Here is a 112,868-nt window from a genome sequence, read left to right as displayed (position 1 = left end):
GGCTTTCGGGTACTCGGCGTACCGCATGACTCCCCTTCGCGCCGGCGGGTGCGGCGATCTGGTGTTCGGCTCTTGCGTTCCGCGTCAAATGTTACCGGCATGTTTCGGGAGCGGGCCGGTAACGGGCGGGGAACGCGCCGTGAACGCGTCAGGAAGCGCCGCTGGCCGCCATCGCGCGCGCGACGCGGAGGAAGTCGTCGATCGACAGCTCCTCCCCGCGCGCCGTCGGCGCCACCCCGGCGCTCTCCAGCACCGCGGATGCGGCCGCCGACGAGCCCCCCAGCACCGCGGCGAGGGCCTGCCGCAGCATCTTGCGGCGCTGCTGGAACGCCGCATCCACGATCGCGAAGGTGCGGCGACGCTCCTCCTCGGTGCCGCGCGGCCGGGCGTCGCGGGAGAAGGCCACCAGCACCGAGTCGACGTTCGGCACCGGCCAGAAGACGTGACGCGACACCGTTCCGGCCAGCCGCCACGGTCCGTACCAGGCCGCCTTGGCGCTGGGCGAGCCGTACACCTTCGATCCGGGCGGGGCGGCCAGGCGCTCCCCCACCTCGGCCTGCACCATGACGACCCCCCGCGTGAGAGCCGGGAACGTCTCCAGGAAGTGCAGCAGCACCGGCACCGAGACGTTGTACGGCAGATTGGCCACGAGCACGTCCGGTTCGCCGGGGAGCTCGGTGATGCGCAGGGCGTCGGCGCACACGACGGTGAGCGCCCCGTCGGTCACGCCGTGCTCGCGTGCCGTGGCCGGCAGGCGCTCGGCGAGACGGGAGTCGATCTCCACGGCCACGACCTCCGCACCCTGCTCGAGCACCGCGAGGGTCAGCGATCCGAGGCCCGGGCCGATCTCCACGACCCGATCCTGCGGCGTGACGGCGGCCACCTGCACGATCTTGCGGACGGTGTTGGCGTCGACGACGAAGTTCTGGCCCAGCTTCTTGGTGGGAACGACGTCCAGGTCCGCGGCGAGGCGGCGGATCTCGGTCGCGCCGAGGAGGGAGATGGGCATCCCTTCACTGTAGCCAGCCGCCGATGCAAGGCCTCATCCGCGACGAGGGCGCGAGGTATACGGTGGCCCCCATGAGCAAAACCGGCACCATCCCGGCAGACGCCTTCTCGATGCGCAGCCCCTTCGGGCGCCGCGCGGTGGGACTGTCCGTGGCCGCCGCCGTGGGCGGGTTCCTGTTCGGATTCGACTCCTCGGTCATCAACGGCGCCGTGGACTCCATCGAGGGCAACTTCGGGCTCTCCGACTTCCTCACCGGGCTCGTCGTCGCCGTCGCGCTGCTGGGCTGTGTGGCGGGCGCGATCCTCGCCGGCGCACTGTCCGATCGCTTCGGGCGGCTGAAGGTCATGATGCTCGGCGCGGTGCTGTTCCTGGTCTCCTCCGTCGGGTCGGGACTGACTTTCAGCGTCCCCGATCTCATCGTGTGGCGCGTCATCGGTGGCCTGGGCATCGGCATCGCCTCGGTCGTCGCGCCCGCCTACATCGCCGAGATCGCGCCGCGGCAGATCCGCGGCAGCCTCGCGTCGCTGCAGCAGCTGGCGATCACGCTCGGCATCTTCGCGGCGCTCCTCTCCGACGCCCTGTTGGCGAACGCCGCCGGCGGCGCATCGCAGCAGTTGTGGCTGGGCATGGAGGCGTGGCGATGGATGTTCCTCGTCGGCGTCGTGCCGGCGGCGGTGTACGGCATCCTGGCGTTCCTGGTGCCGGAGTCACCGCGCTACCTCATCGCGAAGGGCCGGTTCGACGAGGCGAAGGAGATCTTCTCCCGCCTGGTGCCACCGGCCGACCTCGACAAGACGATGAACGAGCTCACGCACGCGATCGAGTCCGACCGCGCCAATTCGGGCGTGAGCCTGCGCGGCAAGTCGCTGGGCCTGCAGCCGATCGTGTGGATCGGCATCATCCTCTCGGTGTTCCAGCAGTTCGTCGGGATCAACGTGATCTTCTACTACTCCACGACGCTGTGGAAGGCGGTCGGGTTCGACGAGAGCAACGCGCTGCTGGTGAGCGTCATCACGTCGGTGACGAACGTGCTGGTGACCCTCATCGCGATCTGGCTCGTCGACCGCGTGGGACGCAAGCCGATCCTGATGACCGGCTCGGTCATCATGACCCTGTCGCTGGGCACGATGGCCCTGGCCTTCTCGTTCGCAGAGGGGTCGGGCGAGGACGTCTCCCTGCCGGGCGCGTGGGGGCCCATCGCGCTGGTGGCGGCGAACCTGTTCGTCGTCGGATTCGGCGCATCCTGGGGCCCGCTGGTGTGGGTGCTGCTGGGCGAGATCTTCCCCAGCCGCATCCGCGGCAAGGCGCTGGGCGTGGCCGCGGCCGCGCAGTGGCTGGCGAACTTCGCGATCACCGTGTCGTTCCCGCCGATGTCGGGCTGGTCGCTGCCGCTGACCTACGGCATGTACGCCTTCTTCGCGGCGCTGTCGTTCCTGTACGTGTGGTGGAAGATCCCCGAGACCAAGGGCATGGAACTCGAGCAGACCGAGACCCTGTTCGTGCAGAAGCCCAAGCCCGCGAAGCGCTGAGCCGCGAGCCCCTGTCCCTGGTCCGCGAGACTGCAGCCCACCGGCCAGACCGCGACATAATGCCGCGGTCTCGCCGGTGGCGTGCAGTGTCGCGGAGAGGACGCCGGCGGGCCGGGACGGCCGGATGCTAGAGCAGGGTCCCCCCGGAGACCTCGATGCGTTCGGCCGTCATCCAGCGCAGCTCGCTGGCGGCGAGGGCCGCGATGGCATCGGCGATCTCGTCGGGCCGGCCCACGCGACCGAGCGCGGTGTGGGCCGCCAGGCTGCTGCGCAGTTCGGGGTCGTCCCGCATGGCGCCGCCGTTGAAGTCGGTGGCCGTCGGTCCGGGAGCGATGCTGTTGATGCGGATGCCGCGGGGCCCCAGCTCCACGGCCAGGCTCCGGGTGAGGGCCTCCACCGCCGTCTTCGACGCTGCGTAGAGCGAGGTTCCGGGGCTGACGTGGCGGGTGAGGGAGGTGGAGACGTTGATGATGCGACCGCCCTCGCCGATGTGGGGGGCCAGTGCCTGGATGAGGAAGAACGTGCCGCGCAGGTTCGTTCCGATGAGGGCGTCGAAATCCGCCACGGTGGCGTCTTCGAGTCGGCCGAACAGCCCGATCCCGGCGTTGTTCACCAGCACGTCGATCCGGGAACGCCCCCACCGTTCGTCGATATCGCGCCGCAGCGAGGCCGTGAAATCGGCGAAGGAAGCGACATCCGCCAGGTCGAGACGCGCAGCGATGGCCTCGCCGCCCTCGGCGCGGATGTCCTCCACGGCGCCGGACGCCTCGTCGGCATCGCCCCGGTAGGTGAGGACCACGGCGAGCCCCCGCTGCGCGAGGGCGCGGGCGGTTGCTCGGCCGAGGCCCCGGTTGCCCCCGGTGACGACGGCGATTCGAGGGGGGTTCTCGGTCATTCGGAGTCTCCTTCCGGGAACTCCACGCTGACGAGCGGACTCCCCTGCATCCATTCGTCGAGCGGTGCGACCGGCTGCGGGATGCCGGCCGGGTTCCAGGGCTGATTGAGGTCGGCGATGATCGCAGTGAACACGGCCTCCCGCCGGGCGGGATCGAGCACCGGAGTGCCCACTGCCGGCAGATCAGCCCGCACGCCGTTCTTGAGATGGAACACGAAGGCGGGGTTCGCCACGATGTTCGCGTACCAGCTGCGGCGCGCCGGCGTGGTGGAGAGGTAGATGCGCCCGTCGACCCGGTAGAACCACACCTCGATGCGCCGCGGCCTGCCGGTGCGCGCGCCGGTCGTGGTGATGTCGATCGTGCGCTCGCGAGCGCCTGAAGCCGGGGTGATCGCCAAGGCCCGTTCGATTCGAGATTCCATCCCGCTCCTAAGTAAGTATCTCTTTACTTATACACTAGACGCGGGATGGGGTCGCGGCAAGCGGCGGCACGGAAGGAAGGAGTGGTCATGGGGCAGCGGGACGCGAGCGCGACTCGCGCGCGGATCCTCTCGGCCGCGGTGGCGGAGTTCGCAGCCCATGGCTACTCGGGCGGCAGGGTCGAGCGCATCGCGAAGGAAGCCGAGAGCAATGTGCGCATGATCTACGCCTACTTCGGCAACAAGAGCGGGCTCTTCGACGCGGCGCTCTCGGACGTGATCGTGCGGATGGCGCAAGAGGTGCCCCCTCAGCCGTCCGATCTGCCGGGGTGGGTGGGCGACCTCTTCGATTTCCATCAGCGTCACCCCGAGGTGCTGCGCATCTGCCTCTGGGCTCAGCTCGAGAGGCCTGACGCCGCCTCAGAGCCGCTCGAGACCTACCTCGCGAAGGTCGAGTCCGTGCAGCCGCACGCGCCGACGGCCATCGGCGCGGTGAATCTCCTCGTCATCATCTACGCCGTCGCGCAGGCCTGGCAGCTCGCGCCGATCGGCCTCCTGGCGGCCGACGCGCACGCCGACACCGACACGAGGCGCGCCGCCGCGGTCGAAGCGGTCACCCGCATCCTCGCCTGACGGGGTCGTTGGTCCGCGAGGCTGCAGCCCACCGGCGAGACCGCGACATAATGCCGCGGTCTCGCCGGTGGCGTGCAGTCTCGCGGACGGAGGGAGCCCGGATCAGTCGAACGAGCCGTAGACCGCGGTGGTGGTCGCGGCCAGCTGCGCGCAGAACTCGTCGAGGTCGACGCCCATCTCGGCTGCCATGAAGCGCACCGTGACCGGGATCAGGTACGGGGCGTTGGGGCGCCCGCGCAGCGGCGTGGGCGTGAGGAACGGAGCATCCGTCTCCACCAGGATGCGATCGCGCGGCGTCACCGCGAGGGCGTCACGCAGGTTCTGTGCATTCTTGAACGTCACGTTGCCGGCGAAGGAGAGGTAGTACCCGCGCTCGGCGGCGATGCGCGCCATCGCCTCGTCGCCGGAGAAGCAGTGGAACACCGTCCGCTCCGGCGCACCCACGCGCTCCAGCGTCTCCAGCACCGCGTCGTGGGCGTCGCGATCGTGGATCTGCATCGCGATCCCGTGCTTCTTCGCCAGCGCGATGTGCGCCTCGAACGAGCGGAACTGCGCCGGGAGCCCCGCCTCGTCGGTGCGGAAGAAGTCCAGCCCCGTCTCGCCGATCGCCCGGACGCGCGGCTGCGCGGCCAGCTCGTCGATGACGGCGATCGCCGCGTCCAGCTCCCCCGCCTCCGCATATGCCGGCGCCTCGTTCGGGTGGATCGCGACGGCGGCGAGCACACGGGGGTGGGATGCGGCGGCCCACGCCGACCACCGCGACGACGCCACATCGCCCCCTGCCTGCACGACCCCGTGCACGCCGACGGCGACGGCGCGCTCGAGCTGTTCGTCCAGGGAGAGCCCGGCCTCGCCGTCTTCGATCTCGAGGTGCGCGTGGTTGTCGTACACCGCGACCGGGAGTGCGTCGGGGGGCTCGGGGTAGCTCACCTCGCGCGTCCCCTTCTCGCGCTGGCGGACGTACTGCGAGGGGTCGGCGGGCAGAGGCGGGCGGGACGCGGACATCGGCGGGGTCAGGCGGTCTGCTCGACGCGCGGGAACAGCGGCGCCAGGCCGTTGACCGACGTGCCCGGGCGCAGGACGCCCCATCCGCCGGCCTCGCGCAGCGGCTGGTCCTGGAGACGTCCAAGCGTCTCGGCCGCGCCGAGGGCGATCCACAGCTTCTCCGTCGCCTCCGGCATCACCGGCGACAGCAGCACCGCGAGGGCGCGCAGGCCCTCCGCCGCGGTGTAGAGCACCGTACCCAGGCGCGTGCGCTGTGCGTCGTCCTTCGCGAGGGCCCACGGCTCGTTCTCGGTGATGTAGCCGTTCAGCTCCGTCACGATCGTCCAGATCGCGTGGATGGCCTCGTCGATGCGGAACCGCTCCATCGCCGCGTCCGCGGCGGCCGCGGCATCGGCCACGACGGCCTGGATGCGGCGGTCGGCCTCGGTGTACTCCCCCGGCGGCGGGACGATGCCCTCGTAGTACCGCTCGATCATCGCCACGGTGCGCGAGGCGAGGTTGCCGAAGCCGTTGGCGAGCTCGGCCTGGTAGCGGGCGGAGAGGTCCTCCCACGAGAACGATCCGTCCTGCCCGAACGCGATGGCCGAGAGGAAGTAGAACCGGTAGGCGTCGGAGCCGAACACGTCGGTGATCTCGGTGGGCGCGATGCCGGTGAGCTTGGACTTCGACATCTTCTCGCCCCCCACGAGCAGCCAGCCGTGCGCGAAGACGCCGCGCGGCACCTCCAGGCCCGCCGCCATCAGCATCGCGGGCCAGATCACGGCGTGGAAGCGCAGGATGTCCTTGCCCACGACGTGGTACGCCGGCCAGCGCCGGGCGAACTGCTCCGGATCGGTGCCGTAGCCCACCGCGGTGGCGTAGTTCAGCAGCGCGTCGACCCACACGTAGATGACGTGCGAATCGTCCCACGGCACCCGGATGCCCCAGTCGAACGTCGAGCGCGAGATCGAGAGGTCCTTCAGGCCGTTCTTGACGAAGGAGATCACTTCGTTGCGCGCTGAGTCCGGGCGCAGGAAGTCCGGCTCGTTCTTGTACAGCTCGAGCAGCTTGTCCTGGAACTCGCTGAGCTTGAAGAAGTAGTTCTTCTCCTGCAGCAGCTCCAGCGGCTTGGAGTGGATCACGCAGACCTTCAGGCCCTCGAAGGCTCCCGTGCCGTCGACGATCTCCGACTCCGGCTTGAACTCCTCGCAACCGACGCAGTACAGCGCCTCGTACTCCCCGGCGTAGATGTACCCGGCGTCGTAGAGCGTCTGGAAGAACACCTGCACGTTGCGCTCGTGGCGCTCCTGGGTGGTGCGGATGAAGTCGTCGTTGGCGACGTCGAGGGTCTCCAGCAGCGGGAACCACGACTCGCTCACGAGCTTGTCGACCCACTGCTGCGGCGTCACGCCGTTCGCGGCGGCCGCGCGCAGCATCTTCTGGCCGTGCTCGTCGGTGCCGGTGAGCATCCACGTGTCGTCGCCGCTCTGCCGGTGCCAGCGCGCGAGGGTGTCCACGGCCACGGTCGTGTATCCGTGGCCGATGTGGGGCACGTCGCTCGGGTAGTAGATCGGCGTCGTGATGTAGAAGGATCGGCCGGTGCTCACCTGAGGATTCTACGGGGGCCGGTGCGCGCGATCGGCCGTGTGACGCCGGCGCTACGTGCGGGAGGTCAGCGCGGCCTGGTACAGCTCGCGGGAGGAGTGGCCGGTGTGGGCGGCGACTTCGGATGCGGCATCCTTCAGCCGCGCGCCGGCGCTCTTGAGCTCGAGCACCTGCGCGACGGCGTCGGGGAACGACGTCTCCCTCGGCGCGGCGCCGCCGACCACGAGTGCGATCTCGCCGCGCACGCCGCCCCGTGCCCATTCGGCGAGCTCGCCGAGGGGCCCGCGGACGACCTCTTCGTGCAGCTTCGTCAGCTCGCGGCACACCGCGGCGGGGCGATCCGCGCCGAACGCGGCCGCGAGGTCGTCGAGCGTGGCGGCCAGGCGCGAGGGCGCCTCGAAGAACACCAGCGTGCGCGGCTCGGAGGCGAGCGCGGCCAGTGCGGCGCGCCGCTCGCCGGGTTTGCGCGGCGGGAAGCCTTCGAAGGCGAATCGGTCGGTGGGAAGGCCCGACACGGCGAGGGCCATCAGCACGGCGCTCGGGCCGGGGAGGGCGGTCACGGTGACCCCGGCACGGGCCGCCGCCGACACCAGGCCGTACCCGGGGTCGCTCACGGTCGGCATGCCGGCGTCGCTGAGGACGAGCACGTCGCGGTCGCGCGCGAGGGCGACGAGGTCGTCGGCGCGCTCCTTCTCGTTGTGGTCGTGCAGCGCGATCAGGCGCGGCCGGTTCTCCACTCCGAGGGCGGCGAGCAGCCGCTGGGTCGTGCGGGTGTCCTCCGCGGCGATCACCTCGACGGAGGACAGCGCCTCGATGAGGCGCCGGGACGCGTCGCCGAGATTGCCGATCGGCGTCGCACCCAGGATGATCACGGCCCCAGCTTAGGCTGGGCGCGTGACGTCGACCGCCGAGCATCCGCCGCCCGCAGCGGTCTCGACGCGGCTGGAGCGGTGGCGCGCCCGGGTGCACGCCGACCCCGCCCGATCGCGGCTGTACGCGTGGCTCGCGCCGCTGCTCGTGACGCTCCTGGCCGGCGTGCTTCGGTTCGCAGGGCTGGGGCATCCGGAGTCGATCGTCTTCGACGAGACGTATTACGTGAAGGACTCCTGGAGCCAGTGGGTGCTCGGCTATCCGGCGACCTGGCCCGCGGACGCGGACGCGAGGTTCGTCGCCGGCGAGACCGACATCTTCACCGCCACCGGCAGCTACGTCGTGCACCCGCCGCTGGGCCGCATCCTCATCGGCGCGGGCATGGCACTGTTCGGCCCGGACTCCTCCACCGGATGGCGCTTCTCGGTGGCGGTCCTGGGCACCGCGAGCGTGCTCGTGCTGTACCTCCTCGCCCACAGCCTGACCCGGTCGCGCCTGTTCGCGACGGTCGCCGCGTTCCTCCTCGCCATCGACGGGGTCGCGATCGTGATGAGCCGCATCGCGCTGCTGGACGGCATCCTGACCTTCTTCGTCCTCCTGGCGTTCTGGTTCACGGCGCTGGATCGCCGGGGATCGCTCGCGCGCCTGGCTGCGCTGACCGCCGCGCGCGCCGGAGACCCGCCGGCCGTGAGGTGGGGGCCGGTCCTGTGGGCCCGCCCGTGGCTGGTCGCGGCCGGTGCGGCGGCGGGGGCGGCCACGGCGGTGAAGTGGTCGGGGCTGTACGTTCTGGCCGCCATCGGCCTGTACGCGGTGGTGACCGACGCGCTCGCCCGCCGCCGCGCCGGCATCCGGATGTGGCCTGCCGACGCGGCGCTGCGGCAGGGGCCGGCATCGTTCCTGCTCCTGGTCCCCATCGCCGCGGTCGTGTACGTGGCGTCGTGGACCGGCTGGCTCGCCAGCGACGGCGGCTACTCGCGGCACGCCGTGGACGCCGCTCCTGCGACCGGGGTGTGGGCATGGGTGCCGCTGGCACTGCAGAACCTGTGGGCCTACCACCAGTCCATCTACGCATTCCACGTCGGGCTCACCACCCCGCACGGGTACGCGAGCCCCGCGTGGCAGTGGCCCCTGCTGGTGCGGCCGACCTCGATGCACTGGCAGCAGGATGCCGCCGGCACCGCCGGCTGCGCACTGCCGGCGGGATGCACCGAGTCCATCTCGAGCCTGCCCAACCCCGTCGCCTGGTGGGCGGGCGTGGCCGCGGTCGTCTTCCTCGCCGTGCGCTTCGTTGTGGCGCGGGACTGGCGCTACGCGTTCGTCCTGACCGGCCTGGCCGCCACCTACGGACCGTGGCTGCTGTACCCCGACCGCACGATCTTCCAGTTCTACACGGTCGTGATGGTGCCCTTCCTCCTGTTCGCACTGACCTTCGCGCTGCGGGAGATCGCCGGACCGCCCACGGCTCCCCTGCCCCGTCGGCTCAGCGGGCAGCGCGTGGTCGTGGTCTTCCTCGTCGTGGTGACGCTCGTCTCGGCCTTCTGGTATCCGGTGTGGACGGGTCTGCCGGTGCCCTACCAGTTCTGGCAGCTGCACAACTGGATGATCACGTGGATCTAGCCGAGGTCCTCCGGATCGCTCACGGGGAGCCGGCACGCGAACCCGCGGCAGTCGTACGCGGTGGCGCGACCCTCCAGCGCGGTCTTCCCCTCGAACAGCGACAGCCCCGCCGCCGCGAGGGACTCGGCCTGCTCGGGCGAGATCAGCGCGAGGATGTCGGCGCGGACGCGACGGGCGCGCTGCGCCAGCGGTGACCCCGGGTCGCCGACCACGACGAGCTGGTGAGGCGCCTCGGCCAGCCCGGCGGCGACTTCCAGCAGCGCGCCGTGCGCGACGGGGGCCGCGAGGGCGGCGGGGGCGGCGGCCTGGACGAGCGTGAGGGCGACGGAGCGGTAGCGCTCGCCGGCGCCGGCCTGCCACAGCGCGAGCGCCGCGGCGGCGAGCGCCGACGGCCCCGAGGGAGCGGCACCGTCGCTCGGAACGCCGGCGGCCTGCACCCCCTGCGCCACGAGCACCGGATCCCCGCCGCCGGGGACGACGATCGTGCCGTCCTCACCCACGCACGCGTCGACGAGTTCGCGGGCGCGCACGGCGTACGCCGGCTCTCCCGTCGCCAGCGCGAGGGACAGCAGGCCGCGCGCGAGGCCGCCGTAGTCTTCAAGGGTGGCCGGGGCGGAGGAGACGATCTCATCCAGCGACGCACGGCGCAGCATCCCGTCGGGGCCGACGTTGGTCTCCAGCACCGCGTCCGCCGCCCACCGCGCGGCCTCCAGGAGCCGCTCGTCGCCGAGCACCGTGCCGGCGCGGGCCAGTGCGGCGATCGCGTGCCCGTTCCACCCGGTGACGATCTTGCCGTCCAGCGCCGGGGGCTGCAGCCCTGCGCGACCCTGGGCATCGCGGGCGTAGTAGCCCCCCTCGCTGCGGGCGCCGTCGATGATCGACTCGGAGTCCTGTGCGGCGGCGATCCCGCCGCTGGGCTGCTGCAGGACCTCGACGAGGAACCGCGCCGCGTCACGTGCGATGTCCTCCTCCCCCGCATCCAGGGCCGCATCGATGAGCCCGGCGTTGTCGGTGAGCATGCGCTCGTAGTGCGGCACCGTCCAGTCGCGGCGGGTCGCGTAGCGGAAGAAGCCGCCGTCCACGGGGTCGTGCAGCTCGGAGGCGGCCATCGCCCGCAGCGCCCGGCGCGCCACGTCCGCCGACTCCGGAGCGGCCTCGGCGAGCGCCTCGCACGCGAGGAAGCGCAGCACCGGGACGTTGGGGAACTTCGGCGTCTCCATCCCCAGGCCCGCGGCGAATCCGCCGAACTCGCGATCCTCGGCGGCGACGAGCCCGCGTGCGGCGGCGGCGAGCTCCGCCAGCGACGGCGGCGCGTCGGCGCCGGGCGTCGCGGCCTCGGCGATCGCCTGGCGCAGGGCCTCGCCGGTGCGCTCGACCTCGCCGCGCCGCTGCGTCCACGCCTCGCGCACCGCGGCGAGCACGTCACGGAAGGCCGGCATCCCCCCGCGCGCCTCGTCCGGCCAGTACGTCCCCGCGTAGAACACCGCGCCGCCGGGAGTGGTGAACACCGTCAGCGGCCAGCCGAGGTTGCGCGTGAACGCCGACGCGGCGTCGAGGTACGCGGCATCCACGTCGGGATGCTCCTCACGGTCGACCTTGATCGCCACGAATCCGTCGTTGATGATCGCGGCGGTCGCGTCGTCGGCGAAGGACTCCCGCGCCATGACGTGGCACCAGTGGCACGTGGAGTACCCGATCGACACGAGCACCGGCACGTCGCGGCGCTGCGCCTCGGCGAACGCCTCCGGGCCCCACGGGTACCACGCGACCGGGTTGGTCGCGTGGAGCCGCAGGTAGGGGCTGGAGGCGTTCGCGAGGCGGTTCAGCTCAGTTCACCTCATCCGGGTGCGACGCGACGCGGCCCGACCCGTCCTGCGGGTCGATGGAGTCGATCGCGGCCATCTCTGCGTCGCTGAGCTCGAAGTCGAAGATGTCGAAGTTCTCCTCCAGGCGCTCGCGGCGCACCGACTTGGGGAAGACGATGAACCCGCGCTGGATGTGCCAGCGCAGCACCGCCTGGGCGGGCGTCTTGCCGTGCGCGGCGGCGGCCTCGGCGACGGCGCGGATGCCGAACAGGTCGTACTTGCCCTGCCCGAGCGGCCCCCACGACTCGATGTGCATGTCGTGCGCCGCGCCCCACTCGACGATGTCGCTGCGCGAGTAGGCCGGGTGCAGCTCGATCTGGTCGACGACGGGGGTGACGCCGGTGGCCTCGACGATGCGGTCCAGGTGGGGCACGAGGAAGTTCGAGACGCCGATGGAGCGCGTGTGCCCCGCATCCCGGATCTCGATCATCTTCTCCCACGCGTGGAGGTAGTTGTCCTTCGCCGGGGTGGGCCAGTGGATGAGGTAGAGGTCCACCTGCTCCAGGCCGAGCTTCTCCAGGCTCTCGGCGATGGCCGCGTGCGGCTCTTCGCCGTCGTGGCGGTCGTTCCAGAGCTTCGTGGTGATGAACAGCTCGTCGCGCGGGATCCCGCTGGCGGCGATCGCCGCGCCCACGCCCTTCTCGTTGCCGTAGATCGCGGCGGTGTCGATGTGGCGGTATCCCACCTCGAGTGCTTCGGTGACCGCCCGCTCGGTGTCATCCGGCGGAACCAGGAAGACACCGTAGCCGAGCTGGGGGATGCTGTTGCCGTCGTTGAGCGCAACCATGGGAATCGTCATGCCCTCAGCCTAGGAGCCGCGCCCGCCGCCGCGAGCGGGGGTTGACGTCACCCCCGCAGGCGAGGCATCACATTCCGACTGAGACACCGGGCGACGCATGGCGTCTCAGCCGGAATGTGGTGTCTCGGGATGCGGCGGGCAGGGCGGGGCGGCGGCGGGATACGATCGAAGGCTGTGTCCTCGCCCGAACCCGTGATCGCGTACCCGCCGGAGCTGCCCGTCAGCGCCGCCCGGGAGGAGATCGCGCGCGCCATTCGGGACCACCAGGTCGTGATCGTGGCCGGTGCGACCGGCTCGGGCAAGACGACGCAGCTGCCGAAGATCTGCCTCGAGCTCGGCCGCACGCACATCGCGCACACGCAGCCGCGCCGGATCGCCGCGCGCACGATCGCCGAGCGGATCGCCGAGGAGATGCAGGTGCCGCTGGGCACCACGGTGGGTTACAAGGTGCGCTTCACCGACAACGTCTCCGCCGACACGCGCGTCGCGCTCGTGACCGACGGGATCCTGCTCAACGAGATCCACCGCGACCGGCTGCTGCGCCGCTACGACACGATCATCATCGACGAGGCCCACGAGCGCTCGCTCAACATCGACTTCCTCCTCGGCTACCTCCGCCGCATCCTGCCCGAGCGGCCCGACCTCAAGGTTCTCGTGACGTCGGCGACGATCGACCCGCAGAGCTTCGCGACGCACTTCGCGGATGCGGCAGGCGCTCCGGCGCCCATCGTGGAGGTGTCCGGCCGCACCTACCCCGTCGACATCCGCTACCGCCCGCTCGTGCCGGAGGGCGCGGCCGAGGACGACGCGGACGAGGTGGGCGGCATCGTCACGGCGCTGCGCGAGCTCGACCGCGAGCCGCCCGGCGACGTGCTGGTGTTCCTCCCCGGCGAGGCGGAGATCCGCGACGCCGCCGACGCCGTGCGCGGCGCGTACGCCAAGGACGCCGCGCCCACCGAGGTGCTCCCCCTGTACGGACGCCTGTCCGCCGCCGAGCAGCACCGCGTGTTCGAGCCGTCCCGCGTGGCGGGTGTGCGGCGGCGGGTGATCCTGGCCACCAACGTCGCCGAGACGAGCCTGACCGTCCCCGGCATCCGGTACGTCGTCGACACCGGCACGGCGCGGATCTCGCGGTACAGCGCCCGCTCGAAGATCCAGCGTCTGCCGATCGAGGCGGTCTCGCAGGCCTCCGCGCAGCAGCGCTCGGGTCGCGCCGGCCGCACCGCCCCGGGCGTGGCGATCCGCCTGTACTCGGAGGAGGACTTCACCCGGCGGCCGGAGTACACCGAGCCGGAGATCCTGCGCACGTCGCTCGCGTCGGTTCTGCTGCAGATGCTTGCGCTCGGTTTCGGCGACATCGCAGCCTTCCCCTTCCTCACGAAGCCCGATTCCCGCGGGGTGAAGGCCGCGAGCGATCTGCTGACCGAGCTCGGCGCCATCACCGTGGGCCGCAGCGGCGAGAGCCCGCGACTGACGAGAATCGGCCGCGAGATCGCACGCCTGCCGATAGACCCCCGCTTCGCCCGGATGCTGCTGGAAGCCCGCGACAACGGCACCCTCGGCGAGGTGCTGCCCATCGTCGCGGGATTGTCGATCCAGGACGTGCGCGAACGGCCGGAGGAGCGCCGGGAGGAGGCCGACCGCCTGCACGCGCGGTTCACCGACCCCACGAGCGACTTCCTCACCCTGCTGAACCTGTGGAACCACCTGCAGGAGAAGCAGGCCGAGCTCGGCTCCAGCGCCTTCCGGCGCCTGTGCCGCAGCGAATTCCTCAACTACGTCCGCGTGCGCGAGTGGGTGGACGTGCACCGGCAGCTGCGCAGCGTGCTCGGGGGGCCGCGCTCCTCGCGCGAGGCCGGGCCGGACGGGCACGAGGCCGGGGACGCCATCCACCGGGCGATCCTCGCCGGGCTGCTGTCGCAGATCGGCATCCTCGACGCGCGCACCGCGAACCCGCCGAAAGACCGCCGCACGCCGAAGTCGCCCGGCGACGGCCGCCCGAGCAAGGGCGAGTACATCGGAGCGCGGGGCGCGCGCTTCGCGATCTTCCCCGGCTCGGGCCTGCGGAAGAAGCGGCCGCACGCGGTGATGGCCGCCGAACTCGTGGAGACCTCGCGTCTGTTCGCCCGCACCGTGGCCGCGATCGATCCCGCGTGGGCTGAGGACCTCGCCGGCGACCTCGCCAAGCGGTCGCTCAGCGAGCCGCACTGGTCCAAGAGCGCCGGCGCCGCCTCGGCCTACGAGAAGATCACGCTGTTCGGCGTGGAGATCGTGCCGCGCCGGCGCGTGCAGCTGGCCCGCTTCGACCGGCCGCTCGCGCGCGAGATGTTCCTGCGCCACGCGCTCGTCGAGGGCGAGTGGGATGCGGCGGCCCTGGACAAGCGGCTCACGGCGTTCCTGCGCCGCAACGCCGAGCAGCGCCGGCGGCTGGAGAAGATCGAGGAGCGCGAGCGCCGCCGCGACATCCTCGTCGGCGACGAAGCGGTGTTCGCGTTCTACGACGCCCGCGTCCCCGCCGACGTCTTCGACGTGCGCTCGTTCGAGCGGTGGTGGCGCGACGCCGCCGCACGGACCCCGCACCTGCTCGATCTCACGGAGGCCGACCTCACCGGCGACGCCGCGCGCGCCGACGACCGCGGCTTCCCCTCCCGGTGGCGCCAGGGCGATCAGACCCTGTCGCTGTCGTACCGCTTCGAGCCTGGCGCCCCCGACGACGGCCTCACGGTGCTCGTGCCGCTGGCACTCCTGGCCCAGCTGCGGCCGGACGGATTCGACTGGCAGGTGCCCGGGCTGCGCGACCAGCTCGTGACGGCGCTGCTGCGCGCCCTGCCCAAGGCGATCCGCCGCAACGTCGTGCCCGCCGCCGATTGGGCCGAGAGGTTCTCGGCCGAGCTGGTCGGCCGCGGGCCCGAGGACACCGACGGGCTCCCCGCGATGAGCCTGGTGGAAGCCCTCGCCACGCAGGTGCAGCGGGTCGCGAACCAGCCGGTGCGCGCGACCGACTTCGACCTCGAACGCGTGCCCAGCCACCTGCTGCCCACCTTCCGCGCCGTCGACGCGCGCGGACGCACCGCCGGCACCGACCGCGACCTCGCCGCCCTCCAGGCGCGCCTGGCCGACCGCGCCCGCTCCAGCGTCGCCGCGACGATCGAGCGGAGCTCGGCGCGGGTCGCGGCGGCGACCGCGCCGGGGTCTGCGGCCGCCTTCCCCGCACGCACCGGTGTGACGGACTGGGACTTCGGTGACCTCCCCGACGTCGTGGACACCCGGGTGGCCGGAGGCGTCGTGCGCGGCTACCCCGCCGTCGTCGACGAGGGCGCGAGCGTGTCGCTGCGGTTGGAGGCGACACCCGCGGATGCGGCGCGCCTCACCCGCGCGGGCGTGCGACGCCTGCTCCTCCTGGCCGTCGCCTCCCCCGCCCCCTATGTGCTGGAGCACCTCACCTCGACGGAGAAGCTCGCCCTCGCCGCATCCCCGTATCCGAACGCGAAGGCGCTCATCGAGGACGCCCGGGGAGCTGTGGCCGATGCGGTGCTCGAGCGCGAGGCGGGCGTCCGCACGCGCGCGGCCTTCGAGGCGGTGCGGGATCGCCTGTCGGCCGTCGTGGTGGACGACACCTTCGCCGCGGTGTCGCTCGCGGCCCGTGTGCTCACGGCGGCCCGGGAGGTGGACCGCGCGCTGAAGGGGCAGACCTCGATGGCGCTCCTGGGCGCGCTCGGCGACGTGCGGGCGCAGCTGGGCGGATTGGTCTTCCCCGGTTTCGTCTCCGCGATCGGCCTCGCGCGCCTCGCCCACGTACCGCGGTACCTCGCCGGGGCGCTGGAGCGGCTGCAGAGTCTCCCCGACAACCCGGGACGCGACCGCCAGCGGCAGAACGAGTACGAACGCGCCGCCGCGGCCTACACCGAAGCCGGCGGGACGATCCCGCCCGCCCCCGGCGCCCCCGCGGGCCTCGTGCATGCGCGGTGGCTGCTGGAAGAGCTGCGCGTGAGCCTGTTCGCGCAGCGCCTGGGCACCGCCGAGGCGGTCTCCCCGCAGCGGATCGCGAAGGCCCTGCGCGAGGCGGGGACCCCGGCCGCGCGCGGGTAGGCTCGGCGGCGGAAAGGGGACGCCATGCCGCACGCCGTCGTGTACACCGAGTTCGGAGCACCGGAGGTGCTGCGGATGGTCGAGATCCCCTCGGGCCGGCCGGGCCCCGGCCAGCTGCGGATCCGCGTCGAAGCCGCCGGGGTCAACCCCGTCGACGCGAAGCTGCGCTCGGGTCGCCGTGCGAGCCCGCCCATCCACGAGCCGCGCCGGACCGGGGCGGACGGCGCGGGCGTCGTGGTCGAGGTCGGCCCCGAGGTCGACGGTTTCCGCCCCGGCCTGCCGGTGGCCGTCTTCGACACCCTCGGCACGTATGCCGACGAGATCATCGTGCCCGCCCCATCCGTCGTCCCCCGCCCGCCCTCGGTGAGTGCGGCGCAGGCGGCGGCGCTCGGGGTCCCCGCCGGGACCGCCTATCAGTCGCTGCGGTCGCTGCGGGTGGGCCCCGGCGACACCCTCCTCGTCCACGGCGGATCCGGCGCGGTGGGCCGCGCCGCCGTGCAGTACGCCGTGCTGTGGGGCGCGCGCGTGATCGCGACCTCCTCGGACCGGCGCGCGCCGGGCGTACGGGAGCTGGGCGCGACGACGGTGCCCTACGGCGAGGGGCTCACCGACCGCGTGCGGGATGCGGCGCCGGAGGGGATCACGGCGGCGCTGGACTGCGTCGGCACCGACGAGGCCGTGCAGACCTCGCTGGAGCTCGTCGCCGACCGCTCGCGCATCGTGACGCTCGTCCGCGGGGCCGACGCCGACGAGCTCGGGATCCGGGCGTTCCGCGGCGGCAGCCCGCGTCCGCTGACCGCCCAGGAGGCCGCGTGGCGGCGCGAGGCGATCCCCGTGACGCTCGGCCTCGTGGCCGCCGGCGCGTTCTCGGTCGAGCTCGGCCCCGCCCTGCCGCTGTCCGATGCCCCCGACGCCCAGCGCATGGTCGCCGAGGGCACCGACGGGAAGATCGTCCTGCTGCCCTGACCGGGCTCAGTTGCCGGAGCGGCGCTTGTTGTAGACGTCGAAGGCGACGGCCAGCAGCAGCACGAGACCCTTCACGGCCTGCTGCCAGTCGATGCCGATGCCCAGGATCGACATGCCGTTGTTGAGCACGCCGATGATGAGGCCACCGATGATCGCGCCGCCGATCGTGCCGACGCCGCCCTGCACCGCGGCCCCGCCGATGAACGCGGCAGAGATGGCCTCGAGCTCGAACCCGTCGCCGGCCTTCGGGCCGGCGAGGTTGAGTCGCGCGGTGAAGATGAGGCCGGCCAGCGCCGCGAGGAAGCCCATGTTGACGAACAGCCAGAAGTCCACGCGCCGCGTCTTGATGCCCGACAGCTCGGCCGCGTGCCGGTTGCCGCCCATGGCGTAGATGTGACGGCCGAACACCGTGCGGTTCATGACGATCCCATAGATCATCACGAGAGCGGCCAGCACGATGAGGGTCACCGGGATGCCCTTGTACGACGCGAGTGAGTAGGTGAAGAACGCGATGGCCGCGGCCACGAGCACGAGCTTGCCGATGACCCATACGAGGGGCTCGACCTCCTGGCCGTACTTGGCGCGGCCCGCGCGCGTACGCAGCTGCTGGACGACGAGGGCCACGATGGCCACCGCCCCGATGGCGAGGGTGAAGAGGTCTGGTTCGGTCTCGCCGAACAACCCCGACAGGAATCCGTTCCCCAGTGCCCGGTACTCGGTCGGGAACGACCCGATGTTGGCGTTGCCCAGGACGACGAGGGCGAGACCCCGGAAGATCAGCATGCCGGCGAGGGTCACGATGAACGCGGGTATCCCGACGTAGGCGATCCAGAACCCCTGCCACGCACCCACGAGGGCGCCGATGAGGAGGGACAGCAGGATGGCCAGCCACCACGGCATCCCCATCTTCACCGCGAACACGCCCGACAGCGCGCCGACGAAGGCCGCGACCGATCCCACCGACAGGTCGATGTGACCGGCGATGATGACCATCACCATGCCGATGGCCAGCACGAGGATGTAGCCGTTCTGGACCACCAGGTTGGAGATGTTCTGCGGCCGCAGGAGGATGCCGTCGGTCAGGATCGCGAACAGCGCCACGACCGCGATGAGCGCGATGAAGATGCCGTTGCGGCCGAGGTCGGTGAGCAGGTGCGTGAACCACCGTGTGAACCGGTTCTCGGGCGGGTTGATGTTCGCGCCGACGGCCTCGGTGGGGGTGCTGTTGGTGAGTGTCATTTCGCTTCTCCCGGAACGCCCGTCAGCGGGGGTTCTCCATGGTCATGAGCTTGAGGACGGATTCGGGCGTGGCCTCGTCGATGGGCAGCTCGCCGGTGATCCGCCCCTCCGACAGCGCGTACACGCGGTCGGAGATGCCGAGCAGTTCGGGCAGCTCGGAGGAGATCACGATGATGCCTTTGCCCTCGGCCGCCAGCCGGTTGATGATCGTGTAGATCTCGTACTTCGCGCCCACGTCGATACCGCGCGTGGGTTCGTCCAGGATCAGCACGTCGGGGTCGGAGTAGATCCACTTCGACAGCACGACCTTCTGCTGGTTGCCGCCGGAGAGCTTGCCGGTTCTGGCCAGGACGCTGGGCGCCTTGATGTTCAGGTCGCGCCGGTACTCGTTCGCGACGCGGAACTCCTCGTTGTCGTTGACGAGCCCGCCTTTCTCGAGCTTGCGCAGCGATGCCATCGAGATGTTGCGCTTGATGTCTTCGATGAGGTTCAGGCCGTAGGTCTTGCGGTCCTCGGTGGCGTACGCGAGACCGTGGTCGATGGCCTCGGACACCGTGCGGGTCTTGATCTCCTTGCCGCGCATGAACACCCGGCCGGAGATGCGCGTGCCGTAGCTGCGGCCGAACAGGCTCATCGCGAACTCGGTGCGGCCGGCACCCATGAGCCCGGCGATCCCGACGATCTCCCCCGCCCGGACGGTGAGGGACACCTTGTCGACGATCACGCGGGACGGGTCCTGCGGATGGTGGGCCGTCCAGTCCTCCACGCGCAGCAGCTCCTCGCCGATCTGCGGTTCGTGGTCGGGATAGCGGTGCTCGAGGTCGCGGCCCACCATGTCCTTGATGATGCGGTCCTCGGTCACCTCGGCCTTGGCGATCGTCTCGATCGACTTGCCGTCGCGGATGACGGTGACACTGTCGGCGACGCGTTTGATCTCGTTGAGCTTGTGGCTGATGATGATCGAGGTCACGCCCTCCTCCTTGAGCTGGAGGATGAGCTCCAGCAGGTGGGCGGAGTCCTCGTCGTTCAAGGCGGCGGTCGGCTCGTCGAGGATGAGGAGCTTGACGTCCTTGGACAGCGCCTTGGCGATCTCCACGAGCTGCTGCTTGCCGACGCCGATCTGGCTGATCTTGGTCGTGGGGTTGTCGCGCAGCCCCACGCGCTTGAGCAGCTTCGCCGCTTCGAAGTTGGTCTTGTTCCAGTCGATGAGCCCGGCGTTGGTGCGCTCGTTGCCCAGGAAGATGTTCTCGGCGATGGAGAGGTAGGGGCTCAGCGCCAGCTCCTGGTGGATGATGACGATCCCCTTGGCCTCACTGTCGCGGAGGCTGCGGAACTGCACCTCCTCGCCCGCGAACACGATCTCGCCGTCGTAGGTGCCGTGCGGGTACACGCCCGACAGCACCTTCATGAGCGTGGACTTGCCCGCGCCGTTCTCACCGCAGATCGCATGGATCTCCCCCGACCGCACGGCGAGCGTGACGTTCGACAAGGCCTTCACTCCCGGGAAGGTCTTGGTGATGCCGCGCATCTCCAGGATGTTCTCTGACACGTCTCCGACTTCCTCGTGGATGGGCTGTGTGAGCCGTGGCGATGGACGGGGACCGGAGCCCCCGTCCATCGCCGGAGCGGATCGGACCTTACAGGCCGAGCTCCTCGGCGGTCCAGTAGCCGGTGTCCACCAGCGACTGCTCGACGTTGTCGGCGACGACCGGGACCGGCGACAGGAGGTAGGACGGCACGACCTTCACGCCGTTCTCGTACGTCTCGGTGTCGTTGACCTCGGGCTCTTCGTCTTCGAGGACGGCGACCGCCATGTCGGCGGCGACCTTCGCGAGCTCGCGGGTGTCCTTGAAGATCGTCGCGTACTGCTCACCCGAGAGGATCGCCTTGACCGAGTCGACCTCGGCGTCCTGACCGGAGATGACGGGCCATTCCTCGCCGACGGTGTAGCCGGCGTCGGTGAGGGCGGAGATGATGCCGCGCGAGATGCCGTCGTACGGGGAGAGCACCGCGTCGACCTGCGTGCCGTCGGAGTAGTTGGCGGTGAGGATGTCCTCCATGCGGCTCTGGGCCGTCTCGCCGTCCCAGCGCAGCGTTGCCGCCTGCTCGATGTCGGTCTGGCCCGACTGCACCACGAGGGTGCCGTCGTCGATGAGCGGCTCCAGCACGCTCATGGCGCCGTCCCAGAAGAAGGTCGCGTTGTTGTCGTCGAGCGATCCGGCGAACAGCTCGATGTTGAAAGGCCCGGCCGGCGCGTCGGCGGCGGGTTCGCCTTCCAGGTCGGACAGGCCGAGGCCTGCGAGCACCGACCACGCCTGCTGCTGTCCGACGAGGAAGTTGTCGAACGAGGCGTAGTAGTCGACGTTCTCCGAGTCGCGGATGAGGCGGTCGTAGGCGATGACGGGGATGTCGGCGTCGGCCGCGTTCTGCAGCACCTCCGAGAGCGTCGTGCCGTCGATCGAGGCGACGATGAGCGCCTCGGCACCCTTCGTGATCATGTTCTCGATCTGCGAGACCTGGGTGGGGATGTCGTCCTCGGCGTACTGCAGGTCGACCGTGAATCCCTGCTCCTCGAGCGTCTCCTTGACGGCGTTGCCGTCCTGGATCCACCGCTCGGAGCTCTTGGTGGGCATCGCGACGCCGATGAGGCCGCCGTCACCGCCGCCGCTGTCGCCGCTGCCGCTGCCCCCGCCGCTGCAGGCCGAGAGCATGAGCGCGCCGGCGGCGATCGTTGCGAGAAGAACCTTCTTCGCCTTCACTGGGTGTCCTTTCATGGGACGTCTTCGTCGTGGTGTGGAGTATTCAGTTGTGCGACTGCTGGCCGTAGACGTTCTGGTAACGGTCGAAGAGCCGGTCGATCGCCTCGGGCGGGAGAGGGAGGAGCTCCCCGCCCTGCCGGGCGTGGTGGACGGTGCGGGCGACGTCTTCGAGCATCACGGCCGCTTTGACGGCATCGCGCGCACTGGAGCCGATCGTGAACGGCCCGTGATTCTGCATGAGGACCGCGCGCGAGCGGTGACCGCGCAGGGTCTCGACGATTCCGCGGCCGATCGAGTCGTCGCCGATGATCGCGAAGGGGCCGACCGGGATCGGCCCGCCGAACTCATCCGCCATAGCGGTGATCACGCACGGGATCTCCTCACCGCGCGCGGCCCATGCCGTGGCGAAGGTGGAGTGCGTGTGCACGACGCCGCCGACCTCCGGCATGTTGCGGTACACGTAGGCGTGCGCGGCGGTGTCGCTCGACGGTGACCGGTCACTGCCGGGCGTTCCGGGGATCACCGCGCCGTCCAGATCGCACAGGATCATGTTCTCGGGGGCGAGGTCGTCGTACGACACCCCCGACGGCTTGATCACGAAGAGCTCGGCACCGGGCACGCGGGCGGACACGTTGCCCCCGGTCCACACGACCAGGCCGTAGCGGACGAGCTCACCGTGCAGCGCTGCGACCTCGGCGCGTGCGCGTGCGACCGCCACTTCGGTGCGCGCGCTCACGACGTACGCATCCTGGCCATCGGAGTGGGTCGTGGGCATTCCGTCGGACTCCTTCGTCAACCGTCGAACGGCCATGTGACCGTTCACATCGAGAAACTATAGCCATACCTGCGGGGGGCGGGGCCAGAACCGTCGGTCTCATTCCGGTAACGGCGGTCAGAGCGCGACGGCACGCCCGGTGGAGGCGCGCACGATCAGTTCCGGCTCGATCGCTGCGCTCACCGGCTCCGCGGACGGATCCGCCGTGCCCAGCAGGAGGTCGACGCAGCGACGCCCCAGTTCGCCGAAATCCTGCCGGACGGTCGTGAGGGGCGGCGCGAAATGGGCGGCCTCGGGGATGTCGTCGAACCCCACGATGCTGATGTCGCCGGGAACGTCGAGCCCCTCATCCCGCACGGCGTGCAGCAACCCCAGCGCCATCTGGTCGTTGGAGGAGAAGATCGCCGTGAAATCGCGCACGCGCAGCAGCTCGCGGCCGGCGTAGTAGCCGAAATCCGCGGTCCAGTCCCCGAGGATCGGCGCCGTGGTGGGAAGGTCCTGCGCGGACATCTCCTCGAGGAAACCGCGCATGCGGGCCTCGGCCTCCACCCAGTCCTGCGGGCCAGCGAGATGGTAGATCTCACGGTGGCCGAGCTCGATCAGGTGCCGTGTGGCCAGGCGTGCACCGGCGATCTGATCCACCGAGAGGGTGTGCCCGGGATCCAGCACCGTGGACTGCAGCGTCACGTACGGCACGTCCAGCTGCTGGGCGGCGATCGCCCGGATGACCCGCACCTGCGGCGCGATGACGACGAGCCCCTCGATGGACTGGGCCGTCAGGTGGCGCAGACCCTGCGCGATGGAGTCCGGCTGACGCGCATCGATGTTGGCGGTGCTGACCCAGTACCCCCGCGCCCGCGCCGCCGCCTCGATGGCGGCGATGCTGGAGGCCGGACCGTACTGCGTGCTGGAGGCGGAGAGGATCCCGATCGTCTGCGACCGCGAGGTCACCAGCGCCCGGGCGGCGCGGTTGGGGCTGTACTGCAGCCGCGTCATCACCTCGAGCACCCGCGCGCGGGTCTCCGGGCGGATGCTGGGGTGGTTGTTCAGGACGCGCGAGACGGTCTGGTGCGACACGTCGGCCAGGCGCGCGACGTCGCGGATGCTCGGGCGGCGCCCGTTCGCGTCCTCGCTCACACCGCCCCCTCGGCACCGATCCCGGCGACTCGAGGTGGCCGGATGTGACAGTCACACGAGTCGATCGTTCGGAGGGATTCTGTCACACGCTTGTCACATGCCTACACTGTGCGCGTGTCCGACTTCGCGCGCCACCTCCCGCTGAGTCAGCGCGGTCACGGCGACGACACGTCCGTGTCGGGCGACCGGCGCGGCGCGCTCGCCGACGTCGTGGACCGCGCCGCCGATCTCATCGCCGATCTGACGGCCGACGCCGCGGACACCGCTCCGGCCCTCGCCGAGTCGTTCCTGGCCGTCGCGCGCCTGCGGGCGGAGGCCGCCCCGGGCGCGGCGCCGGAGCGCCTGCGGGCGGCCGCGCAGCAGGTGCGCGCCGGTCGCCGGCGCAGCATCCGTGAACTGGCCGCCGGGGTCGAGGCGCTCCTGCGGCTCGCGCGGGATCTGTCCGCCGAGCCCGGAGTGGACCCGTACACGGCAGGCGCGGCGGCGCTGTATGCGTCGGCTGCCGCTCCCGCCGATCGGCGCGCCGCGGTGCGCGGGCACACCGTGCGAGCCACCGACGCCGCATGGAGCTTCGGCTCCGGCCCGGCGCTGGAGGCTCCCGCCGCGCACATCGCGGCGTTCCTCCTGGGAGTCTCGGACGAACCGCCGCGGCGGCCGGCTACCGGGCGATGATGAGCTCGCGGTAGAACCCGATCCCCCGCAGCCACACCTCGACGCCGATGCGCTCGTCCGCGGCGTGCAGGGCGTCGCGTTCGGCGCGCGAGAGCCGGAACGGGGTGAAGCGGTACACCGTGTCGGTGAGCGCGGTGAACCAGCGGCTGTCGCTGGCTCCCAGCTGGACGTAGGGCAGCGGGACCACCTCGTCGCCGAGGGTCGCCGTGACCGTGCGGGCGAGCCGTCGCCACGCCTCACCGCGCCACGGCGACACGGGTGAGGGTTCGGACCCGTCCTCCACCTCGATCTCCACAAGAGGATCGCCGATCGCACGACGCAGGTGCCGCTCCGCCGCTTCCAGGCTGTCGCCGGTCACCAGGCGCACGTTCACCCACGCCCGCGCCGTGGTGGCCAGGACGTTGCGTCCCGTCGCGCCGGTGAGCTCGGTCGCGACGGCGGTCGTGCGCACGAGCGCGTTGGTCTCGGGTCCGAGCGCCGCGAGCACGCGCGTGAGCACGGGCGCGAGCACGCCGGCGGAGGCGAACACGCTCCGCAGCGGCTGGGCGACATGGGGTGCCGCGGTGGCCAGCAGTGCGCGCACCGGCGGTGCCAGGCGCACGGGGAACGGGCGGCGGCGGATGCGGTCGACCGCGCGGGCCAGGCGAGCGGTGGCCGGCATGCGCGGTGGGGTGGAGGCGTGGCCGCCGGCTTCGCGCGCGGTGAGGACGAAGGTCGCGATGCCGCGCTCGGCGACCCCGATCATGGCTGCCGGTGCCGACAGCCCGGGGAGCACGCCCGTGACGACCGCCCCGCCCTCATCCAGCACGAGCCCGGGCCGCACGCCGCGTTCGCGCAGCAGCGCCGCGAGGGCCTGTGCGCCCGTACCGCGCGTCTCCTCGTCGTGACCGAAGGCGAGGTACACGTCACGGGGCGGCGTCACCCCCTCCTGCAGCAGCGCCTCGACCGCCTCCAGGATCGCCACCAGCGCGCCCTTGTCATCGATCGCGCCGCGCGCGTGGATGGATGCGTCCTCCCCCTCGCCGACGATGTCGGCGTCGAAGGGGGCATGGCCCCACTCCCCCGGCACCACCGGCACGACGTCCTGATGCGCCATCAGCACGAGCGGCTCCTCCGACGCCGACCCCGGCCAGCGGTACAGCAGGGCGCCGTCGCCGACGATCTCCCGCTCGAGCCGCGCGTGCGTACGGGGGTACAGGCGCTCCAGCGCCGCGCGGAAGCTCGCGAACGCGTCGGGATCGATCCGCGTGGCGTCGGCGTAGGAGACGGTGGGGATGCGCAGCAACTCGCGGAAGCGGTCGGTCGGGGTCACGCGACGAGCCTAGAACCGTCGGTACGCTCGGGGCATGAGCAGACTTCGCTGGGGGATCCTGGCCACCGGCGGCATCGCCCACTCCTTCACGCGCGAGCTCCAGGGCGCCGGGCACCTGGTCACGGCGGTCGGATCCCGTCGGGCGGAGTCGGCCGAGGCCTTCGCGCGCGAGTTCGGCCTGGCGCGGGCGCACGGGTCGTACGAGGCGCTCGTCGCCGATCCGGAGGTCGACATCGTCTACGTGGCGACCCCGCATCCCGCCCACGCCGAGAACGCCCTCCTCGCGCTGGACTCCGGCAAGCACGTCCTGGTGGAAAAGCCCTTCACCCTCACCGGCGACGAGGCCGAGCGCGTGCGCGAGCGCGCGGAGGAGCGCGGGCTCGTGGCGCTGGAGGCGATGTGGACCCGGTTCCTGCCGCACATGGCCCGCATCCGCGAGATCGTCGCAGCCGGCACGCTCGGCGAGATCCGCACCGTCACGGCCGAGCACACGCAGAGACTCCCCACCGACCCCTCCCACCGGTTGAACGACCTGGCCCTCGGCGGCGGCGCGCTGCTGGACCTGGGGATCTATCCGATCTCCTTCGTGCACGACATCCTCGGGGCGCCCGTCACGATCGCCGCGAGCGCGCGCTTCGCCGACACCGGCGCCGACACCGAGGTCGCCACGATCTTCACCCACGCGTCCGGAGCGCTGTCCACGACGCTGTCCTCCTCGCGCGGGGCCGGCCCGAACCGGGCGAGCATCGTCGGCACCGAGGCCCGCATCGACATCGACCGCGTCTGGTACACGCCCACGTCGTTCCAGGTGGTGGCCGCCGACGGCACCGTGGTCGAGCGGTACGAGAACTCCGTGGCGGGCGGCGGCAAGCAGTTCCAGGCGCAGCACGTCGAAGAACTCGTCGCCTCCGGCCGGCTCAGCGGCGACGTCCTCCCCCTCGCGGAGTCGGTGGAGATCATGCGGACCCTCGACCGGGTGCGGGCGGAGATCGGCCTGCGGTATCCGGGAGAGCACTGACCCGTCAGACTGGAGAGCATGCCCGATTCCCACACTGCCCGCGTCGCCGTCTACCTCGACTTCGACAACATCGTGATGTCCTGGTACGACCGGGTGCACGGGCGCAACGCCTATTCGCGCGACCGCTCGCGCATCGCCGAGAAGCCCACCGATCCGGAGATCGCCGAGCGGCTGAGTTCGGCCACGATCGATGTGGGCGCGATCATCGACTACGCCGCGTCGTTCGGGACCCTCGTGCTCACGCGCGCGTACGCCGACTGGTCGGCGCCGGTCAACGCCGAGTACCGCACGCAGCTCGTCGCCCGCGCGGTCGACCTCGTGCAGTTGTTCCCCGCCGCCGCGTACGCCAAGAACGGCGCCGACATCCGTCTCGCCGTCGACACGGTGGAGGACATGTTCCGTCTGCCCGACCTCACGCACGTGGTGATCGTGGCGGGCGATTCCGACTACGTCCCGCTCGCGCAGCGCTGCAAGCGGCTCGGTCGCTACGTCGTCGGGGTCGGCGTCGCCGGCTCCACCGCCAAATCCCTCGCCGCCGCGTGCGACCGCTTCGACGCGTACGACTCCCTGCCGGGGGTCGTCCGCGAGCCCGCCGCGAAGAAGGATGCCGCCCCCAGCCGGCCGCGGGCCCGCAAGCGGTCGAGCGACCCCGCCGTGAACCTCCTCGAACGGGCCTTGCAGCTGGAGCAGGAGCGCGCCGAGGGCGACTGGGTGCACGCATCCGCCGTGAAGGACCTCATGAAGCGGCTGGACCCCGCGTTCAGTGAGAAGGCGCTCGGATTCCGCGGATTCTCCGACTTCGTCAAGGCCCACCCGGCCGTGGTCGAGGTGGACGAGGCGTCGCACGTGGTGCTCGTCCGGGCCGTTCCGCGCCCCTCCTGACCCCACCGCGTCGGGGCGGGACGCCGCCGCCGGGCGGAAGTGGTTACCGAAACGTGACCTCCCGCTCGTGCGCTCGCCCCGCCACGCGAGCATCATGGGTGCACCACGCACGGGGCCGTGCGCGGAACGAGGTGAGACCTCACACCGACGAAGGGTCAGAAATGAACCGACGCTCCTTGTCCGCCGTGGTAGCGCTCTCAGGGGCGGCGGCGGTCCTGCTCGCAGGTTGTGCCGGGTCCGGCGGTGGCGGCTCCTCGGAAGGGGGTGGCGGAGAGGCTGCAGACCGGGCGTGCGTGATCCTCCCCGACGCGGTGTCGTCTCCGCGGTGGGAGAACTTCGACCGCAAGTACCTGCAGGAGGGCCTGGAGGAAGCCGGATTCGACGTCGACATCCAGAACGCGCAGGGCGACATGAACAAGTACTCCACGATCGCCGATCAGCAGCTCACACAGGGGTGCGGCGTCATGCTGCTGGCCGACTTCCAGGGCGCCGCCGAAGCCGTCGCCGCCAAGGCGACCGCCGAGGGCATCCCCGTCATCGCGTACGACCGGCCCTTCGCGGGCGCCGACTACTACGTCTCGTTCGACAACGTCGAGGTCGGCCGACTGGAGGGGCAGGCGGTGCTGGACGGGCTGGAGGCTGCCGGCAAGGATCCGGCCTCCGCCGTCGTGGTGTACATGGGCGGCGACCCCAGCGACGGCAACGCCGCGATGTTCAAGGAGGGCGCCGTGGAGGTCATGGAGGGCGCGGGCATCACCCCCGCCGCCGAGCCCCCCGGGATCTGGGACCAGGCGAAGTCGCAGACCAACTTCGAGCAGGCGCTGACGTCTCTGGGCGGGCAGGTGGACGGCGTGTGGGCGGCCAACGACACCAACGCCGCCGGGGTCATCAAGGTCCTGCAGAACAACAACCTCACCGGAGTCGCCGTCTCGGGCCAGGACGCCAACGTCGCCGGTCTGCAGAACATCCTCCTGGGGTGGCAGACGGCCACCGTCTACAAGCCGGTCAAGGAGGAGGCCGACGCCGCCGTCGAGGTGGCCGTCGCCCTCCTGAACGGCGAGACGCCCGAGGCCGACCAGGAACTCGAGGACGGCACGCCGTACATCGCGGTCACACCTCAGCTGGTGGGACCCGAAGAGGTCGTCACGGTCATCGAAGCGGGCGATGCGGACGCGGCCGAGGTGTGCACCGGCGACGTGGCCGCCAAGTGCGCCGAGTACGGCATCCAATAGCGCCGGGTTGCGGGGCGCCGCGTCGATCCGGCGCGGCGCCCCCGTTTCGGTCCGGCACAGCGCAGGGAAGCGGCAATGACTGACCCGATCATCGAACTCATCGGCGTGAAGAAGTCCTTCGGCCCCGTCAGCGTCCTCAAAGGGGTGGATCTGCAGGTGTTCCCCGGCACCGTCACCGCCCTCGTGGGCGACAACGGCGCCGGCAAGTCCACCCTCATCAAAGGGCTCGCGGGGGTGCAGCCCTACGACGGGGGCGAGGTGCGCATCGACGGCGCGCACCGCGACCTGCACACTCCCCGGGATGCCGCGGCACTGGGGATCGAGGTCGTCTACCAGGACCTCGCGCTGTGCGACAACCTCGACATCGTGCAGAACATGTTCCTCGGCCGCGAGGAGCTGTCCACCGGCACCCTCGATGAGGGGCGGATGGAACGGGAGGCCTCGGACACGCTGCGCTCGCTGTCGGTGCGCACGGTGAAATCGGTGCGGCAGAAGGTGTCGTCCCTCTCCGGCGGGCAGCGCCAGACCGTCGCCATCGCGAGGGCCGTCCTGAAGAAGGCGCGCGTGGTGATCCTGGACGAGCCCACCGCCGCCCTCGGCGTCGCCCAGACCGAGCAGGTGCTCCACCTCGTGGAGCGGCTGGCCCAGCAGGGGGTCGCCGTCGTGCTGATCAGCCACAACCTCGCCGACGTGTTCGCCGTCGCCGACGACATCGCCGTGCTCTACCTCGGCCAGCTGGTCGCCCAGGTGCGCGCGCAGGACACCACGCGCGACGACGTCGTGGGCTACATCACCGGGACCAAGACCCTCACCGGCGCTCCCCTGCTGACCACCGACACCATCCCGACCGAGGGGGACCCGGCATGACCCACGTCGCCCGCACGAACGCGTCGCCGGATCCGCTGGCCGCCGACCTCATCGGAAGCGGTGTGGAGGGGGGCCTGCGCGATCAGGTGGTGGCGTGGTGGCAGCGCGTCCGCTCGGGCGACATGGGCGCCCTGCCGGCCATCGGGGGGCTCGTCGTGCTGACGCTGCTCTTCTCGACGCTGAGCCCGTTCTTCCTCACCGAACGCAATTTCGCGAACCTGCTCAATCAGGCCGCGACGCTCGTGATGCTGGGGATGGCGCTCGTGTTCGTCCTCCTGCTCGGTGAGATCGACCTGTCGGCGGGAGTGACCGGCGGCGTCGCGATGGCCCTGTTCGTCGTGCTCAACACGCAGTTCGGGATCGACTGGCCTCTCGCGCTCCTGGTCGGATTCGCGGTCGGGCTGATCACCGGCGCCCTCATCGGCTTCTTCGTCGCGCGCGTGGGGATCCCCTCGTTCGTGGTGACCCTCGGGCTCTTCCTCGGCTACCAGGGACTCGCCCTGGTCATCATCGGCGACGGCGGGCTGTACCGCCTGCAGGTGCCCGAGCTCCTCGCGCTGCAGAACGGCAACCTGCCGGTGTGGGGAGGCTGGGCGATGCTGGCGGTCATGCTGGCCGTCTCGGCCGGCACGTCGTTCTGGGATCGGGCGCGGCGCACCAAGGCGGGCGTGCCTAACCGGGCGATGTCGCTCGTGTGGATCAAGCTCGCCGTCATCGCCGTGATCGGCGGGGTGTTCGTCTACATCCTCAACCAGGACCGGGGCCAGTCCGTCGTCGCGGTGCAGGGGGTGCCCGTCATCGTGCCGGTGACGCTCGCGATCCTGTGGCTCGGGACGTTCGTGCTGGACCGCACGCGGTTCGGCCGGTACATCTACGCCATCGGCGGCAACGCCGAGGCGGCGCGGCGCTCGGGAGTGAAGGTGCGCTGGGTGAAGTGGTGGGCGTTCGTGATCTGCTCCACCCTCGCCGTGGCATCCGCCCTCTTCAGCGTCTCCCGCGTCGGGTCGGTCGACGCCACGGTGGGTCGTGACATCGTGCTGAGCGGGGTGGCTGCCGCCGTCGTCGGAGGTGTCAGCCTGTTCGGCGGCCGCGGCCGGCTCATCCACGCCGCCATCGGCGCGCTCGTGATCGCGTGCATCACCAACGGGCTGGGCCTGCTCAACCTGCCCGCCGGCATCAACCTGCTCGTCACCGGCGGCGTGCTGATCCTCGCCGCCACCGTCGACGCCGTGTCGCGGCTGCGGGCGGGCGGCTCGTTCCTGAGGAGCTGACCGCCCCGTCAGGCCTCGGCGAGGACGTCGTCGACCCAGGCCGGCACGACCGTCGTCGCCGGCCCCGCGCGGACCTCGTCGAACGGGATCACCGGATCGCTGGGCACGAGGTTGAGCTCGACCGTCCGCGCGCCGTGCGCGGCGGCGAGCGCGGCGTACCCGGCGGCCGGATACACCTCCCCCGAGGTGCCCACCGAGACGAAGACGTCGGCCTCGCTCACCGCCTCCTCGATGCGGTCCAGGCCGTACGGCATCTCGCCGAACCACACCACGTCCGGCCGCAGCGCGCGCGCCCCGCAGTGCGGGCACTCCGGCCGCCCGCGGAGGTCGCCGATCCAGGGGGTGCGGGCGTGACACCGCGTGCACAGCGCGCGGAACAGCTCGCCGTGCATGTGCACGAGGCGCCGCGTGCCGGCCCGCTCGTGCAGGTCGTCGACGTTCTGCGTCACCACCAGCAGCCCGTCGCCCTGCGCCTCCTCCAGCCGGGCGAGCGCGAAGTGGGCGGCGTTGGGGAGCGCGGATGCGGCGATGCGGCGCCGCTCGTCGTAGAAGGCCAGCACGGTGTCGGGGTCGCGGGCGTACCCCTCCGGCGTGGCTACGTCGGCGACGGAGTGACCCTCCCACAGCCCGCCGGCGTCGCGGAAGGTGGCCAGGCCGCTTTCGGCGGAGATACCGGCGCCGGTGAGGACGACGATGCGCATCAGTGCCGGGTGTCCGGGGCGACATGGGCCAGCACGCGCGGCCACACCGCCGTGAGCCCGAGCCGGCCGTCCAGGGCACCGGCGGCCTCACGGCTGAGCACGTCGGCCCGGGCATGCGGCAGGCGTTCGGCGTACCACCGCGCCGCGTCTTCGGGGGCGGCCTCATCGGCGGAGTCGTTGACGACGAGGGTGTCGGCGGCGACCCGTGCGAGGGCGTCCGACACGAGGTCGCGGGCGAGGCCGGTCTCCGGCAGTGGCACGCCCACCAGCGCCAGCCGGTCGGCGCGATCGCCCAGGGCCGCCGCGAGCGCGACGGCGAACAGGGCAGCGGCCCGCTCCCCCACGACCCCGACGGGTCCGTCGGGCACCTCCTCGCGCAGCAGTGCGAGGACCTCGGCCGCGGTGGAGCCGGCGGGGGTCTCGCCGCCGAAGGTCGGCGGGTCGTCGAGTTCGGGCTCGTCGACGGCGATCAGCAGCAGCCGCACGTGATGCTCGGCGGTGACCAGCGGGGCCGGGTCGGTGGTGGCGATGGCGCCGCTGCGCACCACGAGCACGCAGCGTGGGGCGGCCAGTGCCCCCGCGCTGCGGTACTCGATACCGAACGCCGGTCCTTGCGCGCGCGTCATGGCGCCATCCTCGCACGCAGGCGCCGAGGCGTCAGCCCCGCAGCATCCCGCGCAGCCGCTGGATCGTGTCGGCATCGACGGGGCGCTTGTCGGGCCGGTACGCCTTGACCCGCGCGAAGCGGAGCGCGACGCCGCCGGGATAGCGCGGCGATCGCTGCACGCCGTCGATCGCGATCTCCACGACGGTGACCGGTGCGACGTGCACGGTGCCCGCGGTGCGCCGGGTCTGGATGGTCGGGAAGTGCTCCGTCTGCCAGCGCAGCAGCTCGTCGGTGAGGCCCTTGAAGGTCTTCCCGACCATCACGTAGCCGCCCGGTTCGCCGAACTCCCCCTCGGGGTCGTACGCGCCCAGATGCAGGTTCGACAGCCATCCCGCCCGACGCCCTGACCCCTCCTCCACCGCCAGGACGACGAGGTCGAACGTGTGCACCGGCTTGATCTTCAGCCACGCCGTGCCGCGCCGGCCCGCGACGTAGGGCGCGGCGAGGTCCTTCACCATGACTCCCTCGTGCCCGGCATCCAGCGCGGCGCCGGCGAACTCCTCCGCCTCGCTGGGGTCGTCCGTCGTGATCGCCGGGACCCGCCACGGCCCCGCGACCCGCTCCAGCTCCTGCTGCCGCACCGACAGCGGCTCGTCGAGCACGTCACGTCCGTCCACGTGGAGCACATCGAAGAACCACGGGCGCAGCGCGATCCGGCGCGCCGTCTCGGCACCGAACCGCGCCATCGTGTCCTGGAACGCCCGCGGCGCCCCGCTCTCATCCAGCGACAGCGTCTCCCCGTCCAGGATGAGGTCGGTCGCCGGCAAGCCGCGGACGGCCTCGACGATCTCCGGCACGCGCGCGGTCACCTCGGCGAGGCTGCGGGTGAACACGCGGACCTCGTCACCGCGCCGATGCACCTGGATGCGTGCGCCGTCGAGCTTGTACTCGACCGAGGAGGAACCGGTGGCCGTGACCGCGTCGCCCGCCGTCGCGGCGGTGGCCGCGAGCATGGGCAGCACCGGCCGCCCCACCACGAGCCCCACCTCCGCGAGCGCGTCGGGCGGCTCGGTCAGCGCGATGCGCGCCGTCTCGCCGAGGTCGCCGGAGAGCATCGCGGCCCGGCGGACCTCCGCGGGCTCGCGCTGCGCGGCGCGTGCGATCGCCTCCAGGAGCACTCCCTCCAGCGCTCCGGTGCGCAGCTCGCCCATCAGAACGCGGGCGAGCAGATCCCATTCCTCCGGAGTCGTCCGCCGTGCGAGCGAGGCCAGCACCTCGCCGCGCCGCGCGCCCGACCCGGCACCGGCGGTCTCCGCCAGCGCGGTGAACGCCGCATCCACGTCGCCGACGGTGACCGTGGCCTCGGGGGCGGATCCGGCGGGCAGCCCCGAGAGGGTGCGCCATCCCACGCCCAGGCGTCCCTGCCGCGGAGAGGCGGTGAGCAGCCCCACGGCGGGCACGATCTCGTCCGGCTCAAGCTGCGCCAGCAGCCGAGCGAGGGCGTCGATCTTCGCCGACCGGGCGCGCGTGGCGGACACGGCGGTGACGGTGGCGACGACGTCGGCGAGCAGCATCTCGGCATTCTTCCACCCGGTGCCCACACCCGGCGCGGGCTTGCGCCGCCCGGGTTCAGGCGCCGGGGGCGGTGGCGAGGGCGGTGGCGGCGACGAAAGCGAGGTAGGCGTCGAGGTCGTCCGTGGGCGTCACCGCACGCAGGACGACCTCGTCCACAGCGCGCTCGTAGGCGGGGAGGCCCTCGGCGAGCGCGGCGGCATCGGGGAAGGTCGTCGCGACGGCCGGCACGCCCATGCGCGCGAAGTTCGCGGCGTAGTTCGGGAACGTCGCGTACCGTCCGGCCTCCTCCTCCAGGCGCGAGCGCGCCGCGGGGTCCACGGCGGTGCGGACGTAGACGGCGACGGATGCGCCGGCCGACGCCGCACGCGCCTCGCGCGCCTGCGCGGCCGCAGTCTCCGCCGTCACCCAGTTCAGGAGGATCCCGTCCGATCGTTCGGCGCCCAGGCGCCGCATCCGGGGTCCCAGCGCCCCCACCACGATGCGGCCGCCGACACGGGCGCGCAGGACCTCGACCGCGTCGGACACGCGGTCCAACGCCCCCTCGCGTGCGGCGCCGGATCCGATGCCCAGCACGAGGCGCTCGGCGGACAGATCGGCGGCCTCCACGGCGTCGGCGATCGCGGGGGCGGGGCGGCGGTCGACCGGGATCACACCCGTGGCCAGCCTCAACCGCGATGTCGTGCGCGCCGCTGCGGCCAGGCCCGCCAGCGCGTCGCCGCCGGGGGTGTCGTTGATCCACAGGGCGGCGAAGCCGGCGTCCTCGACGGCGGGGGCGAGGCGGGCGAGCAGGTCGGGTCCGAGCGACCCGGCGACACCGAGGGAGACCGTCATGGCCTCCACCCTGCCACGAAACGACGGAACGCCTCCCGAGCGGACTCGGGAGGCGTTCCGGAACGCGATTACGCGGCGGCGGCGAGCACCGGGTGCTCGGCGCGCACCGACAGCTCGCCGTCGGCGGCGTCCACCGTGACGGATCCGCCGTCGGCGAGGGCGCCGGTGACGAACAGGTCCGCGATGCGGTCGTCCACCTCGCGCTGGATGAGGCGGCGGAGCGGCCGGGCGCCGTACTCCGGCTCGTAGCCGTGCTCGGCGAGCCAGTCCGCCGCGGCCTCGGTGACCTCCAGCGTGATCTCGCGCTTGGCCAGCCGGCCTTCGGTGGCCCCCAGCATGAGGCGCACGATCTGACGCAGCTGCGGCAGGTCGAGCTTGCGGAACAGCACGATCTCATCGATGCGGTTGAGGAATTCCGGTCGCATCGCCTCGCGGAGCTTGCCCATGACGCGGTCGCGCAGGTCCTTCTCGGAGCCGAAGCCGGTGGCCCCGCCCCCGTCGGCGATGAACCCGATCGCGCCGGAGCGCGAGGCCAGGAACTCGCTGCCGAGGTTCGAGGTCATCACCACGACGGTGTTGCGGAAGTCGACCGTGCGGCCCTGACCGTCGGTGAGGCGCCCGTCGTCGAGCACCTGCAGCAGCAGGTTGAACACGTCGGGGTGGGCCTTCTCGATCTCGTCGAACAGGACGATCGAGTACGGGTTGCGCCGCACGCGCTCGGTCAGCTGACCGGCCTCGTCGTAGCCGACGTATCCCGGAGGAGCACCGACCAGCCGCGACACGGTGTGACGCTCGCCGAACTCGCTCATGTCGAACCGGACGACCGCGGTCTCGTCGTCGAACAGAGAAGCGGCCAGGGCCTTGGCGAGCTCCGTCTTGCCGACGCCGGTCGGGCCGAGGAACAGGAACGATCCCACCGGGCGGCGGGGGTCGCCCATGCCGGTGCGGTTGCGCCGCACCGACTTGGCGACGGCGGCGACCGCGTCGTCCTGGCCGATCACGCGGCCGTGCAGTTCGTCCTCGAGCGCCGCGAGGCGCTCGCGCTCGGACTCCGTCAGCCGGTTCACCGGGATGCCGGTGGCGCGGCTGATGACGGCGGCGATCTCCGGCTCGTCCACGACGGCGGCATCCGAGCGGGCGGTGCCGGTGGAGGTGGCCGCTTCGATCCGCTCCTGCACCTTGACGATCTCGTCGCGGATGCGGGAGGCCTCCTCATAGTGCTCCGCCGAGACGGCGGCGTTCTTGTCGGCTTCCAGCGTCGCCAGGCGCTCCATCAGCGCCGACACGTCGACCTGAACCCCCAGGCGCAGACGCAGCCGCGCGCCGGCCTGGTCGATGAGGTCGATCGCCTTGTCCGGCAGTACGCGCTCGGTGAGGTACCGGTCGCCGAGCTCCACCGCGGCGCGCAGCGCCTCGTCGGTGTAGGCGACGCCGTGGTGCTCCTCGTACGCGGGACGCAGGCCCCGCAGGATCTCCACCGCGTCCTCGATCGAGGGCTCGCCCACGCGGACGGGCTGGAAGCGGCGCTCCAGCGCCGGGTCCTTCTCGATCGTGCGGTACTCCTTCAGCGTCGTGGCGCCGACCAGGTGCAGGTCGCCGCGCGCGAGACGCGGCTTGAGGATGTTGCCCGCATCCATGCCGCCCTCTCCGGCGCCGCCGGCACCGACGACGGTGTGCACCTCGTCGATGAAGAGGATCAGCTCGCCCTTGAGGGCGGCGACCTCTCCCATCGTCTGGGTGAGGCGCTCCTCGAAGTCGCCGCGGTAGCGGGTTCCGGCGAGCATCGCCGGCAGGTCCAGCGCGATGACGCGCTTGCCCACCAGCTGCTCCGGCACGTCACCGGCCACGATGGCCGATGCCAGGCCCTCCACGATGGCGGTCTTGCCGACGCCGGCCTCACCCACCAGCACGGGGTTGTTCTTCGTGCGGCGGCTGAGGATCTCGATCGTCTGCTCGATCTCCTCGCTGCGCCCGATGACAGGGTCGAGCTCGCCCGCCGCGGCGCGCGCGGTCAGGTCGGTGCCGAACTTGTCGAGGTTCGGCGTCTGGCTCTCCCCTGCCGCCTCGGGTGCGGTCTGAGTGCCGGTCCCGGCGGTCACCGTCTCCCGCACGCCCTGAGTGAGGGCCTCGGCGGTGACACCGGCCTGGGCGAGGACCTGTCCGGCGGGCGCATCCTGCGCCAGCACGAGGGCGAAGAAGAGGTGCTCGGGGTCGACGTAGGTGGAGCCGGCCGAGCGGGCGACCTGGAACGCGTGGAACAGCGCGCGCTGCACTGAGGGCGTGACGACCGCGCCCTCCACCCCGGCGGGGGCGGATGCGGCGGGCAGCCGCTCCTCGGTCGCACGGGCGATCGCCGCGGCGTCGGCGCCGATGCGGGTCACGGCCTCGCGCACGGGGGCGTCGTCCACCAGGACGCGCAGCACGTGCAGGGCGTCGAGCTCGCGCTGACCGCGCTCCAGGGCAAAGCGGCCGGCCTGCTGGAGCAGCGCCTGCGTGCGCGCGCTCAGGAACCTGCTGAGGTCGATCGAGCGCTCGGCGCGGGCGCGCTCACCGGCGAGATACCGCGCCAGGAACTCGTCGAACGAGTTCGCGCCGTCGCCGGCGTGGGGGGTGAAGTCTTCGGGCATTCCCGTCTCCTGTAGTACTTGAGTCGTGCGCTATCAAGTTTCCAACTTGAGCGCTGTGATATCAAGTTCAACGCTGGAGTCGCCTGGGTATTCCCGGTTCGCCGCGAACGGCCGGATCCGCTGCATCCCAGAACTCCGCGGTCTGCGCCACCCAGAACACCGCGAACAGCGCGAGGGCCACGGCCTCTCCGAGGAAGATGAGCGGCAGGCCCGTGAGCGCGACCAGGTCGACGCCCCGTCCGCGCAGTGCCAGCACGGCGGCCAGCACCACGAGTGTTACGAGGATCCCCACCGCAGTGACGGCGTACACGGCACGCAGGATGCGCCGCGCCCGCGCCGAGTGGGCCGCCGGGCGCAGGGCGGCGAGGGCCGCCACGAGCGTGACGAGCGTGAAGAAGCCGAGCGTCGCGGCGTCGTGGCCGCGGCGGAGGAAGGTCTCCGGCGACACCACCCACCATGCTGCCGCCGAACCCACCAGCAGAGCCGCGGTCAGGAGCGTGACGCCCACCCCGAGGGTGAAGCTGCGCTGCGCCAGCGCCAGCGCGGCGGCGCCCACGACTCCGACGACCCCCAGGACCGTCAGCGCCAGCATCCCGTTCGCCACCTCGGGGACGGCCGCGGCGGGAACGCACGGGGTCATCGCGGGACAGCGCGGATCCAGGCCGGGGACGTCGCCGGCCATGACCGGTGCGGGCACGAGTGCGATGACGGGGGCCAGCAGCGCGGCCAGATCCAGCAGCGCCTGCTCGAGACTGCGCCCCGACAGGGCCAGCAGCGCGAGGCTCACGGCGCACAACGCGCCCACGAAGACGTTGCGGGCCGGCGTGTAGTACGACGCGCTGAGCGAGGCCAGGGCGCCGCCGGCCGCGACCTGCGCCCCCACCCCCACGCCGACGAACAGCACGACCGCCACGAGCCCGACCCGCACGTAGCGGTAGGTCCGTTGCGTCGAGGTGGTCCGCAGCTGCATCCGGCGCTCCTGTCGACGAGGCCATCATGTCACCGGCGTGCGGCGGTTCTGGGAGACTTGCGCGCATGCGGGAATTTCTGCGCGGAGCGGGCACCCTGGGGCGCGGGTTCGGGATGTGGCGCCGGATCCCCGGCGTGATGGCCTTGGGGCTCGTGCCCGCCGCGATCGTGGCGCTGCTCATGCTCGCCGCGCTCATCGCGCTGGGGATGGCGCTGCCGGACCTGGTGGTCACCCTCACGCCCTTCGCCGACGGGTGGCCGGAGTTCTGGTCGGGGGCGGTGCGTCTTGCGCTGGGACTGGCGACCTTCGGCGGTGCGCTGTTCCTGGCCGCATCCACCACCACGGCGCTGACCCTCACTCTGGGCGAGCCGTTCTACGACCGCATCTGGCGCGCCGTCGAGCGCGACACCGCCGGCTCCGTCCCCGACGCCGGCTACGGCTTCTGGCGCGCGGCCGGCGACGCGCTCTCGCTCTTCGCCCGGGGCGTGGGCGTGGCGCTGCTGGCCTGGCTGGTGGGCCTGGTGCCGGTGGTGGGCGGCGTGGCCGGCGCCGTGCTCGGCGTAGCCCTGACGGGCCGCCTGCTGGCGGACGAGCTCAGCTCCCGGGCCCTCACCGCGCGCGGCATCGGCCCCGCCGAGCGCAAGCGCCTCCTGCGCACCTCCCGCGCGCGTGCCCTGGGGTTCGGCGTCGCGACGCAGCTGTGCTTCCTGATCCCCTTCGGCGCGATCGCCGTGATGCCCGCCGCCGTCGCCGGTGCGACGCTGCTCGCCCAGGATGTGCTGCGGCTCAGCGCGGTGCCGGAGCCTCCCGCGCGCCCGACTGCAGCGCTCGGATGAGCGTGGCGGAGTCGTACGGCCCGACGTGCCGGTACCCGTTGACGAAGAACGTCGGCGTGGAGTTCAGGTCCATGATCTCCGCATCCAGCCGATCGTCCTGGATGCGGCGGAGCACGCGGGCCGACGCGAAGTCGTCGGCGAAGCGGTCGGGATCCAGCCCCAGCATCTCGGCGTAGCGGAACAGGTCGTCCCGCTCGAGGTGGGCCTGGTGCGCGAACAGTTTGCTCGCCATCGGGAAGAACTGCTCCTGCATCGCCGCCGCCTCCGCGGCCTGAGCGGCCTCCTGCGCGTGGGGATGGACGTGGTCCAGCGGCAGATGGCGCCACACCCAGCGGATATCGGCGCCGAAGTGCTCGCGCACCGCGTCCACCGACCCCGTCGCGCGACTGCAGAACGGGCACTCGAAATCGCCGTACTCGACGATCTCGTACGGCGCGGCCATGCTGCCCTTGACGTGGTCGCGCAGGGGATCCACCGGCCGCGCCAGCCGCGCTCCGATCGCCTGCGGGGGGCTGAGGCGATCACCGATCGCCAGGATCGCCCATCCCAGGAAGAAGGCCACAACGGATGCGGCCAGCACGGCCACGCGCGCGATGTCCCGCGTCTCGGGGTCGCTGATGGCGATGGGCACGAGGAAGAGCGAGATGGTGAACCCGATCCCCGACAGCGCCGCGCCGCCGGCGATGCGGTGAAGACTCAGCCCCGGCGCGAGCTGGCCCCGCCCGAATGCGCACACCAGCCAGGTCGCACCGAAGATTCCGAGGGACTTGCCCACGATGAGCCCGGCCAGGATCCCCCACGCGACGGGTGAGGCGAGCGCGTCAGCCAGGGTCGCGCCGGTGATGTGCACCCCGGCGTTGGCCACGGCGAAGATGGGAAGCACGACGTAGATGATGTACGGGCGCCACGCGTCCTGCACGCGGTCGTTGATAGAGAAGGATTCCCGCAGGCTCCGGGAGACGGCCGCCGCATACCGGGGGTTCGGCGACTCGCGGAAGGCCTGCGCCTGCTCCGCGGCACGCTCCACATCCGGGCGCCGCGGGGGGAAGACGGGTATCAGGAGGGCGACGGCCACTCCGGCCAGCGTCGGGTGGATGCCGGCGAGGTACACCGCCACCCACAGCGCCGCACCGAGCAGGACGTACGCCGGAGGGCGCAGCGGCGCCGGCAGGAACCGCACGAGGGCGAGCAGCCCGATGAGGGCGACCGAGACGACGAACGGCCAGATGTCCAGGCCGTCGTTGTAGAACAGCCCGATCGCCAGGAGCGCGCCGATGTCGTCGACCACGGCGAGGGTGAGCAGGAACGTGCGCAGCCGCGCCGAGAACTTCGGTCCGATGATGGCCAGCGCGCCCAGGAGGAAGGCCGTGTCGGTGGAGATGACCACTCCCCACGCATCCGGCTCGCCGCCGCCGAGGTTCACCAGGAGGAAGATCAGCGCGGGCAGGACCAGTCCCGCGGCGGCGGCGGTGATCGGCACGAGCGCGCGGGAGCGGTCGGTCAGCTCGCCGACGGCGAATTCGTGCTTGACCTCGAGGCCGACGAGGAAGAAGAACAGCGTCATGAGGCCTTCGTTGACGAAGGCATGCAGCGTGAAGGTGATCGCGGTGTCCCCGGCGCCGAGAACGAGCGGCAGCTCCCACGTGTCGTGGTACGAATCGCCCGGGATGTTCGCCCACACCATGGCGATCGCGACGCCCAGCAGCATGAGGGCGGCCGACAGCCGGTCGCCGCGCAGGGACTTCTTCTTGTGCGGACCGGGCTGCTGCCGCTGGACGGAGGTCACCGCACCATCCTGCCGCTGCCTGCGCGTCTTGTCTCCTGTTCCCTCGGAGGAACGGAGTGGGCCGCCAGGCACGATAGCCTGGATGCAGGAGGTCCCATGTACGTTATCGCGCTCATCCTGTTCCTCGGCGGGGTGCTTCTCGTCGGCATCTCCTTCGCGCTGGCCCCGTTCCAGGCCCTGTTCTTCATCCTCGGAATCCTGCTGGTCTCGGCGGCGTTCGCGCTGCCGATCCACCTCGGCAACCGCACGTGACCGCGCGGGCCTGACCGGCCCGCCGCATCCGCCGCTCGCGCGCCGTTCGTTGCGCGCGCCCGTACTCACGCACGTCGGAGGATCGCGCCTTCGTCGGAGGATGCGCACGGCATCCTCCGACCTTGAGCGGATTCTCCGACGTCAGTCGCGCCCGCCGGGCGGGCCCACGAGAAGCAGCGCGACGTAGAGCACGACGATCGCGGCCACCAGGAGCAGCGCGAGCACCCACGGCCGGCGCAGGAAGAACCGCAGCATGCGGTCCAGCACCGTGCGGTCGCGCGGATCGTCGGTCTCCTCAAGCCGCCACGCGCCGGTCAGGCGCCCGGATCGGTTCAGCCAGATCTCGGTCGGGATGGTCGCGTACGGGATGACCGCGCTGACGACGGCGACGACGGTCGGCCACACGCGCCAGCGCTGGTTGAGCGACACGAGGATCGCGGTGGCGCCATAGGAGAGGAACACGAAACCGTGGATGGCGCCGCCGATGGAGACGGCGATGTCCAGGCCGGCGACGGCGCGGATGATGAGGGCGGCGATGAGGATGGTCCATGACACCGCCTCCGCGATGGCCAGGGTGCGGAAGAGCGTCAGGGGCGCGCGGAACACGGGGTCTCCTCGTCGGGTTCGGGAAGTCCCAGCCTACGAACCCTCCCTGGGCCCGCGCGTCGGCGGCGCTCGGGCCCCACGGGTAACGTGGGGCGGTGGACTTCTCCCTCGACGCGCTGCGGCGCGATCCCGGCCCCGGTGGCGACGCGGCGGCGCATGACGCGGCGGACCGGCTGCTCCTGGACGAGTCCGCCGCCGCGCGGGCCGGTGTGGACGCGGACGACGTCGTCGTGATCGGCGATGTCAGCGGCGCGCTGGCGCTGCCCGTGGCCGCCGAGGCCCCCGCATCCGTCGTTCGGGTGCACCAGGATCCACTCTCGGATGAACGCGCCCTCCACGCCAACGCCCGCGCCTTCGGCCTGGCGGATTCCGTCCGCTCCCTGCCCTTGACGGGCGACCTGGTCCGCGGCGCACGCCTCGTGCTGCTGCGCCTGCCGCGCTCGCTGGATGCGCTGCGCGACATCGCGGGGCTCATCTCCGCGCACGCCGCATCCGATGTGAACGTGTTCGCCGGCGGGCGGATCAAGCACATGAGCGTCTCGATGAACGACGTCCTCCGCGAGCATTTCTCGACGGTCGACGTCACCCATGCGCGGCAGAAGTCGCGCGTGCTGATCGCGCGCGGTCCGCACGACGGACGGGATCCGGTGCCCGCCCGCGCCGTCCACGACGGCGTCACCGTGTGCGCGTTCGGCGGGGTCTTCGCCGGCGCGTCCCTCGACATCGGAACGCGCCTACTGCTCGAGCACCTCCCCTCCCCCGACGGCCGCGACCCGTTTCTCGACCTGGCGTGCGGAAGCGGCGTCGTGGGGGCGACGATGGCGGTGCGGCATCCGGGCCTGCACGTATACGCCTCCGACGAGTCCGCCGCCGCCGTCGCATCCGCTCGCGCGACCGCCGCCGCGAACGGGGTGAGCGAGCGGATGACCGTCGTGCGGGATGACGCGCTGTCGGCGCTCCCGGATGCCGGCGCCTCCCTCATCGCTCTGAACCCGCCGTTCCACCGCGGCGCGGCTCTCGACGAGGGCATCGCGCCGTACCTGTTCGCCGATGCCGCCCGCGTCCTGCGCCCCGGCGGCGAGCTGTGGACGGTGTGGAACTCCGCCCTGCAGTACCGCCCCGCGCTGACCCGCCTGGTCGGCCCGACGCGGCAGATCGCCCGCAATCCGAAGTTCACGGTGACCGCCTCCGTCAAGCGCTGAGCCCCCTCGCCCTCGCCCCGACGTCGGAGAATTCGACGTAGGTCGGAGGATGCGGGTGGAATCCTCCGACGTAGGTGCGATCATCCGACGCCGCGCGTCACCCGTGCACGGCGTCCGGGGTGCGCAGTTCGTCGAACTCGGCCACGCGCACGATGCCCGCGGCGGCAGCGGCGAGCGCAGGGTCGTCGGTGAGGAGAGCGTCCGCCTGAAGGGACGCCACGGCGAGGTACTCGGCGAGGGCAATGTCGGGCCAGTCGTGCTGCGCGGCGATCCGCCACGCGGTCGCCCGGGAGACCCGGTCGCCGAGCAGCCGGATCTTCAGCCCCGCGATCCCTTCGAGCAGCCGGAGCCCTTCGGCCTCGGCCATCCGGCCAGCCCGCACGTCCCGGTACAGCGCGGCGAGGGCATGCGAGCGGAGGATCGCCGGGCCCACGAGCCGGTGAGCGGATGCCACGGCGATGGGCTCGCTCACGATCCGGAGGGCGACGGCGGCATCGACGGCGTAACGCGTCATGCGCTCATCCTCCCGCGCAGCTCGCGCTGTCACCATGGTCGGAGAAAACGACGAACGTCGGAGGATCCGGGTGGAATCCTCCGACGTTCGTGCGATCAGCCGACGGTGCGGAGAGGGCTCAGAAGTCCCAGTCCTCGTCTTCGGTGGCCTCGGCCTTGCCGATGACGTACGACGAACCCGACCCTGAGAAGAAGTCGTGGTTCTCGTCGGCGTTGGGCGAGAGGGCCGACAGGATCGCGGGGTTCACGTTCGTCACGCTCGAGGGGAACATCGCCTCGTAGCCGAGGTTCATGAGCGCCTTGTTGGCGTTGTAGTGCAGGAACTTCTTGACGTCCTCGGTCAGGCCGACGCCGTCGTAGAGGTCCTGCGTGTACTGCACCTCGTTGTCGTAGAGCTCGTACAGCAGCGAGAAGGTGTAGTCCTTCAGGTCGGCGCGTGTGGCCTCATCCACCCGCTCGAGCCCCTTCTGGAACTTGTAGCCGATGTAGTACCCGTGCACGGCCTCGTCGCGGATGATGAGGCGGATGAGGTCAGCGGTGTTGGTGAGCTTCGCCCGCGAGGACCAGTGCATGGGCAGGTAGAAGCCGGAGTAGAACAGGAACGACTCCAGCAGGGTCGAGGCGACCTTGCGCTTGAGCGGCTCGTCGCCCCGGTAGTACTCCATGACGATCTGCGCCTTCTTCTGCAGATTCGGGTTCTCCACCGACCAGCGGAAGGCCTCGTCGATCTCCTTCGTCGAGCACAGCGTCGAGAAGATCGACGAGTAGCTCTTCGCGTGCACCGACTCCATGAACGCGATGTTGGTGTACACCGCCTCCTCGTGCGGGGTGAGCGCGTCGGGGATGAGCGAGACGGCCCCGACGGTGCCCTGGATGGTGTCCAGGAGCGTCAGGCCCGTGAACACCCGCATCGTGAGGGTCTGCTCGTCGGGGGTCAGCGTGTTCCACGACTGGATGTCGTTGGACAGCGGCACCTTCTCGGGCAGCCAGAAGTTGTTCACGAGGCGGTTCCACACCTCGAGGTCCTTGTCGTCCTGGATGCGATTCCAGTTGATGGCCTGGACGTGGTCCAGGAGCTGGAGCTTCTCGCTCATATCTTTTCTTCTCTCGAATCCTGGTCAGCGCGTCACAGCGTGCACGAGACGCATTCGCTCATGTCGGTGCCCTCGAGGGCCATCTGGCGCAGCCGGATGTAGTAGATCGTCTTGATGCCCTTGCGCCAGGCGTAGATCTGCGCCTTGTTGATGTCGCGCGTGGTCGCGGTGTCCTTGAAGAACAGCGTGAGCGACAGGCCCTGATCCACGTGCTGCGTGGCCGCGGCGTACGTGTCGATGACCTTCTCGTAGCCGATCTCGTACGCGTCCTGGTAGTACTCCAGGTTGTCGTTCGTCATGAACGCCGCCGGGTAGTACACGCGCCCGAGCTTGCCCTCCTTGCGGATCTCGATCTTCGCCGCGATGGGGTGGATCGAGCTCGTGGAGTTGTTGATGTAGGAGATCGACCCGGTCGGGGGCACCGCCTGCAGGTTCTGGTTGTAGATGCCGAACTGCTGGATCGACGCCTTCAGCTCACGCCAGTCGTCCTGCGTGGGGATGTGGTGCCCGGTGAACATGCTCTTGACCTTGTCGGTCTTGGGCTCCCACACCTGCTCGATGTACTTGTCGAAGAACTCTCCGCTGGCGTAGGTCGAGTCCCAGAACCCGTCGAACGTCGTGCCGCGCTCGATGGCGAGCTTGTTCGAGGCCCGCAGGGCGTGGAACAGCACGGTGTAGAAGTAGATGTTCGTGAAGTCCACACCCTCCTCCGAGCCGTAGTAGACGTGCTCACGGGCGAGGTAGCCGTGCAGGTTCATCTGTCCCAGGCCGATGGCGTGCGAACGGTCGTTGCCGGCCTCGATCGAGCGCACCGAGCGGATGTGGCTCTGGTCGCTGACGGCGGTGAGCGCGCGGATGCTGGTCTCCACCGTCTGCGCGAGGTTGCCGCCGTCCATCGCCAGGGCGATGTTGAGCGAGCCGAGGTTGCACGAGATGTCCTTGCCGATCTGGTCGTAGGACAGGTCCTCGTTGAACGTCGTCGGCGTGTTCACCTGCAGGATCTCGCTGCAGAGGTTGGACATGTTGATCCGGCCCTTGATCGGGTTGGCCTTGTTCACCGTGTCCTCGAACATGATGTACGGGTAGCCTGACTCGAACTGGATCTCGGCGAGGGTCTGGAAGAACTCGCGCGCGTTGATCTTCGTCTTCTTGATGCGCGGGTCATCCACCATCTCGCGGTACTTCTCCGTCACGGAGATGTCGCCGAAGGGGACGCCGTACACGCGCTCGACGTCGTAGGGCGAGAACAGGTACATGTCCTCGTCGTTCTTGGCCAGCTCGAACGTGATGTCGGGCACGACCACGCCCAGCGACAGCGTCTTGATGCGGATCTTCTCGTCGGCGTTCTCACGCTTGGTGTCGAGGAACCGCAGGATGTCGGGGTGGTGGGCCGACAGGTACACCGCGCCCGCGCCCTGACGCGCGCCGAGCTGGTTGGCGTAGCTGAAGCTGTCTTCGAGGAGCTTCATCACGGGGATGATGCCGCTGGACTGGTTCTCGATCTGCTTGATCGGAGCGCCCGCCTCGCGGATGTTGGACAGCAGGAGGGCGACGCCGCCGCCGCGCTTGGACAGCTGCAGCGAGGAGTTGATGCCGCGCGAGATCGACTCCATGTTGTCTTCGATGCGCAGCAGGAAGCAGCTGACGAGCTCGCCGCGCTGGGCCTTGCCGGCGTTGAGGAATGTCGGGGTGGCCGGCTGGAAGCGGCCGGAGAGGATCTCGTCGACCAGGCTCAGCGCGAGGGTCTCGTCGCCGTCGGCGAGGGCGAGGCCGGTCATGACGACGCGGTCTTCGAACCGCTCGAGGTAGCGCTTGCCGTCGAAGGTCTTCAGCGTGTAGCTCGTGTAGTACTTGAAGGCGCCGAGGAACGTCTCGAACCGGAACTTCTTGCCGTAGGCGAAGTCGTTGAGGCGCTGGATGAACTCGAACGAGTACTTCTCCAGGACGGCGGGCTCGTAGTACTCCTTCTCCACGAGGTAGTCCAGGCGCTCCTTGAGCGAGTGGAAGAACACCGTGTTCTGGTTCACGTGCTGCAGGAAGTACTCCCGAGCGGCGCGCTTGTCGGCGTCGAACTGGATCTTGCCGTCCGCGTCGTACAGGTTGAGCATCGCGTTGAGGGCGTGGTAGTCCATGCCGTCGAACCGCAGGTCGGCCTTGAAGTCGTTCGCGGTCAGTGCCGCCTCTAGTGCTGATTCCACCATCGTTCCAATCCTTCGCTGACGCGAGCGACGTCGTCGGGTGTGCCGAAGAGCTCGAGCTTGTACAAGTGCGGCACGGAGCACTTGCGGCTGATGATTTCGCCGGCGAGGCCGAAGTGCTCGCCGAAATTCGTGTTGCCCGCGGAGATGACTCCGCGGATGTTGCTGCGGTTGCCGGTGTCGTTGAGGAACCGGATGACCTGCTTGGGGACGGCACCCTTCTCGACGCCGCGCCCCTGACCCCCGCCATAGGTGGGGGTCACGAGCACGAACGGTTCGTCGATGGTGAGGGGAGCGTCGGTCGCGTGGAGCGGGATCCGCACCGCCCGCATCCCGAGCTTCTCGATGAAACGCGCGGTGTTGCCCGACACACTCGAGAAGTAGACCAGGAGCGGGACTTCGGTGGCGGTCACGACAGAACTCATGACGACGGCCCCTGAGCCGGTCGGAGGGTCAGGCCAGGCGGGAGGCGAGTTCGTCGATCTTGTCGGGACGGAAGCCGGACCAGTGGTCCTCGTCCGTGATAACGACCGGCGCCTGGAGGTAGCCGAGAGCCTTGACCTGCTCGAGGGCGGCGGCATCCTGAGACAGGTCCTGCACCTCGTATTCGATGCCCTTCGAGTCCAGCGCGCGATAGGTCGCCGTGCACTGCACGCACGAAGGCTTGGTGTACACCGTGATGGCCATGATTACCCGTTTCTCCCCTCAAGGACCTGGTTTCCCGGAGTACTGCTGTCCCGGGAGCTCAATACTACATATGGGTGCCGACATTGGAAGGCACCACAAGGGCTAGTAGTTACATTCGTGTAGTTTTCCACCGCTCTCCCCAGATACAACACATGTTGTCCACCGTTTCATCCACAGGCGCGGCACCGTTTCCGGAGCCGGAAAAGCCCTGAATCCCGCTCGTTTCCCCGACCGCGCCGGGATCTGTCCACAGGCGCAAAGGTAGAGCGGGCCTCCGACATCCGGACTTCTGTGGAATCCGCGCGCTCGGCGTGTCGCGTGTCGCACGGAGCGGGCCCCGCTCCGACGCCCGGGACGTTCGCCGCGGCGGGGCGGAATGGGTACCGTGGGATGTCGTGGCTGGCTACCGGGATCTCCTGCGTACGCGCGGCGTCGCGCGGATCATGACCGCACAGCTGGCCGCCCGCTTCCCCAACGGCATGACGAGCCTGGCCGTGCTGCTGCACGTCGAGCGGGTGACCGGCTCGTACGCCGCCGCGGGCCTGGTCCTGGCGGCGACCTCGATCGGCCAGGCCGTGGCCGGGCCGGTCACGAGCCGCTGGATGGGCCGCTGGGGCATGCGACCGGTGCTGACCCTGACCCTCGCGGTGTGCGCGCTGGCGATCGCCGGACTCGCACTGCTGCCTCTCCCCGTGCCCGGTTACATGGCGCTGGGTCTCATCGCGGGGTTGTCCACCCCGCCCGTCCAGTCGGCGGTCCGCACGATCTACCCGAAGATGGTGACCTCCCGCCAGCTGACGCCGCTGTTCTCCCTCGACGCGTCGCTGCAGGAGATCATCTGGATCGTCGCGCCGGTGGTCATCACGTTCGTGGCCACCCAGATCGGCACCCTCGAGGCCCTGCTCCTGATCGTGGCGATCCTCGTGGGCGGGGGCAGCTGGTTCATCCTGTCGCCCGAGGTCGGACGCGTGCGCATCCCGCGCAGCCGCCGCGGGTTCGGACGGGTCCTGCTGAAAGCGCCGGTCCTGTTGGCCACCGTGGCCGGATTCCTCCTGATCGCGGCGTGCTCGGCGGTCGAGGTCGGCGTCGTGGCCACGTTCGGCCACTCCGGCGCCGCGGCCGGCCTCGTGCTCGCCGTCTTCTCGGTCGGCAGCCTCGCCGGCGGCCTGACGTTCGGGCACATCCCGATCGGCCCGTGGGCCATGGCCCGGCGCCTCACGATCGTGGCCGTGGGCCTGGCCCTGGCCGTCTTCGCCCTGGACGTGTGGTGGCTCGGCGGCACACTCTTCCTCGCCGGCATCGGGATCGCCCCGGCCCTGGCGGTCATCTTCGCCATCACCTCCGCCAGCGTCCGATTCAGCGAGACCGCCGAGGCGTACGGCTGGATCGGCACCGGGCAGCTCATCGGGGCTGCCGCCGGGTCGGCCGTGGCCGGCTTCCTCATCGACGGCGTCGGCCCGCAGGGCGCCTACGTCGCGGCGGCCGGGTTCGCCGCGGTGGGCGTGCTCGTGGCGGTCGCGTGCGTCCGCGGGTTCCCGGACCTCCGCGAGCGCGACGCCAGCCCGATCCCCGACACCGAGCCGGTGTCCACCATCACGTAGGTCCGCCGGCCCCGGGCAGGGCCGCTCAGGCCATCCGGGCGAGGAGCGCGAGCACGGCGAGCGCGTAGGCGTCGGCCGGCTCAGGATGCTGGAACGTGCGGCGCTCACCGGCGAAGACGATCTCCACCTCGTGGGTGTCGGGGAGCCGGCGCAGGTGCCGGAAGGAACCGCGCAGCATCTCGCGGAGCTGACTCTCCGAGGGCAGCCACAGCGCCTCCTCGAGGGCGACGGAGTCCAGCGCCCACTCCGTCGTGCCGTTGAAGGCGAGGATCGTGCCGGTGGGATAGGAGCGGGGCTCGATCGTCATGTCGCTCACGGTGAAGACGTCGGCGTCGAACTCCGGCTCGTCCAGCTGGAACCGGTCGCCCGAGCGCGGCCGCCACTCGAGGCCCGCCTCGCGGAGAGCGCGGGCCGCCTCGGTCGAGATCATCCCTCCATTGTGTCCGCCCGGGTCGGACGGGGGGCCGTGCCGGCCGTGAATAGCATGGGGGGATGACCTCCGCCGTGACCCTCCCCCGCCTCACGTGGGGCGATTCCTCGGCGCCCCGCCGCGCCCTCCTCGTCCACGGCCTCGGTTCCAACGGCGCCCTCATGTGGCGCTACGGCTCCGCCCTCGCGGAGGCGGGCTGGCGGGCGGATGCCGTCGACCTGCGCGGGCATGGCACCGCCCCGCGCGCGCTGGACTACCGGATCGACGCGTACGCCGCAGACATCCGCCAGGCCCGGCCCGGTGACGCCGACGGGTGGCACCTCGTCATCGCGCACTCGCTGGGCGGCGCTGCGGCCACCGTGGCGGCGGCGGCGGACCCCGGCTGGACGCGGCGCCTCGTGCTGGTGGATCCGGCGATCCACCTCGCCGCACGCGACCGGGAGATTGTGCGCGAGAGCCAGGAACGCGCCTTCGCCGATCCCAGCGTCGCGGCCGTGCGGGCAGAGCACCCCGCGTGGCACCCGCAGGACATCGAGCTCAAGGCCCTCTCCGCGCAGCAGGCCAGCGCGTGGGCCGTGGAGCAGACGAGCCTGCAGAACCCGGACTGGGACGTGCGCCCCGCCGCCGCGCGCCTGACGTGCCCGACGCACATCATCGCCGCCGACCCCGCCGTGTACTCGATCTTCTCCGGCGCGCTGGCCGAGGAGGTGCGGCAGAACCCCGTCGTGACGATGTCGGTGGTCACCGGGGCCGGGCACTCTCCGCACCGGGACAAACCGGAGGAGACGGTCGCGGCGCTGATGGCGGCGCTGGGCTGACCCGCCCCGACCGGCCCGAGCATCCGGCCGCGCGGGACAATGGGGGCATGACGGCAGCGTTCGACCCGGCCCAGATCCTTCCCGACGACCTCCTCGAGCGCATCCGCGAGCGCACGGCCGTGCACGACCGCGAGAACACCTTCCCCGTCGACGACCTCGACGAGCTGCGGGATGCCGGCTACCTCGCGATCCTCGTGCCCGCCGATCGGGGCGGCGCCGGACTCGGCCTGGCGGAGGCATCCGTGCTCCAGCAGCGTCTGGCCACCGCGGCCCCGGCCACGGCGCTGGCGGTCAACATGCACCTGGTGTGGACGGGCGTGGCGAAGATCCTCCAGGACCGCGGCATCGACGATCTCGCGTTCGTCCAGACCGGCGCCGCCGCCGGCGAGGTGTTCGCGTTCGGCATCAGCGAGGCCGGCAACGACCTCGTGCTCTTCGGCAGCGACACCGCCGCCGAGCCCACCGCCGACGGCGGCTACGCCTTCACCGGCACGAAGATCTTCACCTCCCTCGCCCCGGTGTGGACCCAGCTGGGCGTCCACGGGCTGGACACCACCTCCCCCGACGCGCCCAAGCTCGTCTACGGATTCCTTCCGCGCACCGACGCCGTCCACACCCGGGACGACTGGGACACCGTCGGGATGCGGGGCACGCAGAGCCGCACGACGGAGCTTCGCGGGGCGATCGCCCCCGCCGACCGCATCGCCCGGCGCGTGGACCCGGGGCCCCAGCCCGATCCGCTCGTGTTCGGGATCTTCGCCGTGTTCGAGCTCCTGCTGGCCTCGGTGTACACCGGAGTGGCGCGCCGGGCGCTGGAGCTGGCGGTGGATGCCGCGTCCACGCGGCGCTCGAAGAAGACCGGGATGTCGTACGCGCAGGACCCCGACATCCGCTGGCGCGTGGCCGACATGGCCATCGCCTACGACGCGCTGCCGCCGCAGCTGGCCGCTCTCGCGGGCGACGTCGACGGGCTCGTGGACCACGGGCCGCGGTGGTTCTCGCTGCTGTCGGGAGTCAAGCACCGCGCCGTGACGACCGCCAAGCACGTCGTGGACGACGCGATGCTCGTCGCCGGTGGCTCGTCCTACTTCTCCCGCAACGAGCTGTCGCGGCTGTACCGCGACGTGCTCGCCGGCCTGTTCCATCCCTCCGACCCGGAGTCGGCCCACGCCGCAGCGGCGACGGCGTGGCTCGGCCCGCAGGAGCGCTGAGCGCGGCCCCCGGCGGGGACCCGCGTGCGAGGATGACCGGATGCAGTCCACACCGACGGCTCTGTTGAGCCCCGCCGACCAGGAGCGGCGCCGGGCCCTGCGCACCATGAAGGCGGTGGCCCTGGGGGCGCTGGTGTTCATGGCGATCGTGTTCGCGGTGTCGTTCCCCCTGCAGGAGCGCTATCCGTGGGTGCAGTGGGTGCGCGCTGCGGCGGAGGGCGGCATGGTCGGGGCGCTGGCGGACTGGTTCGCTGTGACGGCGCTGTTCCGTCACCCGCTCGGGCTGCCGATCCCGCACACCGCGATCATCCCGCGCCGCAAGGACGAGATCGGCCGCAGCCTGGGCGAATTCGTGGAGACGAACTTCCTCTCCGCCCCCGTCGTCCGCGGCAAGCTCGAGACGACGCCCATGGCCGCTCGCCTGGGCGCGTGGCTGGCCCAGCCCGCGCACGCCGAGCGCGTGTCGGCCGAGGCGGCCACCGCCGCCACCGCGGTGCTCAACGCGCTGAGCGACGACGATGTGCGCGACGTGATCGAAGACCTCGCCCGCGAGCATCTCATCGCCCCCGACTGGGGACCGTCGATCGGGAGCTGGCTGGACCGTGTGGTGGATTCGGGCGCGCACACCGGCGCCGTCGATCTCGCCGCGGACTCGATCGCCACGTGGCTCGCCGCCAACCAGGACGCCTTCAGCGGCCTCGTCTCCCGCCGCCTGCCGTCGTGGGTGCCCGGGGTCGCCCAGCGCCTCGTCGATGACACCGTGTACCGCCAGGCGCTGTCCTTCGTCGACGCGGTGCGCGACGATCCGCAGCATCCCGCCCGCGCCGCCATCGACCGCTACCTCGCGCGACTGGCCGACAACCTCCAGCACGACCCCGCCACGATCGGAAAGCTGGAAGACGCCAAGGCGACGCTGTTCGACAGCCCGCGTGTGCGCTCCCTCGCCGCCGAGGCGTGGCAGACCGCGAAGACGGGCCTGCTGACGGCGCTGCAGGACGCCGACAGCGGCCTGCGGCGCCGCGCCGTGCAGGCGGTGGCCGAGATCGGCGAGCGCCTCACGACGGATGCGTCGCTCCAGAGCCGCGTGGACGGCTGGGTCACCGACGCCGCCGTCTTCGTCGTGGACCGCTACCGCCATGACATCGCCTCGATCATCACGGAGACCGTCGAGCGGTGGGACCCCGCGGAGACCACCGAGAAGATCGAGCTCATGGTCGGACGCGACCTGCAGTACATCCGGCTCAACGGCACGATCGTGGGGGCACTGGCGGGAGCGGTGATCTTCACCGTGGCCACGCTCGCCCTGGGCTGAGCGCTACCCTGAAACCCGTGATGACGACATGATCCAGCTCGCCCTCGCGCGACACGCCAAATCGGACTGGGCCGACGCGTCGGTCGACGATCACGACCGTCCCCTCAATGCGCGGGGCCAGCGCGACGCACCCGAGGTGGCCCGCCGCGTGCTGCGCACCGGCGTGCGCCCGGAAGTCATCCTCACCTCCACCGCACTGCGCGCCCGCTCGACCGCGGAGCACTTCGCCGCGGCCTTCGACGCCGAGGTGCGGGAGAGCGAGGACCTCTACCTCGCGGATGCGGACGCCCTCCTGCAGGCGGCGCGCGACAGCGGCGCCGACGAGGTGCTCGTCGTGGCCCACGACCCGGGCATGAGCGAGCTGGTCAGCGAGCTGGCCGGGCGCGAAGTGAGCATGCCGACTTCCGCCGTGGCGGTGTTCACGTGGGAGAGCGGCGGGTGGGATGCGGTGGGCACGACGCCGCCCGACGACGTCACGCTCACCACCCCGTAGCCCGGCGCACCACCCTGTAGCTCAGCGCACCACCCCGCCGTTCAAAACTCAGGAGATCCGCGCACTTCGGCTGAGTCGGGGCCACCACCGTCGGCGTGTCTCCTGAGTTCTGAACCGGAGCGGAGCTCAGCGCACCGCTCCCTGGCTCAGCGCACCACCAGGCGCGGTTCCACCAGCACGTGTGCCGAGCCGGATGCGGCGGGCCGCGGCGCGACGATGCTGCCGGTGGCGCCCATCAGCAGCTCCAGCGCGCCGGCGGCCACCTTCTCCGGCAGCTGCTCGACGCTGGAGAGTCCCAGCGCCTCGGCTGCGGGGGTGTTGTCGAACCCGATGATGGGAAGGTCGGGGCGTCCCGCCGCCACGGCGGCCAGATGCGCCCCCACCGCGAGCGAGTCGCTCGCGCACACGATCCCGTCCACCGCCTCCCCCGCTGCCAGGGCGGCGGCGACCGCCGCCCGTGCCGCGCCGACGCTCTCCTCCACCGCCCACCGAGGCCCGCCTCCCCCGGCCTCGCGCCAGCCGCGCTCGCGGTCATCACCCGTGCCCGACCCCTCCGGCCACCCCAGGAAGGCCACGCGCCCGCCCGCGGTGCGCTGCACGTGGCGCGTCGCAGCGCTCGTGCCGGCGGCACCGTCCACGTCGACCCACAGGTGCGCGGGCACATCGACGTCGTCCTCGCCCCACGGGCGGCCGAACGACACGAACGGCAGGCCGTGCTCGATCAGCCAGCCCGTCCGCGGGTCGCCGCGGAACGTGCCCGTGACGATGACGGCATCCACTTCCCCGCCCTCGCGGAGGTCGGCCAGGCGCGCCACCTCCTCCTCGGGCGAGCGCGCGGCGTACACCAGCACCCGCATGTCGCGATCGCTCGCCCGCTCGGTGAGGGCGTGCACGAACCGGTCCAGGACGACGCCGGAGATGCCGCCGGCGTACGGGTCGAGGTGCACGCCGATGGTCGAACTGCGCCGGGTGCGCAGCATCCGAGCCGCCGCGTGCGGTCGATACCCGAGCTCCGCGATCGCGCTCTCCACGCGCTCCCGCGTCTGCGGCCGGACGATGTGCGGCGAGTTCACGACGTTGGACACCGTCTGGCGCGAGACGCCGGCCACGCGCGCGACGTCGTCGACCGTGGGGGCCTTGACCATCGCACCTCCCGCCGTTCGTGTGCCTCTGCGCCATCCTAGGACGCTTCCTCCCGCGCCTTGACAGGGCGGATGCGGCATACGTACGGTGAGGGGACGACTGGGTTTGATCGTTCAAATCCCTCCATGGCTCATCGAAGGAGAGAGACACATGACACGGCACAGCACGCGCGTCTGGCTCGGCGCCGGGACGCTCCTCGTGACCGGTTCGCTCGCACTCACGGCGTGCGGTTCGGGATTCGACGACGGCGGGGGCGGCTCGGAGGAATCGGCCGACGGCGCGCTCACGGTCCTGATCGGCTCCTCCGGGGAGGCCGAGACCAGCGCGGTTGAGGAGGCCGTCGCGGCGTGGTCGGAGGAGTCCGGCGTCGAGGCGGAGGTGCAGGTGGCCAACGACCTGCCGCAGCAGCTGTCGCAGGGCTTCGCCGCGGGATCCCCGCCCGACCTGTTCTACCTCGCGCCCGAGGCGCTGGCCGGGTACGCGGAGAACGGATCCATCCAGGCGTACGGTGACGAGCTCGCCAACAAGGACGACTTCTACCCCTCGCTGGTGGAGAACTTCACCCTCGACGGCGAGTTCTACTGCGCCCCGAAGGACTTCTCCACCCTCGCGCTCATCATCAACACCGATCTGTGGGCCGAGGCGGGCCTCACCGACGCCGACATCCCCACCGACTGGGATTCCCTCGCTGCCGCCGCGCAGCGCCTGACCACCGACGGGCAGGTGGGCCTCGCGTTCGGCGCGGAGTACCAGCGGCTCGGCGCCTTCATGGCGCAGGCCGGCGGAGGGCTGCTCGTCGACGGACAGGCCGTCGCCAACAGCCCCGAGAACGTCGAGGCGCTCACCTACGTCCAGAGCCACCTGACCGACGGCAGCTTCGCCTTCGCCGCCGACATCGGCGCCGGATGGGGTGGCGAGGCCTTCGGCACGGGGGCTGCCGCCATGGTCATCGAGGGCAACTGGATCACCGGCACGCTGACCAACGACTACCCCGACGTGAACTACACCGTGGCCGAGCTTCCCGCCGGCCCCGCCGGCCAGGGCACGCTGCAGTTCACCAACTGCTGGGGCATGGCCGCCGACAGCGCCGACCAGGAGTCCGCGCTCGAGCTGGTCGAATACCTCACCGGGACCGATCAGCAGCTGACCTTCTCGGAGGCGTTCGGCCCGATGCCCTCGATCGAGTCGGCCGCGGGCACGTGGACCGATGAGAACCCGGAACTGGCGGCCTTCCTCGCCGGAGCCGAGTACGCGCAGTTCCCGCCGACCATCGCCGGGGCCGCCGACGTCATCTCCGACTTCAACGCGCAGCTGGAGTCCCTCGCCACCGGCGACCCGCAGACGATCCTCGACTCGGTGCAGTCCAACCTCGAGGCGATCGTCGAGTGAGCCGCAAACGCTGATCGGGCGCGGACATGACCGCTCTATCGACACCACCCCGCCGCGCCGGGTCCTCCGGGATCCGGCGCGGCGAGGCGGCCGCCGGATGGATCTTCACCCTCCCCGTGCTGATCATCCTGGGCGTCTTCCTCCTCATCCCCGTGCTCATGGCGCTGTGGGTGAGCTTCTCGGACTGGACCGGTCGCGGCAGTCCCTTCTCCGGCGACGTCAGCTTCGTCGGCGGTGAGAACTACGCCGCCATCACCACCGGCGGAGGGCTCGCCGAGCGCGACTTCGGCATCGCCCTGCGCAACAACGCGTGGTACGTGCTGCTGGTCGTTCCGCTGCAGACGGCGCTGTCGCTGTTCCTCGCGGTCCTGGTCAACCGCGCGGTGCTGCGCGGCCGCGGCTTCTTCCGCACCGCGTTCTACTTCCCCTCGGTCACCAGCACCGTGGCGATCACCGTGCTGTGGCTGTTCCTCTTCTCCACCTCCGGCGCGATCAACCAGGTGCTGTCGTGGATCGGCATCAACGGGCCGAACTGGTTCAACGAGCCCACCGGCGTCGTGCACAATCTGCTCGGAGCCTTCGGCGTGCGCACCGGACCCGACGCCCTCACGCAGTCGGAATTCCTCGGGGTGTCGTGGTGGGACTGGCTCGCCGGTCCCTCGGTGGCGATGTCGGCCTTCGTCCTGATGGCCGTCTTCACGACGTCGGGCACCTTCATGCTGCTGTTCATCGCCGCGCTGCAGAACCTCTCCGGCGACGTCGACGAGGCGGCCATGGTGGATGGCGCGAACGGATGGCAGCGCTTCTGGCGGGTCACGCTCCCCCAGCTCAAGCCGACCCTGTTCACGGTGCTGACCCTCGGCCTGATCGGCTGCTGGCAGGTGTTCGACCAGATCTACACCGGCACGCAGGGCGGCCCGGGCAAGACGACCCTCACCCCCGCCTATCTCAGCTACAACTCCGCGTTCATCTCGCAGGAGTGGGGCCAGGGCGCGGCCATCGCGTTCGTGCTGTTCGTCATCATCGTGGCCTTCACGATCCTGCAGCGCTTCATCCTCCGCGATCGCCCGGTCTCCCGGCGCCGCGCCCGGCAGTACGAGGTGCGCCCGGCGGCGCGGAAGGGAACGACACGATGACCGCCGCAGCCACCGGTCTCCAGGCCGACGTGCTCATCGAGCAGGAGCAGACCGGCGGCGACCGCGGCCGCCCCGTCCGCCGGCGCCGCCTCCCCCGCAAGACGGTGATGTGGCAGATCGTCCTCTACGTCGTGCTCGCCGCACTCGCCGTCGTCTACATCTATCCGTTCCTCGTGCAGGTCGCCACGTCTTTCAAGACCAACGACGCCGCCGCCGTCGATCCGGTCTCCCTCATCCCCTCCCCATTCACATGGGCGGCGTACGAGCAGCTGTTCCTGCGGTCGGATTTCCCCACGTGGTTCGCCAACTCGGCCATCGTGACGATCCTCGTCACCCTGGGGCGGGTCTTCTTCAACTCCCTCGCCGGGTACGCGCTCGCGCGGCTGCGCTTCCGCGGCCGCGGGATCGTGTTCGCGGCGCTCGTGGCCGTCATGGCCGTGCCCACGGTGGTGCTCCTCATCCCGAAGTTCCTCGTCATCAACCAGCTGGGCATGTACGACTCCTATGCGGGCATGGTGCTGCCGTTGCTGGTGGATGCGGCGGGGGTGTTCATCATGAAGAACTTCTTCGAATCCATCCCGGCCTCCGTCGAGGAGCAGGCCCGGATCGACGGGGCCGGGACGTTCCGGATCTTCTGGTCGGTCGTGCTGCCGATGGCGCGCCCCGCCCTCATCACGATCGTGATCCTGTCGTTCCAGGGCTCGTGGAACGAGCTCAGCCACTTCGTCATCTCCACCCAGTCGCCCGAGCTGACCACCCTCACCAAGGGTGTGGCCTCACTCGCGAGCGGACAGCTCAGCCAGGGCAGCCAGTACCCCATCAAGCTCGCGGCCGCGGCCATCATGACGATCCCCGTCGCCGTGGTGTTCTTCATCTTCCAGCGCCGCGTCATGAACGCCAGTGAAGGAGCCGTCAAGGAATGACCCGCGAGAACGAGGGCCTGCCGCATCCGCTGCAGCCCCTGCTTTCCGATGCCCTCATCGCGCTGCGCGCCCCGACCCAGGTGTGGTCGCGCGCCGGCGGCGACAGCGCGGCCGCGATCGACGGGATCTACCACGGCGACGTGCGTCACGTCCGGGGAATCGAGCTGTCGTGCGCGGAGTCGAGGATCGAGTGGATCTCGGTTGCGCCGGACGGCCCCGCCCGCATCGTCTTCGACGGGCTGCTGCGGGGCGTGGACGACGCCACGCCCGACCCGAAGGTGCGGCTCACGCGCGATCGGCGCGTGGCGGCCGGGCGGATGCGCGAGACGCTCACGGTGCGCTCGCACGCGCCGCACGCGGTGTCCATGACGCTCGCACTGCGACTCGTCCCCGACTTCGCGCTGCTGCACGAGGTGAAGTCGGGCGCGCACGCCCCGCGCACGGCGGAGATCGCGGTGTCCGGCACCGCTGCCACGGTGCGCACGGCGAGCGCCTGGTTCGAGGTGGCGGCACCGGGCGCCCACCTCGCCGCCGAGGGTGGCGCCGTCGTGGCGACGTGGACGGTGGACCTCCCACCCCGCGGGGAAGCCGTGCGCGAGTGGGCGGTCGAGCTGCACGACGAAACGCTCGTCGTACAGGCGGCAGCCGGGCCCGGGACGTGGGCCGCGGCGGCGGGCGCTGTGGGGGCGCCGGCCGCCACGGCGGGCGATCCGCGGCTGGGGCGCTGGCTCGAGGTGGCCCTCGGCGACCTCGACGCCCTGCGCCTCGCGCTGCCCGACGCACCCCGTGACGAGTTCTTCGCCGCGGGTGCGCCGTGGTTCTTCACGCTCTTCGGACGCGACTCGCTGTGGGCGGCGAGGCTGACCCTTCCGCTGGGCACCGACATGGCCGCATCCACTCTTCGGGTGCTGGCGCGTCTGCAGGGCACGCGGGACGACCCCGCCACGGCGCAGGAGCCGGGGAAGATCCTGCACGAGTTGCGGGCGTCGGCGATCCAGCTGCCGGGCGAGGGCATCGTGCTGCCGCCGCAGTACTACGGCAGCGTGGATGCCACGCCGCTGTGGGTCTGCCTGCTCGCCGATGCGTGGCGGGCCGGCATGCCCGACGCCGAGGTGCGCGAGCTCGTGCCGGCGCTGCGCCGCGCGCTGGCCTGGATGCGGGAGTCCGGCGACAGCGACGGCGACGGGTTCCTCGACTACATCGACCGGATGGGGACCGGTCTGGCCAACCAGGGGTGGAAGGACTCCGGCGACTCCATCCAGTGGCGCGACGGCACCCTGGCCACCGGTCCGATCGCGTTGTGCGAAGTGCAGGGCTACGCGTACGAGGCGGCGCGCGGCGGGGCCGACCTGCTGGAGGCGTTCGGCGACGACGGCGACGATCCGGCGGGCCTCCGCGCCTGGGCCGCCGATCTCAGGGCGCGCTTCGCGGAGGCGTACTGGGTGGAGACCCCCGAGGGCCGCTACCCCGCCGTCGCGCTGGATCGCGACAAGAACCCCGTCGACACGCTCACGAGCAACATCGGGCACCTGCTGGGGACGGGGATCCTCGAACCCGACGAGGAGGCGCACGTGGCGGGGCTGCTGCTCGGGCCGACGATGTCCAGCGGCTACGGCATCCGCACGATGTCGACGCGGGCCGCCGGCTTCTGGCCGCTGTCGTACCACGGCGGCAGCGTGTGGGTGCACGACACCGCGATCGCGATCAACGGGATGCTGCGCGCAGGCCTGCGGGACGCCGCCGTTCAGGCCGTGGACGGGCTGCTCGCGGCCGCCGAGGGGTTCGCGTACCGGGTGCCCGAGCTGCACGCCGGCGACGCCGCATCCGAGAGGTCCGTGCCCGCCCCCTACCCCGCGGCCTGCCGCCCGCAGGCGTGGTCGGCGGCGGCGGCGGTGACCTGCCTCCAGGTGCTCACGGCCGCCGGCTAGACCAACACCGCCGCGCCGCCGGGCGCCGCCGGCGGGCGCGGTCGTCCATCGCCGTTCGAAACTCAGGAGATCCGGGCACTTCGGCGCCCCCGGCGGCCCCCTCCGACGGCGTGTCTCCTGAGTTTTGAACCGCGGCGCGCCACCACCGCCGAGCGGCCTCCGTCCCCACCCTCGGCGGCTGGCGGTGAACCGCCCCGCCGCGCCGCCGCCCGTCGCCCGGCTTCGCCGTCGGGCCGTGCCTGGCCGCGTTCAAAACTCAGGAGATCCGCACCGTTCGGCGCCCGCGGCGACCCCGCCGGCGGCGTGTCTCCTGAGTTTTGAACCGAAACGGATGCCGCGAACAACCCGGGCTTCAACGGCGACGCGGCGCCGGCCCACGTTCCAGCAGGCCGCGAAGGGCCGCGAGCACACGGTCGGCGTGCCACATAATGTCCTCGGCGATCGGCCGGTAGGTGCAATAGCCGAGCGCGGCGGCCGCCTGATCGCGGCGGAGGTCGGCGCGGCGCGCCTCCCAGCTGGAGTGGTGTTCTTCACTGTCGCACTCGATGATGAGCCATCCGGCGACGACGAAGTCCACCCGCCCCACGCCTCGGATCTCCACCTGGACGTCGAAGGAGCATCCGACCCTGCGGAGGAGGAGACGCATCAACGACTCGGGTCCGCTCCCTGCCCGAGGATCCAGCATCCGTCGCAGAACCCGGTATCGGCGAGGAAGGTGAGCGAACAGCTCGCCGAGTTCGTCATCGCGGATGACACCCAGGCGAAGCGCCGAGTCCAGCGTCGCGACAGCCGCCCGCGGCTCCTGGCATCTCACCGCATGAAGGACCGCATCGAAGGGCTCGACGGCGCACGCCCGCGGATGCGGGTGCCGCACCGGGCCGTCCCAATGGCGGAACACCTGCGTGCCGACGGTCCGCATCCGACCCGCGTTCACGGGGAGGTGGACGTGCACCTTGGACGCGCTGAGGACGAAGACGCCGCGGCGGCGCAACTCCGACACGCAGGTGAGGCGCCCTCCGACGCGCGCGGCTGTTCGCAGGTCGGCGTCGTCGGTCGGCAGGAGGTAGACGCCGTTGCGCGATCGGACGAGCTCGTCGCGCCGGACCGCCGCGGTGATGGCACGTCCGGTCCAGCCCTCGGCGAGGAGATCCGCGCGGGAGCGGGCGAACGGGACGGGTGCGGGGGCGAAGGCATGAGGTCGACCATCCCAGGGCATGCCGCCACCCTGGTCCGTCGAGGTACTCACCGGCCGGCATCCGGCGCGGGTGTGCACAGATGGCGGCGATCGGCGCCTGGGGAGGAGAGGTCGCCCATCCGGGCCTGTTCAAAACTCAGGAGACACGCCGCCGCCGTGGTCGTGGACGGGGCCCGAAGGCGGATATCTCCTGAGTTCTGAACGCGTCGGCGAGAACAGCAAGCCCACGAGAGCAGCGCGAGCCGCGCCGGATGGATGCGCCGGACCGGGCCGGACGGACCGCGCCGGAGCGAGGCATGAGAACGCTCCTTCGCCGGGTCGCAAGGGTCTGGCCCGGCCCACGGCTCGCGCCTATCCTCGGGGCATGCTCCCCCGAGACCTCCCCGACAACGCACAGCTCCTGAACCTCATCGAGGCGCGCACTCCGGGCAGCGTCAGCCTGGTGATCGGCTCCTCGCCGCTGCAGGCCGACCACGACCGGGCCCGGATCGCCCTGCGCGACGCGATCGACGAAGCCGCCCGGCGGCTCGAGGCGGTCGAACTCCCCCGCGGCGCACGCGCCGCCACCGTCGAACGCCTGCGCGAGGCCCTGCAGGACGACGAACTGTGGGCGAACCAGTCCCGCGGCATGCTCATCCTCGCCACCCCCGACGAGATCCAGTGGTACCGGCTGCCGTTCGAGGTGAGCGACGACGTGTCCGTCGGCGATCGCTTCGACCTGCGGATGCTGCTGCGTGCGCGCTCGGACGCCTCATCCGCGTACGTCCTGCAGCTCTCTCGGGGCCTGGTCCGCCTCACCGAGATCGCATCGGGCACCGACCTCGTCGAGCATCCGCTGCACCTCCCCGACGACCACGACCTGATGCTCGAGCACGCCTCCAACGACGGTCGCGCCGACCGCCTGTCCGCGCAGGGGTCGGACGGCGACCGGCCCGAGCGGGAACGCTTCTGCCGTGCCGTGAATGATGCCGTGGTGAGCGTCATCCCTCGCCACGCGCTCCTGATCCTCGCGGTGACCGATGACTTCCGGCCGGCGTACCGCGCCGAGAACACCCACGCCCTGCTGCTGGACGACGAGATCCCGGCGCATCCGGAGTCGCTCGCCGACCAAGAGCTCGCCGACCGCGCCCTGGAGGTGCTCCGCCTCCGCCGCGAGCGCAAGGTGGCGCAGTGGAAGGAGCGGTTCGGCACGCTCCGCGCGCAGGAACTCGCGACCTCGCGCGTCTCACAGGTGGCCGCAGCCGCCGCCGCTGCGGCGATCGAGGAGCTGCGGCTGGATCAGGATGCCGAGCGCTCCGGCACCATCGACGAGTACGGCCGCGTGCACTCCGGCGGCGACGGATCGTTCCTCCTGCTCGACCTCGCCGCCGACGTGCTCCGCACCGGCGGCACGGTCATGGCCGTTCCACGGGAGGAGCTCACCGACGGTTCGCCCGTGGCGGCGATCCTCCGATTCCCGGTGCCCTCCCCCACCGGCGGCTAGTCGACCTTCGCCACCGTCCCGGCCGTCAGGCGCACGAGCTCGTCGAAGCTGAGCGGGAAGATCGTGTGCGGGGTGCCGCCTGCCGCCCACAGTTGCGGGAAGGCGGCGAGCGCCTCGTCGACGATCGTGGTGAGCGGCCGGGGATGGCCCGTCGGCGCGACCCCGCCGATGGCCTGACCCGTCGCCTGCCTGACCTGCTTGGGGGTGGCCCGGTCGATCGACCCGCGTCCCAGCCGGGCTGCGAGCGCCGCGGTGTCGACGCGATGCGCGCCGCTGGTCATCACCAGCAGCGGCTCTCCGTCGCTGACGAACACGAGGCTGTTGGCGATGGCGCCGACCTCGACTCCCAGGGCCGCCGCGGCCTGCGCAGCGGTGGATGCCGCATCCGGCAGGACGACGAGCTCGCCCTCGATCCCCTCCTCCCGGAGGCGCTCGGCGACCAGGCGGCTGCGGGCGGGAAGATCGACGGTCATCCGTCCAGATTAGGGGCGGTGTCGGAGGCTCGCGCTACCGTCGAGCCGCGGGACGTCGCCGAGGACCCAGCGGGAGGAGGAGTCCGTGTCCGAGATCATCGAACCCCACGACCCTGCCCACGCGAAAGCGCTGCAGCTCCTGCAGGAGCGCATCATCGCGTGGTTCACGACCGTGGATGCGGCGGGGCGGCCGCACGCGGTACCCGTGTGGTTCTTCTGGCACGACGGTCGTGTCATCGTCTTCAGCGAGGCCGACACCGTCAAGGTGAAGCACGTGCGCCGAGGCTCCCCCGTGCTGGTCCACCTGGACACCGGCCGGTTCGGAACCGAGGTGGTGATCCTGCGCGGCACCGCCACGATCTCCGAGCGCGACGCCGCGTCGTGGCTGGCGGAGTTCGGGGAGGGCTACGAGAAGAAGTACGCCGCGGCGATCGCCGACTACGGAGTGCCGCTGGAGGGCATCGCCGCGACGTTCTCGACCGCCATCGTCTTCACGCCGGAGCGCCTGCAGACGTGGTGATGCCGTAGGCGAGCGACTCGCAGCGCGCCGTGACGCGGGTACCGCTCGCGCGCACCGCCCCTCCCCTTCGCGACGGCACCCGGGCACAATGGATGCGGATGCCGCACACCCGCCGCATCCGATCGCCCACGGCCCACGAGGCCTGCCGGAAGAGGATCGACGATGACTCCCGTTCTGCCCCTGCCCGATTTCACCCACGAGCGCGTGGAGGTGAGGACCGGGGAGCGCAGCGGACTGTTCCTCGCCGTCGCCCTCCACTCCTCCGCGCTCGGACCCGCTCTCGGCGGCGCACGCGTGTGGACGTATCCGCACTGGAGCGACGCGCTGGGCGATGTGCTCCGCCTGTCGGCGGCCATGACCCTCAAGAATGCCGCAGCGGGCCTGGACGCCGGTGGCGGCAAGGCCGTCATCGGTCTCCCCGAGGGAACCGTGCTCGATGCCGAACGCCGGCGCGCGGCCTTCCTCGATCTGGGCGATGCCGTGGAGTCGCTCGGCGGGCTCTACCGCACCGCCGAGGACGTGGGCTCCACCGCCGACGACATGCTCGTGGTGCGCGAGCGCACGGCGTCGGTGGTCGGGCTCCCGGATGCCGCGGGCGGCTCGGGCGAGCCGGCCGGACCGACCAGCGTCGGTGTCTACGAGGCGCTGCGGGCGTGTCTCGAGCGCGTGACCGGGTCGCCCGAAGTGACCAACCGGCGGATCACGATCTCCGGGCTCGGCCAGGTCGGCAGCCGCCTGGCCGTCCGCCTGTCGGCCGAGGGCGCCGTGCTTCACGTCACCGACGTCAACCCGGCGAAGCGCCACCTCGCGGCGGAGCTGGGCGCGACCTGGGTGGCTCCCGGCGAAGAGCATCTCGTCGCCGCCGACGTGTTCGTCCCCGCCGGCATCGGCGGGCTCCTCACCGACGAGGTCATCGACGCGCTGCACGCGCAGGCGGTGTGCGGTCCGGCGAACAATCCGCTCGCCGACCGCTCAGGAGCCGAGCGGCTCGCCGCCCGCGGCATCCTGTACGCCCCCGACTTCGTCGTCAACGCCGGCGGGGTGATCTACCTCGACGCCACGGACAAGCACGCGGGCGATCGCGCACAGATCATGGCGCGCGTCGCGGCCATCGGCGACACCGTGCGCCGCGTGTTCGACGAGGCCGAGGCGCGCGGGGTCAGCCCGCTCGCCGCCGCGGAAGCCGTTGCGGCGGAACGGCTGAGCGCCGGAGCGTCCCGCAGCGCGCTCGTCGGCTGACGGTCCCGGTGACGGGCGGCCCGGGCGGGCAAGACCGGGCCCGCCGCGCGGGGCCGGGTCACGCTTCGCGCGCGGCGCCGCCCTCCATGGCCACGATGCGGTGGTCCTGGTCGTGGCTGAGGGGCGTGCGGAGGAACACGTCGTCCGTGGGCAGTCGCAGGTCGAATCGCCGATACGCCGCCACCCGGAGGCTTCCCTTGGCCAGGCTCGCCTCGAGGACGTGACCGCCGACGAGGCGGTCATCGGAGAGGAAATGCAGGTGCAGGCCGGCGACGGCGATGCCCTGGTAGATGGCTGGTGCCCAGAATCCCAGGAGGGTGCCGGCGCATTCTTCGAGCACCGTCTCGACCTGGTCGCGCGTCGCCTCCGCCAGCGACGGGAACGGGGTCCTCCCCCGCCGCGGCACGCGGACGCGGACAGCGGCGAGGACGCCGTCGATGCGCACCGCGTGGAAGAGGTTGCGGCTGACGAGGTGCTCTTCGATCGCGGCGGTGAGAGCCGCCAGGTCGGTTCCGCTCACGTCGACGGGCGCCATCTCCGGGAAGCGGCACACCTCGAAGAACGGGAGCGTCTCGGAATCGTCCATGGCGCGTGGCGGGGCCTCGTCCGTGCACTCGACGAGGTCGCCGTCGAGGAGGACCACTTCGCCACCGAGTCCGTCGCAGCATCCGATGCCGAAGTCACCGAGCTCTCGTGCCTGCGGGGCGGGGAGACCGGTGGTGTACGCCGCGGCCAGGAGCGCATCCAGCACGGCGTACTGGATGATCGCGTCGGCGGAGATCGGGGCATCGGAGTTCATGCGACCGAGGCTACGCCTGGGGATGGTCACGGGGCAGGAGGCCCATGCCGTTGGGCACGAGCCTCAGGCGCGCGGCGCGCTCGTGCCGTGACGCCGCTCAGGCGTGCGTGCGCGGCGGGTTCGTCACGGTGGGCAGCACGCGCGCCGAGTCGCCCGGATGCGCCCACCGGACGCCGTTGGCCAGCACGCGCCGGATCTGCGGGTGGTGGTAGACGGGATACTCCTGGTCTCCGGGCGAGAAGTAGAAGACCCGTCCGCGTCCGCGCCGGTACGTCATGCCCGAGCGGAACACCTCACCGCCGGAGAACGACGACACGAACACGAGCTCGTCAGGGGCCGGCACGTCGAAGAACTCGCCGTACATCTCCTGCCGCTCGATCCGCAGCGGCTGCTCGATGCCCTCGGCGATCGGGTGGCCCGGCGCGACCGTCCACACCAGCTCCTGCTCCCCGTCGTTGCGCCACGCGAGGGAGCACGTGGTGCCCATGAGCCGGATGAAGATCTTCGAGAAGTGCGCCGAGTGCAGCACGAGGATCCCCATGCCCGAGAGCACGTGGCGGTGCACGCGCTCGACGACGGCGTCGTCCACGGCATCGTGGGCCATGTGCCCCCACCACAGCAGCACGTCGGTCGCGGCGAGCGCCTCCTCCGACAGCCCGTGCTCTGGGTCGCGCAGCGTCGCGGTGCGCACCTCCACCTCATCGCCGAGGTGCTCGCGCAGCCCGTCGGCGATGACGGTGTGCATGCCGTCGGGGTAGATGGCCTGCACCGACGCGTCGACGCGCTCGTGCTCGCCCTCGTTCCACACGAGTACCCGGATCATCGCGCCACCTCCGCCTCGACGTCCTCGACCGCGACTTCGCGGCCTTCCGCGGCCGACCGGTAGCACGCGTCGATGATCGCCGCGCGTCGCGCCGCCTGACTGCCGTCGCTGGCTGCCCACAGCGCCGGCGTCCGGATGGTGCGGATGAACTCGTCCACGACGCCCTGATGTCCCGCGGGCTCGCCGCCGGGCAGCACGCGGTCGGCGACCGCGTCGGTCGTCCCCGCGTACAGGGGGACGTCGGTCGCGGGCGCGTAGTCCACGACCCGCAGTTCGGCACCGCCCTCCGTGCCGTACACGACGAAGCCGAACTCGTCGCCCTCGGGCCGGTACGACGCCCAGCTGGTGTCCAGCGCGACGGATGCACCGCCCTCCAGCCGCAGCAGCACCGTCGCGAAATCCTCGACGTCGAACGCGGAACCGGTGAACTGCTTGCCGCCGGTGGCCGCATCCGGCCCGCCCAGACCGCGCGGACCGAACTCGGCGTGCGTCACCGCCGAGGCCGACAGCACGCGCGGCTCGCCCATGAGGTCGAGGACGGCGTCGATCATGTGCACGCCGATGTCCACGAGCGGACCGCCACCGGCCAGCTCACGGCTGGTGAACCAGCTCCCCAGCGCCGGGATCCCCGAGCGACGCAGCCACGAAGCGCGCACGTGGTAGATGCGGCCGAGGGCGCCCGAGGCCGCCTCCGCGGCGAGCGCGCGCACGTCGCCGCGCTGCCGGTGGTTGAACGCCACCTGCAGCACGCGGCCGGACGTCCGGGCGGCCGCGACCATCTCCGCCGCCTCCGCCGCCGAGCGGGCGATGGGCTTCTCCGAGAGTACGTGGATGCCGCGCTGGAGCGCCGCGATCGCGATCGGGGCGTGCAGGAAGGTCGGGACAGCGACGCTCACGGCATCCAGCGGCGTGCTCGAGAACAGCTCCTGCCAGTCGGCGACGGCGACGGGGATGCCGAACTGCTCGGCCAGCTCGGCACGCGGTCCGTCCTCCAACCCCGCGATGGCGACCAGATCGACGTCCGGATTCGCCGCGTACGCCGCGATGTGCTGCTGGCCGGCCCAGCCGAGGCCGACGACACCGACGCGCAGTGGAGTGGAGGCGGAGGATGTGGGTGTCATGCGGATTCTCCTCGGGGGACGGTCGGATGGATGAGGCGACACGGGTCCGTTCGAGTCAAGCACAGCCCGCAATCACGCGGCGGATTGCCCGCAGAGCTTGACGTCGGCGGCTCGCGTGCCAGGCTGGGCATGCCCGACGACGAAGGAGTCATGATGTCGACGTCCGCCCCCTCGGTCCAGCTGTACACCGTTCGCGAGGCCCTCGCCTCTGACCTGCCCGGCACGCTCGATGCCCTCGCCGCACTGGGATTCACCCTGGTGGAGCCGTTCGGTCTCCCCGACATGGTGGACCGCCTCGGCCCCGAGCTGAAGCGTCTCGGGCTGTCCGCGCCCACGACGCATGCCGGCTTTGTCGACGCCGATGCCGCGGGCCGGGCGCGCGTGTTCGACGCCGCCGAGAAGATCGGCGTGCGCACCGTGATCGACCCCTTCATCCCGCCGGAGCGCTGGCAGTCGGCGGACGATGTCCGCGAGATCGCGGCGCGTCTGGACGCCGCCGCGGGCGAGGCCGCCGATCGCGGGCTGCGCGTCGGCTACCACAACCATGCGCACGAGCTGGCGTCCACCATCGACGGCGTACCGGCGTTGGAGTTCTTCGCCGGCATCCTCGACGAGCGCGTGGTCCTCGAGGTCGACACCTACTGGGCGCTCGTGGGCGGAGTCGACCCGGCAGGTCTCCTGCAGCGGCTCGGCGAGCGCGTCGTCGCGATCCACGTCAAGGACGGCCCCGTGCCCGGGGACGTCGCGGATCAGACCCCTCTCGGCCAGGGATCGGTGCCGATCCGCGACATCCTCGCCGCCGCGCCGAACGCCCTGCGGGTTCTCGAGCTGGACGAATCGCGCATGCCGCCGCTGGACGCCCTGGCCGAGAGCCTGCAGTATCTGCGCACACTCGAATCCGACGCGGAGTCGGCCCGGTGACCGGCCGCACGGGACCTGTCGGCGTCGGCGTGATCGGCGCGGGCGTCATCAGCGACCAGTACCTGGGCAACCTGACGCGCTTCCCCGACGTCCAGGTGCGCGCCGTGGCCGACCTGGACGTCGCGCGGGCCGCGGCGAAGGCGCAGCAGTACGGTGTCCCGGCGGCCGGCACCGTGGACGAGCTCCTGGCCGACGATGACATCGAGATCGTCGTGAACCTCACGATCCCCGCCGCGCACGTCGAGGTCGCCGAGCGCGTCCTGGCCGCGGGGCGTCACGTGTGGACGGAGAAGCCCCTCGCCCTGGACCGCACAGCCGCTGAGGAGGTCGTCGCCGCCGGCGAGGCCGCCGGGTTGCGCGTGGCCAGCGCTCCCGACACGTTCCTGGGCGCGGGCATCCAGTCGGCCCTGCGACGCATGCGCGCCGGCGAGCTGGGCGACGTGCACAGCGCGCTCACCCTGATGCAGTCGCCCGGCCCGGAGTCGTGGCATCCGAACCCCGATTTCCTCTTCCAGGCGGGAGCCGGCCCGCTGTTCGACATCGGGCCGTACTACCTCACCGCGCTCGTGCAGTTCTTCGGGCCGATCTCCCGCGTGCAGGCGGTGGCCACCACGGCACGGCAGGAGCGCATCATCGGATCGGGCCCGCGGGCCGGCGAGCGCTTCGCCGTCACCGTGCCCACGCACGTCTCGGCGCTGTACGAGTTCGCCGGCGGCGCGACGGCCTCGAGCATCTTCAGCTTCGACACGCGGCAGGGCCGCACCCTGTTCGAGCTGTCGTCCTCGGATGTGACCCTCGCCATCCCCGACCCCAACATGTTCGAGGGCGACCTCACGATCGTGCGCGAGGACGCCATCGACACCGTCCCGGCCGAAGGCGCCTCCGCCGGACGCGGCATGGGCGTGGTGGAGCTGGCCCGCGCCATCCGCGCTGGGCGCCCCGAGCGTGCATCCGGGCGGCTCGCCCTGCACGTGGTCGACGTCATGCAGGCCACGATCGAGGCGGCGACCGCCGGCACCGCCCTCGGCGTGCACACCACCGTGACCGCCCCCGCCCCGCTCGAAGCGGACTGGGACCCGTTCGCGCGCACGTTGTGAGCTCGCGGCCATGCCGTCGCTCGTTCTCGCCCCATCCCGCCGTTGTACCTACTGGTAGGTGTAGCCTCGCGGCATGAACTCGCGCGAACTGCTGGTCGAGACGATGGCGGATCTGCTGTGGGAACGCGGCTACGCCGACACGAGTCCGCGCGATGTGCGGGAGCGTTCCGGCGTGGGCCAGGGCAGCATGTACCACCACTTCCCCACCAAGCGCGACCTCGCCGTCGCCGCGCTGGAACGGAACATCGCCCAGCTGCGGCCCGCCGAATCCGGGCTCGCCGGGCCCGACGACCCGATGGCCCGCATCGAGGCGTACCTGCTGCATCCGCGCGACGCGCTCAAGGGATGCCGGGTGGGCCGGATGACACAGGACCGCCAGGTCCGCGAAGACCCCGCGCTCCTCGCCCCGGTCACGCGTGCCTTCCAGGACGCGCACGAGACCTGGACGACCGTGTTGCGTGAGGCCGTCGACGCGGGTCGGTTGCCCGCCGAGGTCGACCCCGTGCGCCTGGCGCACACCCTCATGGCCGTCCTTCAGGGCGGCTACGTCCTGGCCATCGCGCATCAGGACCCCCGCCCGTTCGAAGAGGCGTGCGCCGGCGCGCTCGACCTCCTGCACGCCGCAGCACCCCACCCGACGACATCCACCCACGACAGGAAGAAGTGACGATCATGACAGTACGTATCGGCATCAACGGATTCGGGCGCATCGGACGCACCTACCTGCGCGCCGCCCTGGCAAGCGACGCGGACGTGGAGGTGGTGGCCGTCAACGACCTCACCGACGCCCGCACGCTGGCGAGCCTGCTCGAATGGGATTCCCTCTCCGGGCACCTCGACGGCGTCGGGGTCGACGGCGACGCCATCACGCTGGGAGGAAGGCGCATCACCGTATCCGCCCAGCCCGATCCGTCCGCGATCCGCTGGGGCGACGTCGGCGCCGACATCGTGATCGAGTCCACTGGCCGGTACACCGACGGCAGCGCCGCATCCGCCCATCTCGCCGGCGGCGCCCGGAAGGTCATTATCTCCGCCCCCGCGAAGGGCGATGTGCCCACGTACGTGCTGGGGGTCAACGACGACGCGCTCGACCCCGACGCCCACGACGTCTTCTCCAACGGATCGTGCACCACGAACTCGGTGGCGCCGTTGGCGAAGGTGCTCCACGACGCGTTCGGCATCGAGTCGGGCCTCATGACGACGGTCCACGCGTACACCGGAGACCAGCGGCTACAGGATGCACCGCATTCCGACCTGCGCCGTGCACGCGCGGCGGCGGTGTCGACCATTCCGACCTCTTCGGGCGCGGCCAAGACGATCGGCAAGATCATCCCGGAGCTGGACGGCCGGCTCACCGGTGCCGCACTGCGCGTCCCGGTCCCGGTCGGCTCGATCACCGATCTCACCGCCGTCCTGCGGACCAGCGCGGGGGTGGACGAGGTGAACGCGGCCTTCCGGGAGGCGGCCGCATCCGGTCCGCTGCAGCGCTATCTGCAGTACTCGGAGGCACCGCTGGTGTCGGCGGACATCGTGGGCAACCCGTTCTCCACGATCTTCGACGCGCCGCTGACGCAGGCGATCGGCTCGCAGGTGAAGGTCTTCGGCTGGTACGACAACGAGTGGGCGTTCTCCCACCGCCTCGTCGAGTTCTCCGCCCGCCTCGGCGCGGCCCTCTGACTCCACCTCACCGTCCGCACAAGACGAAAGAGCGCCCGGCGGATCGCCGGGCGCTCTTTCATTTGGTGGACCTGAGGGGATTCGAACCCCTGACCTCTTCATTGCGAACGAAGCGCGCTACCAACTGCGCCACAGGCCCCTGAACCTCCGCTACATTACCACGCCACGGGGGTGCTCCCGCGCCGCGGCTCCCCCGCGTGCGCCCTCCGCCGCCCCGCTTTCGCGCCACTTCGGCGTAACCGCGCCACATCAAAACGCAGCGGATGCACCTTTGTGGCGCGAACGTGGGACCGCGGCTCGGAGACCGCGGGACGTGGGACCGAGGTGCGGAGGCGGGGCGGCGTCAGGCGCCGACGGCGCGGCGCGCGAGCAGCCGGCGCACGTGGTCTTCGATCTCGGCGTCGTCCACGTACCCCATGCGGCTGAACTCCGAGGCGCGCGCGGTGCGGGCCTCGTCGATCGAAGGCGGCTGGTTCTGCGCCGCCAGGTCGCGCAGTGCCTCTTCGCGGGCTGCGGCACGGAGAGCCGCGCGCGCGTCGTGCTCGTCCAGCACGGCGGCCGCGCGAGAGCCCGCGGACGACACGAGCGGGCGCGGCAGCTCGCGCGGCGTCCACGCGGCCGCGCGCGGGCGCCCCACGGCGAGATCGGGCATCGGGGCGGCGACGCGCTCCGCGACGACGGCAGGCACCTCGCGGACGACGGCGCGGGCGGCCACACGCGACATGCGGTGCAACGCGACGACGGACAGCAGCGTGGTCGCGCCCCCGGCCCACAGCAGAGCGGCGGATGCGGCGGACAGGAACACCCACACGCCGGCTCCGGTGGCCGCCAGGCCCGCGACACCGAGTGCGGTGGCGGCGAGGCGCATACGGCGGCGAGCGCGGGCACGGCGGAACGCCGGACGGCTGCGGGCGGCGGCGCGCTCGGCGCGGGCGGCCTCGATCGCCTCCGCGCGGCGGGCGCGGGCGAGCTCACGCTCGGCGGCGCTCTCCTCCTTCGCCGCTTCCAGGCGGGCGCGGGCGACGACGAGCTCGGTCTGCTCCTGCTCGGCCTGGACGCGGCGGGCGAGGCGCTGCTGGGCGAGCGCCGTCCGGGCGTTCAGCTCGAGCCGCACCTCCTGGGGAGTCTCGCTGGTCTCGGCCAGCACGCGCAGCGCCTGGTTCAGGCGCACCGCGTTCCGCTCCGCAGAGGTGTACTGGTAGCGACTGGCCCACGAGGGCAGCAGGTAGACGAGCCAGAGCACGACGGCGACGGCGACGATCACGCCGCCTCCCAGTACCTGGCCACCCATGCCGCTAACGGTATGCGACGCGCGGCCGGACGCATACCAGCCTGTGCGCGTGTCGCGCAGCGAAAACGTCAATCAGGCCGGTAAGCGGTCCGACGGCGGCACGGTCGCCGCATCCGGCGGGACGCGGCCTTGAACCCACCGGGCCAGCACCCCCTCGGGCACTTCCTCGCGCACGAGCGCGAACGCGTAGTGGTCGCGCCAGTCGCCGTTGATGTGGATGTAGCGACGCCGCAGCCCCTCGTAGCGGAAGCCGAGCTTCTGCACGACGCGCAGGCTCGCCGCGTTCTCCGGACGGATGCAGATCTCCATGCGGTGAAGGCGCAGTTCGTCGAAGCACAGGTCGGTCGCCATGGCCACCGACACCGGGGTGATCCCGCGCCCGGCGAACCGCTCGCTCACCCAGTAGCCGATCGTCGCGGACGCGAGGGAACCGCGCGAGATCCCCCACACGTTGAGCTGTCCGGCGACCTCGCCGTCGTACTCCATGACGAAGGGCACGCCCACGCCGTCACGGTGCTGTTGCAGGAGCCTGCGCACGCCCAGGCGCATGTCGAAGGAGACCGGGCCGTCGGGGCTGGTCGCCTCCCACTGCTTCAGCCACGGCCGGTTGGAGAGCAGCTCGTTCTGCAGCACACGCGCGTCGCGGGCGCGCACGAGACGGATCGAGATCGGCCCGTGGCGACGCGGAACAGACAGATCCATGCCACCCCCTCGACAACGACGTCAGAGCGTCGCCGCGAACTCCTTGAACCACGGGCGCAGGGCGGGCCCGAGGTCCTCGCGGTCGGCGGCGAGCTGCACGATGGCCTTGATGTAGTCCACCCTATCCCCGGTGTCGTACCGGCGGCCGCGGAAGATCACGCCGTACACGCCGCCGCCGTCCCCGGCGCCGGACGCGAGCTCCTGCAGGGCATCGGTCAGCTGGATCTCTCCGCCCTTGCCCGGTTCGGTGCGCTCGAGGATCTCGAACACATCCGACCCCAGGACGTACCGCCCGATGATGGCGAGGTTGGAGGGCGCGTCCTCGGCCTTGGGCTTCTCGACCAGCTGCGTCACCTTGACGACGTCGTCCTCGTCGGTGGGCTCCACGGCGGCGACACCGTACATGTGGATCTGGGCGGGGTCGACCTCCATCAGCGCGATGATCGTGGCCCCGCGCAGGTCGTACTCGGCGAGCATCTTGGTGAGCAGCTCGTCGCGCTCGTCGATGAGGTCGTCGCCCAAGAGCACCGCGAACGGGTGGTCGCCGACGTGCGCCTGCGAGCGCAGCACGGCGTGACCGAGTCCCTTCGGCTCGCCCTGCCGCACCATGTGCACGTTGGCGAGGTCGGAGGAGTACTCGACCTTCTGCAGCTTCTCCGCGTCGCCCTTGGCGCGCAGCTTGTCTTCGAGCTCGGGCACGGAGTCGAAGTGGTTGGCGATGTTGTTCTTGTTGCGCCCGACGATGATGAGGACGTCGTCGATGCCGGCCTCCACCGCCTCTTCGACGACGTACTGGATGGCCGGCTTGTCCACGACCGGGAGCATCTCCTTGGGCATCGCCTTGGTGGCGGGAAGGAAGCGAGTACCGAGTCCTGCGGCCGGGATGACGGCCTTGAAGGGCTTATGCGACATGAACACAGGTTAGCGGGAGCCGTGTGAACCTCGTGTGACGAGCCGGCAACGGCGGATGCAGCGCCTGACCGGCCTAGAATCGGATCCATGCCGGACCGCATCGATCACGCCAAGCGTGCGCTGCGCGCCGACCTGCGCGAACGGCGGCAGATGCAGTCGGAATCCGCTCGGGAACAGGCCGCCCACGGCCTGCGCCGGCAGCTCGACGAACTCGTCGAACGGCAGGGTGCACGCTCGATCTCGTGCTTCCTGTCCACACCGAGCGAGCCCGGTACGCGGGAGTTCATCGACGCGGCCGTGGGACGCGGCATCCGCGTGCTGCTGCCCATCACGCGCGCCGACGGCCTGCTGGACTGGGCGGTGGCCGTCGCCGGCGGCGATGTGACCGCGGGTCTGACGGGATCCCCCGAACCCGTGGGCGAGGTTCTCGGACCGATCGCGGTCAACGACGTCGACCTGCTGCTGGTGCCGGCAGCCGCCGTCGACCGCACCGGGATGCGCCTGGGCTGGGGCCGCGGCTACTTCGACAAGACCCTCGGGTCGATGGAGAAGTGCCCGCCCGTGTACGCGGTGGTCTTCGACTCCGAGTTCGTCGATGAGGTCCCCCGCGACGTCCACGATCAACCCGTCACCGGCATCGTCACCCCCACGCGCACCGTCACGTTTTCCACCTCAGCGCCCCGCTGATCCACCCGAGGAGCTCCCATGCCCACCTACGCGTATGCCTGCAAGCAGTGCGCTCACCGTTTCGACGCCGTCCAGTCCTTCTCCGAGCCGACCCTGACCGTGTGCCCCGAGTGCGGCGGCACGCTGCGCAAGGAGTACGGCTCGATCGGCGTCACCTTCAACGGCTCGGGTTTCTACCGCACCGACTCGCGCGCAGGTGACGGCAAGACCGCCGGCAAGAAGGCGGCGGATGCGTCGGCTTCGGGTGGTTCGACAACCGGGACCGGTAGCGCCTCGCCTGCGGCTTCGGCATCATCGACCTCGAGCAGTTCGTCGGCTCCGGCGTCGTCGGGCTCGTAATCCCCCACAGGAAAACCGAGGACCAGCACATGATCAAGGGCTTCAAGGAGTTCATCCTCCGCGGGAACGTCATCGACCTGGCCGTCGCGGTCGTCATCGGCGCCGCGTTCACCGCGATCGTCAATGCGCTGGTCGACAACCTCATCAATCCGCTCATCGCGTTGATCTTTCAGGCCAGTACCCTCGAGGGCGTGGGCTTCACCGTGACCGGGCTCACCGGCAACGAGGTGTTCTTCGGCTGGGGTGACATCCTCGGGGCGATCATCAACTTCCTCGCCGTCGCCGCGGTGGTGTACTTCGTCTTCGTCTACCCGATGAACCGCGTCAAGGAGCGGGCCGCCGCCCGCGCCGGCGCATCCGGCCCTGACGAGGAGCCGCAGCTGCCCACCGAGCAGGAGCTGCTCGTGCAGATCCGCGACCTCCTGGAGAAGTCCGGTCCCGCTGCCCGCACCTGACCGGCGCACCGGCCTGAGCGGCCCTCAGTAGTGCGGCGGGACGTCGCGGCGCAGACGCTCGTCGTTGGGTCCGGGCGCGTCGCCGGCGGATGCCGCGGATGATCCGGCCTCCTCCTCGGGCGACTCGTCGGAGGGCGTCGGCTCGGCGCTGGTACCCGGCGCGGGCGTGAGCTGAGCCCGGCGGGCGCCGGGGACGCGCACGATGCGCTGGCGGTCAGTCGACGACATCGAGGGGCTGGGTCACCGTGTCGGCGGTGGGACCGTCGGGCTGCACCCCCAGGAGAGCCGCGATCCGGGCCGCGACGGAGGCGGGGTCGCTGTACAGGTCGAACGCGTGCACGCGCACGTAGTGCCATCCGAGGCGCCGCAGGGTCTGCGGACGCAGGCGCAGCGTCTCGCGCAGCGAGTCGGCGGCCGTCTCCGGATCGCTTTCGGCCACGACGGCCTTCCCGCCGTGCTGTGCGACCAGCGGCAGGAGGCCCCGGTAGTCCACGTCGACGGCCAGACCGAGGCGGCGGAGTTCGCGGGCCAGGGCGAGGGTGAGCGGATCGGCGAGGTCTTCCAGTCGAGCCTCGCGTCCGCGCGCGGCGAGCCCGCCGAGGATGCTCATGAGGGTGGCGGCGCCGTGCTCGAGCCGTCCGTCGTCGAAGGCGGACGGACGGATGGAGGACACGATGACCATCGAACGGCGCGCCCGCGTCATCCCCACCGTGAGCAGGCGCTCACCGTCGGGGGTGGACAGATCGCCGAAGTCGCTGAGCACGCGGCCGTGCTTGGTGAGGCCGAATCCGAGGGAGAAGATCACCCGGTCGCGGCTCTCGGCGACCGACTCCTCCAGCGTCAGCACCGCGAACGGTTCCGCCGTGTCGCGGGAGACGAAGTCGGCGACGTCCGAGCGGCCGGCGAAGGCGGCCTCGACGGCGGCGCGCACGCGCTCGGCGTGCCGCGCGCTGGCGGTGACGACCATGAGCGACTCCGCGCCGCGGTTGACGGCGTGCTCCACCACGAGGGTCACCACGCGCGCGACCTCGGCGTCGGGGCTCTCGACGGCTCCGGTGATCGGGTCGGGGGCACCGGTACCGCCCTCGACGTAGTCCACGCTGAGGCTCCCGCGGCCGAGGTACGACCCCGCCCACGGCAGCGACACGATCTCGCCGCCGTAGAACGCGTCGTTGACGAGCTCGGCGAGGTCTTCCCCACCCGCGCGGTAGCTGCGGGTGAGGGTGGCCACGGGCAGCAGTTCTGCGAGACGCTCGAAGATCGAGACCTCGTCGAAGGCGACGGGCTCCTCGTCGTCGGCGACGGAGAGGGTGGCACCGACGCGGAAGGCGGTGGGCTTCTGGGTGACCGGGTCGCCGAAGACCACGATCTGCCGTGACCGGCGGATGGCGGGGACGGCCTCGGCCAGGCACAGGGCCGCGGCATCCGCGATGATGACGACGTCGAAGGGCCGCTCGTCGGGGATGTCCGGCACCTCGTACGGCGAGGCCAGCCACACCGGCGCGAGGGTGTTCAGCAGCGTGGGGGCGGCCACCGACAGCTCGCGGGGCGTGCTGAGGCCACGCTTGAGCGCGTCTTTCAGCGCCGCGGCTTCGGCGGCGTGGTCGACGATGCCGATGCGCCACTGCTGCGCGAGGTGCGCGGCGAGGAGCGGGCCGGATGCGGCGGCGTGGGCCTCGTCCACGAGCCGGAAGTCGCGCTCCAGCCGGTCGACGACGGTCGTGTTGGCGCCGAGGAGGGCACGGTCGGTGCGCAGGAAGTGCTCCAGCGCCGACTGCCACCATGCGAATTCGAGCTCCTGGCCGACGCGCTCCTCGGGAACGTGTCGCACCGACAGCTCCACCAGGAGCTGTTCGAGGCCGAGGGCGGCGAGCTTGGAGCGCAGCTTCGCCCGCTCGACGAGGTTGTCGAAGAACTCCGACTCGGCGGCGAGCCCCGCGAGGATCCGCACGAGGCGCTGCACGGGGATGGAGGCGAGGCGCTCGGAGCCTTCGCGGCCGAGGATCGCGTCGAGTTCGGCGAGTTCGGCGTCGACCCGCTGCCACGACACGTGCACGTCGGCGAGCCCCAGGGGCACCTCGGGCGTGACGCCGGCCTCGACCACGCGCTGCCACTCGGTGCGCTGCTGCTGGATGCGCACGAGCGCCTCGTACATGTCGGGCACGTGCACGCCGGGACGGACGTACTCGCGCGACAGGCGCTTGAGGCGGCGGCGGTTGGGTCCGCTCATGTTGGGCGCGTCCCGGCGCGGGGCGTGCGCCTGGATGAGCTCGAGCAGCGGACGCTCGAACACCGTCGGGCTGAACCGGTCGAGCGAGTCGCGGATGCCCTGCAGCAGCCGCAAGTACTCACCGAGTTCGGCGATGGTGTGGAAGGGGCGCATGCGCGTCTGCGCGATGAGCTCGTATCCGCGCTCGAGAAGGCCCGACACCTCGCGGCGGTGCAGCTTGCCGGCGAGCGCGTGGGCGGCACGGGCGTCCTCCGTGCGGGTGAACGACACGCCGTACCAGGGCGAGTCGTCGGGTCCGAAGCGGAATTCGCCCAGGCGGGCAGCGGCGGCCAGAGCGTCGGATGCCTCGGCACGACGGTTGGCGAGGCGCTCCAGCGTGGCCAGGTCGAACCGTGCGCTCGTCGACGGCGCGGGGGCGAGGGCCGCGAGCTTGGTCAGGGCGCGCAGGGTCTCCAGCACCGAGATCCCGAGCGAGGGGTGCTCCGCCGTGACGGCCGAGCGATAGTCGCGCAGGACGGTGCGCAGGCGCACGAGCGCGTCGTCGATCTCGGCGACCTTCGGCTGCTCGGCCTTCTCGTTGCGGCCGATCGCGCGGATGAGGTCGCGGCGCAGGTGCGTGGGCGAGACGGCGAGGCCGGGCAGCCCGATGCCCGAGAGCCGGTGACGGATCCCCTCGAGCGTCGAGCGGCGGGCGCTGACGACGAGCACGCGCTTGCCGGATTGGACGAGCTGGCCCACCGCGTTGATCACGGTCTGGGTTCCACCGGTGCCGGGCAGGGTGTGCACGGCGAGCGAGTGGCCGGCGGCGATGCGGGCGAGGACCGCCTCCTGCTCGGCATCCGCATCCAGCAGGAGGGTGTCCGAGGCGGGGGTGCGCTCGTCGGGGCTGGTGACGACGGGGTCGGCGCGCCGCACCGACACACGCGCGCGGTCGTCGGGGTGGCCGGCGAGCGCGTTGAGCACGGGGTGGTCGAGGTCGGCGGCGTCGCGCGCCATGCCGGAGCCGACATCGGCGAAGGAGGAGATCACCAACCGCGGGTGCACGACGAACGTGGGGATGTGCCGCGTCAGCGCACGGAGGTGGTCGATGACCGGCTGCGGCTTGAACACGCCCTGGTCATACGCCAGGCCCGCCAGCGCGGTGCTGTCCAGCGGGATCCCAAAATGCCCGCGGAAGGCCCGCGCGAGCTCCGGGTTGACGAAGAAGGTGCCGTGCAGCTTGAGCTCGAAGTCGCCGTGGTGGCGGCGGATCGCGAGGGGACGCAGGAGGACGGGGGCCGACCACGTCACTCCCCCGATCTTCCACTCGGCCACACCGACGGCCAGATGCACGGCTTCGATGCCGCGCGCCGTGCGCAGCTCGACGTTCTTGGCGGTGATCCGCTCGGCGGCCAGCCGCGCCGAGCGCAGGGCCACCTCATCCCGGAACAGGTTCGACAGGAGCGTGGAGCGGCCGGTGATGAACTGCGGGAGGCTGCCGGGGTGGGCCTTGGTGATGTCGATGCCCGCGTCGGTGGCGTCGTCGAAGCGCAGCAGGGTCGAGCGGCCGCCCAGGGTGGCCGCTTCGGCCCGCAGACGATCGCGTTCGGGGTCGGCGACGTGACGGACGTTGACCCCCGGCTCCGCGACACCCAGGTCTCCCGGGTTCACGGATGCGGCGGCCATGTCCTGCTCGCCGACCACGGCGCTGCCTTCTCCTCGCCACACACGAGCCACAGTATGCGCGAGCAGCGGTTTCGGCCGTCATCCCGCGCGGGTTTCGCGGGATTCGCGGGACACGCCGCCCCATCGGCGCTTCCTCCCCAGGCCCCCTTCGACGCGTGCTCCTCCACAGGGGGCGAACGGTCCCCCGCTCGTCGTACCGGCAGGGTCAGGATGGAGCCATGACCCGATACGCCAGCGCGGTGCACTCCACTCCGGTCGGCGACGTTCTCCTCACCGTCGCCGACGACCACCTCCTGTCCCTCCGCGTCCTCCACGACGACGGAGAAGCGGCACGGGAAGGCCTCGTCCGCGTGCTCGGCGTCGTGCCCGAGGACGATCCGTCCGCCGGCGCCGAGACGGCGCAGCAGCTGGATGAGTACTTCGACGGAACACGGAAGCAGTTCGACCTGGCGTTGGACTGGAGCCTCACGCGGGGGTTCTCCCGGGCCGCTCTGCAGGCCGTGTGCGAGATCCCGTACGGCGAGACCGCGGCCTACGGGGAGGTGGCGGCCATGGCGGGGCATCCGCGAGCCGCGCGGGCGGTCGGGACGGCGTGTGCCACCAGCCCGTTCTCCATCGTCGTCCCGGTGCATCGGGTCGTGCGCTCGGACGGTTCGCTCGGGCAGTACGGCGGACATCCCGAGGTGAAGCAGTACCTCCTCCGGAGGGAGCAGGAGTCGGGCGCGTAGGCCGCCCGACACCGACCGAGGCCCCGGGACGATGTCCCGGGGCCTCGGTGGTGCGGAGCAGCGTCAGTGCGAGGTCGCCTTCTCGGCTCCGAAGCCGGTGAGCGAGCGCACCTCCATCTCCGCGGCCTTGCGCGGATCCTCACTGCCCTTGCGAGAGGTGATCGTGCCCAGCCAGCCGAGGAAGAACCCGACCGGGATGGAGACGATGCCCGGGTTGTTGAACGGCCAGATCGCGACGCCCGTGTCCTTGAAGACGCTCGTGGGCGTGCCCCAGAACACCGGCGACAGGACGATCAGGATGATCGCGGCCGCCAGTCCCCCGTACATGCTCCACACCGCGCCGCGTGTGGTGAAGCGGCGCCAGAACAGCGAGTACAGGATCGTCGGGAGGTTGGCCGACGCGGCGACGGCGAACGCGAGCGCCACGAGGAACGCGACGTTCTGTCCCTGCACGCCGATGCCGCCGAGGATCGCGAGCACACCGATGACCACGACCGTGCGGCGGGCGACCTTCACCTCGCCGTCGGGCGGGACGTCGCCCTTCTTCACGACGTTGGCGTAGATGTCGTGTGCGAACGACGCCGCCGCCGTGATCGTGAGCCCCGCGACCACCGCGAGGATCGTCGCGAAGGCCACGGCGGAGATGAATCCGAGCAGGATCGGCCCGCCCAGTTCCAGCGCGAGCAGCGGCGCCGCCGAGTTCACTCCGCCCGGTGCTGCGGCGATGACCTCCGGGGTCACCAGCGCGCCCGCCCCGTATCCGAGGACGAGGGTCAGCAGGTAGAACAGCCCGATCAGCCAGATCGCCCACACCACCGAGCGACGCGCTTCCTTCGCCGTGGGCACGGTGTAGAAGCGCATCAGCACGTGGGGCAGGCCCGCCGTGCCGAGGACGAGGGCCAGGGCGAGGGACACGAAGTCCCACGGGTTGGCGCCGTACTGCAGCCCCGGGCCGAGGATGGCATCACCCTGGGGCGAGGCGGCCACGGCGCTTTCGAGCAGCGTGTTGAGGTTGAAGCCGTTGATCGCGAGCACCCAGATCGTCATCACGAGGGCGCCGCCGATGAGGAGGAACGCCTTGACGATCTGCACCCACGTGGTGCCCTTCATGCCGCCGACGAGGACGTAGACGATCATGAGCAGACCCACCACCGCGACGACGATCGACTGCCCCACCGCCTCGTTGATCCCGAGCAGAAGCGAGACGAGACCGCCGGCGCCGGCCATCTGCGCCAGGAGGTAGAAGAAGCACACCGCGAGCGTCGTGATGGCCGCAGCCATCCGCACCGGGCGCTGCTTCAGCCGGAACGACAGCACGTCGGCCATCGTGAACTTGCCGGTGTTGCGCATGAGCTCGGCCACCAGCAGCAGCGCGACCAGCCATGCCACGAGGAATCCGATGGAGTACAGGAATCCGTCGTAGCCGTTGATGGCGATTGCGCCGCAGATGCCGAGGAAGGATGCGGCGGAGAGGTAGTCGCCCGAGATCGCGAACCCGTTCTGCGGGCCGGTGAAGGAGCGGCCGGCGGCGTAGTAGTCGGCGGCGGTCTTGTTGTTGCGGCTGGCCCGGATGACGATGAACAGCGTCACAGCGACGAAGGCGCCGAAGATGGAGATGTTCAAGATGGGGTTGTTCTCCGCCGTCTGCACGGCGGCGTGCACGGCCCCGAAGACTTCGTTCACGACTGTCCTCCTTCAGCGCGCTCGAGCTGTTCGCGCAGGTCTTCGGTCAAGGGGTCGAGCTTGCGGTTGGCGTACCACACGTAGGTCATCGTGATGGCGAACGTCGTCACGAACTGGCCGAGCCCGAACAGCAGGCCGACGGTCACGTCCCCCCACACGCGTTCGGCCATGAAGTCCCTCGCGAACGAGGACAGCAGGACGTATGCGAAGTACCAGACGAGGAACGCGATCGCCAGCGGGAAGACGAAGCTGCGGTGGCGTCGCTTCAACTCCCGGAACGGCGGTGACTCCTCGACCGCGATGTAGTCGATGCCGCCCGGGGCGGCATCGGTACGCGGATCCGACATGTGGCCTCCTTGCCTCATGGCCCGGAGCACCCACGCTCCAGGTTGCGGGTAGAACAAGGGCGCCACAGCGGCACCCGGTGATATGGTCGACGCTACGAAGGCGGCGACGACGCCGTCACCCCCAGAAGTAGGTAGTTCGTGGGAGCAGCAACGGTGCCGAACGAGCAGGCTGAGCTGGTCTCGCACGCCGTCGGCGAATTGGCCCGACGCACACGTTTTCCCGTGGCATTCGGGGGCCTCGAACGCGACGGCGCCATCCACGTGACCGCCATCCACGGTGCGCGCACCCGCAGCATCGAAGGACTCGTCGTACAGGAGAACCGCGGACTGGGCGGGCGCGCCTTCGCCGAGAAGCGCCCTCGCCTCGCCCTGGACTACCGCACGTCGCGGACCATCACGCACGACTACGACCGCGCCATCCTCGGCGAGGGCATCTCCACCCTGTTCGCCGTTCCCGTCGTCGTCACCGGCACCACGCGAGGAGTCCTGTACTGCGGGTCGTGGACGCAGGCGCCGGTGGGCGACGTGGTCGCCGAGCCGGCTTTCCGGGTCGCGCGCGAGCTGGCCACCGAGCTGCGCGTGCGCGACGAGGTCGATCGCCGCATCGCGATGCTGCCGAGCGGCCGGCCCGACGCCGCACTGTCGCCGGCCGCGCAGGAGGAGGTGCGCGAGAGCTACGCCGAACTGCGCAGCGTCGCCGCCGCCATCGAGGACGAGAGCCTGCGCGTGCGTCTGGAACAGATCGAACGGCGTCTGGCGGCACTGACCGGCGCCGGTGATGGGGCGGGAGGAGGCCCGGAGGTGCGCCTGTCGCCGCGCGAGCTGGATGTGCTCGCGTGCGCCGCCCTGGGCGCCACCAACTCGGAGATCGCGCACCAGCTCGACCTCAAGGAGACCACCGTCAAGTCGTACCTGGCGGCGGCCATGAGCAAGCTCGACGCATCCACCCGCCACGCCGCTGTAGCACGCGCCCGCCGAATCGGGATACTGCCCTAACCCTCGCACCCCTCCATCACTAAGGTGTCACCATGGCCCGCAGAATTGTGCATCAGCTCGTCGACGACCTGGACGGCAGCGTCCTGGAGGTCGGGGAGGGTGAGACCGTCCTGTTCTCCCTCGACGGCGTCGCCTACGAGATCGACCTGACCGAGGAGAACGCCGCAGGTCTACGCGATGCGCTGGCGCCGTACGTCGCGGCCGCTCGGTCGGTGTCGTCGCGGTCGGGCGCCTCGCGATCGGGAACCGGCGGCGGCAGCGGACGGACGCGGCGGCGCGCCGGGCAGCAGGATTACACCGCCATTCGCACGTGGGCGAAGCAGAACGGCCACACGGTCTCCGAGCGCGGCCGCATCCCCGCATCGGTGCTCGAGGCGTACGAAGCGGCCCACTGACGCGACGGACGTGGCCAGCTTGGGAATCCCCTGGCAATGGCTCCCTCGGCTTGAGGTGCGCGCGCATTCTCGGCATCGTGGCTGACTTCGAGTCCGCAACGGAAGGAGCATCCATGCTCACGCTCACCGAGCAGGCGACCACGGCCGTCAAGACCATCACCTCGCAGTTCCCCGACGTCGCCGACGGCGGGGTTCGCATCGAGGGGGCCGGTACGCCGGACTCCCAGTTCCAGCTCACCGTCGTCCCGGGCCCCCAGCCCGCCGACGCGGTCGTCGAGAGCGAGGGCGCACGTGTCTTCCTCGACAGCGACGCCGCGCTGGTGCTGGATGACCGCGTCCTGGACGCGCAGCCCGACGGCGAGGGCGGCGTGCAGTTCGCCGTCACCTCACGCGCCTGACCACGGCTTTCCGACGACGCCCCCGGGATCCCCGGGGGCGTCGTCGTTTCCTCGAGAGCACTCCCCCGGCCTCGGTAGACTGGGGCGACCGGCCTCTGTAGCTCAATGGAAGAGCAGCTCCGTCCTAAGGAGAGGGTTGGGGGTTCGAGTCCCTCCAGGGGCACAACATATTTTCGGCTTTGACCAGGTCTTTCTTTTGAGCAGCCTAACTAGTTTCCCGTTTTTGCCCGCTTTTTGCCCGCATTTTCGGCCCCTGCTTGAAGCAACGACCGTCTCCAACGACCTTCATGCGACGTCTCAGAGCGCCGAAATCGAGCCTTTCGGGCGGCCGGTGCCTGGTCGAAAAACTGAGCATTCTGCTCTCGAGGTTCACTGCGGTCGGGCGTAGCGGGTCTGCGGACCCGACGGCAGTGCGACCAGCGGCATCTGGTCGTTCAGTCGCGTCGCGACGGCATCCAGATCGTCGTCGAAGAGATCGGCGTAAGTGTCGAGGGTCATCGCCGCGGACGCGTGACCGAGCATCCGCTGCACGGCCTTCACGTTCGCGCCCGAGCTGATCGCGAGGGAGGCTGCCGTGTGGCGAAGGTCGTGAGGTGTGACCCGCGGGATCGACGGATCGAACTCCTGCGCACGCCGAACCGCATTCGCGAACCAGCCCTTCTCCCCCGAGTTGCGCATGTGATTGATGCCGTCACCGAACACCAGCCCTTCGGGACCCTTCCCCGCGCACGCCTGCTCGATCATCGGAGCAAGCCGCTCGGGATACGGGACGGAGCGCCTCTCGTGCGTCTTGGGCGTACCGACATGGATCTCGTAGGCAATCATCACCGCGTTCTCCTCGATGACGAAACGTCGGCGCAGCCGGTTCACGCTGCGCACGCGCAGGCCCGTGGCCTCACCCCATCGCAAGCCGCAATACGCCAACGTCAGGACGAGCGTCGGATACGCCGAGCACGCCGCCAGCGTCGCCACCTGGTCGTGAGTGAGGTACACGCGACGCTTGCCCGGCCCGTTCCGAGGAAGGTTGCGCACGTGGCGGGCGGGGTTGCTTGCGAGACGCCGATCGTCGATGGCAACGTCGAGGATGCCGGCGAGGATTCCGAGTGAGCGGATAACGACCGTGCGCGACTTGCGCGTCGCGAGATCTGACACCCAGTCCTGCACTTCAGAGCGCCGGATCGAAGAGATCTCCCTATCGGCCCAAACGGGAGCGACGTGGTTCTTCCACGCTCGCTCGAGAGTCATGTAGTACGAGGGCTTCGACATCGGCGGCTGCTTGGATCGCAACCAACTGTCCGCGAACATGCTGACAGGAACCCGCGACGAGGACGGGTCGATGTAGTCGCCCTTCGCCTTCGACACCGTGACCATGGAGAGATACAGCTTCGCTTCGCGCATCGTGGTGAAGCCGCGCTTCTCCGTCTCGGTGCGATCAGGCTTGCGATAGCGCACGCGGTAGCGGCGGCCCTTCGCCGATTCGTACGGGGTGATGCTGCCCATCTCGACCTCCGCTCATGCCGGCTCGACGGTCAGTATCGGCCCAGTGTCGGACAACTGTCGGGCGCCGTCAACGCGGTCGATGACAGATGTGGATAGATGGCGGAAGACGTCGCCAACTGGCGTTGAGGTGGAGGGGCGCCTCCCTCCGACGACGAGAGTGTAGCGATCGGTCGCGTCTCCGTTCTCGCCGCTCACTCCTTGCAGACCCCGCGCTGGCGCGCTCCGCTTAGCAGCCGTTCGACGACGAGCACTGCGCCGCGCCCGACCGCTGATTTGGCTGGATGTCGGGGGAAGGCTGATCTTGGTCACGCGCCGTCTCGTCGGACCCACAGCGGCGCTGCCGCGTCGTCGCGTCGTCGCGTCGACGGGAGTCGAATGACCCTTTGGATGTTCGCCTGAATCCGGTTCGGCTGCGAAAACCGCGCAACTACCCGGGTTCTGCGCATCGTTGATCCGTCTCGATCGGGCCGAACCCGGGTGAGTCTCGAGAGCGTGCGGGCAAGAGTCCGCCGCGGGGGCCCGATGCTGGGGCGGTGGGTGGTGCTGCCGGTCGACGACGTCGTTACCGAAGCGCACCACGGCTCCTTCGACAGTGTCGCGCTGCGTGCAGTGCTAGCGACGCTGGCAATGTTTCAGGTTGCCCTCATGGTGGGGGCAAAAGCGGTGGTGAGCGAGGCGTCTCCCCCAAACGCCGAGAGTAGCGGGGCGTGGCCGACTCCGTCCCGTCGTCCGCTTTTGCAGACTCCACTCTTCGCTGCGCTACGAGCTTCGCTTAGCACCGCGCGCTCGGGCGCAGCAACGTGCCCTCTCCGCGGGATCGGCTGATTGTGGTGCCCCGCTGTGACAGATGGGTCCGCGTGGACGAAATGCTCGTGTTCCCCATCACGTTCAATCTGCGTTGCGGTCACGGCGAGCGTCCGGAATCATCAACGCGTAGTGGCCCGCACAGCCGCGTCAATTCGATCCGCCGCGGCTCCCGGCGCTTCGTGCTCCCAGAAGCGCATCACTCGCCACCCCGCTGTTTCGAGTCGGCGATCAGTGTCGCGGTCGCGGTCGATGTTCGCCGCGAGCTTCGGGCCCCAATAGTCGGCATTCCGCTTGGGAGCGGAGGCGTGTATGGGACAACCGTGCCAAAAACACCCGTCGATGAAGACCGCGATTCGCGCACGTGTGAAGACGATGTCGGCCCTGCGCCGCAGGCCCGGGATCGGCGCGAAGTCGACCCGATAGCGCAACCCTCGCGAGTGAAATTGCCGGCGCAGGGCAAGCTCCGTCGAGGTGTCGCGACGTTTGTTCGCAAGCATCGACTTCCTCGTGCTCGCCGACGTTGCCCATGACTCGGCCATAGATCACACACTGCCCGGATTCATAATTTGTGGTCGCTGGTGTGGCGGCTGATTGCGGCGTGTAGTGGCGGATTCAACTTGCGTCGCATCTTCTGCGCCAAAGTCTCTATCCCGCGAGCGCGTACTCCAGATCGTTGATGTGTTCTTGCACAGCCTCCCGGAACCCTGGGTACTGACCTAGGTTTCCCCGCTGCAAGCGGCTCCAGAACCCCTTCGCACCTCGCAAGCTGAGCGCATCGGCATTCTCGGTATCGATGATGTCTCCAAGGTGGCTGTAGTCCGCATGCCAAGGGAACTCGCTGAGGGACTCCGGGACGGCGATCATGCCTTTCCTACCCGCCGCAGAGGTTGGCCAAGACCCGTTCCCGGGCGTCCACGGTCGGAAGTCGGTGACCGGCTCGGCGGGATCATTCAGCCTGCTGCCGACCCAGCGCGAAACGCCGACAGTTACGGCGTTCCCAACGAGCTTCCAACGCGGACCGTTCCTTCTGGGCGAAAGATCACCGACGTCGGTCCACCCGCGGTCGAAGCCCTGCATTTCCTCCGCGTCCTCCACCGAAGGCTTCACAAGACGACGTCCTGGTGCAGCGTCGCGCACCCACACTGCGGGAGGTGAGGGTATGCCAACCGTCGACCCACCCTTAAGGGTGGGGACCGCGTCCTGTGCCCAGCCGAGCCCGCGCAGCCCTTCGGTCCAGTAAAAACCGAACATGTCCTCGCGGAAGTCCTCGGACCTGTCCCCTGCGTCGTCGGCGAACAGGATTCGGCGCGGATCCAGATCTACGGACGCGATCAGGATCACCCGGCGACGGCGCTGAGGAACGCCCGTGAATCGAGAATCAACAACGCGATAGGCCCACGCGTACCCAAGCGCCTCGATCTCAGAGATCAGGTAGCTCATTGCCTTTCCACGATCGAGAGCGAGCATGTTCGGAACGTTCTCTATAAGGAGCGTCGGAAGATCACCTCCACGTCGCCGCGCATCCTCCAGCAGTCGGAAGACATTCACCACAAGACCGGAGTTAACCCCGCCGATCCCAGCAGTCCGGCCAGCCTGCGAGAGATCCGTGCAAGGAAAACCGGCGGTAACGAGGTTCGTGCCTTCAGGGAGCCTCTTCATCTCGCGAACGTCAGGTTCGATGGGCACCCCGTGGAATCGCGCCCGGAGGACGGATTGCGCAGGCTCCCACCACTCGCAGAAGGCAAGCGTCTCGATCTGGTTCCCGAGTGCACGCTCAAGACCAAGTTCGACGCCCCCGATCCCGGCGAACAGGCCGGCCACCTTCCACGAAGTGCTCGTCATGCTTCTAACTCCTAACCAACGTCAAACGGTATCTCTGATCTGCCCGAAGCTCGAGCCGACCGGCCGCTGGGCGACGATATCGCGAGCCACCGACGATCCCAGACCCTCGGGGAGTACCACCCACCGCCGGATGTATACCCCGGCACCGACTGAACACCGCGAGGTGCGAGCTAGTAGAACCCTCTCGTCCTTCGCGCGCCCACGGGTCCCGTCGATCGACTATTCAGGACGTCTCGTCTCCCAGCCGGACTTCATCAACGGTGCGTGTGTGCGCGCCTTCGCGCAACTACGTGGCGCGCGGGCACTGCGCCTCGCGGCGCTTCCAGACCAGGTCCAGATCACCCGATAACGTGTCGACCGTGGATTCACCGTTTGCGGAAAACCTTGAACACGTCCGAGAAGCCCTTGAGTGGGTGAACATCTCGGCGCCGAGCGTAAACAAGTTCCACCGACTGGATGGGGTGTTGGCGGCGGCTGCAGGGATCTCCCGTGGAGCCGTGACGTCCGTCACTATCTCCAAGCCAGGCAACTACTCCGTGCGCAGCACGCAGTCAACACGCGCACAGCAGGCCTCGCTCCTCGTCGGAGTATGCGTGGACGAGTCCGTAATGGAGGACACCAAGGACGCCGCCCGCAAGGACGTGCTGAAGGGCGGCCATCAGGCGGTCGTTTTGATGCATCGATCGGAGAGCGGGACTTGGGATCTCGGATGGGGTGTGCGTTCCAACGACGAACGCACCGCGACGACTGCCACCAAGCTATCTAACGCGTACGGTATCGCCTGGGAGATCGTTGAGGCGGAGCAGCCTCATGGGAAGGCGTCGTCGACGACCACGCCGCCGATGCAGTCTGTACCAGCGCGCCTCATCATCGATGATCGAACGCTCCGGATGGTCAGAACGTCCATCGCATCGCGGTCCGCCACCATGCTGGTTGGCCCGCCCGGGACCGGCAAGACCCAGCTGATAGAGGAAGTCGTACGGGAAGTGGCGCAGGCGCCGGCTTCATTCGGGATGTCAATGGCGCACGACCGCAGGGTAGTGACCCCTGACGAATCCTGGACGACCCGTGATCTGCTGGGTGGCGACACGGTCGACGACAAAGGACGAATTCGCTTCGCCATCGGCCATCTATTAGAAGCCGTCTCGCGAGACGAATGGCTAGTGCTGGACGAAGCAAACCGCGCGGACATGGACCGAATTTTCGGTGGCGCGCTGACGTGGCTCTCCGGCCAGGCGGTATCGCTGGGTCGGGTATCGGCCAACCCCAACGCTGGGGAGATCTCGCTTGGATGGACCGACTCGGCCATCTCGGAGGTCACGCAACTTGACGAACTGATGGCCGAATCGCCGATTGAGCCGGTCGAGTTCCTTGCCGGTGCCGAATGGCGACTTCTCGGAACCTATAATGCGCTCGACGCAATCCGCGTTTTTCGCTTCGGGCAGGCGCTTGGTCGGAGGTTTGCCCACGTGCCGATAGCGCCTCCGGATTCGCTCGGCTTTGAGAGCGCACTCGGCGCTGAACTTTCGCAAGTCCCTCCGGAAATCCGCTCGGAGGTGAGAACCCGGGTGGTGACGCTGTACGCAGCCCATCGCGCGAAGCACAGCACCGCATTGGGTCCCGCCCTCTTCCTTGGTATCCCGCGGTATGTCGCTGCCGGGATTGAGCTCGGCCAGGGGACGATAGCCGAACTGGTGGCGGAAGCCTACGTGACCAGCTCTGGGGCATGGCTTGCGCGAATCGACGACACCGTACTGGACGCACTCGGTGCGGCCTTGTCTACTGACGAAGGACTTGAGGACCAATGGAGTTGGGTGACGACACAGCTGCAAGTGTTGCGCTGACCAGCTCCATCACGGATCCGGGCCCATCCATCCCGACTGCGGGCCTGCTCGAGGCCCTCGCGAGCTTCAGTGGACTGGGCCAGCTGTATTCTGCTGTGGCTGAACTAGCCTCCGGGGAGCATGAGTGGAGTGCCTCAGCGGTGCGCACCCGAGCCAATCGAGTGCTTATGGCCCACCTGATTCCTCTCGTCGCCCGACTGCCAGATGCGGCGGTCGCGTGGATCGACGCGCTGCCCGCGCAGTCTGAGCGACGACACGAGGTGAAGGCTGCACCGTCCGGCAAGGTCAATTGGGCCCGCACTCGACAACAAGGATGGCCTCCGAGCTCATTCCATACAGTCGTGCGGGAGCGGACGCCGGACAGCATTCTGACCTCGGTGTTCGGCTGGGTTGCCGAGGAGCTGGTTTCGATCCAGCAGGACGCGACCAGGGTTGCATCGGATGTGGACAAATCTGTCAGGCCCGAGCTATCGGCGATCCGCCTAGCGTGGGAGTCGCTTCAGACCACGGATGGCGAATTCACCCAACCGGATCGTGAAGACTTGGGTGCCCTGCGTGCATCAGGCCGCCCATGGCTCGGCCTAGCCGACGTCGCCGAGGAGATTATCTCCAAGCGCGCACACGTGGCCGATGTCGCTCGTGAGCTGCTACTTCCGGCGACTGAGCTTCGCGGCGCGCTCTTTCATCTCGGATGTCTCGGCGAAGTGCTGCTCGCCCTGCGCGGGCAAGGCTGGGGAATTTCCAACCTTCGACCAATCGGCATCGGGTCGGGCCCGATCTTTGAAGCCCACAATTCTCGCCGGACGCTTGATATCTGGTATGAGGTCGCCGCTGCGTTCCGGTACTACAACAGCCGGTCGCCGTACGCGCAAGCTCTGGAGCAGTTGGGGGCAAAGGGGCGTCCGATCGGCGCCGACATAGGAATCTTTGAATCGAATGAGCGCGCACTTCTCCTCGAATGCAAGTATTCGGCGAAGTCCGAGTACGTGCTTCGCAACGGATATGAGCAGGCGGTCGCGTACATGACTGAGTGCCACACCGCATTAGCGGTGGATGTCGAAGGCTTGGTCGTCGGCCCGCACGGTGTTGTGAACGGGGAGGCGGAAGTCGCCACGTCCGTGGGTCGGATATCGCTGCTTGCCGCCTCTGGCCTGGAGGAGCGGGTTGCAAAGTGGGCCTCGGCAAATCTTGGCCGCGAGCGGCACGCATTGGACGGCCGATCGCTCGACCGCGACTGAAACTACGCCGGCTCGTCCAGCAAGCCGCCGTGCGGGGCTTCGCGGGCCGCTCCGCAACCGTCCACCCCAAGCCCCGGAGCAATGCGCAACCAATCGCGAGTCGAACCTCGCGATTGGAACGGAGCTGGTCCCATCTGCATACGCAATTGAGCGACTCGACACCCGTTCGATGTGCGACCACGATACTCCCACCTGACAAGCACAATGCAACGACGATGCACGCAGGCACCGTTCAGTGGGGCGGTGATCCGGGCGCCATTCTGAAGCATCCGGCTACACTCGCCTGCGCACCGCGAAAAGTGCTGGCCAGCAGCTAAAAGCAGACGTACCCTGGCGCCATGCGCGGGGGCTTGCAGCGATGGAAGAGAGGCGTCGGATCCGGTGGGGTCGGGCGAGCGATCGACTACGCCGTCAAGGGAACCTGCGACGCCCATCTGCACCTTTCGACCGGCACCGATGCGCTCGAGTTGTACAGCAACGCCGCCGATGCGAGCGTCACCCGATTCGTGGTGACGGATGGCGCCATCGCAGCCGATCAGCTTTCTGCGGGCGCCCTGCGGGTGTGGCTCACTGGCCATGACCCGGTCACCGGTGAGGAGCGCGGGACCCCACGACTCAGCGCCGACGCCGACCTCCTGCTCGATGCGACACTGAACCACCCAAAGTCGTACAGCATCGCCGCGCTGCTGCACCCGGAACTCGCGACCGAGTTTGAGTCGCTCCAGGACCGTCTGCGCGACCGGATCCTGACAACCTGGCTCGACGAGCTCAACGCGCGTCGCGGGCACGGCGGACTCATCCGGGAAGACATCACCCGCATCGAGGTCGTCGAGCTCGACCACCGTCGCTCGCGCGCGCTCGACCCGCACGCCCACCGCCACCTTTGGCTGAACGTAAAGGTGCTCGGCGCCGACGGCAAGTGGTCCAACGTCGACTCTCGGGTCGCGATGAAGCTGCACACGTTGATCAACGCCGAAGGAGATCTTGCCGCGCACACCGACCCGCAGTGGGTTACAGCTCTTGCCCGACATGGATTCACGCTCGACGACGACGGCGAGGTTGCGGAACTGGCGGCGGCGGTCCGGCCCTTCTCCCGTCGGTCGGCGCAGATCGAGGCGAACCGAGCCAAGCTCATCGCGGAGTGGAGTGCCGAGCACGAAGGCGCGAGCCCCAGCATCCGAATCCTGACGCAGATCGACCGTCGCGCATGGGCGTTGTCGCGTCCGGATAAGCCTGCCAACCTCAACGAGCAGTCGTGGGAGACCACGGTCCGTGACGAGATTGCGGGGCTCCTCCCCCGGCTCGTCTTCGACCATTCACCAGTACCGCTCGTCTCGAATCCAATCGACGCGCTGGACCTGGACCTTCTGGCGGACGCCGCGGTCGTTGACGCGGATGAGCGATCCACCCGCTCCGGCGGTCGGTTCAGTCAGTTCGACCTCCGCGCCGGCGCCACGCGAGCTCTCGCGGGCAGCGGGGTGGTCGCACCCCGTGAGGACCTGACCGAGACGATCGACGCGATCACCGACCGAGCGCATCGCAAGTGCGTGCGACTGGTGAAGGATGCCGATATCCCGGGCCACGTGAAGGCGTTCATGGCGACCGAGACCGTGCGCCTGAAGATGCGACTCGCTGGCTACCTCGACGCACTCGCCTCCCCCGGCCGCTCACTCTTGCCGCACGAGTTGCGTCAGTGCGCGGCGTCCCCGGAAGACGTCGAGCGGCTCGACCCCTCGCAGCTTGCCGCGGCGGGCGCGATAGCGGGGACAGCCGAACTCGTCGCGATCACCGGGCCGGCCGGCGCGGGGAAGACCACGATGCTGCGCATCGCGTACGAGGGACTGAGAGCACAGCAACGACAGATGCTGGTGGTCGCGCCCACACGAAAGGCGGCGTCCGTGGCATCACGCGAGCTGGGCGCCGAGGCGTCGAGCCTTCACGCCCTGCTCGCCGACCACGGCTACCGCTGGACCACCGACGCCGCCGGGGCCCAGATCTGGACGAGGCTGTCGTTCGGCGAGGCGGACTCGGACACTGGGGTGGTCTACGAGGGGCCATCGCGGTTCGTGCTCCGACGCGGCGATCGGATCGTCGTCGACGAGGCCGGCATGCTCGACCTGCAGACGGCGTCCGCACTCGTCGATCTCGCGCTCCAACAGCAGGTGGGTGTTGCGATGGTGGGTGATCCGTACCAGGCGCTTCCGGTCGGGCACGCCGGAGCGATGGCATCCGCAGTGCGCTTCGCGACAGCATCCGTCGAACTCGACACGGTGCACAGGTTCAGCGATCCGGAGTACGCCGCTCTCACGCTTCGCCTGCGTGACCCACGCGACCGCGGCGACGCGCTCGCTGTTGCCGCGGAGTTGCTCGAGCGCGGGCACGTGCATCGGGCGCGGAGCACGGAGGAAGCGCGTGACGCGATGGTTGCGGTCTACTTCGAGTGGCACGCGCGCGGAAAGCGGGTCGCGCTGGTCTCGGGCACGAATAGCGAGGCAGACGCGATCAACGATGCGATCCAGCAGCGCCGCGTCGATGAGGGCGAGCTTGACGCCACCATGCTTGCGCTCGGGATGGGCGAGCAGCGCATCCTCGTCGGCGACACCGTGCAGACGCGTCGGAACGACCCCCGCACCGGAGTCGAGAACCGTGCGCAGTGGGTGGTGCGCGGCATCCGGGATGACGTCGTCACGCTCGCATCGGCGAGCGACAGCGGCGACATCCGTGGCGTGAGTCGTGAATATGCGCTCGAACACCTGCAACTGGCGTACGCGTCAACGGTGCACGGCATTCAGGGCGAGACGACGGATGCTGCGGCGGTGGGACCGGACGTCGACGCAGCCGGGCTGTATGTCGGACTGACGCGAGGCCGCCACCACAACATCGCGATCACGGTCGCACGGACCGACGAGGAGGCGATCGCGCAGGTGGGCGCCACGATGATGCGCGGGACGACCGAGCTCACGATCCAGGACGCGATGCGCGCTGCGCACACCGAGCTGCGGCGGGCTGCGCGCGAGCGAGGGCGCCGGGCTTCCGCGCCTTGGACCACGCCGAGCTCGTCGCCGTCGCGCAGCGGACTATCGCTGTAATCGACCGCTCGGGGCTCGCTCACTCGCCAGTACACTCCGGGTATGACCGCGACCATCAAGGTCAGCGCCGAGATCCGCGACCGGCTTAAGGAGCAAGCTGCGCGTGACGGGCGCACACTCGGCGCGCACCTCGCGCATCTCGCAGACGCTGAGGACAGACGATGGCGTCTCCAGCTGCTGAAGTCCGCGATCGAGGCGTCGAGCAGCGCCGACGCAGAGTCGCACGGTGCGGAGACCGGAGACTTGGAGCGCACCGAACTGGCCGACGCTCAGTGACGACTCCCGACCTTGCTCGGGCGTCGTGGCCTGGACGGCACTCGAGCCCGTCCGCGGCAGAGAGCAAGGTGGGCACCGCCCGGTGCTGATGGTTGCGTCCGCCCGCTACTTGGATGCTGTGACGACGCTCGTCATCGTGTTGCCGATTACGACCACCGACCGCGGATGGCCGAACCACGTTCGCGTGGAGGGGCCGAGCGGGCTGGACCGGCCATCGTGGGTCATGACCGAGCAGCCACGCACGTTGTCGCGGGACCGGCTCACGGGGCTGGCCGGCGAAGTGTCGAACGACTGTCTCGCAGCAATACGCACCTGGCTGGGCGACTTCCTCGATCTCTGACCGGCGTGACGACGGCAGACATGAGGTCTCGGCGTCAGCGGTCGCGGGCTTCGGCAGCGTTGCAGTTGGCGGAGCTCAGTCGGGCATATCGGCGCGCGGGGCATGCTAGGGGTCTACTAGACGGCCGGCCGCACAATGGAGACGCCCCAGCCGCTCGCCATTGAGGACCAGCAAATGAGTCGTGACCAAGTGGCGCGCGACCGTTGTCATCGCGGCAGTTGATGGTTGACCGGACTCTTACGCCGATCGTCCCTAGCTGCCACGTGCCGGCTCTGACCCGATTGACGCCAGTGATTGCCTCGCCGCGTGCGATCTGGCACAGACTTGCGTCCACGACGACGCGCCGATGCGGGCTTCAGCAGCACGAGCCAGTAGGTTTCATGAAGGGCCGCACGGGGGTTGCGGCAACGGAGCGACGATGTCCGGAATCTGGCATGGCCGAGAGTGGCAGGACTTCTGCATGCTTCTGCTGCAGAAAAGATATGCGAGACACAATTCGCACAGTCTGCAGCTAGTCCCCGACCGACACAAAGGCGACCTCGGCATTGAAGCCTTCTCGCACGACGGATTTGCGTATCAGTGCTATGCCGCGGACGAACCGCTCACCGTTGCGCAGTGCTATGAGAAGCAGCGCGACAAGCTGACAACCGACCTGGGAAAGCTCAGGACAAAGAAGGATGATCTCGGCGCCATGCTCGGCACGGTGGTCTTGAAGCGATATGTCTTCATGGTTCACCGCCACGACTCGCGGCTTCTTGTCGCCCACGCGAGTACGAAGGCTTCCGAGGTCGCTGGGTGGGGGCTCGCCTTTATCGATCCCTCGTTCTCGATCGTCGTCGAGACCGACGCAGACTATGCGCTCGAGCGGGCAGACCTTTTCTTGGTCCCCACGCCGATCGTCGAATCCACTCCACCTGACCCTGCAGCTGTGAGGGACTGGCACACTGCCAACGACAGCCTCCGCGAGACTGCGGCAGAAAAGCTGGAGGTGATCATCAGCTCCAGTAGCACGCGAGACCTCATGCTCGACTCACTCATTGCGCAGTACCTGCAGGGTGAGAACGCGTTGGAGCGTCTTCGATCGATTGTCCCGGACGTTCACGCTGGGATCTTGGCATCCAAGTCGCGACATGAGGCCATGTTGGTACTTGAGTACCCGCCCGACCTTACCTATTCGAGCGCCAGCTTGGCCAAGATCGCGCGAGAGTTCGCGGCGGTTCTCCGCGCGGACTACCAAGTCCTGAGTGAGCAGCTCGCTACGGTCCTCGCGTGGGCCGCGGTTGCGGACTGGCTAATGCGCTGCCCGCTGAATTTCGAGGCGGCGTAGTGGATAGCTCCAACCAGCTGTCGGAGTTCTTCGATTCGATCGATGCCAAGATTCAATTCCGCCAGCGAGCAGAGCCCATTCCCGGGGACTTCAGGACGGCGTGGCGAGTTGCGGTCCTATGCCTGATCTTGCGTCACTCACGAGCAGACTCCGCACCGGTTGAGCAATTGCACACACTCTGGTGGGCAATCCGGAGCGAGCACACGAGGGACCTCTTCGTCAAGTGGCACGAAGGGAACAAGTCTCCCGACGAGCTCCTCGTTCGATTCGATCCTTCAGTCGACGTAACCATCGATCTCGCCCTGGGCGCCGAGCTTGTCAGCCGTGAACCGTCCGGGGTGATCAGGCTGACTCCGCCTGGGAAGTCGTTCGCCGATGCCATCGAACATGGGAACTCTCTAGTTGCGGAACGCAGCTTCTTGCGGTCTCTCTCGGGACGCATAACGCAACGACAGATACGTGACCTATTGGAGTGGACATGACTAGCGGCCTTCGATTGCGTGCTCTGCGCTTGCGTGTGACAACCAGCGCGGGTGAACTTGGTCGGACAATCCGATTCGGAGCGGGGCTTTCGGTTCTCCGCGCGGACAACACCTCGGGGAAGTCGACTGCCCTCCAAGCGATCGTGTACGCCTTGGGCCTTGAGGGGATGCTCAGCCCAAGCCAGCGGGTACCGCTCCCCCATGCCATGACCGACCAGATCGATGTCGATGGCCAGCCGCGCCAAGTCGAAAAGTCGTGGATCGAGATCGAGGTCGAGAACGCCGACGGCCGAGTGGTCACTGTGCGGCGCGGAGTGGTCGGCGCAGATAGGGACCGCCGCCTCGTGACGGTAACGGAGGGCGCGGCCATCACCGAGAACGGAAGCCTTCCCAGTTCGGACTTCTTCGTGAGACGCCAGGGTGCGGCTCAGAACGAGGCTGGATTCCACCGCTTCCTTGCGGAGTTCATGGGGCTAAGGTTGCCGCGCGTGAGCACACACGACGGAGGCGAGGTCCCCCTCTACCTCGAAACGCTCTTTCCGTACTACTTCGTCGAGCAGAAGCATGGCTGGAGCGGCGTTCAGGCCCGTATTCCGACCTACATGGGGATACGGGACGTAGGCAAACGCTCGGCAGAGTACGTGCTCGGGTTGGACGTGTTTGAGCGCACACTCCTCCGCCAACGACTCCGGTCAACGATGAGTGAGCTCGAATCAGACTGGCAGGCTGCATGCCTGAAGGCGACAGAGTTGGCAGCAAACAGCAAACTGGTGATCAGGAATCCGCCTGGCCGCATCAGCGGAGGATTAGGCGAGGCGTCACTCATCCCGGTGGTCGCGGAGGGGACCGCTTGGATACCGATTACTCAGGCAATCGAAACACTGACGGCGCGGCTCACAGAGACCGCAGGAGACGTTCCGTCTGCAGGGGAAGCCGCATCACATATTGAGGCAGATCTTCAATTCCTCGAGGGCGCTCTTCGGGAGGCGCTCGCAGTCTCAGCCGCACTGGCGGAGGAGGAACGCGAAGCACGCACGTATATCTCGCAGGTTGAGGCTCGAATCGACGCGCTCCGTGAGGACCTGCAACGACATCTTGACAGCCAGGTTCTTGAGAGTTATGGATCGGCGAAGTCTCACGACCTCATCGCTGAGCACGTCTGCCCAACATGCCATCAGGAACTAAACGACGGTTCGGACATTTCCCGACACGCGATGTCTGCGGCGGAGAGCATCACCTACATTCGGCGACAAGTGGCCACGTTTCAGAGCATGCGCGACGATCATGAGCGAGTGTTGCGGGCGATCGCCATTCGACGCACAAGTCTCTCGGCTCAGGTAAGCCAGCACCGCACCGATATCCGGGTTGCCCGCGACACGCTCGTGAGTGCGAGTTCCACGCCATCAGTCGCGGCAATCTCGCGCCGACTGTCCGACCAAGCGCGAGTCAACGAACTGGAGGAACGGTACGCGGCACTTATGGACCTGCGCACGGAGCTCGAGCGCCTCGCCCGAGACTGGGCTGTCCAGCGCGATCGTCTCCATGCTGCCGAGTCTGGCGATCTTTCCCGCGACGACGAGCGGAAAATCGAAGCAGTCGAAGCCACTCTAAGAAGTCAGCTCGCCGCGTACGGATTCAAATCACTACGCGTGGAGGAAATCGACATCGACCGCACGACCTTCCGACCGACACATGACGGGTTCGATCTCGGATTCGACCTATCAGCCAGCGACATGATCCGATTGATCTGGGCGTATCTATTCTCGCTTCTGGAAGTGGGGCAGGCAACCGGCAATCATGCTGGGCTGCTGCTCTTTGACGAACCGCGGCAGCAAGACACCGCTAAGACAAGCTATGGCGCTCTCTTGGCACACGCTTCCCGGATGGGGGATAAAGGCGCCCAGATCGTGTTCGCAACCAGCGAGACACGCGAGAGCCTTCTGCAGATGCTCTCAGGACATCATTACGAGCTCATTAGCCTCGATCCTGGCGAGAAACTCCTACTCCCAATCGACAACCCGTGAGGTAGTGGTCGGGATGTCCGGTCGCCACGAGGCTCGCTGACAGAATGGCCGGTGGGCAGCTAGCGCACAGCGTCCCCACCTCGCGTTCCGAACCACCCCGCACGCGTGCGCTATCCGGGCGCTGCCCGTTTCCCGAGCAACCGATCGTACGGCAGAGAACGGCGGTGAAGGACGGGCATACGGGCGACGGCCGCCTGGCGCATCGTTGGCGGGTTCTCCTCTCCAACCCGTCTCCGTCCCTATGATGAACGCGGCGCGACTTCTCGCCACGTCGTCTGGGGGCGAAGTTGAACCAAAGAATCGATTCCGCGGCGCTCTTTCTTGCAGTCCTCGCGGTCAGTATCGGCCCGATTGCAACGGCCGGAGCGTGGGATCCCCTCGATAGCCTCCTCGGGTTGCTGGTCGCGGTCGTGCTCTGGAGTTTCACTTGGCCCGCCGGCCCCCGCTTCACGTACGAGCGTCGCCGAGCGATCCCGCTGGCCCTCGTCTTTGGGTTGATCACGGTCACAGTCTTCGCCTGGCCGGTGCAAATCGTCATCCTGGCCATCACGGGACCGCGTTGCAATGTGTTCGTTCCAAGCGTGGAGTCGACGTGCTACAAGCAGTTGGTCGACCTTGAAGTGGTCGCCAGTCAAGCAACCATGTTCGCACTCGTGCCTGGAGTCATCGCATTCTTCCTCGTGCTGTGGTTGCTCCACGTGAAGGCCCGAATGTCCCGCGAAGCAGGTGGTGGGCTGTCACTCGGGCCGGGCACCTCCGCCGAGGAGCGTCTTGAAAACGAAGCTCCTCGGATGAAACAAGCCCGACCGCGTGCCGCGAGTGGAAGGTGGCCAAGCTGGGTCCTCGTTGGCACGGCCATCATCGCAGGGACGGTCTCGGCGGCCGCTGTGCTCGCGCTCGACAGGCCCCACCGCTGGGGCGTTGGCGCATGGATCTCTGACTTCGCCAAGAGCCCGGGGATCGCGGGAGTTTTCGCTGTGGCAGCCGCCTCGCTCGCACTGTGGGGAATCTTGCGTCAGGTGGCTGTGGCTCGAAGCTCGCTCTCACATCAGCAGACGATTGAGACGGAGAGGTCGTGGTGGACTCGGTTTGAATGGGCTTCGACCCGAGCCGTGCCGTCCGATCCGACCGCGCAACCGCTCCCTTGGAACGCTGTGCTCAGCACGTTCAACGCGCTGGCTGTCAGCGCACAGGATGATGTGCAGCGCACGGCGGTCGGAGCAATCATGGAGGTCGCCGGCAGAACGGAGCAGACTTCGGAATCGCATCGCAAACGAGACGTAGTATCAGCAGCCACTGAAGGAAGGCCCTCCGTATCCGCGCTCGAATCGTACGTGCATTCAACAGCAGGTACTCCAGCTAGCTCCCCGGTCGTCGAGGCGCTGCTGTATGAGGCGCAGGTACTGGAGGCACTCAAGCGCGTGTTCGGCGACTCCCTGAACCTGCCTGCACGGGAGAGGAATATGGCGGATGCGCTTGTCGTGCGCGGGCAGGTCCAGGTCGCGGTGGAGATTAGGAACTTCAGCGAGACCGCAGGACCGGTGTCCACCGACCGTCTGCTTGCTCAACTGAAAACCCTTCGGGACGTTTCTGGAGCCGCTGGAGCGGTCGTCGTTGCTCCCGGCGAGATTCCATACACCGAGCGCGCGCCAGCCGCCGACATTCGGGTCGTCAAATGGACATCCCCCGAGGACGACGAAGCGCTGCGGCTCGCCGTTGATTCGATCGTCGGCTTGCCACCCGCCGCAGCAGTCGTCTAAGACGATTGCTGTCAGGTCTCAGACAGCAGTTACCCGGCCGACACCACCCACGCGAGATAGCGGTTTGAACGCCAAAGCGGTCCGTGGCGACAATGGTGCCATTTACGCGCACGACGTGATCCTCTTTGGCAAGGACGATCCGTCTGAGCGGAAGCCAGCTCCGCATGGCGTGAGAGAGCGGCGCGAGCTGGTCATACGTGCGCAGCTGCGCGTCAGCCGAACGGCCTCCGCGTAGCCGGAAGAAGGCCACAACTCGCCGAAGTCGCTCAACACGCGGTCGTCTCAGCGAATCGCCGGGCTCAAGCGGCCGGGGCAGGGACATCCAGGTGGGAGTTCTCGACACCGATGCAGGTCGCACGAACGACGTGCCGTCACGCACGACGCGCAGCACTGCGAAACTGCCTCAGCCCTTGTCGCGGATCGCGTACCAGCGGTGAGCGATAGCGCGGTAGGCAGAAATCTCCTCCGGGTCGCGCCCGGCCTCTTCAGCCTGCTTGAACGCACGCCACCACACTCGACCGAATTCGCCAGCCTTGCGCGCGGAGGCGGTGCCGTCCGCCGGCGGGATCGGATCGAAACCTGACGGCGGCTTTGTTCGCGCGCGTCCGGCGACCGCCAAACCAGCGGCGCGGCGCGCCATGTCGAGCCATGCGTCGCGATCGGCCGCTACTTTGGCCTTGGCATCGGCGATCTCTTGGGCGGTGATAAGTCGCGTGATCGCCTTGAGCTCGGCCAGCGTGTATCCGCGAGGTACCGAAGCATCCACCGCTGCTACGGTCGCTGCCGCGGGACGATCGTCGCTGCCCGGCACCCATACCCGTGTACCCACCTCGGGCGGAGTCGGCAGATCCCAGGTATACGCATGGGCGTGACTCGCGTCGGCGGGCTTATCGGACGTCAGCTCTCGGAATGACACCAGGACAACACGGTACGCGCCCTCTTCCGAAACTTGAAGATCATGCTGCTAACTGCTCCTGACTCGACTTCGTCTGGCAACCGCGGATCAGGCTATCTCCCAAGGCGAGCTGCCCTGGCGGGGTCTCGGCGTCGCGTCCAACGACGGTCAAGGACCGTCGCTGGCTCGCTGCCTGCTGCGCTTGCGGTCGGCGCGCGCACCCGGATCCTGAACGAGCAGCGCGATTCTGTTGGGACGACCCCGGCTGTTCAGGCGTCGACGCCGAAGGCGCGCAGCAACGGGGCGCGGGGGATCATCCGGCGCGGACCGAGCTGAACCGTGGGGATGGTTCCGCTCTCGATGCCGAGCTTGATCGTGCGGTAGTCGACGCCGACAAGTTTCGCCGCGTCCTTCATGGTTAGCGCGAGTGAGGCGGATGACGTGCTCATGACATTCTCCTTCGGTGGGCAACTAATGACATCACCTGCTCACGCACTGTACACCCCTGAATGGCTCATGTCATCGCTTGCTCAGACTCTGACGAACTGGCACACTCGCACCATGCCCGAACTCGTCATCGAACAGGTCGACGCGGAGATCATCGATACGGGGAACGGGGTCTTCATTCCGCGCTCGTGGGGGGCGGTCGTGACGGGCCTTCCCGAGATCCCGGGCGAGGTCCATGCGCGGATCGTCTACGACCCGACATTGCGGCGCGCGGTGGCTGAGTCAGTGCGCGTCGACCGCAGCGGGCCCGGGGATGAGGTGACCACGACTCTGCTGCGCGATATCCGCGTGCAGGCGATCGTGCAATGGGCTGCTGCTCGCGTCGTTCGCATCGACCGCGATGGTGGAGAGCCCGAGTCCTACGGCGAGTACATCGCGCGCCTGCGCACGGACGAGGGGCGCTCTGACGAGCAGAACCTGCGGGAGGCGGTCAGGCTCTACCGACTCGGATCGGTCATCAACGGCGGCCCGCTCAAGCTCGTCTCAGAGGAGCTCAATGTCAGTATCAGCACGGCAACCCGAATGATGAATCGTGCCCGCGTTGCCGGGCTCGTCGACGAGGCGACCGGCCGCGAGATCTACGTTCAGGCTCGCGCACAGCAGCATCGCGGGCACACCACGGGACCCGTCGCTGGCTCGGGGCCATCCGGTCCCTCGATCGACCGCTGAGCATCGAGGCTCCACGTTTCGTCAAGCGCTTCTGCGCGCGTGGGAGCGGCGCTGGTGCATGCACAGCCGGTTGTTCACGGCCGGACAGATTGCGCGGATGCTCCTGCGCCAGCGGATGACGGAAGGTCAGCGCGTTGCCGGCACGGCACTCATCATCGGTCTCGCCGACGAGAGCATCACGACACGACGTGAGGCGGAAGGCCAGGTACTCGAACTCCTCAATGAACTGGGGTATGTCGACGCACAGGGTCGAGAACTCGACCATCGCTGGTTCTCCGCGCCGACCGAGCCGGTACTCGACGTACTCGAGGTGCTCGGTCTCTGGCGCTCGGGCCGCCGTCTGCGAGACGTCCCACCTACGGACGCCGTTCGCCTTATCGCGCGCCTCGCGCTCAAGTAGCGCCTGCTACGAATCAAGCCCTTCGTCGCCCGCCGACTGCCGTCCGTCGGCGGTATCATAGTGACACCACAAGGGAAGGAACCGCCATGGCCCGGACTGTGCGCCTCTCGCCGGAGGCGGAATCGAAGCTCACCGAGCTCGCCTCCCTGATGGGACAGAGCAAGAACAGCGTGATCGAGAAGGCCGTGCTCGAGCTGGACGCTCGCACGATCCGGCGCGAGCGGGTACGCCGCGCGTTCGATCGGGTCCGCGACCGCGACGCTGAGCTGCTCGACCGGCTGTCCCAGTGACGGAGTACATCGAACCGGAAGACGTCGACGAACTCGTTGAGGACGAGGGATTTCACTACCGGGACCGCAACGGCCTGCTCTCCGCGCTGGCGTCCCCCATGCCCGTGTTCGGCGAGGAAGTCTACCCACGGATTCATCAGAAGGCGGCCGCGCTGATCAGCGCGATCAACCACAACCATCCACTGTTGGATGGAAACAAGCGGTTGAGCTGGTTCGTCACGGTGGCCTTCTATGACATCAACGGCTACGACCTGCGCGCCGGCGCCGAGGACGCCGACCGCTATATCCGGCTCATCGCCGGCGCGAATCCGCCGCCTCTGCACGACGTCGAATTGTGGCTCGACAAGCACACCACTCCCTTGGACTGACCAGCAGCTCAGGCGCAGGGTCGCCCGGGGAGGATGCGAGCCGTGGTGCGTCCATTCCGGGGGCGAGGCCAGGGAGGCCTCACTTGAGCACATTGCACGGCACAAGCTCACTACAGCGCTCCCTGCTTAGCAATGTGCTCATTTGCGTCTCGTTGCCGCAAGAGCGAGTTTGGGCGCTAGACAGCCCGCATCCCCGACGCTCTAGAACGCTGATTTTTCAACGATTTTTGCCCGCATTTTGCCCGCAAACCATTTGCCGCAGCACGTTTCGTAGGGTTGCGCGATGTCGCCAACCCTCTCAAAGATCCGCGTAATTCCGCGGTTCTTGCGGGTTGAGGTCGGATTGAGCATTATGCTCAGTCGTGTTCGAGTCCCTCCAGGGGGCTTAATCCTCATATGGTCTTTCTGACCGGGTATTTCTCGCGCCAGGCTAACCGCCGCGATCCCGAGTACGGGCGAGGCATGCTCTAGCCTCCTTCGGCTGCTGTGGTGAAGGCGTGATTGCTCTTGGAGGCGAGTATCAGCAGGAGGAGGGCGGAGGCCGCGAAGCCTGCTGCCGCAAGGGCAAGGGGTCCCGGTCCTGCGGAGAGGACAGCGCCTCCGACCGCAGCTCCGATGGATACGCCGAGGTAGGTGCCGGAGGTGTTGAGCGCCAACGCCTGCCCGGAGACGGAGCCGGCGAGATGGTGCAGCCGAGCCTGGATCGCGGGAGAGTTCCAGAACGCCATACCGCCCCAAACCGTCGCCACGACCAGCACCAGCCCATGTGAAGCCGGGCGGGACATCCACAGTGCCCAGAGCGCGACCATCGCGGCGATGATCGCGCCGATGCCGATCAGGAGCGTTCTGTCTGCGCCGAGGCGGTCAGTCGCAATTCCGCCGAGCCAGATGCCGACGACGCCTGCGACCCCGGAGAGGCTGAAGGCCAGCGCACGATCCTCGATGCCTGCCGTTGTGGTCGCGGCCAAGTACGGGCCGAGGTAGGTGAGCATCATCATCGAGCCGGTCATGAGCAGGCAGTTCGCCAGCAACCCGAGTGTGACGGGAGTCCGCCGCAGGATAAGGAACTGCTCGGCCAGCCGGGGTGTGTCGGCAGCTCCCTCAGTGCGTGGGAGGGTGCCGAGCATGAGAATGAGGACGAGAGCGCCGGCGACGGCCATCGTCGCGAAGGTGGCTCGCCAGCCGAAGAGGCCGCCGATCCAGGTGCCGAGGGGTACCCCCGCGGCGATCGACCCGGTGACGCCCAGCGAGACGACGGCGATGTACCTGCCCACGTTCTGATCGGGTGCGTGCCGTGCGGCGAACGCGAACAGCGCGGGAGTCATGGCTGCAGCCGCCAGCGCAGCGGCCACACGCAGCAACGCCAGGATGGCGAATGATCCGATGACGGCTGCGGCGAGGTTCGCGGCGATGAAGACCAGCAACGCCGTGGCAAACAGTCTGCGGCGAGGCGCTTTCGCGAGGACGACGGCTGCGACCGGTGCGGCAACGGCGACGGTCAGGGAGAACACCGTGACCAGTTGGCCGGCCTGGCCCTCGGTGACGTGCAGATCAGCGGCGAGTTCGGGGAGGATTCCGGCGATCACGTAATCATCGGTGTAGAGCACGAACGCCGCAGCAAGCAGCGTGAACAACCATGCGGGCATTCGCATCACCCGGAACGCCGGCATTGCTTGGAAGACATGGCGAGTCATCCTTCCGTGTTGTCATGTCCTGATCCGCGGTCACAGCGAGGTTCCCTCCGGCAGTGGGGACAGGAGCCCCCAGCCCTCGAGGATGTTGAGGATGACAGACGACACCGCCTCTGGGGCATCCCAGGTGACCATGTGGCCGGCGTTCGGGATGACGTGCTCGGGGACCTTCTCGGCCGCTGCCCACCGGGTCGTCGCCGTGGCGATGTTGCCCGTGCGATCCCGCTGGCCGCGAACGAGAGCGATTGGCACGGACGAACGGTAGGTGGGATCGGGTATGACGAACGATGTGGTGGCTGCCCAGACATCGAGGAACCTCCGCTTGGGCATGCGCGCGAACACCGCTTCCGTACGACTGACGGCGTTCGCGGACTCGGCCGAGGCCCGTGCCATCAGACGAGGAAGAACGCTCGCCGGAATCAGGGAGAGCAGGGGGGCGGCGAGTCGGAGCGCGAGCCGGTCGAGTCGCGAGAGCGGGCCCGCGTTCCACGCGGAGTCGAGGATGATCACCCCACCCACACGCTCGGGGTACCTCCGGGCGAACGCCTGGACAAGGTTGCCCCCGAGGGAGTGTCCCACCAGGACCGGCACCTCAGCACCACACTCGACCAGCAGTGCGCCAAGATCCTCGAGTGCATCGGCGGCCGTGAATCGTGCGCCGGCGCTGAGTGTCGACTGCCCGTGCCCACGGAGATCCCAGACGATCACTCGAACCCCTTGTTTCGCGAGCGATGCAGCCTGCGCATCGAACATCGAATGGTCGACGCCTGCGCCGTGGGTGAGTACCACGGTGGGCTGGCCCACGCCCGAGTCCGCGAATGCGACCTCCGCCGACGGACGCGCGAGGCGTCGCGCAGCTATTCCCATGTGGCGGTGTCCGGATCGATGCCGTTGTGGCGCGCGGATTCGTCGATGCTCTGACGGAACCACGTGGCGAGGCCGTCTCCGATCCCGTTGTAGTACGACGAGAATCCGGGATCGGCCTCGAACATCCGACCGAGGCACACCTGCATCTGTCGAGTGAGTGGGAAGAAGTTCGAGAACAGTTCCCGGTGCCGCTCAGCGAGTTGGTCGGCCTCGGCGCTGCCCGGCTCGACGCCTCGGCTCACCGCAGCGGCGAGATCGTGCTGGAGTGAGGACATCGCCTCGGACAGCGCCCGCCACTGGGCCGGTGATCGGGAGGCGGAGCGCTCCGCGAACTGGGCCCACTGCCTCGACCCTCCCCAGACGAATCGAGCCGCGCGCGATTGCTGGGGATCCCACTCTTCACCGAAGATCTCGCGCTGTTCGACGTCGCTCATCAGGATGCCGCGCTCGTGCGCGTCCGTCAGGCGCTCGAGTCGTTCGTCGAGCTGCTGCAGATCGTGAATCCGTTCTGCAAGCTGCGCCCGCTGCTCGCGCAGCTTGTCTCCGATGTCCGCGGTCGCATCATCGAGCACGACACGAATCGCGTCGAGGGTCAGGCCGGCCTCGCGGTACGCTACGACGCGGCTGAGGCGCTCGAGGTCGTCCCAGGTGTACAGGCGGTAGCCGGCAGGCGTGCGGCGGGACGGCGATGCGAGACCGATCTCGTCCCAGTGGTGCAGAGTGCGCACGGTCAGTCCGAGCAGGTCGGCGGCGACGCCTACCGTCGCACCCTCATCAATCTCGGTGTCAACCACCGATGTCATTATGCTCCGCCCCCGGAGTCTCCCGGCGCGAAGATCCCTACTGCTGCGAAATCGCGTGCCACCTCGCTGTCGGGCGCGAACGGCGTCGCGGCCGTGAACGTGACGTGCGCGCCCTCCGGAGTGACGACCGCGATGTCGCGAGTTCTCCACGCCGTGTCGTACGGCCCCGTCACCGAGTCCGGTGACAGTTGTCGACATGCCTCGGCCACGGACTCGACCTGGCCGAGGACGCAGGAGACGAACACCTGAACCAGGGACGCCCCTGACGGTGTCGCATCGTCGTCCGATGCAACGAGCAGGACGTCCTGGAACGCCCACCGTCGCAGATGCACGATCTGCCCAGGAATGCTGAACAAGTCCACGAAGCCGAGTCCGCGGACCCAGAAATCGGTAGACGCGCGAAGGTCCCTCGTCGGAATCTTCACGAACATCGGCATCGCGTAGATGCCGAGGAACGGATCCGGCGCGACCGCGTCCGGGCCGTCCGGAACGGGGCTCATCTCGAAGGCATTGAAGTAGTCAGCCATGTGAGACACTCTGGATCCTCACGTCGCGTGAGGGTCAAACTCAAGCCGCTATTTCCACGTGGGCGTCCGGCCACGGCACGGAGGATCGAGGCGCTCAAAGGTGCTGCCGGGGAGGTTTCACTCGCCGTCCGCCTTCCGGGAGAGGTAGCGGGATTCGGGTTCGTTCTTCGTCATATCGGCAGCTGCGAGGAAGTCTTCTCTCGCCGCAGCGACGGCCCCTTCCGCTTCGCGGAGGTGTGCGCGGATCGCGTGAGCCCGGTGCCGGGTCAAGGGTTGCTGGAGAAGCCCATGGTCGCGGTCCAGTTCCTCGAGCAGGGCGTTGGCGCGGGCGGGGCCGAAGGCGTGTGCCACGGCGACGACTCGTGCGAGCATGACAAGACCGCTCGGCTCGACCTGTTCGAGCGCCAGGTAGAGCGCAGCGATCTGTTCCCAGTCGGTCTCCTCGGCCACTGCGGCGGATGCATGAACAGCGGCGATGGCGGCCTGCAGTCGGTACGTTCCCACGTTCCCTTGAGACCAAGCGGTGCGGATGAGATCTAATCCTTCTTGGATGGCTTCCTGATCCCATCGGGTGCGGTCCTGTTCCGCGAGAGGGATGAGGTCACCGTTCGCGGTCGTGCGCGTGGCGCGACGCGAATCGATCAGCAGCATGAGTGCGAGCAGGCCTGCCGGCTCTGGATCATCGGGAACGAGGGTGCGGAGGAGCCGCGCCAGTCGGATCGCCTCACCGGTCAGGTCAGTTCGGGTCAGCTCCGCGCCCGTGGTCACCGTGTAACCCTCGTTGAAGATCAGGTACAGCACTCGCATCACTGCGAACAGGCGGCCAGGGAAATCGTCGTCGGCCGTGAACTCGAAACGGGCGCCGCTCTTACGGATCTGCTGCTTCGCGCGGCTGATCCGCACTGCCATGGTCTGCTCGGTTACTCCGTAGGCGTGTGCGATCTCCGCGGTCGTCAACCCGCCAACGGCCCGCAGAGTCAAGGCGACGCGCGACGCGGACGAGAGGGCGGGATGACAGCACAACAGCAGCAGGTTGAGGCTGTCGTCGTGGTCGGGCGGGGGCGAAAAAGGCGCGTTCGGTTCGGAGGCCACGTACTGCTCTTGGCGGCGGCGGTCCGCTGATTCGGCGCGCAGGGTGTCGATCATGCGACGGTAAGCGATGCGAATCAGCCAGGACCTGGGGTGTTCGGGGAGCCCGTCCTGGCGCCACTGCTGGCTCGCTGCGAAGAGAGCGTCCTGTGCTGCTTCTTCGGCGATGTCGAAGTGGCCGAAGCGGCGCACCAAAGCTCCGAGGACCTGCGGCGCCTCTGTGCGCAGCAGGTCCTCGATCGCGTCGTGTCGGGCGGTCACGCGAAGTCGTCACCCATGATGGGCCGTATCTCCATCGGCTCGCCGAGCATCTCAACCATCCGTGCGACGATGTCCTTCGCGCGCTCCAAGCCAGACACCTCGATGACAGCGAACGACGCGAGGACCTCCTTCAGCTCGGCAAACGGACCATCGGTCATCACGATGCTCCCGTCGACCTTGCGCACGGTCGTCGACACGGCTGGGTGTCCGAGTCCTTCGGTGCTGACGAACTCCCCGCTGGCACGCAGTTCGGCTTCGAACTCCTGGTATGCGGCGAATGCAGCGAGCGCATCCTCGGTGGGGGCATCCGCGGTTGCGGCGTCCCAACTGTTGCTCGGCGTGTAGCCGAGAATGAGGAACTTCACGATCTCATCTCCTTGAGTCGGCGGGAGTCCAGGCTAGCGAGACACGCGCGGCGACTTCAGCAGTGAGATGGCTGTCGCGGTACACCATCCGAAAGCGAGGAGCCCTGTGACTGCCACCTGAATGGTGGCGACGTCGGGAACGACAGGGGCGAGGAGTGCGATCGCGACGATGCCGTTCCCGATGGCGGCGGCCGCACGACGCTCGCGGATGGCGCGTACGAGGGCGATGATGGCAGCCACGGCCAGCGCAGTGAACGCCACGATCGCCGCCACCATATGAATGAGAGCGTGCCACGTGGCTTCGGCGGCGGGGCCCTCGGCCACGCCGAGCGGGAACCCGTTCGCGGGGTCCTGCGGGAATACGCCGGCCGCGATGAAGCCCGCTCCGCTGATCGCGACGAGCACGGGAACGGCGGCGCGGCCGAGCCCGCCGGTCACGACCCGCCGGTGACCGATCGATAGGCAGATCAGTCCGAGTCCCGCCAGGACGAAGGTGAGAATCTGGATCCAGCCGAGATCACCAGTGGACAGTTGACTGAGCGGGTGGATTCGAATGTCGAATCCCGGGCGCATCAGCATCTGCACGATCGCGGACAGATAGAACAACGGCCCGGCGAACGCACCGGCGAGCAGGAGGGGACGGGTCGAACGCGGCAGTGTGTGGACCGTGCGCTGTGCGACGCGTTGTGCTGAGTGGTTCGTGCTCACGGTGTGCTCCTCTGATGGGTCGAGTGTTGCTGTACCGATACCTCGGAGTCGCACGGCGGACCTTGACATCGTGGGGTCGCGACTTTCGAAGGGACGACCCCGCGGATCGGTTCCGGCGAGTTTCCGCGCAGATGTCAATCGGCAGCGTGCGGCTCCGAGGTATCTGAAAAGGCAGCTCGCCGGGCTGCCGACGAAAGGACATCTGATGAACGAGAACCCGCTGGAAAACGTCACCGCCGAGCAGATCGACTCCTACGGGCTCGGCGAGCAGCCCACGCCGAGTAACGCCGTTGCCGCGCTCGACCGGCTCGTCGGCGAATGGACAGTCACGGGGGGCGCTGAGGGCGTCATCCGGTACGAGTGGATGGCTGGACGATTCTTCCTGCTCCAGCACGTCGAGCTCGAGCAGTTCGGTCAGACCATCACCGGCATCGAAGTCATCGGCCAGCTGCGTCCGTTCGGCGAGCCCGCCGGTACGGACGTCGCATCCCGGTTCTACGACTCGGCGGGCAACACCCTCGACTACGTCTACGAGCTGGAGGGCGACAAGCTCACCATCTGGGCGGGAGCCAAGGGAAGCCCGGCCTACTTCACCGGCACGTTCAGTGACGACGATCGCGTGCTCGACGGCGCCTGGGTGTACCCCGGTGACGGTGGGTATGCGTCCACGATGACCCGCCGCTGACACCGCCCACTTCTCGAAACCGACGGAAACATCATGCCGAAGAAGAACGCTTCTCCTGATCGCTCGCTGCACCAGGTGACGTCCGCGGACGGCACGGAGATCTCGTATGAACGCAGTGGACAGGGGCCGACCGTGATCCTTGTCGCGCAGGCGCTGTCCGACCTTCGAGACAACCGACGCCTCGCGGCTGTGCTCGCCGACACCCACACGGTGGTGAACTACGATCGGCGCGGCCGCGGGAACAGCGGGGACGCCGGCGCCTGGAAGGCTGCTCGGGAGATCGAAGACATCGAGGCGCTCATCGATGCGCACGGAGGCAGTGCCGTTCTCTTCGGTGCATCATCCGGCGCGGTCCTTGCGTTGGACTCCGCTGCAGCTCTCCCGGAGAAGGTCGTGGGCCTCATCGCCTTCGAGCCCCCGGTGATCGTGGACGATAGACGCGCACCCGTTCCCCGCGACCTCGCCGTCCGCCTCGAGCAGCTCGTCGGAGAGGGGCGAGGATCAGACGCGGTTCGCGAGTTCACCCGCATCGCTCTCGGTGCGTCCCCGTTCATGGTCGGGGCCATGCGACTCATGGTCGGGCCGTGGCGGACCATGGTCGGGATGGCCCGGACGACCGTCTATGACACGCGCCTCTGCGCGGGGCTGCAGGACGGAAAGCCTCTCACGGCCGACCGGTGGAAGGGGCTCCGGGCGCCCTCTCTCGTGCTCGTCGGAAGCAAGAGCGAACCGTTCATGCAAAGCGGAACCCGAGAGCTGTCGACGCTGATCGGGGCCCGCTACGCGACCATCGAGGGCGCGCATCACGCGACACCGATGATGAGACCGGCGGCGCTGATCCCCTCGGTCCTGTCATTTCTTGACGCCGCTCGCCCATGATGCCGGCCATGGGCCGGTCGACGAGGCGACCCGTGCCCACACGTGGCTATCGCCGGTCCGACGCATCGACGGGGATGCGCGCGACGATCCGAGTGCCGCGTTCAGCGGCGCTCACCACTTCGATCGTCCCGTAACTCGCTTCGATACGGACTCTGAGCCCGGTCAGACCCGTGCCTCGGGAGGGATCGGCGCCGCCTATTCCGTCGTCTTCGACAGTAAGGAGCAGCTCATCGGCGTCGCCGGACAACGCGCACGACACGCTCACAGGTGTCGCCTGCGCCTGTTTGACCGCGTTCGTGATCGCCTCGGCAACGGTGAAGTATGCCGTCGTTTCGAGGGCCGCCGGCAGTCGGGGAATGACGAGCGCGAGATGCACGGGGATCGGAGTCTCGGCGGCCAGTGACTCGATGCCGGCAGCGAGCCCGTTGCGGGCGTGCGCTGCGGGCAGGATTCCGCGAACGACGTCCCGCAGTCGGCGATTCGCTTCTTCGGCATGCGCAAGCGCATCGGCCAGCATCCCGGTGACATCCCCTCCCCCGGCGGCGGAATCCCTCGCCAGCTTGAGGAGGAGGATCGTGTGGACGAGGCGCTGTTGCGCTCCGTCGTGGACATCTCGTTGCAGGCGGCGCCGAGCTTCGTCGGCTGCAGCGATCACGCGCTCGCGAGATCGGGTGAGATCCGCCCGGTGCTCCGCGTTGGCGATGGCCGCCGCCATCAGATCGGCGAAGGGCTTCAGGCGGTCCCTGCCGTCGATCCGGCTCGGAGTCTCCGCGTCCACCGCGAGAACGCCCCAGCTCTCACCGTTGACGACGATCGGCGCTTCGGCATGGAGCGCCCCAACTGTCGGCTGCAGCCTGACCTCGGCCATCAGCTCTGCTTTCTCGGATCCCCCGACGTGGTCGCGAACGATCGCGGCTGATGAGGCGTTGAGAACGGCCGGCGGCATCAGCGCCGTTCGCCAGTTCGTTCGCGGGCGCGGGTAGGAAAAACGGGGGTCACGGATTCAGCGCCTCCCAGTGACCCTCCGAGACCACTGTCACTGCCCCATCCACGACGGCGATCGCCGTCTGTTCGTCGATCGCATACGCCGGGCCGGGGATCGATCGCGCCCATTGCCGAGCGCGCTCCAGAGTATTGGTCTCCCAGCCCGGGTAATCGAGGTGGGGGAAGATCGAGAAGTCCACCACGCCGAGGGCCTCATCGGTGCCGCCCGGCTCCCAGTCCACGACCTCCGCACCGATGCGTGGGGTCATCACCATGCTGCCGGCGCTCACGCCGACCCACACAGTGTCGGTCAGGTCAGGCAAGAACTCCGCCAGCCCGGACTCACGCATCCAGTGCGCCAGGAAGATGGCCTCTCCCCCGTCCACGAGGAGGGCGTCGGCCGCGCGCACCCAGGAAACCCAGCGCTCCGGGGGGATGCTCGGCAGTGCAGTGAGCTCGAGGACACCCACCGACTTCCAGCCCAGGTCGGTCAGCCCCGGCCAGCGACCGGTCGTCGACCGCCACACCGACTGCGGTGAGCACGCCGGCTGACCCCACTGCGCGGTGGGGATGAACAGGGCGTCGCTCTCCTCGATGTCCTTGCCGAGCACGTCCGTCAGCGCGGCGCGGATGGAATCGTTCGTCACGCCGCCCGATGTCAGCAAGAGCTTCATCACGCCTCCCAGAAGAGGTCGGATGTGCCCGCGCCCTGCGGTGTCCCGATCCCCGCACCATCTCAGCGGAGCGGACTGCACGCTGCAAGGGCTGTCGCGCGGGGCGGGACAGAAAGGCCCCCGTTAACGCGAAATGGCCACCCAGCGTTGGGTGGCCATTTCTCGGAAGAAGTCCGGCGGTGTCCTAC

The 112,868-nt window shown here is 69.6% G+C and carries 107 protein-coding genes and 2 tRNA genes (1 of these 109 running past the window's edge); 52 read left to right on the top strand and 57 right to left on the bottom strand.

All coding sequences use genetic code 11. From position 1 onward, the window contains the following. Both E4V99_RS11165 and rsmA read right to left on the bottom strand, forming a co-directional pair. Positions 1-27, bottom strand: the 5' end (the start) of a protein-coding gene (locus E4V99_RS11165; protein WP_135117321.1) for a phosphodiesterase. 909 nt of this gene lie to the left of the window's left edge; 27 of the gene's 936 nt are visible here — the first part of the coding sequence; its start codon is at positions 25-27; the stop codon falls past the left edge of the window. Positions 28-148: 121 nt separating this feature from the next. Further along, positions 149-1,009, bottom strand: coding sequence for a 16S rRNA (adenine(1518)-N(6)/adenine(1519)-N(6))-dimethyltransferase RsmA (rsmA, locus tag E4V99_RS11160; RefSeq protein WP_135117320.1), 861 nt, complete (start codon positions 1,007-1,009; stop codon positions 149-151). A gap of 71 nt (positions 1,010-1,080) precedes the next feature. On the opposite strand from rsmA, the gene E4V99_RS11155 reads away from it, so the two are divergent. After that, complete coding sequence (locus E4V99_RS11155) at positions 1,081-2,538, top strand: sugar porter family MFS transporter (RefSeq protein ID WP_135117319.1); 1,458 nt, start codon at positions 1,081-1,083, stop codon at positions 2,536-2,538. A 127-nt stretch (positions 2,539-2,665) separates the two neighbouring features. On the opposite strand, the gene E4V99_RS11150 is transcribed toward E4V99_RS11155, so the two are convergent. Next, positions 2,666-3,433 (bottom strand): SDR family oxidoreductase, encoded by a 768-nt coding sequence (locus E4V99_RS11150; RefSeq protein ID WP_135117318.1) that lies wholly within the window; start codon positions 3,431-3,433, stop codon positions 2,666-2,668. Further along, a complete protein-coding gene (locus tag E4V99_RS11145) occupies positions 3,430-3,855 on the bottom strand; it encodes a nitroreductase/quinone reductase family protein (RefSeq protein ID WP_135117317.1) in 426 nt (141 codons plus the stop codon). Before E4V99_RS11145 ends, E4V99_RS11150 begins: the two co-directional genes overlap by 4 nt. A gap of 87 nt (positions 3,856-3,942) precedes the next feature. Here E4V99_RS11145 and E4V99_RS11140 point away from each other — a divergent pair, with 87 nt between their 5' ends. Further along, positions 3,943-4,485, top strand: coding sequence for a TetR family transcriptional regulator (locus tag E4V99_RS11140; RefSeq protein WP_135117316.1), 543 nt, complete (start codon positions 3,943-3,945; stop codon positions 4,483-4,485). Positions 4,486-4,587: 102 nt separating this feature from the next. Here the strand turns inward: E4V99_RS11140 and E4V99_RS11135 are convergent, their stop codons facing one another. Genes E4V99_RS11135 through rsmI form a run of 3 tightly spaced genes read right to left on the bottom strand, consistent with a single transcriptional unit; the run spans position 4,588 to position 7,946 of the window. Next, positions 4,588-5,490: a TatD family hydrolase gene (locus tag E4V99_RS11135; protein WP_135067842.1), complete on the bottom strand. Its 903-nt coding sequence runs from the start codon at positions 5,488-5,490 to the stop codon at positions 4,588-4,590. An 8-nt stretch (positions 5,491-5,498) separates the two neighbouring features. After that, a complete protein-coding gene (metG, locus tag E4V99_RS11130; RefSeq protein WP_135067844.1) occupies positions 5,499-7,076 on the bottom strand; it encodes a methionine--tRNA ligase in 1,578 nt (525 codons plus the stop codon). Between the two features lie 51 nt (positions 7,077-7,127). Continuing rightward, positions 7,128-7,946: a 16S rRNA (cytidine(1402)-2'-O)-methyltransferase gene (gene rsmI, locus E4V99_RS11125; RefSeq protein ID WP_135067846.1), complete on the bottom strand. Its 819-nt coding sequence runs from the start codon at positions 7,944-7,946 to the stop codon at positions 7,128-7,130. Between the two features lie 22 nt (positions 7,947-7,968). On the opposite strand from rsmI, the gene E4V99_RS11120 reads away from it, so the two are divergent. Then, positions 7,969-9,561: a phospholipid carrier-dependent glycosyltransferase gene (locus tag E4V99_RS11120; protein WP_240742685.1), complete on the top strand. Its 1,593-nt coding sequence runs from the start codon at positions 7,969-7,971 to the stop codon at positions 9,559-9,561. Here E4V99_RS11120 and E4V99_RS11115 read toward each other — a convergent pair. Both E4V99_RS11115 and E4V99_RS11110 read right to left on the bottom strand, forming a co-directional pair. Further along, positions 9,558-11,387, bottom strand: a complete 1,830-nt coding sequence (locus E4V99_RS11115) for a DUF255 domain-containing protein (RefSeq protein ID WP_135117315.1) — start codon at positions 11,385-11,387, stop codon at positions 9,558-9,560. The genes E4V99_RS11120 and E4V99_RS11115 overlap by 4 nt on opposite strands. Before the next feature lies 1 nt (position 11,388). Then, positions 11,389-12,225, bottom strand: a complete 837-nt coding sequence (locus E4V99_RS11110; RefSeq protein ID WP_135067850.1) for an aldo/keto reductase — start codon at positions 12,223-12,225, stop codon at positions 11,389-11,391. Positions 12,226-12,399: 174 nt separating this feature from the next. On the opposite strand from E4V99_RS11110, the gene hrpA reads away from it, so the two are divergent. Together hrpA and E4V99_RS11100 are read left to right on the top strand one after the other, a co-directional pair. Further along, positions 12,400-16,314, top strand: coding sequence for an ATP-dependent RNA helicase HrpA (gene hrpA / locus E4V99_RS11105; protein ID WP_135117314.1), 3,915 nt, complete (start codon positions 12,400-12,402; stop codon positions 16,312-16,314). Between the two features lie 24 nt (positions 16,315-16,338). Continuing rightward, positions 16,339-17,280 (top strand): NADP-dependent oxidoreductase, encoded by a 942-nt coding sequence (locus tag E4V99_RS11100; protein ID WP_135117313.1) that lies wholly within the window; start codon positions 16,339-16,341, stop codon positions 17,278-17,280. A gap of 6 nt (positions 17,281-17,286) precedes the next feature. Here the strand turns inward: E4V99_RS11100 and mmsB are convergent, their stop codons facing one another. The 5 genes from mmsB to E4V99_RS11075 all read right to left on the bottom strand — a co-directional run bounded on the left by mmsB (position 17,287) and on the right by E4V99_RS11075 (position 23,190). Next, complete coding sequence (gene mmsB / locus E4V99_RS11095; protein WP_135067856.1) at positions 17,287-18,519, bottom strand: multiple monosaccharide ABC transporter permease; 1,233 nt, start codon at positions 18,517-18,519, stop codon at positions 17,287-17,289. Between the two features lie 22 nt (positions 18,520-18,541). After that, positions 18,542-20,068: a multiple monosaccharide ABC transporter ATP-binding protein gene (gene mmsA, locus E4V99_RS11090; RefSeq protein WP_135067858.1), complete on the bottom strand. Its 1,527-nt coding sequence runs from the start codon at positions 20,066-20,068 to the stop codon at positions 18,542-18,544. An 88-nt stretch (positions 20,069-20,156) separates the two neighbouring features. Next, a complete protein-coding gene (gene chvE / locus E4V99_RS11085) occupies positions 20,157-21,278 on the bottom strand; it encodes a multiple monosaccharide ABC transporter substrate-binding protein (protein WP_135067860.1) in 1,122 nt (373 codons plus the stop codon). A 43-nt stretch (positions 21,279-21,321) separates the two neighbouring features. After that, positions 21,322-22,053 carry an L-ribulose-5-phosphate 4-epimerase gene (locus E4V99_RS11080; protein ID WP_135067863.1) on the bottom strand — a complete coding sequence of 244 codons (732 nt, stop codon included), beginning with the start codon at positions 22,051-22,053 and terminating at the stop codon, positions 21,322-21,324. A gap of 117 nt (positions 22,054-22,170) precedes the next feature. Further along, positions 22,171-23,190, bottom strand: a complete 1,020-nt coding sequence (locus tag E4V99_RS11075; protein WP_135067865.1) for a LacI family DNA-binding transcriptional regulator — start codon at positions 23,188-23,190, stop codon at positions 22,171-22,173. A gap of 114 nt (positions 23,191-23,304) precedes the next feature. On the opposite strand from E4V99_RS11075, the gene E4V99_RS11070 reads away from it, so the two are divergent. Beyond that, positions 23,305-23,862 carry a hypothetical protein gene (locus E4V99_RS11070; RefSeq protein WP_135067867.1) on the top strand — a complete coding sequence of 186 codons (558 nt, stop codon included), beginning with the start codon at positions 23,305-23,307 and terminating at the stop codon, positions 23,860-23,862. On the opposite strand, the gene E4V99_RS11065 is transcribed toward E4V99_RS11070, so the two are convergent. Next, positions 23,849-25,174 (bottom strand): M20/M25/M40 family metallo-hydrolase, encoded by a 1,326-nt coding sequence (locus E4V99_RS11065; protein WP_135067869.1) that lies wholly within the window; start codon positions 25,172-25,174, stop codon positions 23,849-23,851. The genes E4V99_RS11070 and E4V99_RS11065 overlap by 14 nt on opposite strands. Before the next feature lie 34 nt (positions 25,175-25,208). Here E4V99_RS11065 and E4V99_RS11060 point away from each other — a divergent pair, with 34 nt between their 5' ends. The 5 genes from E4V99_RS11060 (at position 25,209) to E4V99_RS11040 (ending at position 30,444) form a co-directional block, all read left to right on the top strand. After that, positions 25,209-26,192: a Gfo/Idh/MocA family oxidoreductase gene (locus E4V99_RS11060; protein WP_135067871.1), complete on the top strand. Its 984-nt coding sequence runs from the start codon at positions 25,209-25,211 to the stop codon at positions 26,190-26,192. Positions 26,193-26,210: 18 nt separating this feature from the next. Next, positions 26,211-27,074, top strand: coding sequence for an NYN domain-containing protein (locus E4V99_RS11055; RefSeq protein ID WP_135067873.1), 864 nt, complete (start codon positions 26,211-26,213; stop codon positions 27,072-27,074). 293 nt (positions 27,075-27,367) lie between these two features. Beyond that, entirely contained in the window at positions 27,368-28,306 is a 939-nt protein-coding gene (locus E4V99_RS11050; RefSeq protein ID WP_240742686.1) for a substrate-binding domain-containing protein, read from the top strand. A gap of 75 nt (positions 28,307-28,381) precedes the next feature. Then, complete coding sequence (locus E4V99_RS11045; protein ID WP_135067877.1) at positions 28,382-29,173, top strand: ATP-binding cassette domain-containing protein; 792 nt, start codon at positions 28,382-28,384, stop codon at positions 29,171-29,173. Beyond that, the gene (locus tag E4V99_RS11040) at positions 29,170-30,444 is read left to right on the top strand and encodes an ABC transporter permease (protein ID WP_135067879.1); all 1,275 of its coding nucleotides are present in this window, start codon (positions 29,170-29,172) and stop codon (positions 30,442-30,444) included. Before E4V99_RS11045 ends, E4V99_RS11040 begins: the two co-directional genes overlap by 4 nt. An 8-nt stretch (positions 30,445-30,452) precedes the next feature. Here the strand turns inward: E4V99_RS11040 and E4V99_RS11035 are convergent, their stop codons facing one another. The 6 genes from E4V99_RS11035 to E4V99_RS11010 all read right to left on the bottom strand — a co-directional run bounded on the left by E4V99_RS11035 (position 30,453) and on the right by E4V99_RS11010 (position 37,755). Next, on the bottom strand, positions 30,453-31,145 hold the full coding sequence (locus E4V99_RS11035; RefSeq protein ID WP_135067881.1) for an NAD-dependent deacylase: 693 nt from the start codon (positions 31,143-31,145) through the stop codon (positions 30,453-30,455). Continuing rightward, positions 31,145-31,771, bottom strand: coding sequence for a hypothetical protein (locus E4V99_RS11030; RefSeq protein WP_135067883.1), 627 nt, complete (start codon positions 31,769-31,771; stop codon positions 31,145-31,147). The genes E4V99_RS11035 and E4V99_RS11030 overlap by 1 nt, the downstream gene beginning before the upstream one ends. A gap of 31 nt (positions 31,772-31,802) precedes the next feature. Further along, positions 31,803-33,326 carry an ATP-dependent DNA ligase gene (locus E4V99_RS11025; protein WP_135067885.1) on the bottom strand — a complete coding sequence of 508 codons (1,524 nt, stop codon included), beginning with the start codon at positions 33,324-33,326 and terminating at the stop codon, positions 31,803-31,805. A gap of 55 nt (positions 33,327-33,381) precedes the next feature. After that, complete coding sequence (locus E4V99_RS11020; RefSeq protein WP_135117312.1) at positions 33,382-34,158, bottom strand: LLM class flavin-dependent oxidoreductase; 777 nt, start codon at positions 34,156-34,158, stop codon at positions 33,382-33,384. Positions 34,159-34,226: 68 nt separating this feature from the next. Then, complete coding sequence (locus E4V99_RS11015; protein ID WP_135067889.1) at positions 34,227-36,785, bottom strand: ATP-dependent Clp protease ATP-binding subunit; 2,559 nt, start codon at positions 36,783-36,785, stop codon at positions 34,227-34,229. A gap of 67 nt (positions 36,786-36,852) precedes the next feature. Next, complete coding sequence (locus tag E4V99_RS11010) at positions 36,853-37,755, bottom strand: hypothetical protein (RefSeq protein ID WP_135117311.1); 903 nt, start codon at positions 37,753-37,755, stop codon at positions 36,853-36,855. Positions 37,756-37,820: 65 nt separating this feature from the next. Between E4V99_RS11010 and E4V99_RS11005 the strand changes: the two genes are divergently transcribed. Further along, on the top strand, positions 37,821-38,591 hold the full coding sequence (locus E4V99_RS11005; RefSeq protein ID WP_135067893.1) for an EI24 domain-containing protein: 771 nt from the start codon (positions 37,821-37,823) through the stop codon (positions 38,589-38,591). On the opposite strand, the gene nhaA is transcribed toward E4V99_RS11005, so the two are convergent. Beyond that, positions 38,542-40,377, bottom strand: a complete 1,836-nt coding sequence (gene nhaA / locus E4V99_RS11000) for a Na+/H+ antiporter NhaA (protein WP_240742687.1) — start codon at positions 40,375-40,377, stop codon at positions 38,542-38,544. The genes E4V99_RS11005 and nhaA overlap by 50 nt on opposite strands. A 96-nt stretch (positions 40,378-40,473) precedes the next feature. Between nhaA and E4V99_RS18465 the strand changes: the two genes are divergently transcribed. Continuing rightward, positions 40,474-40,629, top strand: coding sequence for a hypothetical protein (locus tag E4V99_RS18465; protein ID WP_167747785.1), 156 nt, complete (start codon positions 40,474-40,476; stop codon positions 40,627-40,629). A 141-nt stretch (positions 40,630-40,770) separates the two neighbouring features. Here E4V99_RS18465 and E4V99_RS10995 read toward each other — a convergent pair whose 3' ends face one another. Continuing rightward, complete coding sequence (locus E4V99_RS10995) at positions 40,771-41,235, bottom strand: DUF3817 domain-containing protein (RefSeq protein WP_135067895.1); 465 nt, start codon at positions 41,233-41,235, stop codon at positions 40,771-40,773. A gap of 95 nt (positions 41,236-41,330) precedes the next feature. On the opposite strand from E4V99_RS10995, the gene E4V99_RS10990 reads away from it, so the two are divergent. Continuing rightward, on the top strand, positions 41,331-42,437 hold the full coding sequence (locus E4V99_RS10990) for a methyltransferase (RefSeq protein ID WP_135067897.1): 1,107 nt from the start codon (positions 41,331-41,333) through the stop codon (positions 42,435-42,437). 97 nt (positions 42,438-42,534) lie between these two features. On the opposite strand, the gene E4V99_RS10985 is transcribed toward E4V99_RS10990, so the two are convergent. From E4V99_RS10985 to nrdH, 5 genes are all read right to left on the bottom strand, one after another. Then, positions 42,535-42,951, bottom strand: a complete 417-nt coding sequence (locus tag E4V99_RS10985) for a hypothetical protein (protein ID WP_135067899.1) — start codon at positions 42,949-42,951, stop codon at positions 42,535-42,537. Positions 42,952-43,069: 118 nt separating this feature from the next. Beyond that, a complete protein-coding gene (nrdF, locus tag E4V99_RS10980) occupies positions 43,070-44,044 on the bottom strand; it encodes a class 1b ribonucleoside-diphosphate reductase subunit beta (protein ID WP_135067901.1) in 975 nt (324 codons plus the stop codon). 32 nt (positions 44,045-44,076) lie between these two features. Beyond that, entirely contained in the window at positions 44,077-46,176 is a 2,100-nt protein-coding gene (nrdE, locus tag E4V99_RS10975) for a class 1b ribonucleoside-diphosphate reductase subunit alpha (protein WP_135071337.1), read from the bottom strand. 50 nt (positions 46,177-46,226) lie between these two features. Continuing rightward, positions 46,227-46,667: a class Ib ribonucleoside-diphosphate reductase assembly flavoprotein NrdI gene (gene nrdI / locus E4V99_RS10970; RefSeq protein ID WP_135067903.1), complete on the bottom strand. Its 441-nt coding sequence runs from the start codon at positions 46,665-46,667 to the stop codon at positions 46,227-46,229. 28 nt (positions 46,668-46,695) lie between these two features. After that, entirely contained in the window at positions 46,696-46,929 is a 234-nt protein-coding gene (nrdH, locus tag E4V99_RS10965) for a glutaredoxin-like protein NrdH (protein ID WP_135067905.1), read from the bottom strand. 395 nt (positions 46,930-47,324) lie between these two features. Here nrdH and E4V99_RS10960 point away from each other — a divergent pair, with 395 nt between their 5' ends. Further along, the gene (locus E4V99_RS10960) at positions 47,325-48,530 is read left to right on the top strand and encodes an MFS transporter (protein ID WP_135117310.1); all 1,206 of its coding nucleotides are present in this window, start codon (positions 47,325-47,327) and stop codon (positions 48,528-48,530) included. Between the two features lie 25 nt (positions 48,531-48,555). Here the strand turns inward: E4V99_RS10960 and E4V99_RS10955 are convergent, their stop codons facing one another. Next, positions 48,556-48,960, bottom strand: coding sequence for a pilus assembly protein CpaE (locus E4V99_RS10955; protein WP_135067909.1), 405 nt, complete (start codon positions 48,958-48,960; stop codon positions 48,556-48,558). Positions 48,961-49,022: 62 nt separating this feature from the next. Between E4V99_RS10955 and E4V99_RS10950 the strand changes: the two genes are divergently transcribed. The 4 genes from E4V99_RS10950 to E4V99_RS10935 are packed head-to-tail and all read left to right on the top strand — an operon-like array spanning position 49,023 to position 52,794. Further along, on the top strand, positions 49,023-49,778 hold the full coding sequence (locus E4V99_RS10950) for an alpha/beta hydrolase (RefSeq protein WP_135117309.1): 756 nt from the start codon (positions 49,023-49,025) through the stop codon (positions 49,776-49,778). A 47-nt stretch (positions 49,779-49,825) separates the two neighbouring features. Next, on the top strand, positions 49,826-50,989 hold the full coding sequence (locus E4V99_RS10945; protein ID WP_135117308.1) for an acyl-CoA dehydrogenase family protein: 1,164 nt from the start codon (positions 49,826-49,828) through the stop codon (positions 50,987-50,989). 40 nt (positions 50,990-51,029) lie between these two features. Further along, on the top strand, positions 51,030-52,301 hold the full coding sequence (locus E4V99_RS10940; RefSeq protein WP_135117307.1) for a DUF445 domain-containing protein: 1,272 nt from the start codon (positions 51,030-51,032) through the stop codon (positions 52,299-52,301). 28 nt (positions 52,302-52,329) lie between these two features. Further along, positions 52,330-52,794 carry a histidine phosphatase family protein gene (locus tag E4V99_RS10935; protein ID WP_135117306.1) on the top strand — a complete coding sequence of 155 codons (465 nt, stop codon included), beginning with the start codon at positions 52,330-52,332 and terminating at the stop codon, positions 52,792-52,794. Positions 52,795-52,940: 146 nt separating this feature from the next. On the opposite strand, the gene E4V99_RS10930 is transcribed toward E4V99_RS10935, so the two are convergent. Continuing rightward, complete coding sequence (locus tag E4V99_RS10930; RefSeq protein ID WP_135117305.1) at positions 52,941-53,939, bottom strand: LacI family DNA-binding transcriptional regulator; 999 nt, start codon at positions 53,937-53,939, stop codon at positions 52,941-52,943. 148 nt (positions 53,940-54,087) lie between these two features. On the opposite strand from E4V99_RS10930, the gene E4V99_RS10925 reads away from it, so the two are divergent. The 4 genes from E4V99_RS10925 (at position 54,088) to E4V99_RS10910 (ending at position 59,313) form a co-directional block, all read left to right on the top strand. Beyond that, positions 54,088-55,326, top strand: coding sequence for an extracellular solute-binding protein (locus E4V99_RS10925; RefSeq protein ID WP_135117304.1), 1,239 nt, complete (start codon positions 54,088-54,090; stop codon positions 55,324-55,326). Positions 55,327-55,352: 26 nt separating this feature from the next. Further along, positions 55,353-56,462 carry a sugar ABC transporter permease gene (locus E4V99_RS10920; protein WP_135117303.1) on the top strand — a complete coding sequence of 370 codons (1,110 nt, stop codon included), beginning with the start codon at positions 55,353-55,355 and terminating at the stop codon, positions 56,460-56,462. Positions 56,463-56,569: 107 nt separating this feature from the next. Then, a complete protein-coding gene (locus E4V99_RS10915; RefSeq protein WP_245233226.1) occupies positions 56,570-57,385 on the top strand; it encodes a carbohydrate ABC transporter permease in 816 nt (271 codons plus the stop codon). Beyond that, positions 57,382-59,313, top strand: a complete 1,932-nt coding sequence (locus E4V99_RS10910) for a glycogen debranching N-terminal domain-containing protein (RefSeq protein ID WP_209305617.1) — start codon at positions 57,382-57,384, stop codon at positions 59,311-59,313. Before E4V99_RS10915 ends, E4V99_RS10910 begins: the two co-directional genes overlap by 4 nt. A gap of 352 nt (positions 59,314-59,665) precedes the next feature. Here E4V99_RS10910 and E4V99_RS10905 read toward each other — a convergent pair whose 3' ends face one another. After that, a complete protein-coding gene (locus tag E4V99_RS10905) occupies positions 59,666-60,529 on the bottom strand; it encodes a hypothetical protein (protein WP_135117301.1) in 864 nt (287 codons plus the stop codon). Positions 60,530-60,872: 343 nt separating this feature from the next. Between E4V99_RS10905 and E4V99_RS10900 the strand changes: the two genes are divergently transcribed. Further along, positions 60,873-61,991: a hypothetical protein gene (locus tag E4V99_RS10900; RefSeq protein WP_135117300.1), complete on the top strand. Its 1,119-nt coding sequence runs from the start codon at positions 60,873-60,875 to the stop codon at positions 61,989-61,991. Here E4V99_RS10900 and E4V99_RS10895 read toward each other — a convergent pair. Further along, a complete protein-coding gene (locus tag E4V99_RS10895) occupies positions 61,988-62,464 on the bottom strand; it encodes a YbaK/EbsC family protein (RefSeq protein ID WP_135117299.1) in 477 nt (158 codons plus the stop codon). The two genes, E4V99_RS10900 and E4V99_RS10895, sit on opposite strands and share 4 nt — an antisense overlap. An 85-nt stretch (positions 62,465-62,549) precedes the next feature. Between E4V99_RS10895 and E4V99_RS10890 the strand changes: the two genes are divergently transcribed. Beyond that, on the top strand, positions 62,550-62,984 hold the full coding sequence (locus E4V99_RS10890; RefSeq protein WP_135117298.1) for a pyridoxamine 5'-phosphate oxidase family protein: 435 nt from the start codon (positions 62,550-62,552) through the stop codon (positions 62,982-62,984). 162 nt (positions 62,985-63,146) lie between these two features. Further along, positions 63,147-64,223 (top strand): Glu/Leu/Phe/Val dehydrogenase family protein, encoded by a 1,077-nt coding sequence (locus tag E4V99_RS10885; protein ID WP_135117297.1) that lies wholly within the window; start codon positions 63,147-63,149, stop codon positions 64,221-64,223. A gap of 58 nt (positions 64,224-64,281) precedes the next feature. Here E4V99_RS10885 and E4V99_RS10880 read toward each other — a convergent pair whose 3' ends face one another. From E4V99_RS10880 to E4V99_RS10870, 3 genes are all read right to left on the bottom strand, one after another. After that, entirely contained in the window at positions 64,282-65,022 is a 741-nt protein-coding gene (locus tag E4V99_RS10880) for an acetolactate decarboxylase (protein ID WP_135117296.1), read from the bottom strand. A 97-nt stretch (positions 65,023-65,119) separates the two neighbouring features. After that, complete coding sequence (locus E4V99_RS10875; RefSeq protein ID WP_135117295.1) at positions 65,120-65,845, bottom strand: ThuA domain-containing protein; 726 nt, start codon at positions 65,843-65,845, stop codon at positions 65,120-65,122. Further along, positions 65,842-66,966 (bottom strand): Gfo/Idh/MocA family oxidoreductase, encoded by a 1,125-nt coding sequence (locus tag E4V99_RS10870; protein WP_135067942.1) that lies wholly within the window; start codon positions 66,964-66,966, stop codon positions 65,842-65,844. The genes E4V99_RS10875 and E4V99_RS10870 overlap by 4 nt, the downstream gene beginning before the upstream one ends. A 129-nt stretch (positions 66,967-67,095) precedes the next feature. Here E4V99_RS10870 and E4V99_RS10865 point away from each other — a divergent pair, with 129 nt between their 5' ends. The 4 genes from E4V99_RS10865 to gap all read left to right on the top strand — a co-directional run bounded on the left by E4V99_RS10865 (position 67,096) and on the right by gap (position 70,661). Beyond that, positions 67,096-67,887 (top strand): sugar phosphate isomerase/epimerase, encoded by a 792-nt coding sequence (locus E4V99_RS10865; RefSeq protein ID WP_240742689.1) that lies wholly within the window; start codon positions 67,096-67,098, stop codon positions 67,885-67,887. Continuing rightward, entirely contained in the window at positions 67,884-68,984 is a 1,101-nt protein-coding gene (locus E4V99_RS10860) for a Gfo/Idh/MocA family oxidoreductase (RefSeq protein WP_135117294.1), read from the top strand. The genes E4V99_RS10865 and E4V99_RS10860 overlap by 4 nt, the downstream gene beginning before the upstream one ends. Positions 68,985-69,057: 73 nt before the next feature. Then, positions 69,058-69,651, top strand: a complete 594-nt coding sequence (locus E4V99_RS10855) for a TetR/AcrR family transcriptional regulator (protein ID WP_135067946.1) — start codon at positions 69,058-69,060, stop codon at positions 69,649-69,651. Between the two features lie 5 nt (positions 69,652-69,656). Continuing rightward, positions 69,657-70,661, top strand: coding sequence for a type I glyceraldehyde-3-phosphate dehydrogenase (gap, locus tag E4V99_RS10850; RefSeq protein WP_135117293.1), 1,005 nt, complete (start codon positions 69,657-69,659; stop codon positions 70,659-70,661). 63 nt (positions 70,662-70,724) lie between these two features. Here the strand turns inward: gap and E4V99_RS10845 are convergent. The 4 genes from E4V99_RS10845 to galU all read right to left on the bottom strand — a co-directional run bounded on the left by E4V99_RS10845 (position 70,725) and on the right by galU (position 73,566). Then, positions 70,725-70,800 (bottom strand) — tRNA-Ala (locus E4V99_RS10845). Positions 70,801-71,004: 204 nt separating this feature from the next. Further along, entirely contained in the window at positions 71,005-71,952 is a 948-nt protein-coding gene (locus tag E4V99_RS10840) for a large exoprotein (protein WP_135117292.1), read from the bottom strand. A 72-nt stretch (positions 71,953-72,024) separates the two neighbouring features. Further along, entirely contained in the window at positions 72,025-72,654 is a 630-nt protein-coding gene (locus E4V99_RS10835) for a GNAT family protein (protein ID WP_135067952.1), read from the bottom strand. A 21-nt stretch (positions 72,655-72,675) separates the two neighbouring features. Then, positions 72,676-73,566, bottom strand: a complete 891-nt coding sequence (gene galU / locus E4V99_RS10830) for a UTP--glucose-1-phosphate uridylyltransferase GalU (RefSeq protein WP_135117291.1) — start codon at positions 73,564-73,566, stop codon at positions 72,676-72,678. A gap of 87 nt (positions 73,567-73,653) precedes the next feature. Between galU and E4V99_RS10825 the strand changes: the two genes are divergently transcribed. The 3 genes from E4V99_RS10825 to mscL are packed head-to-tail and all read left to right on the top strand — an operon-like array spanning position 73,654 to position 75,047. Then, on the top strand, positions 73,654-74,253 hold the full coding sequence (locus tag E4V99_RS10825; RefSeq protein WP_135117290.1) for a 5-formyltetrahydrofolate cyclo-ligase: 600 nt from the start codon (positions 73,654-73,656) through the stop codon (positions 74,251-74,253). A gap of 18 nt (positions 74,254-74,271) precedes the next feature. Further along, positions 74,272-74,592, top strand: coding sequence for an FmdB family zinc ribbon protein (locus E4V99_RS10820; protein ID WP_135117289.1), 321 nt, complete (start codon positions 74,272-74,274; stop codon positions 74,590-74,592). A gap of 29 nt (positions 74,593-74,621) precedes the next feature. Beyond that, complete coding sequence (gene mscL / locus E4V99_RS10815; protein ID WP_135117288.1) at positions 74,622-75,047, top strand: large conductance mechanosensitive channel protein MscL; 426 nt, start codon at positions 74,622-74,624, stop codon at positions 75,045-75,047. Positions 75,048-75,071: 24 nt separating this feature from the next. On the opposite strand, the gene E4V99_RS10810 is transcribed toward mscL, so the two are convergent. Together E4V99_RS10810 and E4V99_RS10805 are read right to left on the bottom strand one after the other, a co-directional pair. Further along, a complete protein-coding gene (locus tag E4V99_RS10810) occupies positions 75,072-75,275 on the bottom strand; it encodes a hypothetical protein (protein ID WP_135117287.1) in 204 nt (67 codons plus the stop codon). After that, entirely contained in the window at positions 75,262-78,942 is a 3,681-nt protein-coding gene (locus tag E4V99_RS10805; protein WP_135071350.1) for an ATP-binding protein, read from the bottom strand. The genes E4V99_RS10810 and E4V99_RS10805 overlap by 14 nt, the downstream gene beginning before the upstream one ends. Positions 78,943-79,160: 218 nt before the next feature. Here E4V99_RS10805 and E4V99_RS10800 point away from each other — a divergent pair, with 218 nt between their 5' ends. After that, positions 79,161-79,670 (top strand): methylated-DNA--[protein]-cysteine S-methyltransferase, encoded by a 510-nt coding sequence (locus E4V99_RS10800; protein ID WP_135067964.1) that lies wholly within the window; start codon positions 79,161-79,163, stop codon positions 79,668-79,670. A gap of 63 nt (positions 79,671-79,733) precedes the next feature. Here the strand turns inward: E4V99_RS10800 and E4V99_RS10795 are convergent, their stop codons facing one another. Continuing rightward, entirely contained in the window at positions 79,734-81,353 is a 1,620-nt protein-coding gene (locus E4V99_RS10795) for a sodium/solute symporter (RefSeq protein ID WP_187270465.1), read from the bottom strand. Next, a complete protein-coding gene (locus E4V99_RS10790) occupies positions 81,350-81,700 on the bottom strand; it encodes a DUF485 domain-containing protein (protein ID WP_135067966.1) in 351 nt (116 codons plus the stop codon). The genes E4V99_RS10795 and E4V99_RS10790 overlap by 4 nt, the downstream gene beginning before the upstream one ends. A 153-nt stretch (positions 81,701-81,853) precedes the next feature. Here E4V99_RS10790 and E4V99_RS10785 point away from each other — a divergent pair, with 153 nt between their 5' ends. From E4V99_RS10785 to E4V99_RS10770, 4 genes are all read left to right on the top strand, one after another. Beyond that, positions 81,854-82,696, top strand: coding sequence for a LuxR family transcriptional regulator (locus E4V99_RS10785; protein WP_245233164.1), 843 nt, complete (start codon positions 81,854-81,856; stop codon positions 82,694-82,696). Between the two features lie 32 nt (positions 82,697-82,728). Continuing rightward, positions 82,729-83,091, top strand: a complete 363-nt coding sequence (locus tag E4V99_RS10780; protein ID WP_135117285.1) for an Lsr2 family protein — start codon at positions 82,729-82,731, stop codon at positions 83,089-83,091. A gap of 113 nt (positions 83,092-83,204) precedes the next feature. After that, positions 83,205-83,489 (top strand): iron-sulfur cluster biosynthesis family protein, encoded by a 285-nt coding sequence (locus E4V99_RS10775; protein WP_135117284.1) that lies wholly within the window; start codon positions 83,205-83,207, stop codon positions 83,487-83,489. Between the two features lie 91 nt (positions 83,490-83,580). Next, positions 83,581-83,652: transfer RNA gene (locus E4V99_RS10770), tRNA-Arg, on the top strand. Positions 83,653-83,858: 206 nt separating this feature from the next. Here the strand turns inward: E4V99_RS10770 and E4V99_RS10765 are convergent. From E4V99_RS10765 to E4V99_RS10755, 3 genes are all read right to left on the bottom strand, one after another. Then, complete coding sequence (locus E4V99_RS10765; protein ID WP_135117283.1) at positions 83,859-84,989, bottom strand: site-specific integrase; 1,131 nt, start codon at positions 84,987-84,989, stop codon at positions 83,859-83,861. A 926-nt stretch (positions 84,990-85,915) separates the two neighbouring features. Next, a complete protein-coding gene (locus E4V99_RS10760) occupies positions 85,916-86,335 on the bottom strand; it encodes a very short patch repair endonuclease (RefSeq protein ID WP_135117282.1) in 420 nt (139 codons plus the stop codon). A 106-nt stretch (positions 86,336-86,441) separates the two neighbouring features. Beyond that, positions 86,442-87,638 (bottom strand): DNA cytosine methyltransferase, encoded by a 1,197-nt coding sequence (locus E4V99_RS10755; RefSeq protein WP_135117281.1) that lies wholly within the window; start codon positions 87,636-87,638, stop codon positions 86,442-86,444. Between the two features lie 608 nt (positions 87,639-88,246). Between E4V99_RS10755 and E4V99_RS10750 the strand changes: the two genes are divergently transcribed. From E4V99_RS10750 to E4V99_RS10715, 8 genes are all read left to right on the top strand, one after another. Further along, positions 88,247-89,482: an AAA family ATPase gene (locus E4V99_RS10750; RefSeq protein ID WP_135117280.1), complete on the top strand. Its 1,236-nt coding sequence runs from the start codon at positions 88,247-88,249 to the stop codon at positions 89,480-89,482. Between the two features lie 167 nt (positions 89,483-89,649). Then, a complete protein-coding gene (locus E4V99_RS10745; RefSeq protein ID WP_135117279.1) occupies positions 89,650-90,720 on the top strand; it encodes a hypothetical protein in 1,071 nt (356 codons plus the stop codon). Positions 90,721-91,058: 338 nt separating this feature from the next. After that, positions 91,059-93,809 carry an AAA family ATPase gene (locus tag E4V99_RS10740; RefSeq protein ID WP_135117278.1) on the top strand — a complete coding sequence of 917 codons (2,751 nt, stop codon included), beginning with the start codon at positions 91,059-91,061 and terminating at the stop codon, positions 93,807-93,809. Between the two features lie 42 nt (positions 93,810-93,851). After that, complete coding sequence (locus E4V99_RS10735) at positions 93,852-94,085, top strand: hypothetical protein (protein ID WP_135117277.1); 234 nt, start codon at positions 93,852-93,854, stop codon at positions 94,083-94,085. Next, a complete protein-coding gene (locus E4V99_RS10730) occupies positions 94,036-94,425 on the top strand; it encodes a type II toxin-antitoxin system PemK/MazF family toxin (RefSeq protein WP_348630740.1) in 390 nt (129 codons plus the stop codon). Before E4V99_RS10735 ends, E4V99_RS10730 begins: the two co-directional genes overlap by 50 nt. Before the next feature lie 460 nt (positions 94,426-94,885). Then, positions 94,886-95,752: a hypothetical protein gene (locus E4V99_RS10725; RefSeq protein WP_135117275.1), complete on the top strand. Its 867-nt coding sequence runs from the start codon at positions 94,886-94,888 to the stop codon at positions 95,750-95,752. 478 nt (positions 95,753-96,230) lie between these two features. Further along, positions 96,231-98,258 (top strand): ATP-binding protein, encoded by a 2,028-nt coding sequence (locus E4V99_RS10720; RefSeq protein WP_135117274.1) that lies wholly within the window; start codon positions 96,231-96,233, stop codon positions 98,256-98,258. A 395-nt stretch (positions 98,259-98,653) separates the two neighbouring features. Continuing rightward, complete coding sequence (locus E4V99_RS10715; RefSeq protein WP_135117273.1) at positions 98,654-100,018, top strand: hypothetical protein; 1,365 nt, start codon at positions 98,654-98,656, stop codon at positions 100,016-100,018. Between the two features lie 403 nt (positions 100,019-100,421). On the opposite strand, the gene E4V99_RS10710 is transcribed toward E4V99_RS10715, so the two are convergent. Both E4V99_RS10710 and E4V99_RS10705 read right to left on the bottom strand, forming a co-directional pair. Further along, positions 100,422-100,934, bottom strand: a complete 513-nt coding sequence (locus tag E4V99_RS10710; RefSeq protein ID WP_135117272.1) for a hypothetical protein — start codon at positions 100,932-100,934, stop codon at positions 100,422-100,424. A gap of 248 nt (positions 100,935-101,182) precedes the next feature. After that, complete coding sequence (locus E4V99_RS10705; RefSeq protein ID WP_245233162.1) at positions 101,183-101,362, bottom strand: helix-turn-helix domain-containing protein; 180 nt, start codon at positions 101,360-101,362, stop codon at positions 101,183-101,185. A 112-nt stretch (positions 101,363-101,474) separates the two neighbouring features. Here E4V99_RS10705 and E4V99_RS10700 point away from each other — a divergent pair, with 112 nt between their 5' ends. From E4V99_RS10700 to E4V99_RS10685, 4 genes are all read left to right on the top strand, one after another. Then, the gene (locus E4V99_RS10700) at positions 101,475-102,089 is read left to right on the top strand and encodes a hypothetical protein (RefSeq protein ID WP_135117271.1); all 615 of its coding nucleotides are present in this window, start codon (positions 101,475-101,477) and stop codon (positions 102,087-102,089) included. 97 nt (positions 102,090-102,186) lie between these two features. Next, the gene (locus tag E4V99_RS10695; RefSeq protein WP_135117270.1) at positions 102,187-102,489 is read left to right on the top strand and encodes a hypothetical protein; all 303 of its coding nucleotides are present in this window, start codon (positions 102,187-102,189) and stop codon (positions 102,487-102,489) included. A gap of 86 nt (positions 102,490-102,575) precedes the next feature. Continuing rightward, positions 102,576-102,779 (top strand): hypothetical protein, encoded by a 204-nt coding sequence (locus E4V99_RS10690; protein WP_135068004.1) that lies wholly within the window; start codon positions 102,576-102,578, stop codon positions 102,777-102,779. Next, the gene (locus E4V99_RS10685) at positions 102,776-103,147 is read left to right on the top strand and encodes a Fic family protein (protein ID WP_135117269.1); all 372 of its coding nucleotides are present in this window, start codon (positions 102,776-102,778) and stop codon (positions 103,145-103,147) included. Before E4V99_RS10690 ends, E4V99_RS10685 begins: the two co-directional genes overlap by 4 nt. Positions 103,148-103,614: 467 nt before the next feature. Here E4V99_RS10685 and E4V99_RS10680 read toward each other — a convergent pair whose 3' ends face one another. The 7 genes from E4V99_RS10680 to E4V99_RS10650 all read right to left on the bottom strand — a co-directional run bounded on the left by E4V99_RS10680 (position 103,615) and on the right by E4V99_RS10650 (position 109,458). Then, a complete protein-coding gene (locus E4V99_RS10680) occupies positions 103,615-104,793 on the bottom strand; it encodes an MFS transporter (RefSeq protein ID WP_135117268.1) in 1,179 nt (392 codons plus the stop codon). Positions 104,794-104,871: 78 nt separating this feature from the next. Continuing rightward, positions 104,872-105,642 (bottom strand): alpha/beta hydrolase, encoded by a 771-nt coding sequence (locus E4V99_RS10675; RefSeq protein WP_205805758.1) that lies wholly within the window; start codon positions 105,640-105,642, stop codon positions 104,872-104,874. 53 nt (positions 105,643-105,695) lie between these two features. Then, positions 105,696-106,499, bottom strand: coding sequence for a MerR family transcriptional regulator (locus E4V99_RS10670; RefSeq protein ID WP_240742691.1), 804 nt, complete (start codon positions 106,497-106,499; stop codon positions 105,696-105,698). 8 nt (positions 106,500-106,507) lie between these two features. Further along, complete coding sequence (locus E4V99_RS10665; RefSeq protein ID WP_135117267.1) at positions 106,508-107,035, bottom strand: VOC family protein; 528 nt, start codon at positions 107,033-107,035, stop codon at positions 106,508-106,510. A 117-nt stretch (positions 107,036-107,152) separates the two neighbouring features. After that, positions 107,153-108,385, bottom strand: a complete 1,233-nt coding sequence (locus E4V99_RS10660) for a sigma-70 family RNA polymerase sigma factor (RefSeq protein ID WP_135117266.1) — start codon at positions 108,383-108,385, stop codon at positions 107,153-107,155. Continuing rightward, complete coding sequence (locus E4V99_RS10655; protein WP_135068018.1) at positions 108,382-108,750, bottom strand: YciI family protein; 369 nt, start codon at positions 108,748-108,750, stop codon at positions 108,382-108,384. The genes E4V99_RS10660 and E4V99_RS10655 overlap by 4 nt, the downstream gene beginning before the upstream one ends. Before the next feature lie 33 nt (positions 108,751-108,783). Then, entirely contained in the window at positions 108,784-109,458 is a 675-nt protein-coding gene (locus E4V99_RS10650) for a DUF998 domain-containing protein (protein ID WP_240742692.1), read from the bottom strand. Positions 109,459-109,663: 205 nt separating this feature from the next. On the opposite strand from E4V99_RS10650, the gene E4V99_RS10645 reads away from it, so the two are divergent. Together E4V99_RS10645 and E4V99_RS10640 are read left to right on the top strand one after the other, a co-directional pair. After that, entirely contained in the window at positions 109,664-110,143 is a 480-nt protein-coding gene (locus E4V99_RS10645) for a hypothetical protein (protein ID WP_135068022.1), read from the top strand. Positions 110,144-110,176: 33 nt separating this feature from the next. After that, positions 110,177-111,022 (top strand): alpha/beta hydrolase, encoded by an 846-nt coding sequence (locus tag E4V99_RS10640; protein WP_135117265.1) that lies wholly within the window; start codon positions 110,177-110,179, stop codon positions 111,020-111,022. A 46-nt stretch (positions 111,023-111,068) separates the two neighbouring features. Here the strand turns inward: E4V99_RS10640 and E4V99_RS10635 are convergent, their stop codons facing one another. Both E4V99_RS10635 and E4V99_RS10630 read right to left on the bottom strand, forming a co-directional pair. Then, entirely contained in the window at positions 111,069-111,890 is an 822-nt protein-coding gene (locus E4V99_RS10635) for an ATP-binding protein (RefSeq protein WP_167758121.1), read from the bottom strand. Positions 111,891-112,017: 127 nt separating this feature from the next. Then, positions 112,018-112,680, bottom strand: a complete 663-nt coding sequence (locus tag E4V99_RS10630; RefSeq protein WP_135117263.1) for a Type 1 glutamine amidotransferase-like domain-containing protein — start codon at positions 112,678-112,680, stop codon at positions 112,018-112,020. Positions 112,681-112,868: the final 188 nt, after the last annotated feature.

It is taken from the genome of Microbacterium sp. dk485 (genome assembly GCF_004570445.1).
In the GTDB taxonomy this organism is placed as follows: Bacteria; Actinomycetota; Actinomycetes; order Actinomycetales; family Microbacteriaceae; genus Microbacterium; species Microbacterium wangchenii.
Note: the sequence above shows the minus strand (reverse complement) of the source record. Positions and strands in the feature narration are given on the sequence as shown.

Coding starts and splice junctions, on each gene's coding strand:
- rsmA (WP_135117320.1), bottom strand. CDS start 1,009: ATGCCCATCTCCCTCCTCGGCGCGACCGAGATCCGCCGCCTCGCCGCG.
- E4V99_RS11155 (WP_135117319.1), top strand. CDS start 1,081: ATGAGCAAAACCGGCACCATCCCGGCAGACGCCTTCTCGATGCGCAGC.
- E4V99_RS11150 (WP_135117318.1), bottom strand. CDS start 3,433: ATGACCGAGAACCCCCCTCGAATCGCCGTCGTCACCGGGGGCAACCGG.
- E4V99_RS11145 (WP_135117317.1), bottom strand. CDS start 3,855: ATGGAATCTCGAATCGAACGGGCCTTGGCGATCACCCCGGCTTCAGGC.
- E4V99_RS11140 (WP_135117316.1), top strand. CDS start 3,943: ATGGGGCAGCGGGACGCGAGCGCGACTCGCGCGCGGATCCTCTCGGCC.
- E4V99_RS11135 (WP_135067842.1), bottom strand. CDS start 5,490: ATGTCCGCGTCCCGCCCGCCTCTGCCCGCCGACCCCTCGCAGTACGTC.
- E4V99_RS11110 (WP_135067850.1), bottom strand. CDS start 12,225: ATGACGATTCCCATGGTTGCGCTCAACGACGGCAACAGCATCCCCCAG.
- E4V99_RS11100 (WP_135117313.1), top strand. CDS start 16,339: ATGCCGCACGCCGTCGTGTACACCGAGTTCGGAGCACCGGAGGTGCTG.
- mmsB (WP_135067856.1), bottom strand. CDS start 18,519: ATGACACTCACCAACAGCACCCCCACCGAGGCCGTCGGCGCGAACATC.
- E4V99_RS11080 (WP_135067863.1), bottom strand. CDS start 22,053: ATGCCCACGACCCACTCCGATGGCCAGGATGCGTACGTCGTGAGCGCG.
- E4V99_RS11060 (WP_135067871.1), top strand. CDS start 25,209: ATGAGCAGACTTCGCTGGGGGATCCTGGCCACCGGCGGCATCGCCCAC.
- E4V99_RS11055 (WP_135067873.1), top strand. CDS start 26,211: ATGCCCGATTCCCACACTGCCCGCGTCGCCGTCTACCTCGACTTCGAC.
- E4V99_RS11045 (WP_135067877.1), top strand. CDS start 28,382: ATGACTGACCCGATCATCGAACTCATCGGCGTGAAGAAGTCCTTCGGC.
- E4V99_RS11040 (WP_135067879.1), top strand. CDS start 29,170: ATGACCCACGTCGCCCGCACGAACGCGTCGCCGGATCCGCTGGCCGCC.
- E4V99_RS11035 (WP_135067881.1), bottom strand. CDS start 31,145: ATGCGCATCGTCGTCCTCACCGGCGCCGGTATCTCCGCCGAAAGCGGC.
- E4V99_RS11030 (WP_135067883.1), bottom strand. CDS start 31,771: ATGACGCGCGCGCAAGGACCGGCGTTCGGTATCGAGTACCGCAGCGCG.
- E4V99_RS11025 (WP_135067885.1), bottom strand. CDS start 33,326: ATGCTGCTCGCCGACGTCGTCGCCACCGTCACCGCCGTGTCCGCCACG.
- E4V99_RS11020 (WP_135117312.1), bottom strand. CDS start 34,158: ATGACGGTCTCCCTCGGTGTCGCCGGGTCGCTCGGACCCGACCTGCTC.
- E4V99_RS11015 (WP_135067889.1), bottom strand. CDS start 36,785: ATGCCCGAAGACTTCACCCCCCACGCCGGCGACGGCGCGAACTCGTTC.
- E4V99_RS11010 (WP_135117311.1), bottom strand. CDS start 37,755: ATGCAGCTGCGGACCACCTCGACGCAACGGACCTACCGCTACGTGCGG.
- E4V99_RS11005 (WP_135067893.1), top strand. CDS start 37,821: ATGCGGGAATTTCTGCGCGGAGCGGGCACCCTGGGGCGCGGGTTCGGG.
- E4V99_RS18465 (WP_167747785.1), top strand. CDS start 40,474: ATGTACGTTATCGCGCTCATCCTGTTCCTCGGCGGGGTGCTTCTCGTC.
- E4V99_RS10985 (WP_135067899.1), bottom strand. CDS start 42,951: ATGACGCGTTACGCCGTCGATGCCGCCGTCGCCCTCCGGATCGTGAGC.
- nrdF (WP_135067901.1), bottom strand. CDS start 44,044: ATGAGCGAGAAGCTCCAGCTCCTGGACCACGTCCAGGCCATCAACTGG.
- nrdE (WP_135071337.1), bottom strand. CDS start 46,176: ATGGACTACCACGCCCTCAACGCGATGCTCAACCTGTACGACGCGGAC.
- nrdI (WP_135067903.1), bottom strand. CDS start 46,667: ATGAGTTCTGTCGTGACCGCCACCGAAGTCCCGCTCCTGGTCTACTTC.
- nrdH (WP_135067905.1), bottom strand. CDS start 46,929: ATGGCCATCACGGTGTACACCAAGCCTTCGTGCGTGCAGTGCACGGCG.
- E4V99_RS10955 (WP_135067909.1), bottom strand. CDS start 48,960: ATGATCTCGACCGAGGCGGCCCGCGCTCTCCGCGAGGCGGGCCTCGAG.
- E4V99_RS10950 (WP_135117309.1), top strand. CDS start 49,023: ATGACCTCCGCCGTGACCCTCCCCCGCCTCACGTGGGGCGATTCCTCG.
- E4V99_RS10945 (WP_135117308.1), top strand. CDS start 49,826: ATGACGGCAGCGTTCGACCCGGCCCAGATCCTTCCCGACGACCTCCTC.
- E4V99_RS10940 (WP_135117307.1), top strand. CDS start 51,030: ATGCAGTCCACACCGACGGCTCTGTTGAGCCCCGCCGACCAGGAGCGG.
- E4V99_RS10935 (WP_135117306.1), top strand. CDS start 52,330: ATGATCCAGCTCGCCCTCGCGCGACACGCCAAATCGGACTGGGCCGAC.
- E4V99_RS10930 (WP_135117305.1), bottom strand. CDS start 53,939: ATGGTCAAGGCCCCCACGGTCGACGACGTCGCGCGCGTGGCCGGCGTC.
- E4V99_RS10925 (WP_135117304.1), top strand. CDS start 54,088: ATGACACGGCACAGCACGCGCGTCTGGCTCGGCGCCGGGACGCTCCTC.
- E4V99_RS10920 (WP_135117303.1), top strand. CDS start 55,353: ATGACCGCTCTATCGACACCACCCCGCCGCGCCGGGTCCTCCGGGATC.
- E4V99_RS10915 (WP_245233226.1), top strand. CDS start 56,570: ATGTGGCAGATCGTCCTCTACGTCGTGCTCGCCGCACTCGCCGTCGTC.
- E4V99_RS10910 (WP_209305617.1), top strand. CDS start 57,382: ATGACCCGCGAGAACGAGGGCCTGCCGCATCCGCTGCAGCCCCTGCTT.
- E4V99_RS10905 (WP_135117301.1), bottom strand. CDS start 60,529: ATGCCCTGGGATGGTCGACCTCATGCCTTCGCCCCCGCACCCGTCCCG.
- E4V99_RS10900 (WP_135117300.1), top strand. CDS start 60,873: ATGCTCCCCCGAGACCTCCCCGACAACGCACAGCTCCTGAACCTCATC.
- E4V99_RS10895 (WP_135117299.1), bottom strand. CDS start 62,464: ATGACCGTCGATCTTCCCGCCCGCAGCCGCCTGGTCGCCGAGCGCCTC.
- E4V99_RS10885 (WP_135117297.1), top strand. CDS start 63,147: ATGACTCCCGTTCTGCCCCTGCCCGATTTCACCCACGAGCGCGTGGAG.
- E4V99_RS10880 (WP_135117296.1), bottom strand. CDS start 65,022: ATGAACTCCGATGCCCCGATCTCCGCCGACGCGATCATCCAGTACGCC.
- E4V99_RS10875 (WP_135117295.1), bottom strand. CDS start 65,845: ATGATCCGGGTACTCGTGTGGAACGAGGGCGAGCACGAGCGCGTCGAC.
- E4V99_RS10870 (WP_135067942.1), bottom strand. CDS start 66,966: ATGACACCCACATCCTCCGCCTCCACTCCACTGCGCGTCGGTGTCGTC.
- E4V99_RS10865 (WP_240742689.1), top strand. CDS start 67,096: ATGCCCGACGACGAAGGAGTCATGATGTCGACGTCCGCCCCCTCGGTC.
- E4V99_RS10855 (WP_135067946.1), top strand. CDS start 69,058: ATGAACTCGCGCGAACTGCTGGTCGAGACGATGGCGGATCTGCTGTGG.
- gap (WP_135117293.1), top strand. CDS start 69,657: ATGACAGTACGTATCGGCATCAACGGATTCGGGCGCATCGGACGCACC.
- E4V99_RS10840 (WP_135117292.1), bottom strand. CDS start 71,952: ATGGGTGGCCAGGTACTGGGAGGCGGCGTGATCGTCGCCGTCGCCGTC.
- E4V99_RS10835 (WP_135067952.1), bottom strand. CDS start 72,654: ATGGATCTGTCTGTTCCGCGTCGCCACGGGCCGATCTCGATCCGTCTC.
- galU (WP_135117291.1), bottom strand. CDS start 73,566: ATGTCGCATAAGCCCTTCAAGGCCGTCATCCCGGCCGCAGGACTCGGT.
- E4V99_RS10825 (WP_135117290.1), top strand. CDS start 73,654: ATGCCGGACCGCATCGATCACGCCAAGCGTGCGCTGCGCGCCGACCTG.
- E4V99_RS10820 (WP_135117289.1), top strand. CDS start 74,272: ATGCCCACCTACGCGTATGCCTGCAAGCAGTGCGCTCACCGTTTCGAC.
- mscL (WP_135117288.1), top strand. CDS start 74,622: ATGATCAAGGGCTTCAAGGAGTTCATCCTCCGCGGGAACGTCATCGAC.
- E4V99_RS10810 (WP_135117287.1), bottom strand. CDS start 75,275: ATGTCGTCGACTGACCGCCAGCGCATCGTGCGCGTCCCCGGCGCCCGC.
- E4V99_RS10805 (WP_135071350.1), bottom strand. CDS start 78,942: ATGGCCGCCGCATCCGTGAACCCGGGAGACCTGGGTGTCGCGGAGCCG.
- E4V99_RS10800 (WP_135067964.1), top strand. CDS start 79,161: ATGACCCGATACGCCAGCGCGGTGCACTCCACTCCGGTCGGCGACGTT.
- E4V99_RS10790 (WP_135067966.1), bottom strand. CDS start 81,700: ATGTCGGATCCGCGTACCGATGCCGCCCCGGGCGGCATCGACTACATC.
- E4V99_RS10780 (WP_135117285.1), top strand. CDS start 82,729: ATGGCCCGCAGAATTGTGCATCAGCTCGTCGACGACCTGGACGGCAGC.
- E4V99_RS10775 (WP_135117284.1), top strand. CDS start 83,205: ATGCTCACGCTCACCGAGCAGGCGACCACGGCCGTCAAGACCATCACC.
- E4V99_RS10765 (WP_135117283.1), bottom strand. CDS start 84,989: ATGGGCAGCATCACCCCGTACGAATCGGCGAAGGGCCGCCGCTACCGC.
- E4V99_RS10760 (WP_135117282.1), bottom strand. CDS start 86,335: ATGGCCGAGTCATGGGCAACGTCGGCGAGCACGAGGAAGTCGATGCTT.
- E4V99_RS10755 (WP_135117281.1), bottom strand. CDS start 87,638: ATGACGAGCACTTCGTGGAAGGTGGCCGGCCTGTTCGCCGGGATCGGG.
- E4V99_RS10750 (WP_135117280.1), top strand. CDS start 88,247: ATGGAGGACACCAAGGACGCCGCCCGCAAGGACGTGCTGAAGGGCGGC.
- E4V99_RS10745 (WP_135117279.1), top strand. CDS start 89,650: ATGGCCCACCTGATTCCTCTCGTCGCCCGACTGCCAGATGCGGCGGTC.
- E4V99_RS10740 (WP_135117278.1), top strand. CDS start 91,059: ATGCGCGGGGGCTTGCAGCGATGGAAGAGAGGCGTCGGATCCGGTGGG.
- E4V99_RS10735 (WP_135117277.1), top strand. CDS start 93,852: ATGACCGCGACCATCAAGGTCAGCGCCGAGATCCGCGACCGGCTTAAG.
- E4V99_RS10725 (WP_135117275.1), top strand. CDS start 94,886: ATGCTTCTGCTGCAGAAAAGATATGCGAGACACAATTCGCACAGTCTG.
- E4V99_RS10720 (WP_135117274.1), top strand. CDS start 96,231: ATGACTAGCGGCCTTCGATTGCGTGCTCTGCGCTTGCGTGTGACAACC.
- E4V99_RS10705 (WP_245233162.1), bottom strand. CDS start 101,362: ATGAGCACGTCATCCGCCTCACTCGCGCTAACCATGAAGGACGCGGCG.
- E4V99_RS10700 (WP_135117271.1), top strand. CDS start 101,475: ATGCCCGAACTCGTCATCGAACAGGTCGACGCGGAGATCATCGATACG.
- E4V99_RS10695 (WP_135117270.1), top strand. CDS start 102,187: ATGCTCCTGCGCCAGCGGATGACGGAAGGTCAGCGCGTTGCCGGCACG.
- E4V99_RS10690 (WP_135068004.1), top strand. CDS start 102,576: ATGGCCCGGACTGTGCGCCTCTCGCCGGAGGCGGAATCGAAGCTCACC.
- E4V99_RS10680 (WP_135117268.1), bottom strand. CDS start 104,793: ATGCCCGCATGGTTGTTCACGCTGCTTGCTGCGGCGTTCGTGCTCTAC.
- E4V99_RS10665 (WP_135117267.1), bottom strand. CDS start 107,035: ATGGCTGACTACTTCAATGCCTTCGAGATGAGCCCCGTTCCGGACGGC.
- E4V99_RS10645 (WP_135068022.1), top strand. CDS start 109,664: ATGAACGAGAACCCGCTGGAAAACGTCACCGCCGAGCAGATCGACTCC.
- E4V99_RS10640 (WP_135117265.1), top strand. CDS start 110,177: ATGCCGAAGAAGAACGCTTCTCCTGATCGCTCGCTGCACCAGGTGACG.
- E4V99_RS10635 (WP_167758121.1), bottom strand. CDS start 111,890: ATGGCCGAGGTCAGGCTGCAGCCGACAGTTGGGGCGCTCCATGCCGAA.
- E4V99_RS10630 (WP_135117263.1), bottom strand. CDS start 112,680: ATGAAGCTCTTGCTGACATCGGGCGGCGTGACGAACGATTCCATCCGC.